The sequence below is a fragment of the Streptomyces sp. NPDC055140 genome (assembly GCF_053607285.1).
The window spans coordinates 49,830-163,239 of record NZ_JBSGTG010000014.1 but is presented as its reverse complement, the minus strand read 5'-3'; the positions used below and the strand labels follow the sequence as shown (position 1 = coordinate 163,239).

The following is a 113,410-nucleotide window of genomic DNA, read 5'->3' as shown; positions in this document are numbered from 1 at the left end:
TCGGGGGTGAGGACGAGGGTGTCGTCGCCGGCGTCGACGGTCTTCGACAGACGCGCGTGGACGGCCTCGGTGAGCTCGCGGCGCAGCAGGTACATGCGCTCCAGGGAGCCGTCGGCGGGGCCGATGCCCGCGAGTGCGGACGGGTCGCCGGTGCCGTGCGGCCCGTACACGGCGTCCATGGCGGCCGCGCGCCGGGACACCTCGCCGACGACGAACGCGGCGTTCGCGGCGAGCGGGATGTTGGCCCCGGCGCCGAACCGTTCGACGAACGCGGCCGTCATCAGGACGCGTACATCGTGCAGCCAGTCGAAGACGGACAGGAGCTCGACGGCCGGGCCGAGGTCGGCGAGCGGCTTGTGCCACTGCCGGGTCGCCACCTTCAGCGGCGGCATGACGTAGTCCTCCTCGACGGTGATCTGGGCGGGCCGCCCGGCGAGGTGGCTCAGCTTGCCGAGGTCGCCGCGCAACTCGGCGAGCACACCGCCCCGTTCGGGCGCCGCGGCGTCGGCGAGGCGGGGCAGTCCGGCGCGGATCCCGGCGGCGAGGGTGGTGGCGCGCGGGTCGTCGGGGGTGAGGAGGTCGTCGTAGTCGGCGGAGCCGTCCTCGGCCTCGTGGAAGGTGCACAGCAGGCCCTGGCCCACGGCCTGCCGTACGCGCTTGTCGGCGGCCTCCGCCGGGATGCCGGCGCGTTCGGCGACGTGGGCGACGACGGCGGGGAAGAGCCGCGGCCCCATGGACACAGCGTCGAGGAGATCACCGGCGGGCCCGTCCAGGGGTACGGCGAGCCGGCGCATGCCCGCGTCGGTGAGCCGCAGGAAGAACAGCTTGCCGGACTCGGGGTCGGGCGCGGACGTGGGCGGGATGCCCACCCACAGGTCCGTGAGGTCGGCGGTGTCGGCGGCGGGGAGCCCGCCGAGCACGTAGCCGAGCATGACGCGGTCGAGCCCGGGGAAGGCGGTGGCGCCCTCGAAGGGGACGTCGCCGGGGTCGACCCCGGCCGGGTCGGGCTCCGCGATGCCGACGGCGGTGAACCGGGACAACGGGCTGGTGCGGACCATGGCCCGGGTGACGTACTGGATGAGGCCGCGCTCGGACTTGCGGGTGCGGGCGGAGACCTTGCCGGGGCCGAGGACGGCGGCGCGGTAGCGCTCGGCCTCCTGGTGGACCTCGGGTGCCACCAGGGCGAGCGAGCGCAGCAGGTCGTCGTCGCCCAACAGGGCGGCCAGGCCTGCCCGTTCGCGGTCGGCGGCCTCGGTGTAGCCCTCGACGACGGCGTCGCGCAGCCGCTCCCTGGTGTCCCGTGCGGCCAGCCACTCGGTGACGGCGGGCGTGGGGGCCGGCGGCTTCTTGGGTGCGCGGCCGTTGTGGATGGAGCGGCGCAGCGCGATGAGGTCGCGGCGCTCGGCGTCGTCGGCGGCGGCGCCGATGCGGTGGTACAGCTCGTCGGAGCACGCGTCGGCGGCCTGTCTCAACACCTCTTCGGCGGCAGCGAGTTCGGCGAGGGTGCGGCGCTGGGCCGGGTCGGCGAGGCGGGTGCGGCGCAGCGGGTTGACCCGCAGGAACCAGAGGGACTCGGGTGTGGTCGGGCCGGTCATCGCGTGACTCCCGTCGGGTCGGCCGCCGCGCCGGCCATGCGGTCCCGGCGGTCGTTGAGGCGGTCCTGCCAGGACACGCCGAGGACGTCGTCGACGGTCTCGGCGATGGCGAAGCACATGTAGTAGCGCTGCATCGGCGAGACGGTCAGGAGCGGCAGCTGCTCGTAGAAGAGGTTCGTCAGGAGGCGGAATGCGGCGAACCAGCGGGAGGGGTCGGCGACCACTCCGGACTCGCCGACGGCGCGGTGGAAGTCGCTGTCGGGCTGGTCGCCCTGCGGGACGACGCGCGTCGCTCCGGGCGGGCCCATCTCGCTGCGGTCCACGCCGTCGGTTACGGAGTCGAGCAGGTCGAGGGTGAGCGTCCCGGCGGCGACGGCGCTCTCCAGGGCGCCGGAGCTGTACGCGAACGCGGTCCGCCACTCGGCGGCGCCGGCCGACACCTCGCCGGACAGGCGCTGTTCGACGACGGTACGCAGCCGGGGCGCGTCCTTGGCGAGCCGTTCCTGGAAGACGGGCCTGACGTCCTTGGTGGGCGCGGCCCAGGCGAGGAACGCCTCGACGTGGGAGCGGGGCGAGAACACCCCGTAGGCGGGGCCGAGGAAGTGGGTGTCGACGAGGGCGGCGAACGCCTCGGCGAGCCGCACGGTCGCGGTGGCGGGCTCGGCCGCGATGCCGTCGATCATGCGCAGCAGGGGCTTGTTGAGAGCGCCGAGCACGACGGCGCGGAACTGGTCGAGGCGCGGCTCGCGGGACGCCGTGTCGGCGGGGCTCACCCGTGAGACGGCGCCGTGTTCGTGCAGCGGGAGGTAGGGCGGCTGCACCGCTTCGAGCCGGCCGAACTCGCGGGCCTGCTCCAGGTACGCCTCCTCGGTCAGGGCGCGCGGCGGGTCGAGCGGACCGGCGTCGAGGAGGTCCGCGACCTCGGTCCAGTCCGGGCCGCCCGGCACCGCGAGGGCGAGGACGTCGACGTGCGGGCCGTGCAGCCAGCCGCGCCTCAACTGGACGGCGGGAGCGCCCCGTTCGCTCAGGGCGCGGGCGACCGGCACGACGTGTCGGGCGAGCCACGCCGGTGTCACCGGCATCCGTGTGTGGAGCCGCACTCCCGTCAGGCCGGCGGAGTCCGGCTTCACGGCAGTGCGCTCCGGCGCTTCAACCCCCATGTTTTTCGCACCTTCCAGGAAATCTTCAACAGATCTTGCGGAATGTTTTGACTGGAATTCTGTGGCGCCGACCCGCACCCGGAAAGGGAATGTCCGGCGGCCTCTTACATACGTCACCGCTTTCGTGACACGAGCGCCCGCCGAGTCACGGACGGGTTGGCCGAAAACTGCCGGGCAGGCGCCAAGATCGCTGTACCCTCCGGCCATGACTACGGACACGGAGTGCCTTGCACTCACGCAGAATCTGCGCCGCCGCGGGGCCATCGTCCTCGCGGTTTTTGCCCTGGTGTGGGCTTTTGCGGGCGGCTCCGGCATAAGTGCCGTGGGGGTTTCGGTGACGGTCGGCGTGCTCGCCGCCGCGGTGACCGTCGTGGCGGTGGTCCTGGCCTTCCGCGGCGGGGCCGGTCCGGCCTCGCGCATGGTGCGGCTCCCGGAGAAGTGGAACCGCGGGGTCGGCATGGTGAACATGGCCGAGCTGGTGGCGATCTTCGTGGTGATCGCGGCGTCGAACGCGAGCGGCCACCCGGAGCTGATCCCGCCCGGCATCTGCCTGGTCGTGGGCCTGCACTTCTTCCCGCTCGCCCGCCTCTTCGACCAGTGGCAGTACAAGTGGACGGCCGTGTTCCTGACCGCGGTCGCGGTGGCCGGCCTGGTGGTTGCCGCGACCGGCACGACGATGGAGACCGTGCGTGTCGTGGTCGGCCTGGGTGCCGCGCTGGTGCTGTGGGCCTCGTCGTTCCACGTCGCCGTGCGGGGCTGACGCAGGAATGTCGGCGGCCCGACGAGGGGCCCGTAGAAAGGCCCCACAAAAGGATGTACCCATCCAGCTCCCGGCTGGATGGGCGCATCCTTTGGAACGGTGGATCAGCAGGCGGAGCAGGTGCTGGACGAGGACGACGAGGTGCCGATCGAACCGCTGGAGGCGCCCATCTCGGGGAGCGCGACACCCTGCGCGACCTCGAGGGTCTCCAGCTCGTCGACGTCGAAGCTGTCGAACGCCTTCTCCGCGTCGTCGCCGTTCTTGATGTCGTTGATGCTCATGTGATGAATTCCTTCCGGTGTTCCGCGAAGTGGCTTCGCGGGGTGGATGAGCGGTGGGTGAGGGGAAGTCAGCAGGCGGAGCAGGTCGACGAAGAGGACGACGAGGTGCCGATCGAACCGCTGGAGGCACCCATCTCCGGGAGGGCCACGCCCTGGGCGACCTCGAGGGTCTCCAGCTCGTCGACGTCGAAGCTGTCGAACGCCTTCTCCGCGTCGTCACCGTTCTTGATGTCGTTGATGCTCATGTGATGAATTCCTTTCAGGAGTTCCCGGGGATTCCCCGGAGGGACCTTCCCGGAGATTTCCGGGGGGTCTTTTTTCTTTCCGCAACCGGTGGCTGCGCAATTAATAATGCTCGGCCGGTCATTCGGTGGCCAGCCTTTGCGCCCCCTCGCTGACATTTATCACGGGGGAATTAACCGGCAGCGACCATTCCGGGCTGTTGAGCATGTCCCAGCCCGCCTCGGGATCGCCGGCCACGGAGTCGTCGGGACTGCGGCTGCCCAGCAGGAAGTCGCCTACGGACGACTCCTTCAGATAGTCGAGGCCGAGGACACGGGCCGACATGTCGGCGTCGCCGTTGCCCAGGCCGCACGGGGCCAGACCGAGGGCCGTCGCCACCAGGTACATGGTCTGGTAGAGCACACCGGTGTGCCGCAGCGTCGTGGCGTAGGCGATGGCGCGGTACTTCCACGCCATGCGCTGGAAGCGCGCCGTGACGGTGATGAGCACGTCGGGGCGCGCCTCCATCCCGGTGGCGCGTGACGCCACATGGAAGAGGGACTCCCGGTCCGTCTCCGCGTCGTTGACGAGGACGAGGCGGTGCGCGACGGGGTCGTAGTAGTAGATGCCGGCGTCGAGCCCCGCGCAGCGCCGCACGGTCACGTACAGCTCGAGTTCGTAGCCCTGGCCGCCGCTGGGATAGGGGCGGGAGACGACCTCGTCGCGGCCGCTGCCGTCCTCGGGGGTGTAGTGGGCGCGGACGCGGGCGACCCGGTAGAGGAACTCGCCCAGCTGCTCGGTCGTCAACTCTCCCTCTCCGTAGGAGCGGATGGAGCGGCGCGTCTCCAGGGCGGTGGTGAGGGACGGGTCGCGACCGGCGATCTCCTCACGCGTGGGCCGGTACAGGTCCACGGCCGGTCCGTCCGGGGCGGGCTTCACCGCGGGCTGGGGGTCGATCTCGCCGCGGTACGGGTAGACGGCGCCGAACACGTCGTCGTAGCGCCCGGAGCGGATGCGGGAGTGGAACAGCAGGTCATGGAAGTCCCACTGACGCAGCGTCGGCTCCGTGTCGGAGGCGAACGTGCCGTTCTCGTCGGCGGGTTCGACGAAGCCGGCGCCCACGAGGTGGGCCAGCGCGTCGAGGGCGTCGTCCTCGCGAAGGCCGGTGCCGAGCGCGCCGGCCGCGACGGGTTCGCCCAGGGCGGCGACCAGTTCGCGGGCCGCGCGGTCCACGAGCACCGCGCGGAACTTCACGAGCGGCGACTCCAGGACCAGTACGCCCTCGCGGGTACGGCAGAACGCGAACCGGGAGAGGCGCACGGTCGTGCCCGGCGCCACCACGGCGATCCGGTGCTCGGCGTCACGCGCGGTGGGCTCGATGCGCAGGAGCTCCCTGCGGTCGGCGGGGCCGCCCCGGGTGAGGACGCTGTGCGCGACGAGATGGCCCGCGCGGTCGAGGAGCCGTTCCACCTGGACGGCCTCGGCGGCCCGCAGGCCGTCCAGCAACTCGCCCATGGGGAGCGGCCCTTCGGCGAGCCTGCCGAGCGCGGTGCGGATGCCGCCGCGCACCGGACGCAGGGTGAGCGAGGTGGCGGGGCCCGCGAGAGTCGCCGACTCCCCGTCGAAGAGGACCCGGACGTCGGCGCGGAATGCGGGCGCGGTGCGCGGCGGTGATTTCGCCGTCTTCTCGGTCTGCATGCTGATCTCCGGTTCCTTTGAGGCGACTTGCCCAGACCGCGTGCGGTTGAGGGCGTACTCCGGAAATCACTGTCACGCCGAACGGGAACCCCTCCCCCTGTCTCGCGTGAAATCGGTGACGTACACCATCGGCGGCCATGACACCCGTCACCACGACGTGTCGATCGCTCGGAATTCCGCGCCCATGTCCGCATGCTCGGAAGACGAATTCACCATCCGGCCGGGCACGTCGGCCGAGCGACCTCAGTTAAGGAATCCCCGCCGTGCTTACACGTCGTCATGCAATACGCCTCGGTCTCACCACCGGTGCCGTCGGCGCAGTGGGCGCCGCGGGAGGGCTCTTCCAGACACTGACGTCGGGCGGATCCGCGAACGCGGCAACGGCGGCCGGCGCCCCGGCCGTCACGCCGTTCGCGGTCCCGCTGCCCGTGCCCAAGGTCCTCGCCCCGTACCGGAGAACGAGCACCGCCGACTACTACGCGGTCACCATGAGCCGCACCAGCCACCAGATCCTGCCCGGCACCCGCACGGACGTGCTGACCTACAACGGCACGTTTCCCGGCCCCACCATCCGGGCCCGCAAGGGCCGCACCGCGGTGGTCCGCCAGATCAACGCCCTCGACATGCCGGCCTCCGTCCACCTGCACGGTGGCAGCAACCCCGTGGAGCACGACGGCGGCATGACGGACACGATCGCGCCGGGCCGCTCCAGGACGTACGTCTACGCCAACGACCAGGTCGGGGCCACGCTGTGGACCCACGACCACGCCCACCACATGGAGTCCGAGCACGTCTACCGGGGCCTTTCCGGTCTCTATCTGCTCGGCGACAAGGCGGAGGACGCGCTCGGCCTGCCGTCCGGCCGCTACGAGGTACCGCTGGTCCTGCGCGACGCCCAGTTCGACGCAGCGGGCCAGATGGTCTACACGATGGACGACGCGGAGAACCGGACGACCATCCTGGTCAACGGCGCGCCGTGGCCGTACATGAAGGTCGAGGCGCGCAAGTACCGCTTCCGGATGCTCAATTCATGCAACCTGCGCATCTTCATCCTCTGTCTGAACGACGGCAGCCAGGTCACCCAGATCGGCTCGGACGGCGGCCTGCTCCCGGCACCCGCCGCCACCCCGGTCCTCGTCCTGTCCCCCGGTGAACGCGCCGACTTCGTCGTCGACTTCTCCAGGTACGCGCCCGGCACCCAGCTCACGCTCCAGAACATGCTGGGCCCGGGACCGACCGAACTCGTCGGCCAGATCATGCGGTTCGACGTCGGCGAGAAGACACCCGACACCAGCCGCGTGCCCGACGCCCTCACCACCCTGCCCGCCCTGCCGAAGCCGACCGTCGAGCGCAGCTTCGAGCTGCGGATGGACGAGCCCGGCACCGGCGACAAGGCCTACATCAACGGAAAGACCTTCGACGCCGGCCGCATCGACACGAACATCGAATGGGGCGACACCGAGGTCTGGACGGTCACGAACACCAGCACCACGATTCCGCACAACTTCCATACGCACCTGGTGCAGTTCCGCATTCTCGAACGCGACGGGCAGCCGGTCTATCCGGCGGAGGCCGGCCTCAAGGACACCGTGCTGCTCTTTCCGGGGCAGACGGCCAGACTCCAGCTCACCTTCGACACGCACAAGGGCGTCTATCCCTACCACTGCCACATGATCGACCACAGCGCCATGGGAATGATGGCGCAAATGAAGATCTCTTGAACTGCCCATTCCGCACATCGAATTGCTGGAGAAAGGGGGAAACATGACCGCACGATCAAGCCCGTACGTCCGCCGCATTCTCGACGCGCTCGAACGGGATCCGTCCCGCGCGGTCCTGCACCGGCCGGACGGCACCGTCGCCGCCGGTGAGCTGAGCGACTCCGTCCACGGCACCGCGGCCCTGCTGTACGAGCACGGGGTCGGCCGGGGCGACACCGTGGCCGTCCTGACCGGGCCGAACCATCCGCTGATGCTCAGCGCCCGGTACGCCGTGCACCTGCTGGGGGCCACCTCCGTCTACGTACGGTCGATGAACCCGAGGACCGACACGGAGACGTTCTCGCTCGGCACGCAGACCCGACTCCTGCGGGATCTGGGCGCGTTGCTCCTGCTGGTGGACGAGGAGAGTGCCGAGCGGGGGCGCTGGCTGTCCCACCGCCTGCCGGGGCTCACCGTGCTGCCGATCCCGCGTGGGGCTCCCGCCCGGGTCCTCGATCCGGGTCGGCTGCCGCCGCCGCGGCCCGACGCGCTCGCCGTCGTCGACTTCACCAGCGGCAGCACGGGCCGGCCCAAGATGGTCGCCCAGCAGTTCGGCACCCGTGAGGAGCTCGTCGACCGCCTCGCCCATGGCCTCGATCCCCGGGGACCCGCGACGCTCCTGTCCGTCACACCGATCAGCCACACGACGGCGCCGATGGCCGACGCCGTCCTGTCGGGCGGCGGAACGGTGGTGCTCCACGACGGCTTCGACCCCGACGACGTACTGCGCTCCTTCGCACAACAGCGCGTCACCGACGTGTACTTGGCGGTCCCCCATCTCTACCGGCTGCTCGACCATCCGGGCATCGACAAGACCGACCTGTCCTCGCTGCGCCGCATCACCTACAGCGGCACACCGGCGGCCCCGGGCCGCGTGGAGCGGGCCGTCCGCCTCTTCGGGGACGTCCTCATCCAGGTGTACGGCACCACGGAGGCAGGCGGCATCAGCAGCCTCAACCCGCTCGACCACCGGGAGCCGGAACTGCTCGGCTCGGTCGGCCGGCCCTTCCCATGGGTGCGCCTGGAGATCAGGGCGCCCGGCGACGGACCACAGGTCGAGCGGGGCGTCACGGGCGAGGTGTGGGTCAACTCCCCGACGGTGACCGCCGGTTATCTGGACGACGACGAGCTGACCGGCGCCACCCTCAGGGACGGCTGGCTGCGCACCGGTGACCTCGGGCACTGGGACCGCTACGGCTATCTGCGGCTCGACGGACGCGTCGGCGACGTGATCAAGCACGGCGGTCTGAAGCTGGACCCCACGGCGATCGAGGACGCGCTCCTCAAGCATCCGCAGGTACGCCAGGCCACGGTCTTCGGCGTGCGGGACGACGACTACGTGGAGCAGGTGCACGCCGCCGTCGAACTGCACTCGGGCGCCGCCCGCACCTCGTGCGACCTGCGCGGATACGTGGCCGCGACGCTGACTCCGGAGCACACCCCGGTCCGGATCTCCGTCTGGCCGCAGTTGCCGCTGACCCCGTCGGGCAAGCCGGACCGCGCGTATCTGCGCCGGGTGTCGTCCACACCCGAGCGCTCAGGGACGGCGCCGGCGCCCGCCACCAGCTCCCCGCGCGGAGCCACCGCGCGGGACGGCCCCGGCCGCGTACGCGGCACGGGCGCCCCGCCCGATCACGCCATCCCGCGAACCAGAAAGGGCGTCTCATGACCGCATACGGCCACTTCGCCCGGTCGCTGCGGCTGCGGCGGCTCTACCGCCACAGCACGGCCGGCCTGATGATCACCCCTCTCGACCATTCGATCAGTGACGGTCCCGTGGTGTCCAAGGGCATGTCACTCGACCATCTCGCGGGCCGCCTCGCGGCCGGCGGTTCGGACGCCGTCGTCGTGCACAAGGGCAGTGTGCGGCACATCAGTCCGGAGCGGTTCGCCGCGATGTCCCTGATCATCCACCTCAACGCGAGCACCAGCCAGGCGCTCGACCCCAACGCCAAGTACGTCGTCGCCGGCGTCGAGGAGGCCCTGCGCCTCGGCGCGGACGCCGTCAGCGTCCACGTCAACCTCGGCTCCGACGACGAGCGGCAGCAGATCGGCGACCTCGGCCGGATCGCCGACGCCTGCGACCGCTGGAACCTGCCGCTGCTCGCCATGGTGTATCCGCGCGGCCCGCGGATCACCGACCCCCGGGACCCGGAGCTCGTCGCGCACGCCGTGACGATCGCCGCCGACCTGGGCGCCGACCTGGTCAAGACCGTCTTCCTCGGCTCCACCGCGGAGATGCTCGACCTGACGGCGGCGTGCCCGGTGCCGGTGCTCGTCGCGGGCGGCCCCGCCCTCGACGACGAGGAGGACGTCCTCTCGTACGTGCGGGACGCCCTGGCCGGTGGCGCGGGCGGCGTGGCGATGGGCCGCAACATCTTCCAGGCCGCCGACCCCAGGAGGCTCGCCGCCAAGGTCGCCCGGCTCGTCCACCACTTCCCCGAACAGCACTTCGGGCCGGGCCCCTTCACCGCGTCCGCCGACACGGACAGCGACGCCCGGCTCACCCCGGACCACCTCGACGCACCGACCACCACCCCGCTCTCCCACGATCTGACAGGAGGTCCGCATCATGACGGACGCCAAACTGTGCTGGCTTGACATCCGCGACGCCGGCACCGCCACCGCCGCCATCCTCGAAGAGGCCGTCCACCAGCGGATCGACGGCGTCGTCGCCGCCGACCCGGCCGCCTTCACCGGCCTGCCCCCGACCGTCCGCAAGATCCTCCTGTTCGAGGACGGGGCGGCCTCGGTCCCCACCGACCTCGGCGAGGCCGACCTGGTGATCGTGCCCGGCGGCAAGGACGAGCGGGCGCCGCTCGTCGCGGCGCACCCCGACGTCGAGTTCGGCCGCTACGTCGAGATCGTCGACGCCGACACCCTGGAGGACGCCTGCCTGGCGGCGCGTCTGGAGGCGTGGAGCGTCCTCGACTTCCGCGACCCGACGAAGATCCCGCTGGAGATCGTCATCGCGGCGGCCACCGGCGCCCCGGGCTCGATCATCACGACCGCGGCCAACAACGAGGAGGCCGAGATCGTCTACGGCGTGCTCGAACTGGGCTCGGACGGCGTCCTGATGCGCGGCCGCACCGTGGGCGACGCCACCGCCCTGCGCACGGCGGCGACCTCGCGCGGCGGGGAGATCCCGCTGGTCGAGCTGACGGTCACGGGCGCCACACACATCGGGATGGGCGAGCGTGCCTGCGTCGACACGACGACCCACTTCCGCAAGGACGAGGGCATCCTCGTCGGCTCGCACTCCAAGGGCATGGTGCTGTGCGTCAGCGAGACCCACCCGCTGCCGTACATGCCGACGCGCCCCTTCCGGGTCAACGCCGGCGCGCTCCACTCGTACACCGTGGCGCAGCACGGACGGACTCACTACCTGAGCGAACTGCACGCCGGCAGCTCGGTGCTTGCGGTCGACGTGAAGGGCCGCACGCGCCCCGTCAGCGTCGGCCGGGTGAAGATCGAGACGCGTCCGCTGATCTCCATCGACGCGGTCGCGCCCAACGGCCAGACGGTCAACCTGATCCTCCAGGACGACTGGCACGTCCGCGTCCTCGGCCCCGGCGCCTCGGTCCTCAACAGCACCGAACTCAAGCCGGGCGACACGATCCTGGGCCATCTGCCCACGGCCGACCGCCATGTCGGCTACCCGATCAACGAGTTCTGCCTGGAGAAGTAGCAGCGCCCGTACGCGCGTGAGCAGCGCCCGTACGGCTCGCACCAGGACGCCCCGCCCCGGCACACCCCGTGCCGGGGCCGGCGCGCGTCCGGCCCCGGGCCGCCCCGGTCTCACAGCCATCCGTGCTCGCTCGCGATGCGCGCCGCGTCGAACCGGTTGCGGCCGCCCAGCTTCTTGATGGCCGCCGAGGTGAGGTTCCGTACGGTCCCCGCGGCGAGATACAGCTCGCCGGCTATCTCCTTCACCGTGGCGCCGCCGGCGGTGAGGCGCAGCACGTCCATCTCTCGTACGCTGAGCGCCGATTCACCGGTTGTGGGCGGCCGCATCAGCGCCGGGTCGACGGTGAGACAGCCGCCCGCGACGCCCATGAGGGTGGTGATCAGCTGCGGGAGACGCGCGTTCTTGGGGACGATGCCCAGCGCGCCCGCGGCGACGGCCCGGTCGACCACCGCGGGGGTGGCCGCTCCGACCATGAGGGCGACGCCGCACTTGGGATGCTGCGCGCGCACATCGGTCGCGGCCCGCAGCGCCTTGCCGCCCATGGTGGGCTCCCCGAGGAGCAGCACGGTCGGCCGGTGCCGTTCGACGGCGGGCAGCACGGCCTCGTAGGTCGTGGCGAGCCCCACGACGTCCAGGCCGTTGGTGCCGTTGAGCGTCTCGGCGAACGCTTCGAGGACCAGCTGGTGATCACCTGCTACGACCACGCGTACGGACATCTCTCTACCCCCGTATCGATGTACTGGACTCAGGCTCGGACTCGGACTCGGAACCGGAACCGGACGTGCCGAGCAGCCGGTCGACCACCGACCTGGCCAGTTCCTCGGCCCGGGCCTCCTGGTCGATCTCGATGTGCACGGCGTGGACGGGCAGGCCCGCGACGACGGCGGCCGACACCGCGCGGAACGTGTCCGCGAGGCCGTACGGAGCGTCCTCGGCCGGGACGATCACGACGGCGGCCGTGAGCGGACCGATGTCGGCGGCTATCTGCGCCGGCAGCCCCAGCACCGCCTCCGTGTCCTCGGCGTCCACCTGGTAGGGCAGCGCCACGAGACCGATGTCGGCCAGCTCCTTGCACAGGAAGGCGGCGTTGGTGGCCGCGTCGTCCCCGCGCCCCCGATGGCCCGCGCCGACGACGGCGACGGCGGCCCCGGCGGCACAGAGCCGCGCGGTGACGACCCGTCCGGTGCCGGTGGTGGCGTCGACGACGAGGACGACGCAGCCGTCGAGCGGCGGGGGTGCGTAGGACGCTGCGTGGGACACGAGGACTCCCTGTTCGCGGAATACGATGAGCAGGTAACGTGCGGAATCTGTGGACGGCTTGAAACGTGCGCGTCGCCGGGAACGCGGCGCGCCCTGATGAAGTGGAGCTCAGGCGCCTTGACTTGGCGCTGAATAAACGTTCAACCGTGGTTCAAGGGGGAAACACCACGTGGACGAAGTCTCGTCACTGGATCAGCAGACGCTCGGCGTCTACCGCGCGATTCTGTTCCACAAGGAACACGATCCGAAGCGCCTCGCCGCTTTACTCGACTGCACACCGGAGGCGGTGGAGGCGGCCCTGGACCGGCTGTCCGAACTCGCCCTCCTCGCGCCTTCGACGGACTCACCCGGCCGGCTGCGGGCGGTGAACCCGTCGCTCGGCCTGAAGGTCCTCCTCCAGCGGGAGCAGAACGAACTGGCCTGGCGCCAGCAGCGCATCGAGCAGAACCGCGCCGCGCTGGCCGCGCTCGCCGCCGAGTACACGGCGTCCGGCTGGTCGAACACCCTGGACGGCACGGAACACCTCGACAACGTCGACGACATCCGTATCCGTCTGGAGGCGCTCGCCGAGTCCTGCGTGCGCGAGTCCCTCGCGTTCCATCCGGTCAACGCGCTCACCCAGGAGTCGATCGAGGCCGGCCGGCCCCTCAACGAGCGGGCGCTCGCGCGGGGGGTGCGCTTCCGGTCGATCTACCTCGACAGCGTCGCCAACGACCGCGTCACCAAGGCGCACGCGCAGTGGATGGCGGAGCGGCACAGCGAGATCCGGACCTCGCCGACGCTGCCGATGCGGCTGCTCATCGTCGACAACACCGCGGCGATCGTGGCAGGTCTGCCGGGTCAGGCCCAGCCGTCCGCGCTGCTGTTCAGCAGCCAGCCGGTGGTTCTCGCGATGCGGGCCCTGTTCGAGGCGTACTGGGAACACTCCTGCCCCCTCGACCGGCCCGGCGACGCCCTGCCCGGCGGGCTGACCCCGCAGGAGCGCAAGCTCCTCCAGCTCCTTGCGACGGGTCTCACCGACGAGGCCGTGGCCCGTGCGCTCGGTATCGGGGTCCGCACCGAGCGCCGCATCATGGCCGAGCTGATGGAGCGCCTCGGTGCGTCGAGCCGCTTCGAGGCCGGTGTGCAGGCCACGCGCAGGGAGTGGATCTGACGGGGCGTCGTCGTCCGCATCGCACTCACCGCTGAGGGGTGACGGGCCAGACGAAGTCGTCGGGCGAGGCGGGTATACCGGGCAGGCCGGGCAGGTTCTGCGGAAGGCTCGGCCACACGAAGTCGAGGGGCCGGGCCGGCGGGGTCGGCCACACGAAGTCGTCGGCGGAGGAGGGGGCCGCCTTCGGGGCGCCGGCACCCTGTCCGGTGGCCCCCGAGGGGAGGGCCTGCGCGGGCACGGCCCACAGGATCCCGCCGAGTACGGCGGCGGCGAGGACGGTACAGCGGGTGGTGGCACGGGACATGAGAGGTCTCCATTCGCGAGTACGGTGCGGCGTACGTTCGATGCGTTGACCTGCGCCGGTCCGGTCCGTCTCGGCCCGTTCCGACTGCGTGCCTAGAGATAATCACCGCGCCACCCCCACTGTCCGCATCCGGCCACGCCAGGAAGCTGCATGGCAGGGAGTTGCCTGAGGGGCGGGGTCTTCGGGTGGGGCCTATCGGCCCTCGGCCCCGGCGTCCGGTCCGGCCGCCGCGCGGCGGAACTCCGCGTTGATGCGCAGGGCCTCCTCGAGCTGGTCCTCGAGGATGATGATGCGGCAGGCGGCCTCGACGGGGGTGCCCCGGTCGACGAGCTCGCGGGCCCGTGCCGCGATACGCAGCTGGTAGCGGGAGTAGCGGCGGTGTCCGCCGGCCGACCGCAGCGGAGTGATCAGGCGCGCTTCACCGATGGCCCGCAGGAACGCGGGCGTGGTGCCGATCATCTCGGCGGCCCGGCCCATCGTGAAGGCGGGGTAATCGTCGTCGTCGAGACGGCCGAGCGGTCCTTCTGCTGTCATTTCACCTCGTCGAGGGGCGCATGGAGGGGCCCCGGCGCCGTCGCGGCGGCCGCGCCCCGGGCAAATTGAACACCATGCGTCCGCAAGGCCACGCCGCCGCGGGGCCGCGCGCACGCCGAGGGCCCCGACCGGTGCGCAGGTCGGGGCCCTCGGCATGCGCGCGGCCTCGATGGCCGGCGGCGGCGTGTCTACGCGGAGGCGGGCGAGCCCATCAGCGCCGACGCGGCCTGGAGCGGGGTGAGTCCAGCCCCGGCGGAGCCGCCCGCGGAGGCCTCGGTACAGGCGAAGCCGAGCGCGGTCAGCGCCCTGACCACCTCACCGGAGGTGAAGTCGCGCCGGTCCTGCCGGGTGATGACGGCCCCGACCTGCTTGACGGGGTAGCGGCGCCGCCCGATGAGAACGGAGTCGCCGGTGACGGGTTCGGGTTTGACGCCCTTCATCGCCTCCAGCACATCACTGCTGAAGAGGTCGAAGGGGAATCTGGCGATGACACAGCGCATGGGGGGCCTCACAGGCAGAGGGACGGACCGGAGCTGTGGACGATGTCCCGCAGCTGGATGCGATCGGTGTAACGGGCGCTGTCGCGCGCGGCGCCCAGCTCGGCGCGGCTGACCGTACCGGTGCAGCGGCCGTCCTCGTCGCAGAGGAGAAGCTGACCGGCACGGGAGCTGTCGAGGACGGACAGGGCGACCTCGACGGTCATGTCGGCCCAGACGTGAGGTCCCGACGGCCTCGGGTACGCACCCCCCGAAGGGGGGCGGGCCGTCTCGCGCGGATGTGTCTCGACCAGTGTCAAAGTGCCTCCTACGGGATGGGGGGACGGGGCAGGGCTACGGGCCGTGGTCTCACAGGTCAGGACGCCGCGGCGACCGGGGGCCGGAAGGTTCCCGTGCCCTGCCCCGTGCGCGGCTGGTCGCCGGCGCGCCTCGGATCGGCGGCGCGCCGCGCCTCGGCGGAACGGCTGCGGCGGCCGCGGGTGCTCGCCCCGCTGCGCCGAGGGCGTTCCGCCACTGGCGCGGTGATGACGACCGGCACACCGGACGGCGCCCGCGCCCCGGTGATGCGGCTCAACTCGGCCTCACCCGAACGGACTTGGGCGATCTGCGGAGTGATCCCGGCGTCGCGCATCAGCCGGCTCATGTCGCGGCGCTGGTTGGGCATGACCAGGGTGACGACGCTGCCGGACTCCCCGGCACGGGCCGTACGGCCGCCGCGGTGCAGGTAGTCCTTGTGGTCGGCGGGCGGGTCGACGTTGACGACGAGGTCGAGGCTGTCGACGTGGATGCCGCGGGCGGCGACGTTGGTCGCGACCAGGACCGTGACGTGGCCGCTCTTGAACTGGGCGAGGGTGCGGGTGCGCTGCGGCTGGGACTTGCCGCCGTGCAGGGCGGCGGCGCGCACACCCACGCCGAGCAGGTCCCGGGTCAGCCGGTCCACCGCGTGCTTGGTGTCGAGGAACATGATGACCCGGCCGTCGCGGGCGGCGATCTCGGTGGTGGCCGCGTGCTTGTCGACGGGGTGCACATGCAGGACGTGGTGTTCCATCGTGGTCACCGCGCCGGCCGACGGGTCGACGGAGTGGACCACGGGGTCGTGCAGATAGCGGCGCACGAGGAGGTCGACGTTGCGGTCGAGCGTGGCGGAGAACAGCATGCGCTGGCCCTCCGGCCGCACCTGGTCGAGCAGGGCCGTGACCTGGGGCATGAAGCCCATGTCGGCCATCTGGTCGGCCTCGTCGAGCACCGTGACGGCCACCTCGTCGAGCCGGCAGTCGCCTCGGTCGATGAGGTCCTTGAGCCGCCCCGGGGTGGCGACGACGATCTCGACGCCGCCGCGCAGCGCTCCGGCCTGACGCCCGATGGACATCCCGCCGACGACGGTGGCCATCCGCAGCTTCAGCGACCGCGCGTACGGGGTGAGTGCCTCGGTGACCTGCTGGGCGAGTTCGCGGGTGGGGACGAGGACCAGGGCGAGCGGACGGCGGGGCTCGGCGCGCCGCCCGGCGGTACGGGCGAGGAGGGCGAGCCCGAACGCGAGGGTCTTGCCGGACCCGGTACGGCCGCGGCCGAGCACGTCACGCCCGGCGAGGGAGTTGGGCAGGGTCGCGGCCTGGATGGGGAACGGCTCGTTCATGCCGAGGCTGGTGAGCGTCCGCAGGAGCTCGTCCGGCAGGGCGAGCTCCCCGAAGGAAGCGACGGCGGGGAGACCCGGCCGAACGGTCTTCGGCAACGCGAACTCCCCGGAAACCACACTCCGGCTCGTTCGCCCGGATCGACTCTCTCGACCTGCCCCATACGTACGTTTCATGATCGGCAAAACCTTCCTGAGCGCGGCACGAAAATGCACGGCACGCGTCAGGGAATTCCCGCGACATTTGAACAGCACAGGGAATCGCAGGAACGAGCCGAATAATTGGATGCCAAAAAGATGAACGGCACCCGGAAAAGCAACGAGCTGGGGCCCGCACCCCAAGGTGCGGGCCCCAGCTACGGTCTACGCGTCAGCGACGACGTCAGGCGGGAACGATGTTCTCGGCCGTCGGGCCCTTCTGGCCCTGACCGATGTCGAAGTTCACCTTCTGGCCTTCCTGCAGCTCACGGAAGCCCTGGGCGGCGATGTTCGAGTAGTGGGCGAAGACGTCGGGGCCGCCGCCGTCCTGCTCGATGAAGCCGAAACCCTTTTCCGCGTTGAACCACTTCACGGTGCCAGTAGCCATGTCATATCTCCTTCGGGGCAGTGCCCGGAGCCCGCACTGTGCGAACCCCTGTCGCCGCGATCATCGCCCCGCCCGGAAAAGACACCGGAAACACAGAAGCGCTCCCGCCGGAAACGAATATCCCGGCGGAGGCACTCGAAGTTTTTGGGAACCACAACTGCAACTAAATCCAACAGTAGCATGCCACATCGAAATCCCGCAGAACTCCAATTTCCCGGCCCCGCCGACCGGAAAAACTTCAGCCCGCCCGCCCCCAATTTCTGCACTCGCCGGAACAGATATCACTCAGTGGCCGGCGGCCGACCGCCAGGTCAGGAGCCGTTCGCGACCCCGGGCGACCAGGAGCATGGTCATCGCCACGACGGTCACGACCTGCGAGAGCACGACGAGGTCCTTCTCCGCGTACCAGAGGGGTTCGTACATGTTGGGCAGCGGTCCGAATGCGCCGACGTCGACGAAGCGGTAGACGAGCAGGGCGGCGAGCCCGCCGGCCGCGGTGAGCCAGGCGAAGACGTCGCCGAGGGACCGGCGCCAGAACAGGACCAGCACGGCGGCGAGCGCGGCGAGGGCGGTCTCGATCCTGAAGAGGGAGCCCTGGCTGATCGTGGCGCTGACGGGGTCGTAGCGGGACGCGAGGTCCGCGTGCACGTACGCGTTGACGGCGAGTCCGGCGGCGGCGAGGATGCGGGCCGCCGCGCGCCATGGCCGGCGCGCAGGGCGGGGGGACGGGGGGTCGGTCGGTTCGTGGGACATACGGGTCCTCCCGGTGACGAGGGCGTGCGGGGTGCGCCGACGTCAGCGGACCGTGAGGGTGCCCTTCATGTTCGGGTGGATGGTGCAGATGTAGGAGTACGAGCCCGGCTTGGACGGCGCGGTGATGGTGGCCGACTCCCCCTGCGCGAGGTTGCCGGTGTCGAAGGACTTGTCGTCGGCGGTCAGGGTGTGCGTGGCCGAGTCCTCGTTCGTGACGGTGATCTTCGTGCCGGGGCTGACCTCGAACTTGGCCGGGTGGAAGGCGAAGTTCTTGATGGTGACCTTCACTTCGCCCTTGCTGCTCACGGACGACGACGGCGAGGCGGAGGGGGACGCCGGGGTCGAGGCGCTCGCCGGGGCGGACGGTGCGCCGGAGGACACCGATACGGAAGCGGAGGCGGGCAAGGTGCTGCTGGAGGAGGACCCGTCGCCCGAGTCCGAGCATCCGGTGAGGGTGGTGACCAGACACAGGGCGGCGACGATCAGGGCCGCGTGCGGTCGGCGGTGACGCATGGACATCGTGTCTCCAAGTGGTCTGCGGGGCACGCCGATGTCCGGCAGGAGCCCGGCCCATGCACGGATCCGTCCGCCGGACGGATGAACACGGGCACCGCTAAGAGATGTCGGCAGGAGGAGGCCCTCGCACGAGTGACAGCGCCTGAACGGCCTACGCAACGGGCTGCATACGGTCATCCCAGGTCGAGAAGCTCCTCGTGGAAGCCACCGAAGCCGCGCTCGCGGTCGATCAGATGGATCTCCAGGATCCAGTGGCAGTCGCGTCCGGCCCGGTCGGGGCGCCGGAGCCGGGCGGCGTTCCCGGGTGCGATGTACGACTCGATGTCGGCGCCGTCGATCTTCTCGTGCGGGAACTCACCCACCGGGTGACCGGCGTGCCAGCCGCCCAGTTCCCAGCCGCGCGTGGCGGCCAGCCGGGCGACCTCGGCGTGGAGCGCGGCGCCGGTGATGTCCAAGTCGGTCTCGAAGGCGCGGCGTCCGGCGGCGAAGACCTCGGGCAGGTCGTCGCGCAGCCGGAGCTTGTCGGGGTCGTCACCGAGGACGAAGGTGCGGCCGAAGTCGGCTTCCCACTCCTCGAAGATCGGCCCGAAGTCGGCGAAGGCGATGTCGTCCTGGCCGATGATCCGGTCCGGGGGATTCTCCTTGTACGGGTGGAGGGTGTTCGGGCCCGAGCGCACGATGCGCTTGTGCCAGTGGCGCGTGGGTCCGAACAGTTCGTTCGCGAGGTCGCGGATCCGGTCGCTGACCGCCCGCTCCCCCTCCCCCGGCGCGACCAGCTTCCTCGCCTCGATCTCGGCGAAGAGCTCGGCGGCTTTGGCCTGGGCGTCCAACAGGCATGCGGTGCGGTCGAGTTCGGTGTTCATGAATCCCCTCCGGTCGGGTGTTCCGCTCAGTTGTGCGCCTCGTCGACGACGCGGACGGCACGGGCCAGGAAGTACTCGGAGTTGTCCTCGTAGCAGACGAGTTGCCAGCCGTTGCCGTCCAGCATGGGCCTCAGATTCGGCTCGCCCAGCGGGTCGTCGGGGCTCAAGGGGCGGCCGTGCCGGGCGGCGCGCTCGGCGCGGCCGGAGGGATGGAAGAGAAGAAGCGTGCCGCCGGAGGCGGTGACGCGAGCCCACTCCCGCAGGGCTAGGGGTGGGTCGGGGAGATGGTCGAGCAGCCCGGCGCTGAAGATGCCGTGCGTCGCGCCCGGCGGCAACGGCAGACGGTGGCAGTCGGCGACCAGCAGGCAGGCCGGACCGGCGCGCCCCTCCCGGGCGGCTGCCGTGAGCATGGCCGAGGTGACGTCCACCCCGAACACCTTCCCTTTGTCACCCACCCCGGCACGCAGGGCAGGCAGGGCGCGTCCGCTGCCGCAGCCCAGGTCCAGAGCCGTCTGGCCGGGGAGCAGCCCCATCCGGGCGACCGCTGCCACGTACCTCGGGCCGTCGGCGGCGAAGCGCGCCTCCCAGGCATCGGCCCTGGGCGTGAAGAACGTACGGGTGGCGGTGTGCGCGGCGCGCGCGGCCACCAGCGCCGCGAACCGCCCGAACACCCGGTCCCGGTACGGGCCCGGCTCGGCCGGTTCACCCGACGCGGCATCGCGGATGCCGGGAGCGGTGGCGGCCTCTTCCGGGAATGCCGTCACGGAGGCGTCCACGGCGGCCTCGTCCACCTCCAGGTGGAACTGCAGCCCCCACGCCGAGCCGCCCACCCGGAACGCCTGCACCGGATACCGCTCGCAGGAGGCCAACAGCGCGGCGCCGTCCGGCAGTTCCATGATGTCGCCGTTCCGGTGCAGCACGCGCAGCCGCTCGGGTACACCCGCGAACAGCGGATCCCGGTCGGCCGCCGGACCGGTGCGTACCTCACCCCAGCCCGGCTGCGAGCCGGAACCCGTACGGACCGCGCCGCCCGCCGCGACGGCGAGAAGCCGGGCCCCCAGACACACCCCGAGCACCGGCACCTCGGCGGCCAACGCCTCGCGCAGCAGGGCCAGTTCGGCACGACGCGCAGGGAACCCGGCATCGCTGTGAGCGGCCATGGGCCCGCCCATCACGACCAGTGCCTCGACCCCGGCCAGGCTCTCCGGCAGCGGATCCCCCGCCCACACCCGGCACACCCGCAGCCGCAGCCCGGCCGCCATCAGTGCCTCACCGATCGCGCAGGGCCCCTCGTCCCGCACATGCTGCACCACCAGTACGCCCACGGCCTCGCCCCAATCCGCACATGCAGCACAGAACAGCCTGATCACACAGTACGTGCGAGTCAACAAGACCATTCAAGCCGCACAAGCGGCTCAACTCCAGCTCCGTCAGTAGACGTCGCGGACGTAGCGCTTGTCGGCGGCGAGCTGCTTGACGTACAGGGCGGCCGCATCGGGGGCGAGGCCGCCATGGGCGACGGCGATGCCGCACAGTGCGCTGTCGACGTCCTTGGCCATGCGGGCGGCATCGCCGCAAATGTAGAAGTGCGCGCCCTGCTGGAGCCAGGACCACAGCTGGGCACCGTGTTCGCGCATGCGGTCCTGGACGTAGATCTTGGCACGCTGGTCGCGGGAGAAGGCCGTGTCGAGCCGGGTGAGGGTGCCGTCCGCGAGGAAGGCGGACAGCTCGTCCTCGTAGTAGAAGTCGGTGGCGCGGTGCTGTTCACCGAAGAAGAGCCAGTTCGGACCGCCGTGTCCGCGGGCCCGACGCTCGTCGAGGAATCCGATGAACGGGGCGACACCGGTGCCGGGACCGACCATGACCATCGGAGCCGTGGGGTCCGCCGGGGGCCGGAAGTTCGGTGAGCGCTGGACGAAGACCGGCACCGGGACATCGGGAGCGGCATCGGCGAGGAAGGCCGAGCACACGCCCTTGCGGGGGCGGCCGCGGACGTTCTCGTACCGGACGACGGAGACCGTCAGCGACACCTGATGGGGGTCGACCAGAGGGCTCGACGATATGGAGTACAGGCGGGGTTGCAGCCGCTTGAGGACGCCGGCCCAGTCCTGGGCGTCGGCGTGGGCCGCGTGCTCGGCGACGACATCGACCGCCTGGCGGCCCCAGGACCACTGGGCGAGCTCGCCCTTGTTGTCGGGGCGCAGCAGCTTCTTCAGGTCGCGGTCGCCGGTGCGCTCGGTGATGAAGGCGAGCAGGGCGGGGGTGAGCCGGGTGATGTCGAGGTGCCGGTGCAGGGCCTCGCCGAGGGGGACGTCGCCCACGCCCGGGACCTGTACGGCGGCGTCGGGGGCGAGACCGGTGACGGCCAGCCATTCGGCCACCAGATCAGGGCAGTTGACGGGATGCACGCCGAGCGCGTCACCGGCTTCATAGACGAGCGGCGCCTCGCTGTCCCGGCTGTCGAAGGTGAACCGCCGGACCTCCTTCCCGGCGCCGGGAAGGCTGAGATTCCGATTGCCGGCCAGCCGGGCGACGGCGGGTGCGGGCTTGGTGCTGCGGATCGGCGTCATGGCCGGGGCGGGCGCCTGGGCGGGTGCCTGCGCCAGGTCGTGGACCGGTGTCGGAGCGGTGCTCAGGTGGGTGAAGACCTGGTCGAGCCAGGCGTGGGCGGAGGGCTCGTAGTCCGGTTCGCAGTCGGTGCGCGGCGCGAGGCGCACGGCTCCCAGTTCGTCCAGGCGCCGGTCGAGGCGTCGCCCATGGCCGCAGAAGTCGTCGTACGAGGAGTCCCCGAAGGCGAGTACGGCATAGCGCCGGCCCTCCAGCCGCGAGCTGTCGGGGGCGGTGAGGGCCTCCCAGAATCCGGCGCCGTTGTCGGGTGCGTCCCCGTCGCCGAAGGTGCTGGTGATCAGCAGTAGATCAGCGGTGGCCGGGAGGGTTCCGGGGTCGGTGGCGTCCATGCCCATCAGGGCGGTGCGGTGCCCGGCCGCGGTGAGCCGGTCGGCGGTGATCGCCGCGAACTCCTCGGCGTTTCCGGTCTGCGAGGCCCACAGCACGACCACCTCGCGGCCGCCGCTCCCGGCCCTCTGCGCGGGCTCCGTGTCCGGCTGCGGTGCGCGCGAGTACATGCCGGCGAGTACGCCGTTCACCCAGCGGGCGTGCTCCTCGGTGAAGGGCGCGCCGGGCGGCAGGACGGGAACCCCCGGCGCTCCCGACTCCAGCCCCGCCAGAAAGCCGACCAGGTACTGGCGTTCGCGCTCGGTCAGCACGGGCGGAGGGGTGGATGCCAGCCCGAACACGGCCGCGGTGCCGGGCGCAGCGGTGGACGCGGCGACGAGCTCCGGCCCCGGCTCCGCGCCAGGGACCGGGGACGGCCGGGGAACGACCGCGACCGGCGTGCTGACCTTGGCCAGCGTCACCGCGCACACCTTGAACTCGGGCTGGAACGAGATCGGGTCGACGGCGTCGCTGGTCACCGCGTTGATGCTCAGATACTCACCGAAGAGGTCGTTCCAGTGGAACGGTGCGAAGCAGCACCCCGGCCGCACCCGGTCCGTCACCACGGCGGGCAGCACGGCCCGGCCGCGCCGGGAGGCGACTTCCACGGAATCTCCCTCGCCGATGCCCAGACGGTCGGCGTCCTCGGGATGCAACTCGACGAAGGGCGCCGGGTCGAGCTTGTTGAGCTTGGCGACCTTGCCGGTCTTGGTGAGGGTGTGCCACTGGTGCTGGAGGCGCCCGGTGTTGAGGACGAACGGGTAGTCGTCGTCGGGCATTTCCGCCGCGGGGATGTGCGGGCGGGCGAAGAACACGGCCCGGCCGCTTGCCGTCGGGAACACCGGACCGGCGCCGTCCTCGCTCATGTACCGGATCGGGTTGCGGTCCGGACCCTCGGCGTCCGCGGCGGGCCACTGGACGGGCGTGGCGCGCAGCCGCTCGTACGTCACGCCCCGCAGGTCGTACCCGGTCTTCGGGTTCCAGGCGCGCTTGATCTCCTCGAAGACGTCCTCGGCAGTGTCGTACGAGAACGCCTTCTCGTATCCCATCTCGCAGGCGATGAGCGCGATGAGGCGCCAGTCGGCCATGGCCTCGCCGGGCGGGTCGACGGCAGGGCGGGCGAGGGTGAGGTTGCGTTCGCTGTTGATCAGGACGCCTTCGGTCTCGCTCCACAGCGCGCCGGGCAGGACGACATCGGCGTAGGCGTTGGTCTCCGTGTCGGCGAACACGTCCTGCGTGACGACGAGTTCGGCAGCTTCGAGCCCCTCGATCACGGTCCTGCGGTTGGCGACCGAGGCGACGGGGTTGGTGCAGATGATCCAGCAGGCCTTGATCTCCCCCTCGGCCATCCGCCGGAACATGTCGACGGTCCCCTGCCCGGAGCCGTCCGCCCGTACGGCGCCGGGTTCCAGACCCCACAGGTCCTCGGCGAAGGCACGGTCCTCGTCCACAAGAACGGATCGCTGACCGGGCAGGCCGGGTCCCATGTAGCCCATCTCGCGGCCGCCCATGGCGTTGGGCTGGCCGGTGAGCGAGAACGGTCCGCTGCCGGGGCGGCATATCGCCCCGGTGGCCAGGTGCAGATTGATCAGAGCGTTGGTGTTCCACGTGCCGTGCGTGGACTGGTTGAGCCCCATGGTCCAGCAGCTCATCCACTCTCCCGCCGCACCGATCCACCGCGCGGCCTTCCGGATGTCCTCCTCCGGGATACCGGTCATCTCCGCGACCGTGGCGGGCGGATAGTCGGCGAGGAACTCCGGCATCGCCTCCCAGCCCTCGGTACGGTCCGCGATGAACTCGTCGTCCAGGTCGCCGTTCTCGTGGAGCAGGTGCAACAGCCCGTTGAGCAGGGCGAGATCGGTTCCCGGCCGGATCTGCAGGAACAGTCCGGCCTTGTCGGCGGTGGCGCTGCGCCGCGGGTCCACGACGATCAGTTTCGCGCCCGCCTTGACGCGCTCCATCAGCCGCAGGAAGAGGACCGGGTGGCAGTCGGCCATGTTGGACCCGATGACGAGGAAGACATCGGCGCGCTCGAAGTCCTGGTACGAGCCGGGCGGCCCGTCGGCGCCCAGGGAGAGCTTGTAGCCGCTGCCCGCACTGGCCATGCACAGCCGGGAGTTGGACTCGATCCGGTTGGTGCGCACGAAGCCCTTGGCGAGCTTGTTGGCGAGGTACTGCGCCTCCAGGCTCATCTGCCCCGACACGTAGAAGGCGACCGCGTCCGGGCCGTGTTCGTCGAGGATCGCCCGCAACCGCCGAGCCGTGGACGTGATCGCCTCGTCCACGGCGACGGGCACCGGCTCGGTCCCCCGCTCCGCCCGCACCAGCGCGGAGGTCAGCCGCCCGGGGGCGCTCAGCATGTCGGCCGTGGTCACGCCCTTGGTGCACAGCCGCCCGAAGTTGGCGGGATGGGCCTTGTCGCCCGACGCCTTGAGAACCTTCCGGCGTCCGTCGGCCCCGGTGGCGACGTCGAGCACCATCCCGCAGCCCACCCCGCAGTACGAGCACACGGTCCGCACCTGCTCGGTACGGCCCCGCGCGTCCTGAGTGACCACCGGGCGCTCTCTTTCGTGGGTCGGATGAGACCACCCGACCGTACGAAATGCCCGTTACCCCGACGTCAACCCAAGTGATCACGGGCGGTTACGCCCGCCACACACTCACCGGCCCGCGGCTGTGAGAAGCGGGGCGTCCGCCGCTCTCCCGTCCCCTGTTCAGGAAGCCTGCCTCGGCCGCTCCGGCTCCAGGCGCAGCTGCCTGCGGCGGCGCTGTTGCGCCACGTCGGCCACGGGAGCCGACAGGAGCAGCGTTCGCGTGTACGCGTGGTCGGGGGTGCGTGTGATGTGGTCGGCTTCACCCGTTTCCACGATCTCGCCCCGGTGGATCACGGCGACCCGGTGGCTCATGCAGCGGACCACCGACAGGTCGTGGGAGACGAAGAGGTAGGACACCCCGGTCTCCTGCTGGATCTCCAGGAGGAGGTCGAGCACCGTCCGTTGCGTGGTGAGGTCGAGCGCGGACACCGGTTCGTCGCAGACGACGAGGCGCGGGCGGAGCGCGAGGGCGCGGGCGATGGCGACGCGCTGGCGCTGGCCGCCGGAGAACTCGCGCGGCAGGCGTCGCGCCGCGTCGGACGGCAGGTGGACCCGGTCGAGCAGGCCGCCGACCCGGCCGCGCGCCTCGCGGGCGTCGACGCCCTGCGCGAGGAGCGGTTCGGCGAGGGTGTCGCCGATGGTGAGGGACGGGTTCAGCGACGTGTACGGGTCCTGGAAGATGACCTGGAGGTCACGGCTGAGGGCCCGGCGGCGTGCCGTGGTCGCCGTGTCGATGCGTTCGCCGTCGAGGGTGATGGTGCCCGAGGCGACCGGCACCAGACCGAGGATGGCGCGGCCGATGGTCGTCTTGCCCGAGCCGGACTCGCCGACCAGGCCGAGGGTTTCGCCGGGCCGGATGTCGAGGTCCACCCCCTTGAGCACCTCGGTGCGGGGCGCGCGCCACCCCTTGCCGGGGAACGACACCCGCACGTCCTCGACGGTCAGCAGGGCTTCGGACGCCGATGCGCCGGTCATACGGTGGTGCTCCTTGCCTCGCGGGGCTGCCAGGGCTCCCGTGCGGGGGCGTTGTCGAGAACGGCGTCGAGCAGGGTGCGGGTGTAGTCGTCCTGCGGGTCGTGGAGCACCTGCTCGGTGGTGCCGGTCTCCACGATGCGGCCCTTGTTCATGACGGCGACCCGGTCGCAGAGGTCCGCGACGACGCCGAGGTTGTGGGTGACGAGCAGGACGCCCAGGTTCCGCTCCTGTTGGAGGCGGCGCAGCAGGTCGAGCACTTCGGCCTGGACGCGGACGTCGAGGGCGGTGGTGGGTTCGTCGGCGATGAGGAGTGCGGGGTCGCAGGACATGGCGCCGGCGATGAGTACGCGTTGGGCCATGCCGCCGGATATCTCGTGCGGGTAGCGGCGCATGACCTGTTCGGGGTTCGGGATCTCGACGGTGCGGAGCAGGTCGACGGCGCGCTCGGCCGCCTCCTTGCGGGACAGGCCGAGGACGTGGCGCATCGGTTCGATGAGCTGGCTGCCTATGGTGAAGGCCGGGTCGAGGTTGCTCATCGGTTCCTGCGGGATGTACGCGACGGTCGCGCCGCGCAGGGCGCGGTGGTCCCGCTCGGGCATCCCCACGACTTCCCGGCCCGCGACGAGGACGCTGCCGCGGGAGATCCGGCCGCCCTCGGGGAAGATGCCGAGCACGGAGAACGCGGTCTGCGTCTTGCCGGAACCGGACTCGCCGACCAGGCCGACGATTTCGCCGGGCCGCACATCGAGGTCGACCTCGTGGACGACCTCCTTGTCGCCGCCCTCTGATCCGGGATAGGCGACGGCGAGCGAGCGGATCGACAGAAGCTCGGCCCGCTCCTCGCCGGAGTCCGCGGGGGCCGCGGCATCGGCCGTGCGGGCGGGAGTTCGCGTACGACGGGACGCTTGTCCCGCGCGGTCCTCCAGGGAGTCCCGCAGGGCCGTGGCGATCAGGACGAGTGCGGCGTTGGTCAGGCCGAGGGCGAGTCCGGGCCACAGCAGCAGGATCGGCCGGCGCTGGATGTTCTGGAACGCCTCGTTGAGCATGGCGCCCCAGGTGGCGGAGTCGCCGCTGCCGACACCGAGGAATTCGAGGCCGGCCTGGAGGGCGATGGCGAGGCCGGACACGAGGGCGATCTGGATGATGATGGGGCCGCGGACGACGATCAGGACGTGCCGGGCCACGATGCGGGTGTCGGAGAGTCCATAGACGCGCGCGGCGTCGACGTACAACTCGCCCCGGACGTTCGCGACGATGCCCCGCACCAGGCGGAAGAAGCTGGGGGAGGACAGGAATCCGAGGACGACCATCAGGACCCAGACGTTGGGGCCGAGGATGGCGCGGGAGGCGAGGAGCACGACCATGGCGGGCAGCGCCATCACGAGGTTCACGAGCCAGTTGGCGACGGAGTCGAAGCGGCCTCCGTAGTAGCCGGCGTACAGGCCGGCGGGGACACCGAGCGTGAGCGCGATGCCGAGGGCGATGACGGCGCCGCCGAGGGTGTTGCGCCCGCCGTACAGGATCCGCGAGAGGATGTCGCGTCCCGCCGAGTCCATGCCCAGCGGGTGGCCGGAGCTCGGACCGGCGAACGCGTCGGCGAGCGACGCGTCCCCGGGGGCCTGGGGTGCGAGGAGCGGAGCGAGCAGCATCGCCGCGACCAGGAGCAGAAGGACCGTCAGGGAGACGGCGCCCAGCGGATTGCGGACGAGCCGCCACAGGATGCCGCGGGAACGGTCGGCGTCCGCCGGGGTCTTCGCGGTCGGTGCCGGATCGGCAGGGAGGTTCTCGCTCATGCGATCCTCGCCTTCGGGTTGAGCCAGCCGATCACGATGTCGACCAGGAGGTTGATCAGGACGACGCCGATGACGGTGAGCATGACGAGCGCCATGATCACGGGGATGTCGCCGCGGGTGGTGTAGGTGACGGTCATGCTGCCGAGGCCGGGCAGGCCGAAGATCTGCTCGACAAGGACGGCGCCGCCGAGCAGGCCGACGAACTGCATGCCGAGGACGGACAGGGCGGGCGCGGAGGCGTTGCGCAGGACGTGCTTGAGCACGATGCGGGACGGGGGCAGTCCACGGGCCCGCAGCGTGCGGACGTAGTCCTGGCGCAGGACGTCGATGACGGCGCCGCGCACCTGCTGGGAGACGCCCGCCACGGAGGCGACCGACAGCGAGATCACCGGCAGCGTGACGGTGGAGAGCCAGCCGCCCGGCGACTCGGTGAACGGGGTGTATCCGATGGCGGGGAACCAGTTCAGTCGGACCGCGAAGACCAGTACGAGGATCAGCGTCACCAGGAATCCGGGCAGCGCGTAGCCGAGGACGCCGAGGATCTGGACGCCGCGGTCGACGGCGCCGCCACGTCGCATCCCGGCCCACGCGCCGAGCAGGAACGAGACGAGGGCCGTCACGAGCGTGACGCCGAGCATGAGACTCACGGTGACGGGCAGCCGGTTGGCGATGGCCTGGGAGACGTCCTCGCTGGAGAACCAGGACGTGCCGAAGTCCCCGCGCACGGCGTGGGAGAGCCAGTCCGTGTACTGCGCGAGGACCGGCCGGTCGAGTCCCAGCTGGGCGTTCTTGGCGTCGACGACGTTCTGCGACGCCCCCTCGCCGAGGAGTTGGCGCCCCACATCCATGTCCGGGATCGACAGAAGCACGTAGGAGAGGAACGAGATGACGAGCAGGAGCACCGCTCCCGCGGCGATCCTGCGGGTGATGAAGGTCAGCATGTGTCTCGGTATCCGTGACCGCGGCCGAATCGGCCGGCGTGAACCGCGCCGGGTGCGGCGGCCCCGCTCCGGGGCGGGGCCGCGCGCGGCGCGTGGGACGTCCCGCACCGCATCGGCGGACGAGATCGTGAGGCGACCCTACCTGCGGTTTTTACCGCCGAGCAGGTTTGCGGGGAGGGATTTGACCAGCTGGTAAGTGAGGGACGGTCTCCAGACACAGTGGCTGCTCGGGCCCGACGCGGTGCCGATGGGAGCGCTGGTAAGCGACTTCCTCGGCCGGTACGGCTTTCACGTGAGCGACTCCGCCGAGGGGCCGGTCACGAGCCGGCCTTCGCGAGCACCTGGGCGGCCATGCTGCGGTGTCCCGCGGCGTTGGGGTGGAAGCCGGCGGCCTCCGGCGTCTCCTTCGGCTCGATCCAGCGCACCCCTTCGGCCTTGCAGGCGTCGTGCCCCACCGACGGGGTGTAGGTGTTGACGTAGGTCGCGCCGTAGGCGGAGGCCTGCTGGGAGAGCATGGAGTCGAGCTCCTTCTCCTTGTCGCGGAACCAGGCGAAGTCGCCCGCCGCGAAAGGGATGGCGTCGCGGCACGCGGACCCGTCGTCGGGCATGATCACCGGGTAGCCGACCAGGAGCACCTTCGCCTGCGGTGAGCGGGTGTGGATCTCCTGGAGGATCGCGTCGATCTTGGGCGCGGTGCTGTTGATGCGCGAGCGGATCTCGTCGGTGCCGAGCAGGGTGTAACTCGTCTTGCAGGGAGACCCGTTCGGGTCGAGATACGCGACCAGGACACAGCGGGTGCCGACTTCCTGGAGGCCCAGGTCGTTGCCGCCGATCCCCAGGGTGACCAGCGTCGTGTCCGGGCGCAGCGCGTCCAGCTGGGGAGGCGTCGAGTCCTGTGGCCCGGCCATGTTGCTCGTGTCGGCGCCGGCGCAGGTCACGTCGGTGACGCTGGTGGCGTGCAGGGCCCCGGCGACCAGCGAGGGGTAATTGCTGTTGGAGCGGCCGCAGTTCGAGTCGACCTCGTCGGGGATGCCGAGTCCGGAGCTGTACGAGTCCCCCAGCGCCACGTAACGCACCGGGGCGGCTCCCTGCTTGGCGTGCGCGGAAGGCTGTCGGTCGCTCGAGTGGGCCGCCGCGGGCTGGACGAGGGACAGCCCCACCAGCCCGGCGGCGCCCACGAAGACGGCGGCGCGGAGCAGAGGGCGCCGGGCGCCTTCTGGGGATGAGGGATCAGGGGAGGAACGGTGCGAACGGTGCAGCTGCACTGCTGTACCTCTTCTCATCTGCGGCATAGGCGCACGGAGGGCCTCACTCGGACGAGGACGACCGAGCTCGAAAACCGTAAGGTGATCGGTTTCTAGCCGTCAAGACGTCTGCGCGCGACAACTTGGACACCCCCGCCCGGCGCACCGCCCCACTTGCCGGGACATCCCGGGGAGACCTTGACAGCAAAAACCGATCACCCTACGTTTTTTGATTGGCTGAGTCTCCAGCCGTGTCGACGCATCTCACCGGGCAGGCCGAATGACCCACCAGCACCACTCCCCCGCACCCGGCGCCCCCACAGCGGGCAGCGAACTGTCACTCGCCCAGAAGGCGTCGCTGACCAGCGGCGCGGGTGACTTCGTCACCCAGGCGGCAGGAGACATCCCGGCCGTGTCCCTGTCCGACGGGCCGCACGGACTGCGGCTGCCCAAGGAGCAGGGCGACGGCGGCCAGGTCGACCTGCACAGCGCGGCGCCCGCCACCTGTTTCCCCCCGGCCGTCGCGCTCGGCAGCAGCTGGGATCCGCAGCTCGCAGGCCGGGTCGCCGCCGCCATCGCCGCCGAGGCACGGGCGCACGGCGTCCACGTCGTGCTCGGTCCCGGCATCAACATCAAGCGGTCACCGCTGTGCGGACGCAACTTCGAGTACTTCTCCGAAGACCCGCTCGTCACCGCCGAGGTGGGCGGCGCGATGGTGCGCGGGCTGCAGGAGGCGGGTGTGGGCGCCGCGCTGAAGCACTACGCGGCGAACAATCAGGAGACCGACCGCATGCGCGTCAGCGCCGACATCGACGAGCGGCCGCTCCGTGAGATCTACCTCCGCGCCTTCGAGCGCATCGTCCGCCGGGACCGTCCCTGGTCGGTGATGTCGGCCTACAACGCGGTCAACGGCGTACCCCTGAGCGAGAACCACCGCCTCCTGACCGACATCCTGCGCACCGAGTGGGGCTTCGACGGTGTCGTGATGTCCGACTGGGGAGCGGTACGCGACCGTGTACCCGCGCTGCGCGCCGGGCTCGACCTGCAGATGCCGGGCACGGGCGGACGGACCGACGCCGAGGTCGTCGCGGCCGTCGAGAGCGGCGAGCTGGACGCCGGGGCGCTCGACCGGTCGGTCGCCAGGCTCGCGCTCTTCGCCCGTCGCGCCACCGCGGCCGACGGCACCGGGGCCGACGAGGTGTCGTACGAGGCACACCACGAACTGGCCCGGACGGCCGCCGAGCGATGCGTCGTCCTGCTCAAGAACGACGGCGAACTGCTGCCCCTGGCCCCGGGCTCCGGGACCGTCGCCGTGATCGGCGAGATGGCCCGCACCCCGCGTTTCCAGGGCGCCGGCAGTTCACAGGTCACCCCGACCCGGCTGGACGTACCGCTGGACTGCCTGAACGCGGCAGCGGACGGTGCGAGCGTCACGTTCGCGGCCGGCTACGCCCTGCCGGGCGCCGACGCGGAACCGGCGGAGGATCTCGTCGAGGAGGCCGAGCGGCTCGCCGCGGGCAGCGACACCGTGCTGCTCTTCCTCGGACTGCCCGCGCAGGACGAGTCGGAGGGCTTCGACCGCGACCACATCGACCTGCCCGCAGCGCAGGTGCGGCTCCTGGAGCGCGTCGTGGCGGTCAACCCGCGGGTCGTCGTGGTCCTGTCCAACGGCGGTGTGGTCCGCACCGCTCCCTGGCACGACCGGGTGCCGGCGCTCGTCGAGGGCTGGCTCCTCGGCCAGGGCGGCGGCGCGGCGCTCGCCGGCGTCCTGTTCGGCTCGGTCAACCCGTCGGGCCGGCTCGCCGAGACGATCCCGCTGCGCCTGGAGGACTCCCCGTCACATCTGTCCTTCCCGGGCGAGGAGGGCCATGTCCGTTACGGGGAAGGCGTGTTCGTCGGATACCGCGGCTACGACAAGCGCCGCACCGAGGTCGCCTTCCCGTTCGGGCACGGACTGTCCTACACGACGTTCACGTACTCCGCCCTGACGGTGCTGCCGGGCGCCGACGGCGCACGTCTGGATCTGCGCGTACGGGTGGCCAACACCGGGCAGCGGGCCGGGCGCGAGGTCGTACAGATCTACAGCCGGGGACCGGCGGGTGGCCGAGTGGCCTGCCCGGAGCGCGAGTTGCGCGGGTTCGCGTCCGTGGAGCTGGCGCCGGGCGAGGAGGTGGAGGTGCGCGTGAGCGTGGACCGGGCCGACCTCGCCCACTACAGCGAGCGCGAGGCGAAATGGCGTGTGGAGGGCGGTGTCCACCACTTCGAGGCGGCGGCCTCGTCCCGGGACATCAGACTCACCGTTCCGGTGACGCTCGACGGAGACCCTTCCCGGATTCTGCTGACAGGGCGCCACACCCTGGCGGAATGGCTCGAACACCCCGTCGGCGGGCCGCTCCTTGCGGAGGCGTTCGCCCGCGGCCGCACGGACGAGAGCGCGGGCGCCATGGCCGATCCGGTGATGCGGCGCTTCCTGGCGGGAGTTCCGCTCGATGTCATCGCCGACTTCCCGCAGAGCAGCGTCGGCCCCGAGGACGTGATCACGCTGTCGGCCAAGGTGGCGGCGGAGGCGGCCGGAGGGGAACCCCCGACCGACGACGAGTGAGGGTGCAGCGGTGATCGACGATGACGAGTGAGGGCGCCGCGGTGATCGAGGGCGAGGCCGCGGCCGGGTGGGAGCCGGTGCTCGACGCGTTCGCCGACGCCCAGGCGCGGGACCCCGGTTCGGCGCAGCTCGCGGTGTACCGGCGCGGGCGCCTCGTCGTGGACACCTGGACGGCCGCCGGACCGGCGGGCGCCCGCCCTTACGGGCCCGAGTCGGTGGGCGTGCTGATGTCGGTCACCAAGGGGTTGTCGGCCGTCTGCGTCCAGATGCTCACCCAGAACGGCGAGCTCGATGTGACAGACCCGGTCTCCCGCTACTGGCCGGAGTACGCGCGCAACGGCAAGGCCGGAACGACGGTCGCCGACCTCCTCACCCACAGCGCGGGGCTGCCCGCGTTCACCCGCGACCCGGCCGATGCCGCCGCCGTCGACCTGTTCGACTGGGACGGGTGCGTGGCCCGGCTCGCGGACGCGCGGCCGGTGTGGCGGCCCGGCAGCGCCTTCCACTACCACCCGCTCACCTACGGCCACTTGGTCGGCGAGGTGGTGCGCAGGGTCACCGGCGCCACCGTCGGGTCGTTCTTCGCGGCCGAGGTCGCCGGCCCGCTGGGGCTCGACCTGTGGATCGGACTGCCACCGCACGAAGAGCACAGGTTCGTCCAGCAGCACCAGCCCGGGGCGGCGCCCACGTCCGAGGCGATTGCCGCGGCGCTGCACTCCGTCGGCCTCACACCGGACGACCGGCTCGCCCGCTCGATCCTGGCGTCCATGGCCGAACTCGCCGCCGTCACCGCCGCGTTCCGCTCCCGGCAGGGCCGCGCCGCCGAGATTCCCGCGGCCGGCGGCATCGGCAACGCCCGCGGCCTGGCCCGGCTCTACGCGGCCCTGACAGGACACGTCGACGGTGTGCGGCTGCTGTCGCCGCTGACCGTGGAGCGGGCACGGGCACCCCGCACCGACCATCTGCCCGCGCCGGCGCCACTGCGCCGCCCCGCGCACACGCACCCGGCACGCTTCGGCCTCGGCTTCGAACTCCCGCGCCCCGGCCTGCCGATGCTCGGCGAGGGCTCCTTCGGCCACGCCGGGGCGGGCGGCCGCCTGGGCATGGCGCACCCGGAGAGCGGCCTGGCCGTGGGCTACACCTGCACGGAGATGACGTGGGACGGGTCCCAGGGCCCCGACCCGCGCTGGATTCCGTGGACCCGGGCCATCCGCCGGGCCGCGGGGCTGACCACCGGCTTGTGGTGAACGTCCGAGGCCACGCGGCACCGCGCAGAGGGCGGGACACACACACCAGTGAGCAGAACGCCGGCACGCAGCGGAACGCCGGCCACACGTCAACGCACAGAGGGCCGGAGGCGGACACCGCCTCCGGCCCTCTTCACGTCTCTCGCAGCGGAACCGTCACTCCTCATCCGGTTTCGCCGCCAGCAGGCTCATCACGTCCTCGATGGGCTGCTCCATGTCGGTGGACCGGTCGATCAGCCACTGCAGCTGGATTCCGTCGGCCAGCGCGATGAACAGGACCGCGAGCCGCTCCGGCGGGATGTCCGAGCGCAGTGTGCCCTCGTCCATCCGCCTGCGCAGATAGTCCGCCGTGCGTTCGCGCATCGTCGGATAGCGCTCGGCGAAGTGGGCGTGCGCCGGGTGAGTCGGATCGCTCGCGGCTGCCGCCATGGACACGAACAGTTCCACGAGTCCGGGCGTGCTCGTGCTCTCCCGGATGAGCTCGCGATAGCTCTGCGGGTCGGTCCGCTCCGCGTGCCGGATCCTGGCCGTCTCGTCACGCATCCGCAGGACCTGCGTCAGCAGGTCCTCCTTCGAGTCGAAGTAGTGCATGAGACCCGGAAGGCTCAGATTGCACTTGGCCGCAACCTTGCGCAGCGAGGTACCGCGGTATCCCTCACTCGCGAAGATCTCCAACGCCGCGTGGAGGATCTCGGCGCGCTTCGCCTCGCCCTTCTCGTACGGGCCCCGTTTCGCCATGTCAGCCAGCCTAGCGTGCGCTGAGAGCGCCGGCCGGGGCGTGCGGGATCCGGCCCGAGCGGGCGAGCGCACCGAGCCGGCGGGCCGACTCCTTGGGGGTGCGGGCGAAGGTGTCCGGGTCGACCGCGATCAGCCCGAACGTCGGCCGGTAGGTGCCCCATTCGTAGTTGTCGAGGGCGCTCCAGTGGAGGTAGCCGCGTACGTCGATGCCGTCGGCCATGGCCGACGCGAGGCTCTCCAGAGCGCGGGTCGTGTAGTCGACGCGGCGCTCGTCGTCGCCGGTCGCGATGCCGTTCTCCGTGACCATGACGGGTACGCCGGGGCCGACCACGTCGACGGTGTGCCGCACGGCCTCGCCCAGCGCCTCGGGGTAGTACTCCCAGCCGGTCAGTGTGGTCTCGGCGCCCTCCGGAACGGGCAGCGGCCCGTCCGCGCCGATGAGGTGGCGCGTGTAGGCCTGTACGCCGATCCAGTCGTCGCCACGCGCGGCCTCGAGGAACACGTCCTCGCGCGAAAACGCGTACGCCGCCGCCACGTCCTCGGCGCCCGGTTCGGCCTGGTACACCTGGTTGGCGACCGTCCAGCCGACCTGGAGCCCCAGGCCGGCGTCCCGCAGGACCTCGGTCGCGGCGTGATGGGCGCGGATGAGGGCCTCGGTGACGTCCGCGGCCGGCTCGACGGAGGCGAAGCCGGCAGCGGCTCCCGTGCCGCCCGCGCCCTTCTCGGTGGCGCGGCGGTACAGGGCGGACATCAGGGCCACCATGTTGGGCTCGTTGATCGTCGCCACGTACGTCACCCCGGCCCGCAGGACCTCGAGCACCGTCCGGGTGTACTGCGCGAACACCTCGGCGGAGTCCGGCGCCGCCCAGCCTCCCCGCGCCTGGAACCACTGGGGGCAGGTGAAGTGGTGCAGGGTCACGACCGGCGTGAGACCGCGCTCGATCGCCCCGCGGACCATGTCCCGGTAGTGCGCGAGGGCGGCACGCGAGACGCGTCCCTGCACCGGCTCGACGCGCGCCCACTCGATACTGAACCGGTAGGAGTTGAAGCCGAGTTCATGCAGCAGATCCATGTCCTCGGGCCAGCGGTGAAAACTGTCGGCGGCGTCCCCGCTCGGCTCGCTCACGAAGGTGTCCGGCCGGTTCTCGAAGGCCCACCAGTCGCTCCCCGTGTTGTTGCCCTCGACCTGGTGGGCGGAGGTGGCCGCACCCATCAGAAAGCCATCCGGCAGGACGAGTTCGGACTCTGCTGACGACGTCATACGGTCACCCCTGAAAAGCGTTCGTTGATCGGTTTTCGTGTTAGCGTACAGGTGGGGCCGGTCGGAGAGGAAGTGGCGCCGGGCGAATGCGCAGCCCGGCCGGCCCGATCGCCCGGGGGCGCCACAACGCCGCACCTGACGATCCGGCGACCGGCCCCCCGGGCTTTCGGACCTGCCGGTGGAGGACTCCATGAACGCCGTCACCCCCAGCCCGTCAGAGCAGGCCGCCCAGGCCGGCGCCGGATCACCTCCGGCCGCCGGCCCCTGGCGCATCCGGGCCGACCCCTCCCTGAGCCAGGTCGCCGGCACCGTACGGGCCCTGCTGACCCCACACCTCGGCGCGCGCCTGCTTGCCGACGGCGATCCGTCGGCGCACGGCAGCGAGATCGTCCTGACCCTCGACGCGACCGGCGTTCCGCTCGGCAGGACCGTCGGAGTTGCGCCGGCCGGGACAGCGGAACCGGCCGACGAGGCCTACGCCCTCACCGTCGGGGCCGACGGGATCACCTGCCGGGCGCGCACACCCGAAGGCGTCTTCCGCGCGGCGACCAGCGCAGCCCAACTGCTCCTGACGGCACCGCCCGACGGCACGATCGGGGCCCTGCAGCTGCGGGATGCCCCGCACTACGCCTGGCGGGGCCTGATGATCGACCCGGCGCGCAGCTTCCTCACCCCCGACGAGGTGCGCCAGGTCATCGACCTCGCCGCCCTCTACAAGCTGAACGTGCTGCACCTCCACCTCACCGACAACGAGGGCTGGCGCATCGAAGTACCGTCGCTCCCCGCGCTGACTGCCGGTCAGGCCGCGTCCGGACCAGCGGCCTTCTACTCGGCGGACGAGTACCGGGATCTCCAGTCGTACGCGGCGCGGCACTTCGTCACGATCGTCCCCGAGATCGACCTTCCGGGTCACTGCGCCGCCCTGCGGGCCGCACTGCCGGACCTCCCGCCCGCGCCCGCTCCCGAAGGGCTGGCGGACCGCTTCCCCTTCGTGCCCCCGCTCGACCTCGCCGACGCGGCCACACACACCACGGTCTCCGCCGTTCTCGCCGACGTGTGCGCCGTCACGGACGGCCCGTTCGTCCACATCGGGTGCGACGAAGCGGTGGGCATCACGGAGGACGCGTTCCACGTCGCGGTGAACGAACTGCGAAGCATCACAAAGAAGTTCGGCAAGCGGCCGGTGGCGTGGCAGGAATCCTCCCGGGCCGGCGCCGGACCCGGGGACATCGCGCAGTTCTGGGTCGACGTGCCGATGATGGACCTCCCAGGATCTGCCGAGGAACTCGCCGCCCGCCCCGAACTGGCCGCATCCGGGCTGACGTTGGAGATCGCCTCGGCGCTCAGGACCTTCTTCGCCCCGTCCGACCACGACGTCGCGCGCGTCCTCGCGGGCGGCGGCCGACTGCTGCTCTCCCCGCAGTCCCACCTGTACCTCGACCGGCGCTACGCGCCCGAGGTGACGCCTCCCGGCCAGGCGGAGGCGGCGGCCCGCCTCGGCTTCCCCCACTACCGCCCGCGCGATGTCCGGCACACGGCGTCCTGGGACCCGGCCTCGCACGGCATCCCCGACGAGTCCGTCGCGGGCGTCGAGGCAACCCTGTTCGGCGAGACCCTGCGAGACATCGACGACCTCACGACACTGCTCCTGCCGCGGCTCGGCTCGGTCGCCGAGACAGCGTGGACGGGCCGGCCTCCCCTTTGGGCCGAGTACCGCGAGCGCATCGCCCGCCACGCGCCGCTCTGGCGCGAGCGCGGGCTCGTCCACTTCGCCGCCGAGGATGTGCCCTGGGCGTGATCGCACATGAAGAAGGGGCGCCTCCAGCGCGGACTGCGGTGGAGGCGCCCCTTTACTGTCTGAACCGTCTGAACTATCCGGCTGCCACTCGGTTCAGGACTTGGCGGGCGTGTAGTCGTAGATCGACGGCACGGCCATCCCTGACTGCGGCACGACCTTCACGTCCTTGGTCGACACGATCAGGAAGGACGCCCGGTAGAAGGGGGCGAACCACCCCTCCTCGACCAGGTGCCTGTTGAGCGCGCGCGACGCGTCGTCACCGGCCTTGGTGTCACTGGCCGTCTGGACCTGCGGAAGCAGCTTCTTCACGGTCGGGTCGCTGGTGGCGAAGGGGTTGAACGCCCCCGGCACCACAAGGTCGTTCATGGTCACCCAGTCGATGGAGGACTGGCCGATGTTCATGACCATGCCGGAGTAGGCCTTCTCCTGGAAGATCTTCTGCAGGGCGGTGGCACCGTCGAGCTGGTCCCACTTGACCTTGACGCCCACGGCCTTGAAGTCGGCCTCGATCGACGACGCCAGGGCGTCGTTGACGATGGCGGACATGCGCGGCAGCTTCAGCGTGAAGCCCTTCGCGTAACCGGCCTGCGCGAGCAGCTTCCTGGCCTTGGCCGGGTCGTGGGGGTAGTAGGTGTCCAGGCTCTTGTCGTACGCCTTCGTCTCGGGACCGAAGACCTGGTCCGTGATCTCACCACGGCCGCCTCGGATCTTCTCGAGCATCGTCTCGCGGTCCAGTGCGTAGTTGAGTGCCTGCCGCACCCTTGCGTCCTTCAGCTGCGGTGTCCGCACGCCGCCGCGGTCGAAGAGCAGGAGCCCCTGGAAGTCGAAACTGTGCTTGGTCTTGGTGAGGTGCGTGTCGGACTCGATGGACGCCTGCTGATTGGCGTCCTGGAGGACAGCACTGTCGAGCTGGCCCGTCTTGAGGCCGTTGACGACGGCCGTCTCGTTGTCGAAGACGCTGATCGTCAGGGTCTTGTACGGGAGTTCCTCGCCCCAGTAGTCCTTCTTGCGGTCGAAGACGTACTTGGAGCCGATCACTGTCTTGGCCTTGTCCAGGGTGTAGGGGCCGGTCCCGACCGGCTTCGTCTTGAGGGAGCCGCCGGCCAGCTTCTTCGGGCTCGCCATCAGGCCGGCCGCGTCGCTCAGGTAGAAGAGCATCCCCGGGTCGGGGCTCGTCAGCTGCAGCGTCACGTGCGTCGCGTCGGCCACCTTGACGCTCTTGAGCGCGGCGAGGTACTTCGCCCCGCCGCCTCCGCCACCCTTGAAGTGCTCCAGGTTGGCCTTGACCGCCTGCGCGTCGAAGGCGGCCCCGTCACTGAACTTCACGCCTTCCCGCAGGGTGAGGGAGAGCTTGGTTCGGCTCGTGTCGTACGTCCACTTGGTGGCGAGCATCGGCTTGTACGTGCCGTCGGGGGCCCGCTTGACGAGGGTGTCGTAGACCGCCTGGAAGTACGGCAGGGCGCTGCCGAGCGCGGTCGCCGGGTCCAGGCTCTGGGCGTTCGTGAGGGTGGCGATGTCGAGTTCCGCCGTGCCGGCCGTGGCGGAACCGCCGTCCGTGCCACAGCCCGTGAGTGCCAGGGACAGAGCCGTGGCACCAGCCGTCAATGCCCCTATGCGGGCGGAAATCCTCATGGTGTTCTCTCCGTCTGGAGGGCCGGGCGGCAGACGTCTCCCGGCAAGGTGTCATGCGGCAGCCGGACGGCACACTCCGCCGGCAGGCTCTTCAACGCTCGAAAACCATATTGTGATCGGTTTCTGGGCGTCAATGCGCCGACCGAAGAACGTCGACGCGCCAAGCGGCGAGGTGAACGCGAGCCCGCGGCCACCGGCGCACACCCCTTGCCCCCGAAAACCACTCATCGTATGGTTTTGATGATCGGATGACGCGAAGGAGCGCGACCCATGTCCCACAAGTGGCCGAATTTCGCCTTCTTCATCCCGGACCAGCTGCGCGCCGGTCCTGGAACTGGCCGGCGTCGAGGCCCCGCACCGCCACCTTCGGCTGCCGCAGCCTCCTCCCCGTACGGCAAGCCTCGGCAAGGCATCGCACGTACGCGTTCACCGAAAGCGGCTCCCCCGTCGAAGAGGAGCCGCAGATGGACAGCGCCGGTTTCCCTACGACCTGAAGGCCGCGCTCCAGCACGAGCGCCCCAAACTCGTGGGCCGCGCCATCGCCGTATGGGACAAGGAGTGGTGTACGTGTGGCGCCTGTACGAACCGGCCGAGTTCTACGACCGCACCCCGGACCCGGACGAGCGGGGAGGCCTCGCGGGCCGCCCCGAGCACACCGAGGTCGAACAGCGCATGAACCGGGCACTCCTGCGCCCGCCGGCCGACGCCGCGAACGCCATCCCGGCCGGCGAGGACCCCCGCTACCCCAGCGTCGACCTACCGGTCCCGGCGGGCCACCCGGGCCCCGACGGCGAGGTGGAGACCGCCCCGCAACAGCTCGCGCGGGCGTTCGTGCGGTGGCAGGAGTCGAGGCGCTGACCGGGCCCCGGGCAACGCCTCGACTCCTGCCGGTTTCCCTCCGCGTCACTCACACGCCGTGAGGTGCGCCCTAGAACCCGTCGGACTCGTCTTTCCGGACCACACACAGCGCCCAGATGACGAAGCCCGAGATCGCGATCAGCACGACCGACCAGAGCGGGTAGTACGGCAGGGAGAGGAAGTTGGCGATGATGACGAGTCCGGCGATGACCACGCCGCCGACGCGTGCCCACGTCGCGGTCTGGAGCAGCCCGAAGCTGACGATCACCGCGATCACGCCCAGGACGAGGTGGACCCAGCCCCAGCCGGTCAGGTCGAACTGGAAGATGTAGTTGCGCGTGGTGACGAAGATGTCGTCCTTGGCGATCCCCATGATGCCCCGGCAGATGCCGAGCACACCGACGAGCATGAGCATGATGCCGGCGAAGATCGTCAGGCCGCCTGCCCACGCCTGCTTCGTCGTGTCGGCCGGCTGCGAGTGTGTCGCGGTCATGGTGGTGCCTCGTTTCGTGTTCGTCCGGCACGCGCTCAGCGTGCGGAGCTGGAGGAGCCCGAGGAGCCGGAGGCGGTGTCAGTACCAGGGCCTTCGGCCGGACCGTGGCCGGCCAGCACCATCTGCTTCGCCTTGTTGAACTCCTCGTCCGTGATGTCGCCGCGGGCGCGGATCTCGGACAGCCTGGCCAGCTCGTCGACGCTGCTGGGCCGTTCCGTACCGCCCGCGGTCTTCCTGATGTAGCTGTCGAAGGCCTTCTGCTGCTCACGGGCCTGCGCGATCTCCCGGCGGCCCATGTTCTTGCCACGGGCGATCATGTAGACGAAGACGCCCAGGAAGGGCAGGAAAATGGTGAGCACCAGCCAGCCGGCCTTCCCCCAGCCGCTCATGTCGTCGTCGCGGAAGATGTCGCCGATGATGCGGAAGAGCAAGACGAACCACATGATCCACACGAAGAACCAGAGCATGCTCCAGAAGACGCTCAACAGCGGATAGTCGTACGCCAGGTACGTCTGCGCGTTCATGTCTCTTCTCCGTCCCGGGCGCTCGCCCAGCCGCCTTTGCCTGCCGCCTTCAGCGTGGGCCGACAGGGGCCGGGTGGCCTCACCCGGCGGGGGTGAGCTCGGTGGGTGGGGTGTCAGGCCGTCGGCGCCTGGCCGGGCGAGCCCGTGACGCCCGCCTTCCGAAGCGCGGACCGCCAGGCGAAGGCGACCGCCGCCTCGGCCAGACCGAGCAGGACGAGCCACAGGCCGAGCAGCCGGGTCAGGGCCTGTGCCGACTCGGCGGGCAGGACCAGTACGACGATGCCCGCGACGATGCCGAGCACCGCGACGCCCAGGAGCACGCCGCGGTGCGGCAGGTCCTTGGCGGCGATGGCGGTGTAGAGGGTGAGGACACCGGACACGAGCCAGACGACGCCGACGATCAGGGAGAGCGCGGTGATGGTCTGCAGCGGGTTCCGCAGGCACAGCACCCCGGCCAGGAGGAACAGCACGGCCAGGAGCAGCCCCGACAGCCGTTCCTCCTCCCGCGCGAAGACGGCCACGAACCGGAACACCCCCATGACCAGCAGGTACAGGCCGATGAGGACCGCCAGGACGTGCAGTGTCTCCGCCGGCCAGACCAGGATCAGGATGCCGGGCACCAGCGTGACGACCGCCGAGCCCAGGATCCACGTCCATGAGCGGCCCAGTCGCGCCAGTGCGTCGGCGGGATCGTCGACCGGCCGGGAGGCCGCCCCGCCGGCGGAGGGTTCCGGTCCGGTCTGCGGCGCCGGACCACGCGGCATGGTCATGACTCCTCCTCGCATGAACGAGCGGGTCGTTCCCGGACCACCGAAGGGACCGGCGGTACGCGGGGACCTGACCGCCTCAGCGTCCCGCGCGCCGCGGCCCACCGGGTCACCCACGGCGGGTGATCCGGCGGCGCCGTCAGGGCGATGAGGCGGACCCGGAGGCGTTCGCACGCCCTACGGCCGGGCGTGCGGCGGACGGGAACGAAGGGCGACGGAACGAGCGTGACTTCGAGACGCTGGGAGCGGCCTGCCGCTCCGGGCGGATCAGGGCGGAGCGCCTCTGATCAGTCGGCCCGGCCCTCCGGCAACTGCCGCATCTCCAGCACCCGCAGTCCCAGCGACTGGAGCCGGGCCAGCAGCCCGTACAGGTGCGCATCGTCCACGACGGGGCCGAACAGCACCGTCTGGCCGGCCATCATCACGTGGCCCAGCTCGGGGAAGGCCTTGGTCAGCGTTTCCGACATGTGTCCCTCGACGCGGATCTCGTAACGCATGGGCTTTTCTCCCGCGAGCAGCGTGGGGCGGGTGGGCGACGTCCTCACCTGCGAGCGTCCGCCTCGGCGCCCGGCCGGGCCTCACCCGGTACAGGTGACCTGCCTTCTCCGGCGCACGGCGATCCGGCTCAGTGCTTCAGGACGATCTTGAAGGTGATGATCAGCAGACCGAGCACCAGGTTGACCAAGGCGGTGACGGCCATGAGACGCCGGGGTGCACCGGCCCGGCGTGCCGCGGCCACGGACCAGCCCACCTGCCCGGCCACGGCGACCGACAGCGCCAGCCAGAGCCCAGCTTTCACGTCCAGCCCGAGGAGAGGGCTGAGGGCCACCGCGGCGGCGGGCGGGATGGCCGCATTGACGATCGGCCACTCGTCGCGGCACACGCGCAGCACGGTCCCGCGGTCCAGTGCCTTCCGCCGCGCCAGCCGCGCTCCGAACAGCTGCGCGTGTACATGGGCGATCCAGAACACCACGCCGGTGAGCAACAGCAGCAGCACCAGCTCCGCGCGGGGAAAGGAGCCCAGCGAGCCGGCGCCGACGACCACGGAGGCCGCGAGCAGGGATCCGTAGACGCCGCCCGTGTAGTCGGCATGTGCTCGGCGCTCGGCTCTGTCCGGTCGGCCCGTGACAGGTCCGGTGGTTCGGGACACTGGTGCCTCCTCGGACTCGGCTCAGGGCATCGGTCCGGTCACCCCGGCCGGAGCGTCGGCCGGCCGACGGGGCCCGTTCACACCAGTCCGAGTTCGCGCGCGCGGCGCACCGCTTCGTTGCGCCGGTTCACCGCCAGCTTCCGGTAGATGCTCTTGAGGTGGGTCTTCACCGTGTTCACCGACACGTAGAGGTCGGCGGCGATCTCCTCGGTCGACATCATCCGGGCCAGCCGCTCCAGCACATCCCGCTCGCGTCCGCTCAGCTCCTCCGCGACGAGCGCAGCGGGCCGCGCGTCGACCGTGGCCGGTTCACCAGGACGCGACGGAGCGGGCGTCAGCCAGTCCGCGGCCAGCTCCTGGAGCGGCGCGGTGGACAGCAGAGGCCGGATCCACGGCCGCGCATCGAGGAAGGGTCTGCGAAGCCGCTCGCGCCGTGCGCCGAGGAGTGCCTGCGCGACGAGCCTGCGTGCTGTGGCGTCGTCTCCCGCCCCCTGCGCGGCCTGAGCCCTGACCAGCGCTGCCCGAACGGTCACCGCCGGCCCGGTCCGGCCCCCGGTGTCGATGCTGTCGAGCAGACCGACGGCCTCTTCCGGGCGACCTGCGGCGAGCAGTATCCGCGCGGCTTCCACAGCGCAGGCCGGCTGGTCGCCGGGGACGTCCTGGAGCACCTCGGCGGCCATCCGAGGCCGTCCTTCGGCCATGTGCGCGGCCGAGGCGAACAGCGCCTCCTGGCCCGCCGCCCAGGGCGAGGCCGCACAGACGCGGATGCCTGGGTCCGCCGCCTCGACGGCGGCGCGGGCGTGGCCCTGGACCAGCAGGAGACGCGCCTTGGTGATGGCCCGGACCGCGGCGATCACCGGATCGTGCGTCGCAGAGCGGAGTTGGGCCGTCTCGTCGAGAAGGGTCTGCGCCTGGCTCAACTCGTCGCGGTCCACGGCCACGGCGGCCAGCACCAGCAACCCGATGCCCGTGCCGGCACCCGAGACGCCCGGCTCGGCCACACGGAACCTCTCCGCCTCGGAGGCACCCGCGAGAGCCTTGCGCTCCGCCCTGTCGATCCAGCCGTTCAGGTAGTCGATCAGTGCCAGGTGCCCCAGCGACTCCTCACGGGGCAGCACGGTGGACGGTCCGCCATGGGTGCCCGCCACTGTGGTCAGGGCGGCACGCGCGTCCTCGAAGCGCCCGGCCCACAGGCGGGTGGAGCCGAGATGGGTCATGAGGAGCGCATGGAGTTCGGGATGTCTGTCCAGGAGGTGCTCCGGAACCTCCCGCCGGAGCCCGGCGGCCGCCTGAGCGGCCGCCTCGGCCTGCTCGGGAGAACCGGTCAGCCGGGCGGCCAGCGTCTCCAGCAGCGCACAGCTCAGCTGCGCTGCCGCCCGGTCGTGCGGGTCGGCGGCAAGCCGCTCCTCGGCGCGGCGCAGATGGGACAGACCGCGCTCGACGTCGCACCGGGACAGGTCACGGGCCGCCCGGACGAGCTCCGTCGCGGGGCCGGTGGCCTCGGGGTCCATCCCGGAGAACAACTGGTCGAGGTCGGCCGAGCGCAGACCGGTGAAGAGCTGTCCGATCGCCAGGTCGTCGACGAGGGCGCCGGCGGTGAAACCCCAGTCGCCCGACGCGGCACCGTGAGCGAGTGTCTCCGGCAGGGATCCGGAACGGCGCAGCCACAGCGCGGCACGTCGGTGGAGCTCGGGCTCCAGCCCCGGCAGGCGGACCCGCAGGTGGGCCCGGAGTATCTCCCCGAACAGCGGGTGGAGCCGGTACCACGAGTGCCCGAGGTCCTCGACGAACGCGTTCGCGCGGTGCAGCTCGACGAGCAGGGGCTCGGCGTCGGTCCGCCCGGTCAGCGCGTTCGCCAGATCAGGACTGAAACGCTGCAGGACGCTGACGCGCAGCAGGAGATCCTGTGTCTCCTCCGGCTGCCGCTTGAGCACCTCGGCCAGCAGGAAGTCCGCGACCGCGCTCCGGTCCGCCTCGAACTCCTTCAGATAGAGCTCCGGGGCCGCGCTCTCCCGCGCGGCCAGGGCGCACAGGCACAGTCCGGCGGCCCAGCCCCGGGTGCGGTCCACCAGGCCGCGCGCGGCGTCGACCGGCAGGCGCAGACCGTGCAGTTCCAGCAGCGAGACGGCCTCCTCGGGGGTGAAGGCCAGCTCGGCGCCGCGCAGCTCCGTCAGCTCGCCGGCCGCCCGGTAACGGTGCAACGGCAGCAGGGGTTCGGTGCGGGTGACGAGAACCAGGCGCATGCCCTGCCCGGCGTGGTGCAGGACGAATTCCAGCTGCTCCGCGACCTCGGGGGTGGTCACGCGGTCGAACTCGTCGATCACGACCGTCACCGGCTGGTCACGTGCGTCCAGATCGGCGGCGAGCGCCGCCAGCAGCTTGCGGTCCACGCGGACCGCCTCCGTCGGGACCCCGACCGCGCCGGAGACCGGCGCACCGCACGCGCGCAGAGCCTCCAGCACGTACGCCCAGAACACACCGGGCTGCCGGTCCTCGTCCTCAGCGGTGAGCCAGGCGACCGGCTGTGGCAGGCCGGCGGCCCAGTCGGCGGCCAGCAGGGTCTTGCCCGCGCCCGCCGCTCCGTTGATCAGGGTCAGCCGCGTCCGAAGGGCCTCGTCGAGGTGCCGGTCGAGCCGCTGCCGCCGCAGGTAGGCGGCGGGTCGCGTCGGCAGGGCGATGCGCGTGCGGAGAAACGAGTCCCCCAGAGGATCCACTCCGGAAACACCCGGAACACCCGGAACACCCGGTCCAGCAGCATCCTCGTGGATCTCCGCCACAGCGCTCACCACCGCTGCCTGTCAGGGGCCGAGCCATGGGCCCGCTCCCCCTCAGGATCCCAGCCTTTCCGGCCGCGCGCGCGGGGGCGGACTTCTCGACGGGGAATGCAAGGCGTGCCGGCACCCGCACACCAACGGTCACCGCACTCTCGAGAAGGGCGGCGGGAATCGCTCTCGCACCCGAGCCGCCGACAGCAAGGAAATGCCCCCAGGCAGCACGAAGAAGACTCGTGCGGGTAGGGGCATGCCCCCGGTTTCCGCGCGCGGGCGGATCACCGCGCCGTCATGTGCCCTGCCTGCTGCGGGCGTTCGCCTCGGCCACCAGCGCGCGCAGCAACTCGTCCTGGGTCAGGAGCCGGAGGTCGCAGGTCTCGGCGTCCCATTCGCGGCCACCGGCCAGCGGACGGATCTGGAGATACGGCCCCTCATGGCCCATGACCCGCCCGAACCGGTCCCGCACGGTGTCGTGGACGGCGTCTCCCACCTCCGCCGGCTGGCCCTCCTTCGTCTCAGCGGTCAAGGGCGGACAACTGAGCGCCTGAACGAGCAAGCCGACGGCCCCGCGACAGTTCGATTCGCGGGGCCGCCGCCCACTCGCGAAACCTCAGGTCAGGCGTCCTTCTTCACCGGCTCAAGAATCGCCACGCACTCCACGTGATGCGTCATCGGGAACAGGTCGAACGCGCGCAGCATGCGGACCTTGTAGCCGCTGTCGCGGAAGTACGCCAGGTCGCGGGCCAGGGCTGCCGGGTCGCAGGCCACGTAGGCGATGCGGCGGGCGCCGAGCGACGCCAGGTGCTCCACCGTCTTCTTGCCCGCGCCCGCGCGCGGCGGGTCCAGGACGATCAGGTCGACCTCGGTGATGCCCGTGCGCGGGAGGACCGATTCGACCTTGCCCTGTTCGATGCGGACGCGCTCGAACGCGGCCAGGTTGTGGCGGGCGTCCTCGACCGCGCGCTTGCCGGACTCGATGCCGAGCACCGCGCCCTGGTCGCCGATGCGGTCCGCGATCGCGCCGGCGAAGAGGCCGACGCCGCAGTACAGGTCGAGCGCCATCTCGCCCTTGCGGGGCAGCAGGCCCTGCATGACGGCCTTGACCAGCGTGTCCGCCGCCTGCGGATGCACCTGCCAGAAGCCGCCGCTGCCCACGCGGTGCGTGCGGCCGTCGGCGCGCTCGCGGACGAACCCGCGGCCGTGGACCCGGTGGATGCCGCCGTCCTTCTCGTCGACGCGCAGCACGGAGACCGGCTTGTCGAGTTCGACCAGGGGCAGGCGCGCGCCGGGGCGCGGGGTCAGGATGACCTGGCGGTCCTGGGAGCCCGTCGCCGCGATCGCCTCGATGGACTCCATGCCCGTCCAGTCGCGCTTCTCGATGCCAAGTTCGGAGACGCCCGGCGCCGCGATCATGCAGTGCTCGACCGGCTCGACCTCGTGCGAGCGGTGGCGGCGCAGGCCCGCCTTCCCGGTGTCGGGGTCGACCGCGTACTGCACGCGCGTACGCCACTGCGGGACCTCGCCCGCCGGGAGCTTGTCGCCCTCGGCCGGCATGACCGTGCCGTCCCAGCCGGCCTCCTCGGGCGTGAGGCCCGCGAGGCGCTGGAGCTGCTCGGCGATGACCTCGCCCTTGAGGCGGCGCTGCGCGCCCGGCTTGGCGTGCTGCCAGTCGCAGCCACCGCAGCGGCCGGGACCGGCGTACGGGCAGGGCGCCTCGACGCGGTCCTTGGACGCCTCGATGACGGTGACCGCGTCGGCGCGCAGGAAGCGGGCGCCCTCCTCGCCGTCCGTGACGCGGGCCACGACCTTCTCGCCGGGCAGCGCGTGCCGGACGAACAGGACCTGCCCCTCGTCCGTGCGGGCGACGCAGTGGCCACCATGGGCGACGGGGCCGACCTCGACCTCATACTCCTCCCCGACCAGCGACTTCTTCGGTTCTGCCTGCATGGCGGGGGACTCCACAACGTAAGAAAGCAAGGGACACGGCGAACGGCCGGACAACAGCCCACCAGTCTACGTGGGTGTGGTCCGGCCGCTCGCCACACGACAGCCGAGGGGGTCAGCCCTTGTTCGAGGGCTCCTTCGGGCGCTTCTCGACCGGGCCGCGGCGCACCGCACCCGGAGCGTTCCACTCGGAGCGCCTGCGGGCCCGCTTCTTGGCGGCCTCGGAGGACTCCAGCTGGTAGGGCACCGAGGTGACCATGATGCCGGGGGTGAACAGGAGCCGGCCCTTGAGGCGCAGAGCGGACTGGTTGTGGAGCAGGTGCTCGTACCAGTGGCCGACCACGTACTCGGGGATGATCACGCTGACCGCGTCGCGCGGGGAGTCGCGGCGCAGGCTCTTCACGTACTCGATGATCGGGCGCGTGATCTCGCGGTAGGGCGAGTCGAGGACCTTGAGCGGTACGTCGATGCTGCGCCGCTCCCACTCCTCGCGCAGGGCCTTTGTCTCCGCCGGGTCGACGTTCACGCTGAGCGCTTCGAGGGTGTCCGAGCGCATCAGCTTCGCGTACGAGAGGGCGCGCAGCGTCGGCCGGTGGATCTTGGAGACCAGGACGATGGAGTGCACCCGGGAGGGCCGCACGGTGTCGTCACCGGGCGTCTCGGGGGCCTGGATCTCCTCGGCCACGCGGTCGTAGTGCTTACGGATCGCGGTCATCGTCGCGTAGAAGATGCACATGCCGAGGAGGGCGACCCAGGCGCCGTGCGTGAACTTCGTGACGAGGACCACGACGAGCACGAGGCCGGTGAAGAACGCGCCGAAGGTGTTGATGGCGCGCGAGCGGACCATGTGGCGGCGCTTGGCCTGGTCCTTCTCGGTGCGCAGATGGCGGTTCCAGTGCCGGACCATGCCGGTCTGGCTCAGCGTGAACGAGACGAACACGCCGACGATGTACAGCTGGATCAGGCGCGTCGAGTCGGCCCCGTAGATGACGACGAGGAGCGCCGCGGCGCCGGCGAGGAGCACGATGCCGTTCGAGAACGCGAGGCGGTCGCCACGGGTGTGCAGCTGGCGCGGCAGGTAGCGGTCCTGGGCGAGGATCGAGCCGAGGAGCGGGAAGCCGTTGTACGCGGTGTTGGCCGCGAGGAAGAGGACCAGCGCGGTGGCCGCGGCGAGGATGATGAAGAGGAAGCTGCCCTTGCCGAAGACGGCCTCGGCGACCTGGGAGATCACCGGGTTCTGGACGTAGCTCCCGCCGACCGCGACGCCGTTGTGGATCAGGTCGGTCGCCGGGTTCTCGGCCATGCGGACGTTGGTCGACATGGCCAGGGCGATGATGCCGCAGAACATGGTGACGGCCAGCAGGCCCATCGCCGCGAGCGTGGTCGCCGCGTTCTTCGACTTCGGCTTGCGGAACGCCGGTACGCCGTTGCTGATCGCCTCGACACCGGTGAGCGCGGCACAGCCCGAGGAGAACGCGCGCAGCAGGAGGAAGACGAGGGCGAAGCCCGCGAGACCCTGGTGTTCGGCCTTGATGTGGAAGTCGGCGGTGGGCGCCTTCATGGTGTCGTCGAGGACGAGCCCGCGGAACGCGCCCCACGCGATCATGATGAAGACGCCTGCCACGAAGACGTAGGTCGGGATGGCGAAGAGCTTCCCGGACTCCTTCACGCCGCGCAGGTTCATCAGCGTGAGCAGGACGATGACCAGGACGGCGCACAGGACCTTGTGCTCGACGACGAACGGGATCGCCGAGCCGAGGTTCTCGATGCCGGAGGCGATCGACACGGCGACGGTGAGGACGTAGTCGACGAGGAGGGCGCTCGCGACGGTGAGGCCGGCCTTGGGGCCGAGGTTCGTGGTCGCGACCTCGTAGTCGCCGCCGCCGCTCGGGTACGCGTGGACGTTCTGGCGGTAGGAGGCGACCACGGTGAACATCAGCACCACGACCGCGACGGCGATCCAGGGGCTGAAGTGGTACGCCGACACGCCCGCGATGGAGAGGACCAGCAGCACCTCTCCCGGCGCATAGGCCACGGAGGACAGCGGGTCGGAGGCGAAAACGGGGAGGGCGATGCGCTTCGGCAGGAGCGTTTCTCCGAGCCGGTCGCTGCGCAGAGCGCGCCCGATCAAGATCCGTTTGGGCACGTCGGTCAGTTTGGACACGCAGAGGATCGTAAGCGTTCGAACGGGGGGCCGCCCACCCACCACCCCCCAAGTGCACCGGAACCTCACATCGGGCCTCGCGCCGGGCGGTCCTGGCGAGGCGTTACATTCTCAGTTGCCGCCTGCGCGGGCGACGGCTTGCCCTGCCTTGTCCCAGTTCGAACGCAGTCGGGCCAGATAATCGGCGGCCTGGCTGCCGGGCGTCGCACCGCGGGCGAAGGCCTGCATGTTCCCCGCGCCCGTGTTGTATCCGAGCCCGAGCAACTCGTCCTTGTCGTACGGGCCCGAGGGGTGCGCGGGCAGTTGCCGCGCCAGGTCGTGGAGGTACCAGGCGGCCGCGCGCACGGCCAAGTCCCGGTCGTCGGGCAGTTCCTCCCACCGGCGCCCCGCGAAGGCCCGGCCCCGCTTGGTCTCGTCGAACGCGGCGCGGTGCATGTTGGCGATCCCGAAGGCGGCGCCCGGCTTGTAACGCTGCCAGGCGCGTTCCAGGGCGGGGTCGTGGGGTTTGTACGACTCGTTGTAGAGGATCGCCATGAGGAGCCGCGGGCTGACGCCGGCCTCGGCGGCGCGGGCGCGGACCTGCGGGGCGTAGGCCGCCGGGTCGTACTTGCCCGAGGGGGTGGTGGAGCTGCTGGGGCTGGGCTTCGGCGTGGGGGTCGTGGGCGTTCGCGAGGGGTGGGCGGACACATCGGGCTTCCCCGTAGCCCCCGTGGCCCCACCGGCCCCGTCTGCGCCCGTATCCCCCGACCGCCCGCACGCCCAGGCCACCAGGACGACGAGCAGCACTACACCCCAGAGCCAGGGCCCGCGCCTGGCCTGCCCGCCTCGCTCCGCCATCCCCCGCCTCCTCCAGGCCCTTTCGTTCTCTACGCCCCGGCCCCGCGGAGGCGGCGGGCCGGGTTCGGGTCGGCGCGCTCGGCGAGCCGGCCGACCAGCAGCCGCACCACGGCGACGATGTCCGGGTCGTCCACGAAGTAGACCTGGCGGCGCCCTTCGCGCCGGGACCGGACGAGCCCGGCGAGCTTCAGTTTGGTCAGGTGCTGGCTCACGGCGGGCAGCGCGCCGCCGACGCGGTCGGCGAGGCCTGTGACATCGCTCTCACCCTGCGCGAGGGCCCACACGATGTGCAGCCGGGCCGAGGAGGCGAGAAGCCCGAACGCGCCGGCCGCCTCCGCGATGACCTCGGCGGGCGGGTCGTCGAAGGCGGGCCGGTCATCGAAGTCGCGTACGCGCGTCACCACCGTCGTCGTCCTCTTCCACATCCGCTTCGGCTCACCGGGCCAAGGAGGACCCCAGTCTAGGTGGGCACTGTGACGCCCGTAACGCCGCTGTGGTCCGGGTTCACGCGGGAGAGGAGAGGTGGCTACGGTGCTGGAGATGCCCCGCAGCCACCTCCCCGCGCGACGGCCGGGCACACCTCAGGGTGACCATGCCGCACGTTGCCGGAACCCGCGTCCGAGCCCGCTGCGGCCCCGCAGGCGAAGCCGCCGACGACGCGCGGGCGGGCCGCGGACAAGCCGGACGAGCAGCGCGCAGCCGCCGAGAGGCCGGACAGGCAGCAGGTGGTCGCGGGGAAGCCGGACAAGCAGCCCGCCAAGGCGCGCGACGCGTGCTTCTTCGCCTGGGTCCCGCGCCGCAAGACGTGGTTCACGGCACTCGGCGCAGGCACCCTGTACGGCTGCCTGCTGCACGGGGTCGTCGCCAAGGGCTCCCGCTTCTGGGACTGGTACGACCTTCGGTGGCTGCACACCCCGCTCGGCGAGATCACCGTCAGGCCGGCCGCCGCCGCTCTCATCACCAGCCTGTGCACCCCTCCCGTGCAACGCCTCTCCCGCTCCCGCTTCGCGATGGAACCGGAGATGAAGTGGGCGTTCAGGCGGGACGCGGCCGAGATCGCGGGCAGGGGCAGCACGCGGCGAGGCTGATCAAGCTTCCGGCTACGCGGATGCTGGCAACGGAGGCCATGCGGCTTAAGCTCGTCTCCTGGCAACGCGGCACGCGATTGCCTCTAGTTGCCCGGCAGACTGAGAGAGAAGAGTGAGCGAGATGTTTTCGCAGGTCATCGGGGCGACCGGGAGTGCGGGGTAGCGGCCGGTGCACATCGTCATCATGGGGTGCGGCCGGGTGGGTTCAGCCCTGGCCCAGAACCTTGAACAACAGGGGCACACAGTAGCGGTCATCGACCAGGACCCCACGGCCTTCCGCCGCCTGGGTTCCGGCTTCGGCGGCCGCCGCGTCACCGGGGTCGGCTTCGACCAGGACACCCTGCGCGAGGCGGGGATCGAGGAGGCCGGCGCGTTCGCGGCCGTCTCCAGCGGTGACAACTCGAACATCATCGCCGCCCGCGTGGCCCGCGAGATGTTCGGCATCGAGAACGTCGCGGCCCGTATCTACGACCCGCGTCGCGCCGAGGTCTACCAGCGCCTGGGCATCCCGACCGTCGCGACCGTGCGGTGGACCGCGGACCAGATGCTGCGCAGGCTGCTTCCGTCCGGCGCCGAGCCGCTGTGGCGCGACCCCACCGGGGGCGTCCAGCTCGCCGAGGTGCACGCCTCGGTGGCATGGGTGGGCCACAAGATCAGCCGGCTCCAGGAGGAGACCGGCGTCCGGGTCGCATTCGTCACCCGGCTCGGCGAGGCGATCCTGCCCACGTCGCAGACGGTCCTGCAGGAGGGCGACCTGGTGCACGTGATGATGCGCACCGACGACGTCGAGAAGGTCGAAGCGGCGTTCGCCGAGGGTCCTGAAGAGGAGGGCGGTCACTGATGAGGGTCGCCATTGCCGGAGCGGGCGCGGTGGGCCGGTCCATCGCCGGTGAGCTCCTGGAGAACGGGCACGAGGTCCTTCTCATCGACAAGGCGCCGACCGCCATCTCGGTCGAGCGCGTCCCGCAGGCGGAGTGGCTGCTCGCCGACGCCTGTGAGATCACGTCCCTGGACGAGGCGGCGCTCCAGCGCTGCAACGTGGTCATCGCGGCCACCGGCGACGACAAGGTCAACCTTGTCGTCTCGCTGCTCGCGAAGACCGAGTACGGGGTCCCGCGGGTCGTCGCCCGCGTGAACAACCCGAAGAACGAGTGGCTCTTCAACGAGTCGTGGGGCGTCGACGTCGCGGTCTCCACGCCGCGCCTGATGTCCGCGCTCGTCGAGGAGGCGGTGAGCGTGGGCGACCTGGTCCGCCTGCTGCGCTTCAGCCACGGCGACGCGAACCTGGTGGAGCTGACGCTGCCGCCCGAGTCGGCGCTGGCCGGCACGCGCGTGGGCGACGTCCAGTGGCCCGAGGACACGTCCCTGGTGACGATCATCCGCGGGACCCGCGTCCTGGCCCCGTCCCAGGAGGACTCCCTGGAGGCGGGCGACGAGCTGCTGTTCGTGGCCGCCCAGGCCCGCGAGGAACAGCTCGAGGACCTGCTGTCGGTCCGCCGCGAGGACGTCGCGGGCTGACGGTTCTTCCGCAGGTACGAAGATGGGGCCCCGGAGTTCGCACTCCGGGGCCCCATCTTCGTAACGTCTCAGCCGGCGGCGGTCACGTCACGCCTCCCGACGACGCTCAGACCTCGCGGCGATGACGCGCAGCCCCCGACTCCTTGCGGGCGGCCTTCGCTTCCTTCTCGGCCTTCTCCTCCGCCTCCATCTCCGCGAACACGTCGATGGGCGCGGGCGCCTTCGACAGGAAGACCCAGGTCAGCCAGACGGCGAGCAGGAACGGCGGGATCTTCAGGGCGATCAGGACCCAGCCGAACTTCGTGGTGTCGGCCCACCAGTACATCGGGAAGAGGATCGCGCACTTGGCGAGCAGGATCAGGCCCCAGGCCCAGCTGGCCTTCGCGTAGGCCTTCTTGCGGCCGGGGTTGCGCGTGCGCCAGGAGAGGTTCTCCTTGAAGACCGGTCCCAGGATCAGGCCGATCAGCGGCACCCCGCACAGCGTGGTGACGATGTAGGCGACGGCCAGGCCCAGCGTGTAGAGCATGCCGGGCAGGTAGAAGTCCTTGGCATTGCCCGTCATCATCGCGAAGAGGACGCCGAAGCCCACGCCGAAGACGCCGCTGAAGGCGTGCTTGACGGTGTCCTTCATGACCAGGCGGACCACGACCAGGACCAGGGACACCGCGAGGGCCGCGATGGCCGACATGTGCAGGTCCTTGTTGATCGTGAAGATGGTCACGAAGAGGAGACCGGGAACGACGGTCTCCACCAAGCCCCGCACGCCGCCGAAGGCCTCGAAGAGGGCGGCCTCGGTCACCGCCTTCGAGTCGGATTCCTGATCCGCGGTCGGCTTGTCGAGGGACGTCACCGGCTACTCCCGTCCGAGCGGTCTGAGTTCGTACTTCGGGTTGAAGAGCACCCTACGGCCCCGGCTCATCGAAACGCGTCCGGAAGCGATCAGCTTGCGGCCGGGCTCGATGCCGACGATGGACCGGCGGCCGAGCCATACGACGTCCAGAGCCGCGGAGCCGTCGAACAGCTCCGCCTCCAGGGCCGGGACTCCGGCGCGTGGTCGGAGGGTGACCGTGCGCAAGGTACCAGTAACCGTGACTATCTGCCGGTCCTGGCAGTCCCCGATGCGGGTACAACCCGTGGTCTGCGAGTCCTCGCGCAGCTCTTCCGACTCCAGGTCCTCCTGGGAGGAGGACAGCCGGTCGAGCATGCGCCGGAAGCGGCCTGCCGGCTTCTCGGACGGCGTATCGGAACGAGGGACAGCACTCATAAATCAAGCGTACCGGGGGGCGGGGACAACGGATGAGCGGGTCAGCGCTCGAAGCGATACCCCATGCCGGGCTCCGTGATGAAGTGGCGCGGGTGTGAGGGGTCCGACTCCAGTTTGCGGCGGAGCTGGGCCATGTAGACGCGCAGGTAGTTCGTCTCGGTGCCGTAGGAGGGGCCCCAGACCTCCTGGAGGAGCTGCTTCTGGCTGACCAGACGGCCCGTGTTGCGGACCAGGACCTCCAGGAGGTGCCACTCGGTGGGGGTCAGGCGCACGTCGCGGCCGTCGCGGTTGACCTTCTTCGCGGCCAGGTCGACGGTGAAGTCGTCGGTCTCGACGATGCCCTCGTCCTCGCCTCCGCCCGTGGGCTCGGCCCGCCGGACCGCGGCGCGCAGGCGGGCCAGGAGCTCGTCCATGCCGAACGGCTTGGTGACGTAGTCGTCGGCGCCCGCGTCGAGCGCCTCGACCTTCTCGTCGGAGGAGTGCCGCGCGGACAGCACCAGGATCGGTACGCGGGTCCAGCCGCGCAGGCCCCTGATCACCTCGACGCCGTCCATGTCGGGCAGGCCCAGGTCGAGCACGACCACGTCGGGGTGGAACGCGGCGGCGAGCTGGAGCGCGCCCGCGCCGTCGGGCGCGGCCTCCACCTCGTACTTGCGCGCCTTCAGGTTGATGACGAGGGCGCGCACGATCTGCGGCTCGTCGTCGACCACGAGCACCCGGGTCATGCGTACCTGCCTCTCTGAGCAATGGCTGAGCTGGTGGGGGCGGCCGGCGGGTGGCCGGTCGCGGCGGTGAGCGTGAGGACCATGGTCAGGCCCCCGCCGGGGGTGTCCTCCGCCGTGAGCGTGCCGTTCATCGCCTCGACGAAGCCGCGCGCGACGGCGAGGCCGAGGCCCACTCCGGCGCCGCGCGGTGCGTCACCGTAGCGCTGGAACGGGGCGAAGATGCGGTCCTTCGCGGTGTCGGGGACGCCGGGACCGCGGTCCACGACACGTACCTCGACGCGGTCGCCGAGCGTGCTGGCCGCGACGAGGACCGTCTCGTCCTCGGGGCTGTACTTGACCGCGTTCTCGACGATATTGGCGACGGCGCGCTCCAGGAGTCCCTTGTCCACGGTGACCATGGGCAGGCTCTCCGGAATGTCGAGGTCGACGCTGCCGTCGGGGACGCCCACCAGCGCCATCGGGACCACCTCATCGAGATCGATCTCGCGCATCAGCGGGGTGACGGTGCCGGTCTGGAGGCGGGACATGTCGAGGAGGTTGCCGACGAGGTGGTCGAGGCGGTCGGCGCCCTCCTCGATGCCGGCGAGGAGTTCCGCCTGGTCCTCCTCGGACCAGGCCACGTCGTCGGAGCGCAGGGAGGAGACGGAGGCCTTGATCCCGGCGAGCGGGGTCCGCAGGTCGTGGCTGACGGCGGCGAGCAGGGCGGTGCGGATGCGGTTGCCCTCGGCGAGGGTACGGGCCTGGTCCGCCTCGGACTGGAGGCGCTGGCGGTCGAGGACGACGGCGGCCTGGGCCGCGAAGGCCGCGAGGACGCGGCGGTCCTCGGCGGGCAGCACCCGGCCGGACAGGGCGAGCGCCATGTGGTCGCCGACCGGCATGTCGACGTCGGCGTCCTCGGGGCGTTCCAGGGGGTGCGGGCCGACGCTGGCGGCGCAGGTCCACGGCTCGACGTCGCTCGCGCGTTCGAGGAGGGCGACGGAGTCCATGGCGAAGGTCTCGCGGACCCGGTCGAGCAGCGCGTCGAGGCTGTTCTCGCCGCGCAGGACGCTGCCGGCGAGGAAGGAGAGGATCTCGGACTCGGCCCGCAGTCTTGCGGCCTGGTGGGTGCGCCGGGCCGCGAGGTCGACGACGGAGGCGACCGACACCGCGACCCCGACGAAGATCACGATGGCGACGATGTTCTTGGGGTCGGCGACGGTGAACAGGTGCAGCGGCGGCGTGAAGTAGTAGTTCAGGAGGAGCGAGCCGACGGCGGCCGAGGCCAGCGCCGGCAGGAGACCGCCGACGAGGGCGGCCGCCACAGTCACGGACAGGAAGAGGAGCATGTCGTTCGCGAGGCCGAGATCGGTGGCGACATGGGTGAGTGCGAGGGACAGCAGGGCGGGCCCGCCGACGCCGACGAGCCAGCCCCAGATGATGCGGGAGCGGCCGAGGCGCGCGCCACGTGCGACGGGGAGGCCGCGCCCCTTGGCCACTTCCTCGTGCGTGACGATGTGCACGTCGAGGTCGGGGCCCGACTCGCGGGCGACGGTCATGCCGACGCCGGGTCCGAAGATGTACTGCCACGTCTTGCGGCGCGAGGAGCCCAGCACGATCTGGGTCGCGTTGACGCCGCGTGCGAACTCGAGGAGCGCGGCCGGTATGTCGTCCCCTATGACGTGGTGGAAGGTACCGCCCAGATCCTCGACGAGGGTGCGCTGGAGCGCGAGCTCCTTGGGGGATGCGGCGGTGAGGCCGTCACTGCGGGCGATGTAGACGGCGAGGATCTCGCTGCCCGAGCCCTTGGCTGCCATCCGCGCCGCGCGCCTGACGAGGGTGCGGCCCTCGGGTCCGCCGGTCAGGCCGACGACGATGCGCTCGCGGGCCTGCCAGGTGGAGCGGATGTTGTGTTCGCCGCGGTACTGCTGGAGGTATTCGTCGACGCGGTCGGCCACCCACAGGAGGGCCAGTTCGCGCAGGGCGGTGAGGTTGCCGGGGCGGAAGTAGTTGGAGAGGGAGGCGTCGATGCGGTCCGGCTTGTAGATGTTGCCGTGGGCCATGCGGCGGCGCAGCGCTTGCGGCGACATGTCGACCAGCTCGATCTGGTCGGCGCGGCGCACCACCTCGTCGGGGACGGTCTCGCGCTGACGCACGCCGGTGATCGACTCGACGACGTCGCCGAGTGACTCCAGGTGCTGGATGTTGACGGTGGAGACGACGTCGATACCGGCGGCGAGGAGCTCCTCGACGTCCTGCCAGCGCTTGGCGTTGCGCGAGCCGGGCACGTTCGTGTGGGCGAGTTCGTCCACCAGGGCGACGTCGGGGCGGCGGGCGAGTACGGCGTCGACGTCCATCTCGGTGAAGACGGCGCCGCGGTAGGTCAGCTCCTTGCGGGCGATCTGTTCGAGGCCGTGGAGCATCACCTCCGTACGGGGCCTGCCGTGGTGCTCGACGAAGCCGACGGCGCAGTCCGTGCCCCGCTCGATTCGGCGGTGGCCCTCGGAGAGCATCGCGTAGGTCTTGCCGACGCCCGGTGCCGCACCGAGGTAGATCCGTAGCTTGCCGCGTCCCATGGCCCCATTGTCTTCCCGCTCCACGCGTTGTACGCAGCGTCGACCCTACGGCCACCAATTACGGCAAATGGGGCGAGGGGGCCGCGGACGTGCGTCTTTGACGCAACTCTGATGCGGGCCGCGCCGCACCGGCGGCGTTTCGGTCAGCGCTGCCCCGGCGTCTCCCCTGACGCGGTGATCTCCGTGATCTCGCCGTCGCGCAGTTCGAGGACCCGGTCGGCGAGGTCGAGCAGCGCCGCGTCGTGGGTGGCGACGAGCGCGGTGACGTGTTCGCTGCGGACGACGGCGCGCAGCAGCTCCATGACGGCGAGGCCGGTCTCGGCGTCGAGCTGGCCCGTGGGTTCGTCGGCGATGAGGAGGGCGGGCCGGTTCGCGAGCGCGCGGGCGATGGCGACGCGCTGCTGCTGGCCGCCGGACAGTTCGCCGGGGCGCTGCTTGGCGTGGTCGGCGAGGCCGACGAGGGCGAGGAGCAGCTCCACGCGCTCCTCGCGTTCGCGGGGGTCGGCCTTGCGCAGCCGCATCGGGACCCCGACGTTCTCGGCGGCGGACAGGATCGGGATCAGGCCGAAGGACTGGAAGATGAAGCCGATGCGGTCCCTGCGCAGTTCCAGGAGCCCGTTCTCGCCGAGTCCGGAGAGGTCCTGTCCGTCGACGGTGATGCGCCCGCCGTCGGGTTCGTCGAGCCCTCCGACGAGGTTGAGGAGCGTCGTCTTGCCGGATCCCGAGCGGCCCTTGAGGGCGACGAGTTCGCCGCGCGGCACCTGGAAGGAGACGCCGCGCAGCGCGTGCACGGCCGCGGCCCCGGTGCCGTAGGAGCGGTGCAGGTCCTCGATGACGACCATGGGGCCGCCGCCGTCCTGGTCGAGGACGGCGGTCCCTGCTTCCGTGCTCTCACTCATGTGCGCTCCCCCGTACGTTCCCCGGCCGGGCGCCAGTATGGTCACGCGGCGCCCGGCCGGGCAATGACCCGGATCAGTTGGGGTTCTCGGCGTGGGTCAGGGTCTCCCAGGCGACGAACAGGTTGTTGGAGCCCGCCGGGCGGTTCTGCTCGGTGAGCTTCTGGGTGTTCGTCATGGCGTTGCCGAGGCGGGTGTGCATCGCGTTGTAGCCGACCTCGGTGACGGGTCCGAGCCCGCGCGTGACGGACCCGCCGCACAGCCAGCTCGGCGGCGCCTCGCCCAGCTCGTACTTGGCCTGGAAGCCGAGGGCCTGCTGGAGGCGCTGCCCGACGTCGGTGCCGTACAGGTCCTGGCCCTGGATGCGGCTGGTCTCGGCGATGTGGGAGATGGCGGAGATGCCGTATCCGGTGTGCGTGAAGTCGCGGCAGGTCTCCTGGGTGAGGCCGGTGACGAAGGTGGACTGCCCCTGCCAGTAGCTGACGATCTTGGCCTTGGTGTCGAGGTTCTGGCTCGGCACGGTCTTCGGCAGGTCGCCGTCGGAGGCGAGGTAGACGTAGGCGGCCGTGCGCGTACGGAACTTGGCCATGGCCTTGTCGTACGACGTCCTGTCCTCCAGGAAGACGGAGATGCCGACGGCGGCCTCCATCATCGACAGCTCCCAGTTGCCGTTGGAGTTGGAGCCGTTGATGACCTTGGGGAGGTAGACGTCGCGCAGCATCGTCCGGAAACGGCCCTCGTTCGCCCAGCCGCCGGTGTACGTGTACTTGATGATCTCGGCGGCCTTGGGCCAGGAGGAGCCGGCCCAGCCGGTCTGGAGCGGCGCGTTGCTGTTGGTGTGCTCCTTGATGGTGGCCGACCAGGCGTCCATCAGCTCGATGGACTTCTTCGCGTAGCGGTCGTCGCGCGTGATGTACCAGGCGAGGGCGTCGGTGTACGCGGCTATCGCGTCCTCACGCTCGTCGGTGCAGCCGTAGTTGGGGTTGGAGTAGGAGCCGCACTCGACGGTGGCGCGGGGCTTGGCGGTGCGTGTGAGGGAGGCGTACTTGCTCGCCAGCATCTGGTCGTACGCGCCCTTCCAGGGCTGGGCGCCGGCGTTGACCTTGTCGCGGGCGAAGTCGAGCTGGCTCTTGGAGACCGTGACGCCCGGGTGGGCGAAGGTGGCGGGCGCGGCGTCGGCGCGGTCGGCGCCGGGCCAGGCGAGGAGGGTGGCGACGAGTGCGGTGGTGGTTGTCGCGAGGGTGGCGAGGAGGGCGGTGCGTCGTCTGCGCCGGTGGCGGGCGGGGGCCGGTGTGTTCGGCATGTGGGGGGCCATCCGTTCTTCTATGTGAACGTGAAGTACCTTTATGAACACGGGTGTTGGCCGCAGACCCTAGGTACGTACCAGCCCTCCGTCAAGAGGTGAAGAAAGAGCCGCAGTTCAGTCGTCGGAGCGGTCGTCGCGATCCGGCCATACGCCCACGTGGCCCGCCTCACCCGTGAGCCGAACCCGGCCGCGCAGCCCGTACCGCTCCACGCAGTCCCGCGGCAGCTGGAGCCTGCCCACCCGGTCCAGAACCGTGAACTCCTAGCCCTCTCCCCCGCGTTCGCGCAAGGTCTCCGTCGACGTGCGGCCGTCGCGGATACGGACCGTGCGACGCACCTGGCCGGACACGAGCGGGTCGTGGGTGACGACGAGAACGGTCCGCCCAGCTCCTCGTTGGCGCGGCGCAGGGCCGTGAACACGTCCTCCCCGCTCGCCGTGTCGAGCTCGCCGGTCGGCTCGCCGGCCAGCAGGACACGCGGCGCGTTCGCCATGGCCACCGCGACGGCGACGCGCCGCTGCTCGCCCCCGGACAGCTCGGCCGGGCGCCGGTCGCGGCAGTGCGCGATGCCCAGCACGTCGAGGAGTTCGGCGGCCCGCGCGGTCCGCCTGTCGCGGGGCACGACCGCGAGCCCGGCGGCACACAGAACCAGCCGATGGTGCCCGCTCCCCCGCACCACCGCAGGCACCCGCCGTACGTCCACGAGCCGCTCTCCCCCTGTGCGCGGCGCATCAGGGGGTTGCGCGAAGGCCTCGCAATGGTCTGGACAACCTTCAACTGCCGAGCCGTGCGCAACGCCGATGGGCCGCACACTCCGGTGGAGTGTGCGGCCCATCGACGGCCGTAAGGGTGCGGCTCAGCGCACCTCGGTGATCTCGGGGCCGCGCGCCAGCTGCCCCATGCCACCGGCGAACCGGGAGCCTTCCTGCGGCTCCTGCTGCACGCCCTCGGCGACCATCTGCGCGTCGTCCGGCAGCTTCAGGACGATCGGGTCGCGCGGAGCCATCGGGCCCTCACCGCGGACCACGACGGTGTCCCGGAAGATCTGCTCGAGGAGCCCGGCGGCCTGCGGCTGCACCGCTCCCTGCCCGGAGATCACCCCGCGCAGGAACCAGCGAGGGCCGTCGACGCCGATGAACCGGACGACCTGGAAGCCGCCCGTGCCGTCCGGCAGCTGCACCGGCACCTGGGCCCGCAGCTCCCAGCCGAGCGGGCCCTCGACCTCGTCGATCACGCCACCCTGCTGAGTGATGCCCGAGGCGATCTCCTCACGGACCTCGCCCCAGATGCCCTCCTTCTTGGGGGCGGCGAAGCCCTGGAGCTGCACGGCGCTGTCCTGGAGGACCACGGTGGCCGCGACGATCGCGTCGCCCGCGACCTCGACCCGCAGCTCCATGCCCTCGACTCCGGGGACGAAGAGTCCGCCCAGGTCCACGCGGCCCTCGCCGGGCTCGCGGACCTCGGAGGAGTCCCAGGGGCCGTCGGGACGCGGCTCGGGCTCGAGCCGCACGCGCTGCGGCTCGCCCTCGCCCGCGTCGCTGTCGCCGGCTACGCCGTCGACGACCTGCTCGGCCTCGCCCGCCGCGTCATCGGCGGCGCCGTTCTTCTTGCGACGTCCGAACACGTCACTGTCCTTCCCGGTCGGATACGACCGATGCGTATCGATTCCCACCCTGATGCCCACTCGGGCCCGGCCCCACGGCGGCATGACCACCGGTGGACCCGAAGCCCCCCGCGGCCCGCGCCGAGTCGGGAAGCTCCGCCACCTCCTGGAAGCGCACCTTCTCGACCTGCTGGACGACCAGTTGGGCAATCCGGTCGAAGCGCTCGAACCGCACGCTGTCGCGCGGGTCGAGATTCACCACGATCACCTTGATCTCTCCACGGTACCCGGCATCCACCGTCCCTGGGGCATTCACCAGGGCGACACCGCAGCGGGCGGCGAGTCCGGATCGCGGGTGCACGAAGGCCGCGTACCCCTCGGGCAGCGCGATCGACACCCCCGTGGGGAGTACGGCCCGCTCGCCCGGCGCGAGCTCGCACGCCTCGGTGGTCCGCAGGTCCGCGCCCGCGTCACCCGGGTGCTCGTACGAGGGCAGCGGTACGTCGGGGTCGACGCGCCTGATCAGCACGTCGAGAGGGGCTCGGGTCACGGGTTCACCTCGAAGGCACGGGTGCGCCGGACCTGGTCCGGGTCGCTCATGGCCGCCTGGATCTCCTCCGGGCGGCCGTTGTCGATGAAGTGGTCGACCTTCACCTCGATGAAGAGGGCGTCGGCGCGGACCGCGACGGGCCCGTCGGGGCCGCCGATCCGGCCGGTGGCGGTCGAGTAGATCTTGCGGCCGGCGACGGCGGTGACCTCGGCGTCGAGGTACAGCACGGTGTCCACGGGCACGGGCCGCACGAAGTCCGTCTCGAGCCGGCCGGTCACCGCGATGACGCGCAGCAGCCAGTTCAGCGAGCCGAGCGTCTCGTCGAGGGCGGTGGCCAGAATTCCGCCGTGTGCGAGACCGGGGGCGCCCTGGTGGGCGGGCCGCACCGTGAACTCGGCGGTGACGCGGACGCCGTCCTGCGCACGAGCTGCCAGATGCAGCCCGTGGGGCTGTTCGTCGCCGCATCCGAAACAGTGTCCGTAGTGCGCGCCGAGGAGCTCGCCGGGCGCGGGGGCATCGGGGTGCCGCACGGGCGCTATGGCGTCGGCGGGGGGCGTCAGAGCTGCAGAAGTACCACTCACAGGCGCAGACCTTACCCGCGCGTCCTGGGAGAAAGCGCACCGTGCCAAGCTTGACCGCATGGAGCTCTCCACCGCACCGTTCGAAGAACGCCTCACCGCCCCCCGCTCGTGGTGGCTCGTCTCACTCCTGCTCGGCGTCGCCTGCGCCCTGATCATGCTGCCGTTCGGCACGCTGCCGCTGCTCGGGGGGCTGGTCGGCGGGACGGCCGCTGCGGCGGTGGTGACGAGTTCGTACGGCTCCGTGCGCATCCGCGTCGTGGCGGACTCGCTGGTCGCCGGGGACGCGAAGATCCCGCTGTCGGCGCTGGGTGACGCGGAGATCCTGGACGCCGAAGGGGCGCGCGCCTGGCGCACGCACAAGGCCGACCCGCGCGCCTTCATGCTGCTGCGCAGCTATGTCCCGACGGCCCTGCGCGTGGACGTCATCGACCCGCAGGACCCGACCCCGTACGTGTATCTGTCGACACGGGACCCGAAGGGGCTGGCGAAGGCGCTCGGCAAGTAGCGGCGGTCAGCTTCCGAGCTCCTTGGGCCCGGGTGCGTCGCCCGGGATCAGCGGGTGCGGGTCGCTGGGGCGCTCCAGGGGCGGCAGCTCCGGCAGGGCGTCCCAGGGGACCTGGATCTTGCGCAGGTCCTTGCGGATCCGCCCCGCGAGCTTCTTGGTGTCGCGGCGGTTCATGACCGCCCCGACCGCGGCGCCGACCATGAACGGCATCAGGTTCGGCAGGTTACGCACCATGCGCTTCATGATCTGCTGGCGCAGCTCGCGCTTCATCTGGCCGCCGAGCGCCGCATTGATCGTCGAGGGCTTCGTCACCTCGATGCCGCGCTCCTCGGTCCACGAGGCCAGATAGGCGGCGCTGCGGTCCTTGAGGGCGCCGGGCGGGCGCACGCCGTAGACCTCGTGCAGCTCGGCGACGAGCTTCATCTCGATGGCCGCGACGCCGGTGATCTCGGCCGCCAGCTCGGCGGGCATCGCGGGAGGTACGGGCATCATCGCGGCGGCGCCGATCCCCGCACCCACGGTGGAGGTGGCGTTGGCGGCGCCCGCGACGAGTTTGTCGGCGAGCTGTTCGGCGCTCAGGCCGGGGAACTGTCTGCGCAGGGTCGCCAGATCGCGCACCGGTACACGCGGCGCGTTCTCGATGATCCGGTCGGCGAGATAGCCGAGTCCTGCTTTGGCGGCTGTGCCGCTCTTGCGGACGCCGTCCTTGACGGCGGCCACACGTCGCCTGGCGACCTGTACACGGCCGCCGATCGGCGCTTGGTCGTCCTCGGTGAAGACGGCGGGCACGTCGCTGTATCCCGCCGCCGCGAGGTCGCCCGCCACCTCTTGGTCGTCCGCGTCCTCGAGCGAGGCTGCTCCTGTGGGGGAAGAGCCTCGCTCGTCGTCACGCACGCCGTCGTCGGACGGGCCACCGTCCGCTTCCCTGTCCTTCCGGGAGCGGCGCTTCCAGGGCGGGGTCGAGCCAGTCACGGCCGACCCTGCCTCAGTCGCAGTCGCGGCAGATCGGCTGGCCGTTCTTCTCGCGGGCCAGCTGGCTCCTGTGGTGCACCAGGAAGCAGCTCATGCAGGTGAACTCGTCCTGCTGCTTGGGCAGGACCCGGACGGCCAGCTCCTCGTTCGAGAGGTCGGCTCCCGGGAGCTCCAGGCCTTCGGCGGCCTCGAACTCGTCGACGTCGACCGACGACGTCGACTTGTCGTTCCGACGAGCCTTGAGCTCCTCGATGCTGTCCTCGTTGACGTCATCGTCGGTCTTGCGTGGGGTGTCGTAATCCGTTGCCATGTGTCGCTCTCCCCCTCTGGGTGTATGCGGTGTCTCCAGCGCACAACGCGCGGGAGGCCGGACTTTGTGCCCGACCTGAGGCGGAGATTTTGCCTCACATCAAGGTCTGTTACTCAATCGACACCCAACCGGATCCCTCATGAGTGATCGGGTTGGACGGCGATCGGGACCGTACACGGTCCAAAGGTCCCACTTCACGGGCGCCACCCCGTGTACTTCCCGTGATCAGGGCCCCTGAAAACCCGGATTTTCCAGGCTTTCCGGGGGCTTTTGCGATCACGGAGAGTAGATGGCCGGAAATTCGCCCTTGTGATCGATCACACACGGTCTTCGCGGGACCAGGTCCCGAAAATTCCGCTAAAAGCGAACTCCCCCGGCACGTCGGCGGAAGCATCTCAGATCGGTCGCCGACCCGCATCTCGGAACGCTCAGATCGGGAGGTGACACGCGTCTCGGAGGCCTCAGATCGGCAGGGTGACCCGCATGACGAGCCCACCCCCTTCCCGCGGCTCCGCGATGATACGGCCCCCATGAGCGCGCGCCACCGAGCGGGCGATCGACAGACCGAGCCCCACCCCCTTGTCGCTCCCTGTGCGCTCGGTGCGCAGTCGCCGGAACGGCTCGAAGAGGTTGTCGATCTCGTACGCGGGCACCACGGGCCCCGTATTGGACACCACGAGGACCGCCTGGCCGTGCTGGGCCTCGGTGGTGACCTCGACCCAGCCGCCCTCCGGGACGTTGTACCGGACGGCGTTCTGGACGAGGTTCAGGGCGATGCGCTCCAGGAGCACGCCGTTGCCCTGGACGACGGCCTCCTTGCGCTCGCCGCGGATCTCGACGCCCTTCGCGTCGGCCTCCGAGCGGGCCTGGTCGATGGCCTGCGAGGCGACCTCGGCGAGGTCGACCGGTTTGCGCTCCACGATCTGGTTGTCGCTGCGGGCGAGCAGGAGCAGGCCCTCGACGAGTTGCTCGCTGCGCTCGTTCGTCGCCAGCAGCGTCTTGCCGAGCTGCTGGAGTTCCATCGGCGCCCCGGGATCGGAGAGGTGGACCTCCAGGAGCGTGCGGTTGATCGCGAGCGGGGTGCGCAGCTCGTGCGAAGCGTTGCCGACGAACCGCTGCTGCGCGGTGAAGGCTCTCTCCAGGCGGTCGAGCATGTCGTCGAAGGTGTCGGCGAGCTCCTTCAGCTCGTCGTCCGGGCCGTCCAGCTCGATGCGCCGCGACAGGTCCGTGCCGGCCACCCGGCGCGCGGTTCGCGTGATGCGGCCCAGCGGGGACAGGACGCGGCCCGCCATCGCGTACCCGAAGGCGAACGCGATCACGGCGAGGCCGAGCAGGGCGAGGAGCGAGCGGCTGAGGAGGTTGTCGAGTGCGTGCTGACGCATCTCGTTGACGCACTCGTTCAGCGCGGCGTTGAGCTGGCCCGTCGTGGGGTGGTCGGGGAGGCCCGAGAAGTTACGGCAGGTGCCGCTGCTCACCGAGCCGTTCGTGACGGTGAACGGAAGGTCACTGCCGACGTTCAGCGCCTGCGCGGCGAGCAGATAGATGATCGACAGCAGCACGATGCCGGCGATCAGGAACATGCCGCCGTACAGCAGGGTGAGGCGTATACGGATGGTCGGGCGCAGCCACGGGTAGGGCGGCTCGGCTTTTCTGGGGTCCCATGTGGGTTTCGGAGGCGCGGCCGGTGGCGCCGGTGTCGAGGCCACAGGGGATCAGATCCGGTATCCGGAGCCGGGCACGGTCACGATGACGGCGGGCTCTCCGAGCTTGCGGCGCAGGGTCATGACGGTGACCCGAACAACGTTCGTGAAGGGGTCCGTGTTCTCGTCCCACGCCTTCTCCAGGAGCTGCTCGGCCGAGACGACGGCACCCTCGCTGCGCAGCAGCACCTCGAGGACGGCGAACTCCTTGGGTGCGAGCTGGATCTCCTTGCCGTCGCGGAAGACCTCGCGGCGGTTCGGGTCGAGCTTGATGCCCGCGCGTTCGAGGACGGGCGGCAGCGGCACGCTCGTACGGCGTCCGAGCGCCCGCACGCGGGCCGTCAGCTCGCTGAACGCGAACGGCTTGGGCAGGTAGTCGTCGGCTCCGATCTCCAAGCCCTCGACGCGGTCGCTGACGTCGCCGGAGGCGGTCAGCATCAGAACGCGGGTCGGCATGCCCAGTTCGACGATCTTGCGGCAGACGTCGTCGCCGTGCACGAGCGGGAGGTCCCGGTCGAGGACGACCACGTCGTAGTCGTTCACGCCGATGCGCTCGAGGGCGGCCGCACCGTCGTACACGACGTCGACGGCCATGGCCTCCCGGCGCAGTCCGGTGGCCACCGCATCGGCGAGCAGCTGCTCGTCCTCGACGACGAGTACGCGCACGTCGCTGTCCTTCCTGTGTGACCTGCGGGCAGGTTTTGAGCACCTGTGAGCAGGTCCGGGTCGTGGAGTGTGGGCTCCATCCTGCCCCTTTCGGCCATAAACCGGCTGTAAGGCGATGGGGCGCCCCGGGAACGCGGGATTTTCTGGCCGGTCGAGGTTTCTGCGTAAGTGAGCGCGGGGAGGACGGTTTTACACCCGCGATCACGCTTTGTATGTGGCGTGCCACGACCCGCTTTCCGCAGGGCGGTGTGAGACGTGATCGCCCCTTCCGAGGGCACACCCCGGTGCCACGACCCACGACCCAGGACGAGGGGGCGCAACCATGGACGCATTCACCGCAGGACTTCTGCAGCGCATCAAGGCGACCGAGTCCGATCTGAGCCGGGCTCGCGAGACGGGCGACGAATTCCTCGTCGAGATCGAGCAGGACGAGCTGGACGACCTGCATCGGCTCGCCGCCGAACACGGTGTGGAGCTCGGCGTCGCGCGCGTCTGACGCAGTACGGAAGGGCCCCGGCGCCTGGTCGATCCAGGCAGGCGCCGGGGCCCTTTCTTGTGCCGTTCTTGTGCCGTTCCCGGGCTTCCTGCGCGCTCGGGAGGCCGCTGTCCGTCAGTCGTGCCAGGCCCCGAGCTCCTCAAGGCGGTTCTGGAGCTGCTCGAAGAGTCCGGGCGGCGCCGCGATCGTCAGCTCGCCGGAAGGCACCTCACCCGGGCGGCCGCCGGTGAGCGCGCCCGCCTCCCTGGCGATGAGGTCTCCGGCCGCCAGGTCCCAGGGGTTCAGGCCGCGCTCGTAGTACGCGTCGAGGCGTCCGACAGCGACGTCACAGAGGTCGATGGCGGCCGAACCACCGCGCCGGATGTCGCGCACGTGAGGCACCAACTCCCGTACGACATCGGCCTGGTGGGCCCGGCGTGCGGCGAGGTAGCCGAATCCCGTGCCGACGAGCGCCTGCTCGAAGGGGGGCGCCACGCGCGCGTGTGCAGGGCGGTCGTTCACGAACGCGCCCTGGCCGAGGACCGCGCGGTAGGTCTCGCCGCGCAGGGGCGCCGCGACGACACCGACGAGAGTCTCGTCGCCCTGGCGAGCGGCGATCGAGACCGACCATTCGGGGCGCCCGTACAGGTAGTTGACCGTTCCGTCGATGGGGTCGATCACCCAGGTGATCCCGCTGCTGCCCTCGGTGCTCGCTCCCTCCTCGCCCAGGACGCCGTCGTCCGGCCTGCGCTCGGCGAGGAAGCCGGTGATCAGCTTCTCGGAGGCGATGTCCATCTCCGTGACGACGTCCACGGCGCTGGTCTTGGTGGCGGCGACGCCGAGGTCGGCGGGGCGGCCGTCGCGCAGGAAGGTCCCTGCGCGGGCGGCGGCCTCCAGGGCGACCTCGAGGAGTTCGGCCTTCAGGTCTGTCACGTCGAGATCCTTACGCGTACGGGCTGTCGGCGCCCGCGGCCGCGGGCTTGGGGGCACGGGAGGGGCAGCAGCCCACCGGGCAGAGGTTGTGGCTCGCGCCGAGCGCGCCCAGGGCGCACGGCGTGACGGTCCGGCCGCGCTCGGCGGCGGCCCGCTCGAGGACGAGGTCGCGGACGGCGGCGGCGAAGCGGGGGTCCGCGCCGACCGTGGCGGAGCGGCGCACCGGCAGGCCGAGTTCGGCGGCCTTGGCCGTGGCCTCGGTGTCGAGGTCGTACAGGACCTCCATGTGGTCGGAGACGAACCCGATGGGCGCCATCACGACGGCCGGCACACCGGCGCCGTGCCGCTCTTCGAGGTGGTCGCAGATGTCGGGCTCCAGCCACGGGATGTGCGGGGCGCCGGACCGCGACTGGTAGACGAGCTGCCAGGGGTGGTCGACCCCGGTCTCCTCACGGACCGCGTCGGCGATCACGCGCGCGACGTCCAGGTGCTCCTTCACGTAGGCACCGCCGTCGCCGTGGTCGTCGACCGGCCCGGAGACGTCGGCGGCCGCGGTCGGGATGGAGTGCGTCGTGAACGCGATGTGGGCACCGTCCCGCACGTCGTCGGGGAGGTCGGCGAGCGATCTCAGGACACCGTCGATCATGGGGCGCACGAAGCCGGGGTGGTTGAAGTAGTGCCGCAGTTTGTCGACGCGCGGCACTTCCAGCCCCTCCGCTTCCAGGGCGGCGAGGGACTCCGCGAGATTCTCGCGGTACTGCCGGCAGCCCGAGTACGACGCGTACGCGCTGGTCGCGAGGACGAGGATGCGCCGGTGGCCGTCGGCGACCATCTCGCGGAGGGTGTCCGTCAGGTACGGCGCCCAGTTCCGATTGCCCCAGTGGACGGGCAGGTCGAGGCCGTGGTCCGCGAAGTCCTTGCGGAGCGCGTCCAGCAGGGCGCGGTTCTGCTCGTTGATGGGGCTGACCCCGCCGAACAGGAAGTAGTGCTGCCCCACCTCCTTGAGCCGCTCCTTGGGGATTCCCCGGCCACGCGTCACGTTCTCCAGGAACGGGACCACGTCGTCCGGGCCTTCGGGGCCTCCGAACGAGAGCAGCAGCAGGGCGTCGTAGCCGTCGAAGGGCGTGGGATCGAGCGCATCGGACATGCCTTTGATCCTGCCACCCGTCACTGACGGGCGGAAAACGGCCATGCCCGTAAGCCCCGGGACCCGTAAGCTGTCTTGGCCACCTACGCGCCTTACCGGAGTCGACTTGCCCAGCCCCTACCGCGCCATATTCGCCCTGCCCGGCACCAAGAGCTTCTCGGTCGCCGGGTTCCTGGGCCGGATGCCCCTGTCGATGATGGGCATCGGGATCGTCACCATGGTCTCCCAGCTGACCGGCCGATACGGGCTCGCGGGTGGCCTGTCCGCCACCGTGGCGCTCTCGGCGGCGGCCATCGGCCCGCAGATCTCACGCCTCGTCGACCGGCACGGGCAGCGCCGTGTGCTGCGGCCCGCCGCCCTGGTCTCGCTCGTCGCCGTCGCCGGTCTGCTCCTGTGCGCGAAGTTCGAGGCGCCGGACTGGACGCTGTTCGTCTTCGCCGCCCTGATCGGCTGTGTGCCGAGCGTCGGATCGATGGTCCGGGCGCGCTGGGCGGCCCTCTACAGGGACACCCCTCAGCTGCACACCGCGTACTCCTTCGAGTCCGTCATCGACGAGGTGTGCTTCATCTTCGGGCCGATCATCTCGATCGGTCTGTCGACCGCCTGGTTCCCGGAGGCGGGGCCTCTTCTCGCGGGCTGTTTCCTCGCGGCCGGTGTCTTCTGGCTGACGGCGCAGCGCGCGACCGAGCCGGTGCCGCATCCGCGCGGACAGCACTCCGGGGGGTCCGCCCTGAGGTCGCGCGGTCTTCAGGTCCTGGTGGCGACGTTCGTGGCGACGGGCACGATCTTCGGCGCGGTGGACGTGGTGACGGTCGCGTTCGCCGAGGACGAGGGCCACAAGGCGGCTGCCAGTCTCGTGCTCGCGGTGTACGCGGCGGGCTCCTGCGCCGCGGGGGCGGTCTTCGGGCTGCTGCACTTCAAGGGGGCGCCCGCACGCCGGTGGCTGGTCGGTGTCTGCACGACGGCCGTGAGTATGATCCCCCTCCTACTGGTCGGGAACCTTCCGTTTCTGGCCGTGGCGCTCTTTGTCGCGGGCCTGTCCATCGCACCGACGATGATCACGACGATGGCCCTCGTCGAGCAGCACGTACCACGCGCGAAACTGACCGAGGGCATGACCTGGGTGAGCACCGGACTCGCGGTCGGTGTCGCGCTCGGCTCCTCCGCGGCCGGCTGGGTGATCGACGCCGCCGGCGCGAAGGCCGGGTACGGGGTTCCGGCCGTGGCCGGCGCCGTCGCGGTGGCGGTCGGGTTCCTGGGGTACCGCCGGCTGAAGCAGCCGGTGCCGCAGCGGGGAGGAACCAATGAGCACGGGGAACTCGGGCAGCGAAACGACGCAAGCCCGGCAGGCCAGGACACGGAACGAACCGTGGCGTAACTGGGCGGGGAACGTCACCGCCCGGCCGGTCCGCGAGGTGACGCCCGCGTCGGTGGAGGAGCTCTCGGCGGCCGTCCGCGCAGCCGCCGACGACGGCCTGAAGGTGAAGGCTGTCGGCACGGGGCACTCGTTCACCGCGGCGGCGGCGACCGAAGGTGTATTGATACGCCCTCAACTCTTGACCGGCATCCGCAACATTGACCGCGAAGCCGGCACCGTCACGGTGGAGGCCGGCACCCCGCTCAAGCGACTCAACCTCGCCCTGGCCCGCGAGGGCCTGTCGCTCACGAACATGGGCGACATCATGGAGCAGACGGTGTCGGGTGCCACCAGCACCGGCACGCACGGCACGGGCCGCGAATCGGCGTCGATATCCGCGCAGATCAAGGGCCTCGAACTGGTCACCGCCGACGGCTCGGTCCTCACCTGCTCGGAGAAGGGGACCGACGAGGAACGCGCGGTCTTCGCGGCCGCACGGATCGGACTCGGTGCCCTCGGCATCATCACGGCGATCACGTTCGCCGTGGAGCCGATCTTCCTGCTCACCGCCCGCGAGGAGCCGATGACCTTCGACAGGGTCACGAACGACTTCGACGCGCTGTACGCGGAGAACGAGCACTTCGAGTTCTACTGGTTCCCGCACACCGGCAACTGCAACACCAAGCGCAACAACCGCAGCGCCGGGCCGGAAGCCCCCGTCAGCAGGTTCAGCAGCTTCCTCGAGGACGAGCTCCTGTCGAACGGCCTCTTCCAGGCGGTCAATTCACTCGGCCGCGCGGTCCCCTCGACGATCCCGTCGATCGCGAAGATCTCCAGCCGCGCGCTCTCCGCCCGCACCTACACGGACATCCCTTACAAGGTCTTCACGTCCCCGCGCCGCGTCCGCTTCGTGGAGATGGAGTACGCCGTTCCGCGCGAGGCCCTCGTCGAGACACTGCGCGAGCTGAAGTCCATGGTCGATCGCTCGAACCTGCGCATCAGCTTCCCCGTCGAGGTCCGCACGGCCCCCGCGGACGACATCACGCTGTCCACGGCGTCCGGCCGGGAGAGCGCGTACATCGCCGTCCACATGTACAAGGGCACTCCGTACCAGGCCTATTTCACGGCGGCCGAGCGCATCTTCACCGCGCACGAGGGCCGGCCGCACTGGGGCAAGGTGCACACGCGCGACGCGGACTACTTCTCGACGGTCTATCCGCGCCTCGGCGAGTTCAAGGAGCTGCGCGACCGCCTCGACCCGGACCGCCTGTTCGCCAACGACTATCTGCGGCGGGTCATCGGCGACTGACCGCGCTCACTCCGCGGGCGTCTCGGCCTTCTGCTGCGGCACGTCGGCTCCGTCGCTGCTCTGCGAGGTACTCGGAGTGGGCGTCGGGGTCGGCGTGGGCGTGGACTTGTCCCCGCCGGTCCCGGAACCGCTGCCCGATCCGTTGTCGTGACCGGTTGGGGAGTCCTCGCTCGCGCTGGGCGTGGGCGTGGGCTCCTCGGTGTCGCCCTTGTGCGCCCCACCGCCGCCCTGCGGCGTGCCGCTCTGCGTCCCGGAACTGGTGCTGTCCGACGGCTCCTGCGAGGTGCTCGGCACGGGGGTGTCGTCGTTGCGGGACGAGGAGGCGCCTCCCCCGGTGAAGGCCTCGCGGAGCGTTGTCCGCTGACCGTCACCGTTGAAACTCTGCCCCGAGGCGAGCTCGTACGTCGTGATGCCGCCCATGGTCACTCCGAAGACCACGGCAGCGGCGACGAGGGGCCGCTTCCAGCTCCGCACGCGCGCGCGGTGCGTGGTCCCTTCGGTGAACTCGTCGGGGAGTCCGTTGATGAGCCCGTCCGTGGACCCGTCGCCCAAGTCGCCCGGCGGAGGCGGCAGTTCCGGACCACCGGCCCCGGCCCTGAGCAACTGGGTCTTCTCCGGATCGCCACCGCCGACGCCTGCATTCAGGAGCAGGGTCCGGTCCGGATGGCCACCACCGGCTGTCAGGAGCTGCGTCCGATCCGGATCGCCGCTACCCGCCTTGAGGAACCGCGTCCGCTCGGCGTCCAGCGCCGGGAGGACAGTCGTCGCGTCGGCGTCCTGTGCCGGTGCGCCGCCCAGCCCCCAGGTCGTCGTCCTCGGGAGCACGTCGGTCCGCATCGCCGTCGTCGCCGCGGGCGGCGTCACGGAAGCGGCGACCGCGTCGGACCGGAAGGTCTCCGGTACCGGACGCCCGTCGCCCGTCACCGGGACCTGCCGGCCCTTGGGTATCGCCTGGCCCGCGACATCACGTATCTGCTCGCCCGTGCGCCGGAAGAAGTGCTGGAAGAGCGAGCCGCCGCAGGTGGCCAGCACGCTCACCACTCCCGCGCCCACGATCGTCCCGTACACGCCGAGCCCGGCGGCCAGCTTGGCCGCCACCACGGCGGCCACGGCGCTGCCCGCCACCTGGGGCAAATTCAGGTCGAGCCGCTTCCCCTTGGGCTTTTCTTGTGCATCTTGGGAGGTTTCCGGCTTCTCGCCCATCTCCGACCCTTGCCTGCCTTTCTCGACTTACTTCACGAGATAGGGACGGATGCACGAAGTGATTAGTTCCGTTTCTGGGGATTCCGTGAAGCACGCCACGCCGATGAACCCCGAACGAGGGATGCCCCGTACCCAACTCCCGTCCCCCATGAGAACTTCGATGGCGTGCCGGTCCACCCGAGTGGCCCGAATGGAGTACCGTTGCGAGCCCTGGGTCCGGTCTCCCGTCAGGGTGCCCGGGGCCTCCAGGACCGCCGGGAGGGGGTTCGTTGCACAGGGTGACGAGCTCGGTCACTTAGCGTTGCGAACAGGTAACCGTGCCATAACGGCGATCCAGGGCCCAGGCCCGACACGCCGGGCAACTCGGCAAGGTTGTGGCAGGCTGCACCCGGGCAGGCCACACTCGACTAGCGGAAGCAGCGACGCACGTGACGTCGGCAGGCACCACCCGGGAGGTCCCCATGCCCGAACTGCGTGTCGTGGCCGTCTCTAACGACGGCACACGGCTGGTGCTGAAGGCTGCGGACAGCACGGAGTACACGCTTCCGATCGATGAGCGCCTCCGGGCCGCCGTGCGCGGCGACCGTCCGCGCCTCGGCCAGATCGAGATCGAGGTGGAGAGCCATCTCCGCCCCCGTGACATCCAGGCGCGTATACGTGCCGGTGCCTCCGCCGAGGAGGTGGCCCAGCTCGCCGGCATCCCCGTCGACCGTGTCCGCCGCTTCGAGGGCCCTGTCCTCGCGGAGCGCGCCTTCATGGCCGAGCGGGCCAGGAAGACCCCCGTGCGCCGCCCCGGCGAGAACGCCGGCCCCCAGCTCGGCGAGGCGGTGCAGGAGCGTCTGGTGCTGCGCGGCGCCGACAGGGAGACCATCCAGTGGGACTCCTGGCGTCGCGACGACGGCACCTGGGAAGTCCTGCTCGTCTACCTGGTCGCGGGTGAGCCGCACTCGGCGAGCTGGACGTACGACCCGCCCCGGCGGCTCGTCCAGGCCGTCGACGACGAGGCGCGCTCACTCATCGGCGAGACCGACGACATCGCCGCGCCGGAACCCAGCTTTCCGTTCGTGCCGCGCATCGCGAGGCTGCCCCGCGACCGCCCGCTCGACCGCGCCCTCGACCGGCAGTTGGAGCGTCCCGCGCCGCCGGCCCCCGCAATGGAGATCACCGACGAGAGCCCGACGGCCGTCTCCGCCGCCGAGCGTGACTCGCTGACCAGCCTCCTGGAAGCCGTACCCAGCTACCGGGGCGACATCGTGGTCCCCGAGCGCCCCACGGTGCCCGCACCCGAGCCCGTCACGGACGAGCCTGAGCCCGCCGAGGCGGAGGAGCCCCCGGCTCCCGCCGCGTCCGCGGGAGCGGGTTCCGCCTACGCGGACGTCCTTATGCCCCGCAGCGTCGCGGGACACCGGGACCGTCTCACCGGCACCACCGACCGCCAGGCCGAGGCCGACGGGGTCCGTCCCGGACGGCGCGCGGCCGTGCCGAGCTGGGACGAGATCGTCTTCGGCACCCGCCGCAAGAAGCAGGACTAGCCACAAGCCGTACGGAGATGCCGAGGCGTACGCAGAACACGAACCGTACGCAGAAGAGGCCCGCGCCACGTCGGCGCGGGCCTCTCGCGTACTCAACTGCCGAGGCCCTACTGAGGATCGGGGCCGGTCGCCACGGGGCGCGACTCGTCCGAGGACCACTCGGACCATGAACCGACGTACAGCGCCGCGTCGATGCCCGCCACCGCGAGGGCGAGCACTTCGTGGGCGCCCGAGACTCCGGAGCCGCAGTACACGCCCACCTCGCCCGAATCCCCGGACGCGCCAAGGGACTTGAAGCGGGAGGCGAGCGCTTCGGCGGGCAGGAAACGGCCGTCCTGCGCCACGTTCTCCGACGTCGGAGCGGACACCGCGCCCGGGATATGGCCGCCGACGCGGTCGATCGGCTCCACGTCGCCCCGGTAGCGCTCGGCGGCGCGGGCGTCGAGCAGGACCCCCGAGCGGGCCAGCGCGGCCGCCCCGTCGGCGTCCAAGAGCCCCACGGCGCCCGGCGCGGGCTCGAAGGCGCCCGGCACGGGCGACGGCACCGCGGTCTCCAGCGGGCCCTCCCACGCGCCGAGACCGCCGTCGAGCACTCGCACGGACGAGTGACCCGTCCAGCGCAGCATCCACCAGGTGCGCGCGGCGGCCCAGCCCTGCCCGCCGTCATACACGACGACGTCCCGGTCGGCCGACACACCGGCCCGCCGCATCACGGCGCCGAAGGACGCGACGTCCGGCAGCGGATGCCGGCCGGCCGCTCCGGCCGGTCCCGCGAGGTCGGCGTCGAGGTCGACGTAGACCGCGCCGGGGATGTGTCCGGCCTCGTATGCGGCCCGCCCGTCGAAGGCCGGGGCCCCCGAGGCCTTGGCCATGCTCAGCTGCCAGCGGACGTCGAGGATGACCGGCGGGTTCCCACCCGCCGACTCGCTCGCGAGTTCGGTTGCGGAGATGATGGCATTCATGAGGGCCATCCTTGCTCATGCTCTGGCCCGAGCGCCGTCGGTCGGCTAGCGTGCACGATCGACTACCGAGCGTTGACCGACCGGACATCGCGAGGCCATGGCGCGGCAATGGATACGGACATCCCACCGGGCATCCTCGTTCGAGGAGTCCGTCCGTGGCGGCGCGGCCGGTGAGCGTCGCGCGGCACGGAGTGCCAGCATCAGCTCGGGCGCGTTGCGACACGTGATTTTGTTCCGAGGAGAGAGTGACGATGACCGAGGCAGCAGCCAGGCGGGCGCCGGGCACCCCCTGCTGGGTGAGTCTCATGGTGCACGGCATGGCGGCGACCCAGGAGTTCTACGCGGCTTTGTTCGGCTGGGAGTTCCGGCCGGGACCGCAGCAGCTCGGCCCCTACGTGCGGGCCCTGCTCGACGGGCATGAGGTCGCCGGGATCGGGCAGATGCCGCCCGACCGCCATCTGCCCGTCGCCTGGACCCCGTACCTCGCCTCGGACGACGTGGACGCCACGTCCGAGAGCATCCGCCACTGCGGTGGCACCGTCGGAGTCGGCCCGCTCGACGCCGGGGAGGCGGGCCGGATGGCCATCGCGTCGGACCCGGCGGGCGCGGTGTTCGGCATCTGGCAGGCGGCCGAGCATCTGGGGATGGCGCTCACCGGGGTGCCGGGGGCGCCGGCGTGGAACGAGCTGGTGACCCAGGAGACGGCGAGCGTCGCCAAGTTCTACGAGGTGACCTTCGGCTACGAGGAGGAGGCCGTCGTCTCCGCCGACTTCGACTATCTGACGCTGCATCTGAACGGCAGCCCGGTGGCGTCGGTGCACGGCGTGGGCCAGGCGCTCCCGCGCGACCGGGGCGCGCACTGGATGACGTACTTCGAGGTGGCGGACGTCGACGAGTCGGTGGACCTGGTCGAGGAGCTCGGCGGCCACGTCCTGAAGCCCGCACGCGACAGCTCCCAGGGCCGCCTGGCGACGGTCGCGGACCCGGAGGGCGCGGTGTTCACCCTCGTACGGTCGGCGCCGCGCGAGGAGGACTAGGGCCTCCTGGCGGACCTCAGCGGCGGTTCAGGCCGAAGCGACCGGTAGCACTTCGGGGGACAGGGCCGCCGCGTGCGCCGTGGCGCTTGTCAACTGCTTGCGGTGGTGGCGTCGGCACAGGACCTCGTAGCCGACCTCGTCGTCGCTCCGGTCGACGTCCCCGACGACGACCTGGGCGCCCTCGACGACCATCCGGCCGCCGACCGTGCGGGCATTGTGCGTGGCGCGGGCGCCGCACCAGCACAGGGCCTCGACCTGGAGGACCTCGACGCGGTCGGCGAGTTCGACCAGGCGCTGGGAGCCGGGGAACAGCTTGGACCGGAAGTCGGTCGTGATGCCGAAGGCGTAGACGTCGAGGCCCAGGTCGTCGACGACGCGGGCGAGCTGGTCGATCTGGGCGGGCGCGAGGAACTGCGCCTCGTCCGCGATGACGTAGTCCACGCGGCCGCCCTGGGACAGCTGGTCGACGACGTACGCGTACACGTCGAGCCCGTCGGCGACCTCGACGGCGTCGGTGACGAGGCCGAGGCGCGAGGAGAGCTTGCCCTCACCGGCCCGGTCGTCGCGCGTGAGGATCATTCCCTTGAGGCCGCGCGCCGAGCGGTTGTGCTCTATCTGGAGAGCCAGGGTGCTCTTTCCGCAGTCCATCGTTCCGGAGAAGAACACGAGCTCGGGCATGGGGAGTTGAGGACCTTTCCGCGGTGGTGGGGGACGATCAGGAGCGTACTTCGAGCAGTGGTACGAGCTGCTCGGCGGGGGTCATCGAGCCGTGGTTGCCGACCATGGCCGACTCCTTGGGCTCCCGCTCCGAGGCGATGATCACCACGTCGTCGTGGGCGGCCGCGATGACGTCCCCCAGGCGCGCGTAGACCCGCTCGTCGATGTGCGGGCCGAACCAGCCGGCCTCGATCGCCTCGTCCCGGCTCGCGATCCAGAACTGCTCGCCGAGCACCTCGCGCCACACGGTCAGGACGTCGGACTCGGCGCCCGGCACCGCGTAGACGTGGCGGGCGCGGCCCTCGCCACCGAGGAGGGCGACGCCGGCGCGCAGCTCCCAGTCCTCGTCGAAGTCGATGCGGGACTGCTCGTCGAACGGGATGTCGATCATGCCGTGGTCGGCCGTGATGTAGAGGGCGCTGCGCGGCGGGAGCTGCTCGGCGAGGCGCTGCGCGAGGCGGTCTACGTACATGAGCTGGCCGCGCCACGGGTCGGAGTCGACGCCGAAGCGGTGGCCCTTGCCGTCGACCTCGCTGTAGTACGTGTACACCAACGACCGGTCGCCCGCCGCCAGTTGCTCGGCGGCCAGGTCCATGCGGTCCTCGCCGGAGAGGCGCCCGCGGAAGGTGCCGCCGCTGAGGGCGATCTTCGTGAGAGGCGTCGACTCGAACGCGGGGGCGGAGACCTGCGCGGTGTGCACACCGGCCTCGTGGGCGCGCTGGAAGATCGTCGGGTACGGCTGCCAGACGTGCGGCTGGGTCCAGGGGATCCAGCGGAGCTGGTTCATCAGCTCGCCGGTGTCCGGGTTGCGGACCGTGTAGCCGGGCAGGCCGTGCGCGCCGGGCGGCAGGCCCGTGCCGACGGAGGCGAGCGAGGTCGCGGTGGTCGCCGGGTAGCCCGCGGTGATCGGGCGGCCCGTGCCGCCGCGCGAGGAGGCGAGGAGCGAGGTCAGGAACGGGGCCTCGTCCGGGTGGGCCAGGAGCTGCTGCCAGCCGAGCCCGTCGATCAGGAACACGCACGCGCGGTCGGCGGGCGCGAGCTCGGGTATCGCCGGAGCGCAGCCGGGAACGCCCAGGTGGGAGCCGAGGGTGGGCAGCAGGTCGGCGAGGGAGCCGACGCCGTACTCGGGCACAGGTGCGGACCGGACGGCGAGAGGCTCTACGTCGTCCCAGGCGGGCATGGCCATCAGCGCGCTGTCGCCGCGGTCGCCTCGGACAGGGACTGAGCGAAGGCGAGGGTCTGACGGACGGTGTCGGGGCCGTCCCCGGTCTCGCTGACGCGCAGGCTCAGGTCGTCGGCGGTCGAGCTGCCCGTGTACCCGTGATCCGCCTCGCAGTTGGGGTCGCCGCAGGCCGCGGGCTCCAGGTCGATGCGGGCGACGGCGCCCCAGCCGATGGTCAGGACGACCTCGCGGGGCAGGGTGCCCGGGACGTACTTCTCCGGGTTGGCCACGACGCGGCTGAGCACCACCGACGAGATCCGGCCGAGCTTCACGGATTCGGTGGACGTCGTGGCGTACGGCGTCGGCGACGTGGTGTCGGCGGCCTGCTCGTCGGTGTGACTGACGATGAAGCGGGTGCCGGTGAGGACGAGCACGGTGACGTGCCTGCGCACCTCGTTCGAGTCGAAGGTGGTCTCCTGGTGGACCAGATACGACCCGATGGGTTCGCCGCCGACCGCGGCCTCCACCGCCTCGGCCACGAGGGCCGGGTAGTAGCCGCTGCGCTCGATCGCCGCGCGGAGCCCTTGGGTCGTCGTACTGGTCTTGGCCATGAGGTCCATCCTAAAGCCCGGCGGGGGGCTCGCGGTGCGCCTGTGGACGGGTGCGGAAAACACCCGTATGTGGGGCTCGTCTCACCCGGCCCGCTCAGTACGCGGGCAGGGTGCGCGGGCCGAGGTCGTCGCGGGCGGGCGGCGGGGCGAGCCGTATCGAGGCGCCGAGGACCGACAGGCCGCTCTGGGCGACGACGACGGGCTCCAGGGAGACGGCGACGACCTCGGGATGGTCGTCCACGAGCCGCGAGACCCGTTGCAGCACCTCTTCGAGCGCGGCCGTGTCGACCGGCGCGGAGCCGCGCCAGCCGAAGAGCAGGGGCGCTGTCTTGATGCCCCTGACGATCGACTGGGCGTCCCGGTCGGTGACCGGAATCAGCCGGTGTGCTGTGTCGCCGAGCAGCTCGGACGCGGCACCCGCGAGTCCGAAGGAGAGCACCGCGCCGGCGGCCGGGTCGATGACCGCGCGGACGACGGTGTCGACGCCGCGGGGTGCCATGGCCTGGACTACGGGCCGCAGCTCCTCGGGCTTGCCCAGCGTCTCGGACAGCTCTTCGTAGGCGCGGCGCAGCTCCTCCTCGTTCGCCAGGTCCAGGCGTACTCCTCCGAGGTCGGCTCGGTGGCGCAGGTGCGGGGCGGTCGTCTTGAGGGCGACGGGGTAGCCGAGGGTGCGCGCGGCGGTGGCCGCCTCGTCAGGTCCGGGGGCGGGCAGGGTCTGCCGTACGTCGATGCCGTAGCGGGCGAGGAGGGCGCGGGCGTCCTCGGGGGCGAGCTCGACGCCGCGCGGGTCGTCCTCCTTCGCGAGGAGCGCGGTGATGAGCTCGGCGGCGCCCGTCTCGTCGATGCCGTCATACTCGGGGACCTTGCCGGGCTCCGCCGCGTCGCGCCGCCACTGGGCGTACTTGACGGCTTCGGAGAGGGCGCGGACGGCGCGCTCGGCGGCAGGGTAGGCGGGGATGAGCGCGGGCGTCGGGGCGGGCTCATCCGTGGGCGGGCGTCCGGCCGGGGGGCCGCCGGGGGTCCTGGCGAGCGCGCGGGGGCCGGTGCTGGCGGCCGCGGAGAGCGCTTCGGCAAGGCCGCCCAGCTCCACGTGCACGACCAGGACGGGCTTGGTGGGGGTACCGGCCGCGGCGGAACTGAGCGCCTCGGCGAGCGCCGCGTCCTCGGCGGTCGACTCCCCCACCGCCGGCATCGCCGTGACGACGACCGCGTCGCACTTGTCGTCCGCGAGCGCCTCGGTGAGCGCCGCGTGGAAGTCCTCGGCGGACGCCGCGGTCGTCAGATCCCGCGGCGGCTTCGGCCGCAGGCCCTCGGCGAGGCAGACGTCGTACGTGAGGAGGCCCAGCGACTCCGAGTTCCCGAGGATCGCCACGCGGGGGCCCGGCGGGAGGGGCTGGCGGGCCAGCAGCAGGCCGGTGTCGACGAGTTCGGTGATGGTGTCGACACGGATGACACCCGCCTGGCGCAGCAGGGCGGAGACGGTGGCGTACGGCAGGCGCGTGGCGCGCACCGCGTGGCCGAGGGGCGCGATGCCGCTGTGCCGGGCGCCCTGCACCACGACGAGGGGCTTCGCGGCTGCCGTGCGGCGGGCGAGGCGGGTGAACTTGCGCGGGTTGCCGATGGATTCGAGGTACATCAGGGCGACGTCCGTGTCGGGGTCGTCGTACCAGTACTGGAGTACGTCGTTCCCCGACAGGTCCGCGCGGTTGCCGGCGGAGACGAACGTCGACACACCTGTCACTCCGGTCACGCCGCCGCCGCGCCGCTGGAGACGGGCGAGCAGCGCAATGCCGATCGCTCCCGACTGGGCGAACAGGCCCATGCGGCCCGCGCGCGGCATCTCGGGCGCGAGCGACGCGTTGAGCCGCACCTCGGGCGAGGTGTTGATGACGCCGAAGGCGTTCGGCCCGATGAGGCGCATGCCGTACGAGCGGGCCTGGCGCACCAGTTCGCGCTGGCGGGCGCGGCCTTCGCTGCCGGACTCGGCGTATCCGGCGGAGACCACGACGATCCCCTGCACGCCGCGCTCTCCGCACTCGGCGACGACTTCGGGGACGTACCGCGCGGGGACGGCGACGACGGCGAGGTCGACGGGCTCGGCGGCGTCGATGTCGTGCACGGAGCGGTGGGCGGGGATGCCGTCCAGGTCGCGCAGATCGTCGGGGAACGCCCTGTTCACGGCGTGGAGGCGGCCGGTGAAGCCGGCGTCGCGGAGGTTGTCGAGGACGCTGCGGCCGACTCCGCCGGGCGTGCGGCCCACGCCGATGACGGCGACGGATCCGGGGGCGAGAAGCCGGTGCACCGAGCGCGCCTCGGCGCGCTGCTCGCGGGCGCGCTGCACGGCGAGCGAGGCCTCGGTGGGTTCGAGGCCGAACTCCAGGCGGACGACGCCGTCCTCGAAGTGGCGCTTCTGGGTGTACCCGGCGTCCGTGAACACCTTGATCATCTTGGTGTTGGCGGGCAGCACCTCGGCGGCGAAGCGGCGGATCCCGCGCTCGCGGGCGACGGCGGCGATGTGCTCCAGGAGCGCGGACGCGACGCCCCGGCCCTGGTGGGCGTCCTGCACGAGGAAGGCGACCTCGGCCTCGTCGGCGGGAGCGGAGGCGGACATTCCCTGGGCGTTGATGCGGTCGTAGCGGACGGTCGCGATGAACTCGCCGCCCACGGTGGCCGCGAGGCCCACCCGGTCCACGTAGTCGTGATGGGTGAAGCGGTGGACGTCCTTGGCGGACAGTCGTGGGTATGGCGCGAAGAAGCGGTAGTACTTCGACTCGTCGGAGACCTGCTCGTAGAAGTTCGTGAGCCGCTCGGCGTCGTCGATGGTGATGGGCCTGATGCGCGCGGTGCCGCCGTCGCGCAGCACCACGTCTGCTTCCCAGTGGGCGGGGTATGCGTGCCGGTCCGACGGGGTCTGCATGGGCCAAGCGTACGGCGCGGCGGTGACAGTCGTACGGGTCGCGGCGCGAGCGGGCCGAAGGCACGCTATGAGGGCCGACGGGCGTGTGCGGGCGGTACGTAGGACCCACATCGGACACGTCCACCGGTGTGGGAGACTGGTCTAGACAACCGTGAGAATCCTGAAGGGCAGCATCACATGGCTGAGCGCCGCGTCAACGTCGGCTGGGCCGAGGGCCTTCACGCCCGCCCCGCCTCCATCTTCGTCCGCGCGGCCACGGCGGCCGGCGTCCCCGTGACGATCGCCAAGATCGACGGCACTCCCGTCAACGCCGCCTCCATGCTCGCGGTGCTCGGCCTGGGTGCCGGCGGCGGCGAGGAGATCGTCCTGTCCTCCGACGTCGAGGGTGCGGACATCGCGCTCGACCGTCTGGCCAAGCTGGTCTCCGAGGGGCTCGAGGAGCTTCCCGAGACCGTCTAGTACGGGCCGGTACGGGGTCGCCCAGCACTGACCCCTACCGGGTCTCTGGATTCTTGGGCGCTGTTTACTGCTCGCAGAAGATCGCGCCACATAAAGGGTCTGTTCGGATTTTCCGAGCAGACCCTTTTTCTTTCTGCGGACCTGTTCTCATAATTCCGGGGCAGCGAAAACAGAGCCCCTTGAAATGGGCCGCCCTCTTTGTATACGGCACCTCTGTTAATGCTGGAGCCCCACCGTGTTGACGGGATGTTGCGAAGTCCTCACACGGCCACCCGGGCGGGGGGCGCGCAACCGGTGAGCGACCGCGGCGCGCTCCGTGTGCTGCGCCGTGAGCGCCCGCGCGCGCTCCCCGTCACCGCGCGCCACGGCGTCCACGATCGCCCCGTGCTCGGCCCAGGACTCGGCGGGCTGCGCGGGCTGCTCGACGGTGTACATCCACGCGATCTTGTGGCGGAGCTGCGTGAGCATCGTGATCAGCCCCGGGCTGCCGGACGCCTGCGCCAGCGTCTCGTGGAACCAGCCGCCCAGCGAGCGCAGATCCTCGCTCTGACCTCGCCGAGAGCGCTCCTGACCCAGCCTGACCAGGCCTCGAAGCACCTTCAGGTGCGCCTCGGTGCGGCGCTGCGCGGCGCGGGCGGCGGCGAGCGGCTCGAGGAGCATCCGGATCTCCAGCTGATCCGCCGCCTCCTGCGTGGTGGGTTCGGCGACGCACGCGCCCGCGTGCCTGCGGGTGACGACGAAGCCCTCGGCCTCCAAGGTGCGCAGCGCCTCGCGCACGGGGACGCGGGAGACGCCGTAGCGGCGGGCGAGCACCTCCTCGGTGAGTCTGCCGCCACGCTCGTAGACACCGGAGACGATGTCGTCGCGGATCGCCGTGCATACCGAGTGCGCCGGAATGCGCATGAACCGACCTCCGCCTTAATCCCCGCGAAACGCGGTAGACAGTCGCTCGTACAGCGCGATTGAAGTCCGTTCAGCGCGCTTGCCCAGCGACTCTATTCCAGCGGACGCGAATTTCCGACGGCAGGCCGTAATCCATGGATATTTTTTGGACAGCGCCGCCGGCAACGAACGAGCCGGGCCGGTAACGAGCACGGCTGGTGACGAGCGCGGTCGGTAACGCCGAAAGCCCCGGCTCGGTTAGCCGGGGCTTTCGGTGCGTTGTCGCGAGTACGCGGCGAGGGTCAGACGTTGATGCCGTGCGAGCGCAGGTACGCGACGGGGTCGATGTCCGAGCCGTACTCGGGGCTCGTGCGCGCCTCGAAGTGGAGGTGCGGGCCCGTGACGTTGCCGGTCGCCCCGGAGAGGCCTATCTGCTGACCCGGGGTGACCGTCTGGCCGACGGAGACGCCGATGGACGACAGATGGCCGTACTGCGTGTACGTGCCGTCGTTCATCTTGATGACGATGTTGTTGCCGTAGGCGCCGCCCCAGCCGGCCTCCACGACCGTGCCCGCGCCCACGGCGTGGACCGAGGTGCCGCTGGCGGCGTGGAAGTCGATGCCGGTGTGGCTACCGGAGGACCACAGGCCGCTGCTGGCCTTGTACGCGGTCGACACGTACGAGCCGGTGACGGGCATGACGAAGGCGTTCAGTCGCTTGCGCTCGGCCGCACGGGCGGCGCGCTCCTTGGCCTCGCGCTCCGCCTTGGCCTTCGCCTCGGCCTTGCGCCGCTCCTCCTCGGCCTTCTTCTTGGCCGCGGCCTCGGCCTTCTCCTTCGCGGCGGCCTTGTCGGCGGCCTGCTGCTGGGCGGCGGCCTGCGCGTCGATCTGCTCCGCGAGGGAGTCACCGATGGAGATGGCCTTGGTCAGGCCGGTCTGCTCAAGAGACGCGTCGTCAGCGGCGAGGGCGGGGGCGGCGAGGCCTCCGATGACACCGGTCGTGGTGAGCGCGGCGACGCCGGCGACCTGCGCGGTGGTACGCGTGAGACGGCTCGGGCGACGGTGCTTCCCGGTGGCACGGGTGAACGCCATGGAGTGGCTGATCCTTTCCTTCCTTCTCGCCTACCGGGTTAGCTGACGGGTTCGGAGCAGGAAGGTCTCCTACGGACCCCCTTCAGAGAAGGGCGTCCGATTCACCCCAGGGACGGTGGGTCCCCGGCTCCCCCGGCTCGCGCCTTGGGGGACTCGGCGATGACTGTCCGGCGCCGCGGGCGCGGCGTACATCTGGCGGACAGCCGGACCGACGCTAAGCGGGGCATCTTTCAATCAACAAACGGAACCGGGCTTTTGTAGCGCATGCCACAGGGCAGACAGGCAACCACTGGTTCAATTCGGACATACAGGGGCCCCGGCGGTCATCTCATCCACCGGGGCCCCTCGTTGCACACCGGTCACGGTCAGCCCGTGACGACGGTCACCTCTCCGATGCCGAGCGCCCTGACGGGCTCCTCGATCTGCGCGGCGTCACCGACGAGCACCGTCACCAGACGGTCCATCGGGAAGGCGCTCACGACGGCCGCGGTGGCCTCCACGGTGCCCGTCGCGGCGAGCCGCCGGTACACCTCCGCCTGGAAGTCGTCCGGCAGGTGCTGCTCGACCTGGTCGGCGAGCGTCCCCGCGACGGCCGCGGCGGTCTCGAACTTGAGCGGGGCGACGCCCACCAAGTTCTGTACGGCCACGTCCCGTTCGGCGTCGGTGAGACCCTCCGCCGCGAGCGTGCGCAGCACCTTCCAGAGGTCGTCGAGCGCCGGACCCGTGTTCGGCGTGTCCACGGAGCCGCTGATGGCGAGCATCGCGACGCCCGTCCCGTCCGGCGCCGAGCGCAGCACCTGGGCGAATGCCCGCACGCCGTAGGTGTATCCCTTCTCCTCGCGCAGGACGCGGTCCAGGCGGGAGGTGAGGGTGCCGCCCAGGCAGTACGTGCCGAGCACCTGCGCCGGCCACACCCGGTCGTGCTTGTCCGCGCCGACGCGGCCGATCAGGATCTGCGTCTGCACCGCGCCCGGCCGGTCGACGATGACGACCCTGCCGGTGTCGTCGGCCGTCACGGGCGGTACGGGGCGCGGCTCGGCCGTGTTTCCCGTCCAGGCGCCCAGCGTGTCCGCGAGCAGCGCGTCGAGGTCGATGTCCGCGAGGTCGCCCACGACGACCGCGGTGGCCGTGGCGGGGCGCACGTGCCGGTCGTAGAAGGCGCGTACGGCCGCCGCGTCGATGGCCGCGACGGTCTCTTCGGAGCCCTGGCGCGGGCGGGACATGCGCGCGGTGGCCGGGAAGAGCTGCTTCGAGAGCTCCTTGGCGGCGCGGCGGCCGGGGTTCGCCGTCTCGTGCGGGATCTCGTCGAGCCGGTTGCGCACCAGACGTTCGATCTCGCTGTCCGCGAAGGCGGGTGCCCTGAGGGCGTCGGCGAGCAGACCGAGCGCCTTCGGCAGGCGGGAGACGGGGACCTCCAGGGAGACCCGTACGCCGGGGTGGTCGGCGTGCGCGTCGAGGGTGGCGCCGCAGCGCTCGAGCTCGGCGGCGAACTCCTCGGCGGCAAGCTTGTCGGTGCCTTCGGAAAAGGCCCTCGCCATGATGGTGGCAACGCCGTCGAGCCCGGCGGGTTCGGCCTCCAGGGGCGCTTCGAGATTGATCTCGATGGCGACGACCTGCTGGCCCGGACGGTGGCAGCGCAGCACCGTCAGGCCGTTGTCGAGGGTGCCGCGCTCGGGCGCGGGGAACGCCCACGGCCGCGCCGTGCCGGCCTGAGGCTGCGGGTGGAAGTCCATGGTCGCGAGCTCGGTCACTTGCCGGCCTCCTTGTCTGCGGTCCCGTCTGCGGTCTCGTTTGTGGTCGCTGCGGCGGTCTCGTCAGTCGTCCCGCCGGCGATCTCGTCGGCGGTCTCGTCGGCCTCTTCGGGGGTCGTGGGCTCGTAGACGAGCACCGCGCGGTTGTCGGGGCGCAGATGGGCCTTGGCCACCTCCTTGACCTCCTCGGCGGTGATGTCGAGGACGCGCCGGACGGCGGTCAGGGCGAGCTGCGGGTCACCGAACAGGACGGCGAACCTGCACAGTTCGTCGGCGCGGCCCGAGACCGTGCCCAGCCGGTCGAGCCACTCGCGCTCCAACTGGGCCTGGGCGCGCTCCATTTCCTCCGGGGTGGGCCCGTCGGCGGCAAACCGCGCGAGCTCCTCGTCGACGGCCTCCTCGATGACCGGGACCTCGACGTCGGCGGACGTCTTCACGTCCAGCCATCCCACGGAGGGCGCCCCCGCGAGCCGCAGGAGACCGAACCCGGCGGCGACGGCGGTCTGGTCGCGCCGTACGAGACGGTTGTAGATCCGGGACGACTCGCCGCCGCCGAGGACCGTCAGGGCCAGGTCGGCCGCGTCGCACGCGCGCGTACCGTCCTGCGGCAGCCGGTAGGCGGCCATCAGCGCGCGGGCCGGGACCTCCTCCTCGATGACCTCGCGCACGCCCTCACCGATCAGGTCGGACAGGGCGCCGTCGCGCGGGGGCTGCTTGCCGTCGTGGCGCGGGATGGAGCCGAAGTACTTCTCGACCCAGGCCAGCGTCTGCTCGGGGTCGATGTCCCCGACGACCGAAAGGACGGCGTTGTTCGGGGCGTAGTACGTACGGAAGAAGTTTCGCGCGTCCTCCAGCGTGGCCGCGTCCAGGTCGGCCATGGAGCCGATGGGCGTGTGGTGGTACGGGTGGCCCTCCGGGTACACGAGGGCGGTCAGCTTCTCGAACGCGGTCCCGTACGGAACGTTGTCGTAGCGCTGGCGGCGCTCGTTCTTGACGACGTCGCGCTGGTTCTCCATCGACTCCTCGTCGAGCGCGGCGAGGAGGGAGCCCATCCGGTCGGCCTCCAGCCAGAGCGCGAGCTCCAGCTGGTGGGTCGGCATGGTCTCGAAGTAGTTGGTGCGCTCGAAACTCGTCGTCCCGTTCAGCGAGCCGCCGGCGCCCTGCACCAGCTCGAAGTGCCCGTTCCCGTGGACCTGCTTCGAGCCCTGGAACATCAGGTGCTCGAAGAGGTGAGCCAGGCCTGTGCGGCCCTTGACCTCGTGGCGCGAGCCGACGTCGTACCAGAGGCAGACGGCTGCGACCGGGGTCAGGTGGTCCTCGGAGAGCACCACGCGCAGCCCGTTGTCGAGGCGGTGCTCGGTCGCTGTCAGGCCGCCGGAGCCGGCCTCGGCGGTGGCCGTGTGACCCATGGGCATGTACGTCCCTTCGATCGCGGAACTATCGCGGAAACTGCAGATGTGCTGCCAGTTCTGCCACTGTATGCAAGCGTTCTGACGCCTGGCGAAGTTCCCGCACTGGGTACGCCGAGAGCGAGCACCGAACGCCGTACGGACGGGTCGCGGTCGGCGTTGTCAGTGGGGCGGTCCACAATGGTGCGCGTCAGATTCTCGTACATGCCCCGGCAGCATCTGTGAAGGAGCCGCAGCAGCGATGGCCCGCCGCAGCACGAAGACCCCGCCTCCCGACGACTTCGAGGAGCGGATCCTCGACATTGACGTTGTCGACGAAATGCAGGGCTCCTTCCTCGAGTACGCCTACTCGGTGATCTACTCCCGGGCCCTGCCGGACGCCCGTGACGGCATGAAGCCCGTGCACCGGCGCATCGTCTACCAGATGAACGAGATGGGCCTGCGCCCCGACCGCGGCTATGTGAAGTGCGCCCGCGTCGTCGGCGAGGTCATGGGTAAGTTGCACCCGCACGGAGACGCGTCGATCTACGACGCCCTGGTGCGGCTCGCCCAGCCCTTCTCGATGCGCCTCCCCCTGGTCGACGGCCACGGGAACTTCGGCTCCCTGGGGAACGACGACCCGCCGGCCGCCATGCGGTACACCGAGTGCCGGATGGCCCCCGCGACATCGCTGATGACGGAGTCGATCGACGAGAACACGGTCGACTTCGGGCCGAACTACGACGGCCAGGAGCAGGAGCCCGCCGTCCTGCCGGCCGCCTACCCGAACCTCCTGGTCAACGGCGCGTCCGGCATCGCCGTCGGCATGGCGACGAACATGCCGCCGCACAATCTCGGCGAGGTGATCGCCGCCGCCCGCCACCTGATCAGGCACCCGGGCGCCGACCTCGAGACGCTCATGAAGTTCGTCCCGGGCCCCGACCTGCCGACCGGCGGCCGGATCGTCGGCCTGTCCGGCATCAAGGACGCCTACGAGTCGGGCCGCGGCACCTTCAAGATCCGCGCCACGGTCTCCGTGGAGGACGTGACGGCGCGCCGCAAGGGCCTCGTCGTCACCGAACTGCCCTTCGCGGTGGGCCCCGAGAAGGTCATCGCGAAGATCAAGGACCTGGTCGGCTCGAAGAAGCTCCAGGGCATCGCGGACGTCAAGGACCTCACCGACCGCCAGCACGGCCTGCGCCTGGTCATCGAGATCAAGAACGGCTTCGTGCCGGAGGCTGTCCTCGAGCAGCTCTACAAGCTGACGCCGATGGAGGAGTCCTTCGGCATCAATAACGTGGCGCTGGTCGACGGTCAGCCCCTGACGCTCGGCCTCAAGGAGCTCCTGGAGGTCTATCTCGACCACCGCTTCGAGGTCGTACGCCGCCGCAGCGAGTTCCGCCGTACGAAGAAGCGGGACCGGCTGCATCTGGTCGAGGGCCTCCTCGTCGCGCTGGTGGACATCGACGAGGTCATCCGCCTCATCCGCTCCAGCGACAACTCCGCGCAGGCGAAGGAGCGCCTGATGGAGCGCTTCTCGCTGAGCGAGATCCAGACGCAGTACATCCTGGACACGCCGCTGCGCCGCCTCACCAGGTTCGACCGCATCGAGCTGGAGACGGAGCGCGACCGGCTCAACGGCGAGATCGACGAGCTGACCGGGATCCTCGACTCCGACGCCGAGCTGCGCAAGATGGTCTCGGCCGAACTGGCGGCGGTGGCAAAGAAGTTCGGCACCGAGCGCCGCACCGTCCTCCTGGAGTCGGCGGGCACGACGGTCGCCGCGGTGCCCCTCCAGGTCGCCGACGACCCGTGCCGCGTGCTCCTGTCGTCCACGGGCCTCCTGGCGCGCACGGCGACCGCCGACCCGTTCGGGGACGACGAGGACGCCCGGCGCACCAAGCACGACGTGATCGTCTCCGCGGTCCCGGCGACGGCGCGCGGCGAGATCGGCGCGATCACGTCCACGGGGCGCCTGTTGCGGCTCAATGTCATCGACCTGCCGCAGCTCCCGGAGACGGCCTCGGCGCCGAACCTCTCCGGCGGCGCGCCCGTCACGGAGTTCCTGTCGTCGCTGGAGGCGGCCGAGAAGGTGGTCTGTCTGACCACCCTCGACGAGTCGTCCCCCGGCCTGGCGATCGGCACCGAGCAGGGCGTGGTCAAGCGCGTCGTGCCCGACTACCCGACGAACAGGGGCGAGTTGGAGGTCATCGGCCTCAAGGACGGTGACCGCATCGTCGGCGCAGTGGAGCTGCGCACCGGCGAGGAGGACCTGGTCTTCATCACGGACGACGCGCAGTTGCTCCGCTACCAGGCGTCGCAGGTACGTCCGCAGGGCCGGGCCGCGGGCGGTATGGCGGGCATCAAGCTGGCCGACGGCGCCAAGGTGATCTCGTTCACCGCCGTCGATCCGGCTGTGGATGCGATCGTTTTCACGGTGGCGGGGTCGCGCGGGACGCTCGACGACTCCGTCCAGACGACCGCGAAGCTCACCCCGTTCGACCAGTACCCGCGCAAGGGTCGGGCCACGGGCGGTGTGCGCTGCCAGCGTTTCCTGAAGGGCGAGGACTGCCTGAGCCTGGGCTGGGCGGGCCCGACACCGGCCCGCGCGGCGCAGAAGAACGGCACCCCGGCCGAGCTGCCCGAGGTCGACCCGCGCCGCGACGGCTCCGGCGTCTCCCTCGCGAAGACGGTCTCGGTGGTGGCGGGGCCGGTCTAGTCCGCGTCCTGCGGTTCCTGTACGTATCTCAGGACGCCCCACATGCTGTGCTCGTCGGCATAGGTGTGCGGGGCGTCCTGGGCGCAGGCGGCCAGTTCCTTGCTCAGCCGCGGGGCGTCGATCCCGGCCCCGATGAGGACGAGCCGACTGACGCGCGGCTCTCCGGGCGCCCAGAGCTCCGGCGAGAACCGCAGGAACCGACCGACGGCGTGCACGGTGTACTTGTTACGCGTGTCGGCCGCGCCGAAGTCGACGTACCCCTTGATGCGGTAGAGCCCCTCGGGCCTGCTGTCGAGGAACGCCATCAACCGGCGCGGATCGAGCGGCACTTCGGGCTCGACGGAGACACTGTCGTACGCGGAGTGGAGATGGCCGTCGTGCTCGTCATGCTCGTCTCCGCCCGTACTGTCGCCGTCGTACCGGTGGAGGTCATCGAACGACAACTGGCCGATCCGCTCGCGCGTCGGCCGGCAGTCGAAGAGGAACTCGGGGTCCACGCGCGCGTACGTCGCGGGTACGACCGCTGCGCCTCCGGCCAGCCCGCGCACGCGCTCCAGGACGCGCTGGTGCTCCCGCTCCGGGACCCGGTCGGCCTTGTTGACCACCACGAGGTCGGCGATGGCCAGATGCCGGTCGAGCTCGGGATGTTGCTCCCGCGTCCGGTCGAACTCGACGGCGTCGACGACCTCGACCAGACCGCCGTACACGATCCGCGGATTCTCGCTGGCGAGCACCATGCGCACGAGCTCCTGCGGCTCGGCGAGCCCACTGGCCTCGATCACGATCACATCGATGCCGTTGCGGGCCGACGGCCGGGTGAGCCGGTCCAGGTACTCGTCGAGCTCGCTCGCGTCGACGGCGCAGCACAAGCACCCGTTGCCGAGGGAGACGGTGGAGTCGCCGAGCTGCCCGGCGACGGCCATGGCGTCGATCTCGATGGAGCCGAAGTCATTGACGATCGCGCCGATCCGCGTGCCGCCGCCGTGGTGCAGCAGATGGTTCAGCAGGGTGGTCTTGCCGGAGCCCAGGAACCCGGCGAGGACGACGACCGGGATCTGCTGCGCAAGCTCCTGCCTCGACTGACTCAACGCGCGACCTCTCTCACACCGACGCGTCCACGGACGCGCATACCGGCGTTCTTACGACGAATGAATGCCGCCCCAGGATACGAGCGCGTAGAAACACCGCGAAGTGAACGATTGTTAGCGTCGCGGGCTGGGCACACGACAGGCATGGCGCCCGGACGAGCGACCGCTGCTTCCCTCCGTGTGCCTCCTCTCCGCCTCCCCGCCGACCAGCGCCGCTCGGCACCCCGGGGGGCGGCAAGCGCGCCGCCCACCGCTCGCCGGTCCTTTCCCGTCGCCCCGCACCCGACGACCGGCGGACGGTCGCCTGAACCGGGGGTTGACATGGCCACACAGAGTAATGGGATATGGGCGTTGAGTGCCGCCGCGCTGGCGGGGTTCGCTCTCGGTGGGGCCACATCGGCCTTCGCGAAGCAGCAGCAGCGCCGCGAGGAGGCCCGGCTGCGCACCGAGCAGCTGGAGCGGGACGAGGTGGCCGAGCACCGCCGCGCCCGGGCCCATCAGCAACGCATGCACTGGGCACTACTGGTCAAGGCCATCGACGACCCGTCCCTCGCGGTCGTGATCAACACGTACGGCGCGGATGTCCCGCTCGAGAAGTTGCGCCAGTACTTCTATGCGAATGCCTGGTACGTCAACCTCTTCCACCTGGAGCAGTCGGGCCTCGTCGACCAGGAGCAGATGTACGGCCACCTCCGCGACTTTTTCCAGAGCCCGGTCTTTCGCGAGTACTGGGAAGCCACCCGCAACCACCGAATCGCCCTCAAGCACTCGTCCGACGAAGCCCGGCTCGGACGCCTGGCGGACAGGCTCTACGAAGAGCTGGAGGAGGCGGACACGGACGAGTGGTGGGTCGTCGGGGACCCTCCGGCATTCTGAGCCCGAGCCGGCCGTCACCGAGCCTCTTCACCCACACCGGTGATTTCGCACGCCCATGTGCCCCAAAATTCCTCAACTTCCGTTCCCATGGGGCCCACAGGCCGCAGGGGGCGCACTAGCCTGACCGGAACGTGTCAGAGCTATGCCTTCCCTAAGGACCGGTACCCCTTGAAGATCGTGCGCCGCATCGGTGTGCCTCCGCGCGAACGTGGCAGTGCGTCAGGGGCGACCTGCCCTGACCTGTTCGAGCTGAGCGACGGGAACTTCGCCGTCATCGGGACAGAGGCCACCGCGGAGCTCGACAAGGAGCTTCCGCCTGATGCGGCGCGCGCCGACTACGAGCGCATCGTGATCGTCAGCCGCGAAACGCTCGTGCGCGCGAAGGCCGATATCCCGGACGCCTAGCCCGCCGCTTTCCGGAGCCCGGTCCCCACGAAGGACCGGGCTCCGGCGCGTTCAGGACACGACCGGTACCGGCGCCGGAGCCGCCGGGCCCACATACCGGGCCGCCGGGCGAATGATCTTCGAATCGCGTGCCTGCTCAAGGATGTTGGCGCTCCACCCCACCACCCGCGCAGCGGCGAACGTCGGGGTGAACATCGCGCGCGGCAACCCGCACAGCTCCATGACCACGCCCGCGTAGAACTCCACGTTCGTGTGAAGTTCCCGGCCCGGCTTGAGCTCCGCGAGGATCGACTCCACGTGGCGCTCGACCTCGACAGCGAACTCCACCGTCGGCCCGCCGAACCCCTCGGCGATGCCCCGCAGCATCCGCGAACGAGGGTCCTCCGTGCGGTAGACGGGGTGACCGAAGCCCATGATCCGGTCGCCCGCGAGGACCCGCTCGCGGATCCATCCGTCGATCCGGTCCGGCGTGCCGATCGCGTCGAGGGTGTCGAGCGCGCGGCTCGGGGCGCCGCCGTGCAGAGGCCCGGAGAGCGCCCCCACGGCGCCGACCAGACAGGCCGCGACATCGGCACCGGTCGACGCGATGACCCTCGCCGTGAACGTTGACGCATTGAAGCCGTGATCAATGGTTGATATCAGGTACTGCTCGATGGCACGGGCGTGAGCGGGTTCCGGCTCCGAACCCGTCAGCATGTAGAGGTAGTTCGCGGCGTACGACAGGTCGTCGCGCGGTTCGACCGGTTCGAGGCCGTCACCGAGCCGGTGCAGCGCCGTGAGCAGCGTCGGCACGACCGCCGCGGCGGCCAGGGTGTCGTCGCGCCGCCGCTCGTCGTCGATGTCGTACACAGGGCGGAAGCCCTGTGAGGCGCCGAAGAGCGACAGGGCGCTGCGCAGCCCGGCGAGCGGGCCGGAGAGCGCACCGGCGCGGGCGATCACGGGCAGCGCGGCCCGCACGTCGTCGGGCAGTCGGCGCAGGGCGGCCGTACGCGCGGCGAAGGCCTCGGACTGCGCGGCGTCAGGCAGCTCGCCGTGGATCATCAGGTGCCATACGTCCTCGAAGCCGCGGGTCTGCGCGAGCTCGACGGCCGAGTACTGGCGGTAGTGGTAGAAGCCCTCACGCCCTCTGACGTCACCCAATTCGGTGTCGGTGACGACGACGCCCGCGAGTCCCCGCGGTACGTCGACAGGGGTGGCCGTGGTCCCGTTGATCGGCATGTTTCCTCCCTGGACTTGATTTGACTGTCCATGCTTGACTCTATGCCTGTCAATATTGATTGAATCAATACACGCGATGCGGATATACGGTGGCGCGCATGACGGATCACGAACCCGCACCCGTGCGGGAAGCCCGGCGGCTCAGTACCAAGGAGACGGCCGAGCTTCTGGGCGTGAAGCCCGAGACCGTGTACGCGTACGTGAGCCGCGGTCAGCTCAGCAGCCGCCGGGCGGCGCCGGGCTCGCGCGGCAGCACGTTCGACGCGGCCGAGGTGGAGGCGCTCGCGCAGCGCAACAAGCGGGAGCCCGCGGCCGGTTCGGCCCCGGGCGAGCTCTCCGTACGCACCCGCATCACGTTGATCGACAAGGACCGCTACTACTTCCGCGGGGTCGACGCCGCCGAGCTCGCCACGCGTCACTCCTACGAAGAGGTCGCCGAGTGGCTGTGGACCGGGGCGCTGCGGCCGGGGGTCCGGTTCACCGCCCCCCGGCAGTCCCTCGCCGCGGCCCGGCGCGCCGTGGGCGCCCTGCCGGAACACAGCGGCCCTGTCGACCGTCTGCGGGTCGCCGCGGTCGCTGCCGCCGTCACCGACCCGCTGCGCTTCGACCTCTCCGAAGAGGCCGTACTCGGCACGGCCCGCACCCTCATCCCGACGCTTGTGGCGGCCCTGCCACCCGTACGACACACGCATCGCGACGGCGGACCGCTCGCCCAGCGCCTGTGGGGCCGCCTCTCCGGACGCGAACCCGACGATCCGTCACTGCACGTACTGGACACGGCACTTGGGCTCCTCGTCGACCACGATCTCGCCGCGTCGACACTCGCCGTCCGGGTCGCCGCGTCGGCGCGCGCGCATGCGTACGCGGCGGTTTCCGCGGGCCTCGGCGTCCTGGAGGGACCGCTCCACGGCGCCGCCAGCGGTCTCGCGCACCGCATGCTCCTCGAAGTCCTCGACCGCGGCAGCGCGGCCCCTGTGGTGGCGGACGAACTGCGTGCCGGGCGCCGCGTCCCGGGCCTCGGCCACCGCCTGTACAAGGGCGAGGACCCACGCGCCCAGGCCCTGTTCGCCCTCCTGGAGGAGATCCCGCAGGTCCACCCGGCGCTCGCCGCGGCCCGCGACGTCGTGGCGACGACCGCCCGCCACACCGACCTGCACGCGAACGTGGACCTCGCCCTCGCGGTCTTCACCATCTCGTGCGGCATGCCCGCCGAGGCCGGCGAGACCGTCTTCGCGGTGGCCCGGACGGCCGGCTGGATCGCGCACGCCCTGGAGGAGTACGGCGAGCGCCCGCTGCGGATGCGGCCGAGCGGACAGTACGTGGGGCTGCGCCCGCCTCAGCCATTGCCCGCACCCGACGCCCCGCCGCCGGCCGAGTGAGGTTAGGCTCCCCTACGTGAGTACGTGTACGACCGCCTCGGAGGATCTGAACGAGCCTCTCGCGGGGACCGCCGCCACCGCGACTACCTGGCTGCTGATCGAGCAGCCGGGCCCCTGGGGTGTGAAGGCGCTGACGTCCAGCCATCTGGACCCGGAGCTCGGCAGGGCCCTGGAGGCGGCCGCAGAGGGGACCGGTGTACGCGTCGCCCTCATCAGGCGCCCGGGCCGGCACGCGGACTTCCACGCCACCACCCGGCGCCATGTGTATGTGGCCCACACCATCCCGGGAAACACATGGCTGCGCGGCACCATGACCGAGTCCCCACAGGACTTGCTCGCACTCGACTTCGCCGCCCTCGGAGCGGGTGACCACCGCGGCTTCGGCACGCCGCACAAGCGCGCGCCGCTCGCGCTCGTCTGCACCAACGGCAAGCGCGACCGCTGCTGCGCCCTCCTGGGCCGGCCGCTCGCCGCCGACCTCGCCGCGTCCGGACAGGACGGCATCTGGGAGGTCACCCACCTCGGCGGCCACCGCTTCTCCCCCACGCTGCTCGTACTGCCCTACGGCTACGCGTACGGCCGTGCCGACGCCGCCCACGTCAAGAACACCCTCGACGCGGTACAGGCCGGCCGGATCGCCACCGACGGGTGCCGCGGGAACTCCGCGTGGGAACGGCCAGGCCAGGCCGCCGAGCTCGCCGTGCGCACGTCGGCCGGGATCGATGACGCCGGAGTGCTGACTGTCGTCCGCACGGAGGCCACCGCGCCGGGGCATGGGGCCCTCTGGGAGGTCACCGTCACCCACACGGACGGCCGCCGCTGGCACGTCACGGTCGCGCAGAGCGCTTCGCAACCGCCCCGCCCCGAGAGCTGCGGTGCCGCGCTGGGCACTCCGGCGCGCATGGACGTACTCGCGGTGGACGAGATCGCGCCGGCCGTCACAGGTCCCCTCAGCGCGAGCGGCTGAGCCGACGGGCTCGCGCCCCGCACCGGCGTACACACGTCACCCCATCGCCCCTTACGAGGTGCATCCCAGCACGCGAGATACCCGCCACATCCGCTACGGAGCACCCCGCTCGTCCCCTTACCGTTCTTCGTATGAGCCCCACTCCCCCCACACGCCGGCTGCGCTTCGGCCTGCCGCGGCGCGTCTTCGCGCAGGTGCTGCTGATGCAGGTGGCGATCGCCGCCGGGGTTGCCGTGCTCGCGACGGGGCTCTTCCTCGCGCCGCTCAGCGATCAGCTCGACGACCAGGCGATGCGCCGCGCGCTGGCGATCGCGCAGACCACCGCGGCCCAGCCGAGCATCGCCGAGGACCTGCGGCATTCACGTCCCACGGTCGACGGTCCCGTCCAGCGGGAGGCCGAGCGGATCCGCCGGGCCAGTGGCGCCGAGTACGTAGTGATCATGAACAAGGAAGGCGTCCGCTGGTCCCACACCGATCCGGGCGAGGTCGGCAGGATCGTCTCCACGGACCCCAGCGAGGCGCTCGCGGGCCACGAGGTCATGGGGATCGACAGCGGCACTCTAGGACGCTCGGCGCGCGGGAAGGTGCCCCTGCGCGACGCGCGGGGCGACATCGTCGGGGCCGTATCCGTGGGCATCGAGTACGACAGTGTCAGGGCGCGGCTCATCCACGCCATTCCGGGCCTCTTCGCCTACGCGGGCGGCGCCCTCGCCGTCGGTGCGCTGGCCGCCTACCTGATCTCGCGCCGGGTCCAACGGCAGACTCGTGACCTGGCGTTCTCCGACATTTCGGGGCTGCTCTCGGAGCGCGAGGCCATGTTGCACGGCATTCGGGAAGGCGTCGTCGCGCTGGACCGGAGCGGCCGGATCCGGCTGCTCAACGACGAGGCGCACCGGCTCCTGGGCATCGGCGACGAGATGATCGGGCAGTCGCTCGACGACGCGCTGGGCCCGGGTCGTACGACCGACGTGCTGGCGGGCCGGGCCACGGGCACGGATCTGGTGACGGTCCGCGGCCAGCGCGTCCTGATCGCCAACCGCATGCCCACGGACGACGGCGGCGCCGTCGCCACCCTCCGGGACCGCACCGAACTGGAGCAGCTGGGGCGCGAGCTCGACTCGACGCGCGGCCTGATCGACGCCCTGCGCGCCCAGGACCACGAGCACGCCAACCGCATGCACACGCTGCTCGGCCTGCTCGAACTGGAGATGTTCGACGACGCCGTCGAGTTCGTCGGCGAGGTGGTGGGCGACCACAGGGCGACCGCGGAACAGGTGACCGAGAAGGTGCATGATCCGCTGCTCGCGGCCCTCCTGGTCGGCAAGGCGACGGTGGCGGCGGAGCGCGGAGTCGCCCTGTGGATCTCCGACAGGACTCTCCTCCCCGACCGGTTGATCGACCCGCGGGGACTCGTCACGATCGTTGGGAATCTGGTCGACAACGCGGTGGACGCGGTCGCGGGCACCCCCCACGCGCGCGTGGAGGTCGATGTACGGGCGGCCGACGACCGCACGGTGGAGTTGCGGGTACGCGACACGGGGCCCGGCATCCCCGCCGCCCGACGGGAGTTGATCTTCACGGAGGGGTGGTCCACCAAGAAGTTGCCCTCCCACGGGAAGCGCGGTATCGGCCTGCCCCTCGTGCGCCGGCTCGCGGAACGGCAGGGCGGCAGCGTCCACGTGGGGGAACCGGACGGCGGAGGCGCAGAGTTCACCGTCGTCCTGCCCGAGGCGCTCACGGATCCGGGCCTCGCGCAGGAGGCCACCGAGGCACCCATGACCACCGCGGCCGACACCGCCGCCGATGCCATGGCCACCCCCACGAAGGAGGACCCGCGATGATCGAAGTGCTGGTCGTGGACGACGACATCCGCGTCGCGCGCGTGAACGCGGCCTACGTGCAGAAGGTGGCGGGCTTCCGCGTGGTGGCCGAGGCGCACAGCTCGGCCGAGGCCCTGCGTGAGGTGGAGGCCCGGCCGCAGATCGACCTGATCCTCATGGACCACTACCTGCCGGACGAGACGGGCCTGGCGACAGTTCAAGAGATCCGGCGCCGCGGCCACCAGACCGACGTGATCATGGTGACGGCGGCGCGTGACGTGTCCACGGTGCAGGCCGCCATGCGGCTCGGGGCGCTGCAGTACCTGGTCAAGCCGTTCGCGTTCGCGGGGCTGCGCGCCAAGCTGGAGGCGTACGCGGGGCTGCGCCGCACGCTGGACGGCGGCGGCGAGGCCGAGCAGGCCCAGGTCGACCGGATCTTCGGCGCCCTCTCCGCAGACACGGAGCCGGACCTCCCGAAGGGACACTCCCCCAGCACGGCGGAGCTCGTACGCAGGGCTCTGGTGGACGCGGAGGGCCCGCTCTCGGCGCAGGAGGTCGCGGACCGTACAGGGCTGAGCCGGCAGACGGCCCAGCGCTATCTGAAGCTCCTGGAACGCACCGGCCGGGCCGGCCTGACCCTCAAGTACGGCGACGCGGGCCGCCCAGAACACCGTTATGTCTGGGCGACCCGCACCTGAGCGACGTACGAGGAGTCGACGTGGTCAGCCGGCGGCCTTGTCCACGAACTCGGTGGTGTACGTCTTGCTCAGGTCGACCTTGGCGTTCTTGATGTTCGGGTTGAACGCCTTGAGCACACTCTCAACAGTCTCGGGGCCGTTCTTGGGCATCACGCCGTCCGTCGTGAACATCGGCAGTGTGGCCTTGATCGCCTCGGCGTACAGCTTCTTGTCGCCCTGGGAGTAGTCGGCCGGCATCTTGGCCGCGATCTCGTCGGCGCTGTGCGTGGACATCCACTTGAGCGTCTTCACGAAGGCGTTGGCGAGCTTCTGGACCGTCGGCTTGTGGCTGTTGACCCAGTCCGTCTGCATGTAGAGGCTCGACGACGGGTACGGGCCGCCGAGCGCCTCCTGGGAGCCCTCAGGGGTCCGCATGTCGACGAGGACCTTGCCGAGCTTCTTGTCCAGGATCGTGGCGACGGTGGGGTCCGTCGTCATGCCGCCGTCGATGGCGCCCTTCTGGAGCGCGGAGACGAACGTCGGGCCCGCGCCGACGGCCACCGGCGAGAATTGGTTCGGCTGGACGCCGTTCTTGACCGCCAGGTACTTCGTGAGGAAGTCCGTCGAGGAGCCGAGGCCCGTGATGCCGAGCTTCTTGCCCTTGAAGTCCTTGGGCGAGGAGATGTCCCCGGACGCCTTGTTGGAGACGATCTCCACCTCTCCGGGGGCCCGCGAGAACTGCACCACGGACTCCACGGCCTTGCCCTTGACCTGCAGGTCGAGCGTGTGGTCGTAGAAGCCGACGGCCCCCTGGACCTGGCCGGAGACGAGCGCCGTCTCGGCCTGGACACCCGCGGGCTCGCTCAGGAGTTGGACATTCAAACCCTCATCCTTGAAGTAGCCGAGCCGGTCCGTGAGCATCGCCGGCATGTAGATGACCTTGTCCAGGCCGCCGACCATGATCTTGACGTGCTCGCCCTTGCCGTCCGCCTTCTTGCCGGAGCCGGTACTCGTACTGGCGGCGTCGTTGGCGCACGCCGTGAGTGAGGAGAGGGCAAGCAGGCCGGTCGCTGCGAGGGCACAGAGCCGCGCGGTCTTGCGCATGGTGGTTCACGTCCTTGTGAAGAGACTGAAGCGGGTGAGGAGAGTTATGCGGGGAAGCGCTGGTGGCGCGCGCCGAGGGGCGGCCGTCAGCTGTCCGAATCCGTCGGCTTCCAGCGGAAGATCCGGCGCTCGGCGAAGGTGAGCAGCCCCTCGGCCAGCAGGGCCACAACGGCGAGGATGACCATCGCCGCGTACACACCCGCCGCGTTGAACGTGCCCTGCGACTGCGCGACGAGCAGGCCGACGCCCTTGGTCGCGCCGATGTACTCGCCGACGATGGCGCCGATCAGCGCGAAGCCGAAACTCACATGGAGGCTGGTGAAGATCCATGACGTGGCGGACGGGATGACGACCTGAAGCGTCACGCGGCGGTCGCTGGCGCCGAGGATGCGCGCGTTGGCGACCAGGTTCCGGTCGACCTCGCGGGCACCCTGGAAGGCGTTGAAGAACACCGGGAAGAACACCAGGACGACGGCGGAGGCGACCTTGGAGGCCGGGCCGAGGCCGAACCAGATCACGAAGATCGGGGCGAGCACGATCCTCGGGATGGAGTTGAGGACCTTGATGTACGGGCCGAGGACGTCGGCGAGGAAGGTGATGCGCCCGAGCGCGATACCGAAGACGACACCGGCGATCACGCCGATGATCCAGCCGACGAGCGCTTCGTAGAGCGTGTACCAGACCTGTTCGCCCAGCGAGCCGAGCGCCGTGCCATGGGTGGTCCACGTCCAGATCTGGTCCCAGATCTTCGACGGCATCGAGAAGTTGAACGGGTCGATGATCGCGGCGCGCGCGAGCACCTCCCAGAGGCCGAGGACGACGACGAGGAGAAGGACCCTGGCGCCGCCGATCAGCACCTTGCGTCGGCGGGCAGCGCGGGCCTTGGTGACGGCGCGTGCCGGCTTGGCGGTGTCGGTGGCGGGCGCGGCGGTGACGGTGTCAGGCGACATCGGCGGCACCTCTCTCGCGCGTGATGCGGACCTCTTCGCCGAGGGACTCCCAGATCTCGCGGTAGATCTCGATGAACTCGGGCAGCAGGCGTACCGATTCGACCTTGCGGGGGCGCGGCAGGTCGATGTCGAAGACCTGCTTCACGGTGGCCGGGCCCGCGGTCATGACGACGACCTTGTCGGCCAGCGCGATCGACTCCTCCAGGTCGTGGGTGACGAAGACGACCGAGGCGCCCGTGCCCTCCCACAGCTCCAGGAGCTCGTCCGACATCAGGGCTCTGGTCTGCACGTCGAGCGCCGAGAACGGCTCGTCCATGAGCAGGATCTCGGGGTCGTTGACGAACGTGGCGGCGAGCGCGACGCGCTTGCGCTGGCCTCCGGAGAGCTGGTGCGGGTAGCGGTCCTCGAAGGACGCGAGGCCGACCCGGGCCAGCCATTCGCGGGCCTTGGCCTTCGCCTCGGCCTTCGGTACGCCGCGGAAGCGCGGGCCCGCCATGACGTTGGACAGCACCGTTCGCCAGGGGAACGTAGCGTCCTGCTGGAACACGAATCCGACCTTGTCGCCGACACCCTCGACGGGTTCGCCGGCCACCAGGACCTCGCCGTCGGTGGGTTCCTCCAGGCCGCTGACGAGGGTGAGGGTGGTCGACTTGCCGCAGCCGGTGGGGCCGACGACGGCCACGAACTCGCCACGTGCGACGGTCAGATCGAGCTCCCTGACCGCGGTGTGCAGGCCGCCCGAAGGCGTCCTGAAGGTTTTGCTCGCGCCCCGCAGTTCGATGGCGGGGCCGGTGTCTGTGCTCATGGCCGGAAGGTAGATGTGACCTGGGACACCGCATCAGTCTTCTGGGCGCAAGGCGGACTTCTGCTTGCAAGAGACTGTTGTGCTCGTTTTGCTCGCGCTACAACAGCTGAGCCGAAACACGGGCTTAACAGCTCGCCTGGGCTTGAGGGAGAGAGGCCCGATGATTGACGTCCTGGTCGTGGACGACGACTTCCGTGTCGCCGAGATCAACGCGAAGTACGTGGGAAAGGTTCCCGGCTTCCGGGTGGTGGCCCGCGCCCACAACGCCGCGCAGGCACTGGCCTTCGTGGAGCGCCAGCGCATCGACCTCGTGCTGCTCGACCACTACCTGCCCGACATGACAGGCCTCGAACTCGCCCACCGGATGCGGGAGAACGGCCACAACACCGACGTCATCATGATCACGGCGGCGAGCGATGTCCTGACGGTGCAGGCGGCGATGCGCCAGGGCGCACTGCACTACCTGGTCAAACCATTCACGTTCGCCGCGCTGCGTTCGCGGCTCGACTCGTACGCGGCGCTGCGCCGCACCGTGGACCGGGTCAGCGGCCGCGGCGCCGCGGGCCAGGAGCAGGTCGACCGGATCTTCGGTGCGCTACGGGCGCTGCCCATGCCCGCGTCGCCCGGCCTGCCGAGCGGGCAGTCGGAGCCGACCACGGACCTGATCTGCGGCGTGCTGCACCGCGCGGACCATCCGCTGTCCGCCCACGAGGTAGCGGCTGAGACCGGCCTGAGCCGCTCCACGGCGCAGCGGTATCTGCGGCACATGGAACAGTCGGGCCGGCTCCACCTCTCGCTCAAGTACGGGGACACCGGGCGACCGGAGCACCGTTATGTGTGGGTGGCGCCCTGAGGTGACCGAGGTGACCTGAGCACTCTGGGGCAGCCGCGCGAGGGCTCGGGCCACATATGTGGGGCGCGGTCCTCAGACGGCTCCCGCCCCGGTCAGCGCACGCACCTCCGTCTCCGCGTGCTTGGCCTCGTCCGGTGGCTCGGGCGAGGTGACCGTGCCGAGCCAGCCCGCCAGGAAACCGAGGGGGATGGAGACGAGGCCGGGGTTCTCCAGCGGGAAGAACTGGAAGTCCACGCCGGGGAACAGCGAGGTCTCGCTGCCGGACACGACCGGTGACAGGACCACCAGCATGAGGGCGGGCACGAGCCCCCCGTAGACGGACCACACGGCGCCGCGCGTGGTGAAGTTCCGCCAGAACAGGGAGTAGAGCAGTACGGGCAGGTTCGCGGAGGCCGCCACGGCGAAGGCGAGGCCCACGAGGAACGCCACATTGAGGTCGCGGGCGAGCAGCCCCAGAGCGATCGCGACCACACCGATTCCGGCGGCGGCGACGCGGGCCACGGCGACCTCGCTGCGCGGCTTGGCATGGGGGCGGCGCAAGGACGCGTACAGGTCGTGGGCCACGGACGCAGAGGAGGCGAGCGTGATCCCGGCGACGACGGCGAGGATCGTGGCGAAGGCGACCGCCGCGACCACCGCGAACAGAACCGTTCCGCCCGTGGAGTCCGGACCGCCGCCCAGGTCGAGGGCGAGCAGCGGAACCGCCGTGTTCCCCGCCGCGTTCGAACCACGCACGGCGTCGGAGCCCACGATCGCCGCCGCACCGAAGCCGAGCACGATGGTCATCAGGTAGAAGCTGCCGATGAGTCCGATGGACCAGATGACCGAGCGGCGCGCGGCCCGTGCCGTCGGAACTGTGTAGAAGCGCGACAGGATGTGCGGCAGCCCGGCGGTGCCGAGCACAAGCGCAAGCCCCAGGCTGATGAAGTCGAGCCGCGCGGTCCAGTCGCCGCCGTACTTCAGTCCGGGCGCGAGGAAAGCGGCTCCGTGCCCGCTGCGCTGCGCCGCCGTACGCAGCAATTGGTCGAAGTCCCCGTGGAAACGCACCAGGACGAGCACGGTCAGGGTGATCGCCCCGCCCATGAGCAGGACCGCCTTGACGATCTGGATCCAGGTGGTGGCCCGCATCCCTCCCAGCGACACATAGATGACCATGAGCCCGCCGACACCGACGACGGTCCATGCCTGTACGGCTCCGCCGGTGCTGCCGAGCAGCAGCGCGACCAGGCTGCCCGCACCCACCATCTGCGCCACCAGATAGAGAACGGACACCGTCACCGAGGAAGTTCCCGCCGCGATCCGTACAGGACGCTCCCGCATCCTGGCGGCGATGACGTCGGCGAGCGTGAACCGCCCGCAGTTGCGTACGAGTTCGGCGACCAGCAGCAGCACGACGAGCCAGGCGACGAGGAACCCGACCGAGTAGAGCAGGCCGTCGTAGCCGAAGAGCGCGATCAGGCCCGAGATGCCGAGGAAGGAGGCGGCCGACATGTAGTCGCCCGCGATGGCGAAACCGTTCTCCATGGGCGAGAAGAGCCGGCCGCCCGCGTAGAACTCCTCCGCCGAGCCGTGCCTGTTGCGGCTCACCCAGGTGGTGATCGCCAACGTGACGGCGACGAACACGCTGAACAGCAGCAGCGCCAGCGTCTGGTGGTTCCCGGTCACCGCTGGCCACCCTCGATCACTCGGGTCATCTCCTGGGTGTCCCAGCGCAGTTCGAGCGCCGCGCGGTCCCTTCGCAGCCGCGCGTGGCGCGAGTACAGCCACGTCAGAAGGAAGGTGCTCAGGAACTGCCCGAGCCCCGCCAGCATCGCCACGTTCACCGAGCCCGCGACGGGCCTGCCCATCAGACCGGGGGCCGTCGTCGCCGCCAGGATGTACGCGAGATACCAAGCGAAGAAGGCCGCGGCGGCCGGAATGACGAACCTCCGGTAGCGGCTGCGTACTTCCTGGAAGGCGGCGCTGCGCTGCACCTCCAGATAGACCGCGGCCGCACTCCGCTCCGGGGGCGCGGCCTGGGGAGGTACGGCCGGGGCAGGGGCCCCCGTGCCGTCCAACTCGCCCCACCCGGAGGCCAGCGCGTCGTACCAGGGATCGCCGAGAACACCGCGATCACCGGCCCGAGGCTGCGCCACCTCGCGCCCGTCGTGCTTCTCCACCGAACTCTCCTTGTCCGCGGGCCACTTAGGCCGCGAGCCCAAGGATGGGCAGAACGGGAAGATCCCGGACTCTTCTCACATCCCTCTTCACCCCATTAGGTGATGGCCGACCCCGGTGGCTGAACAAGGCCGTGCCGATAGGCATACCGCACCGCTTGTGCCCGGTCCTTGAGGCCGGTCTTGGCGAAGAGGTTGTTGATGTGTGTCTTCACCGTCGCGGTGGAGACATGCAGGGTGCGGGCGATCTCCTGATTGGTGAGACCCTCGGCGATGAGCCCCAGAACTTCGGCCTCTCGCGCGGTGATCCCGTCGGGCGGATCCACGGGTGCGGGGGCCGGTGCGGGCTCCGAAAGACGTTCCAGGAGACGGCGCTGGATCTTCGGGGAAAGGCCCGCGTCACCGGAGAGCACATCCTCGACGGCCCGTACGATCTCGTCGCCGCCCGCGTCCTTGGTGAGATAGCCGCGGGCTCCGGCCTTGAGCGCGGGGAACAGCGACTCGTCGTCCGCGTAGGTGGTCAGAATGACGACCTGGGTCCCGGGGTACTCCGAGCGGATACGCCGCGTCGCCTCCACCCCGTCACAGCGCGGCATGCGCAGGTCCATGAGGACGACGTCCGGGGCGAGTTGGGCGACCAGCGCGACGGCTTCGTCCCCGTCGCCGGCCGCTCCGACGACCTCGATGCCCGGCAGCAGCCCGAGCAGCATCACGATGCCCTCGCGCACGACCGTCTGGTCATCGGCGACCACCACTCTGGCGTCCCTGCGCGCCGCACCACCCGTCTGCGAACCAGCCGACTCCACGGCGCCTGTCTGCGAACCTGTCGGCGCGTCTGCCCCGCCTGTCTGCGAACCTGTCGCGTCCGCCGCGCGATCCGCCCCGTTCACCCCCGGGTCCGTCCCGCTCATGCCGGTACCTTCAGCTTCACTGCGAAACCCTCCTCGCACGGCCCTGCCACGAGCGTGCCGCCGAGCAGCTCCGCACGCTCCCTCATCCCCAACAGACCGTAGCCGGAGCCACTGACAGTGAGCTCTCCCGGCGGCGCGGCCGAGCCCGAATCCCTTACTTCGAGGGTCACTTCGGCGGCGCCGTACTCCAGTCTCACCTGTGCCTTCGCACCGGGCGCGTGCTTGCGGACGTTCGTCAGGGCCTCCTGGGCGACCCTGCGTACGGTCTGTGACGCCTCTACGGACAGCGGGCGCCGCACACCCTCCACCGAGACCGTCGCACCGTCCGTGGCGACGAGCTCGCGCAGGAAGTCCTCCAGCGGGGTCATCTCACCGCGCAGCGCCGAGAGTGCCTGGCGCGTCTCGGTGAGCCCGTCACGTGCCATGCCCCGGGCGGCGACGACCCGTTCGTGGATCTGGTCGAGATCCGCGCCCCGCTCGATGAGCAGGCGGGCCGCTTCGAGGTGGACGAGCTGGGCGGAGAGGCTGTGCGCCAGCACGTCATGGATCTCCCGCGCGATCCGGGCCCGCTCGGCCAGTGCGGCGGACTCCGCCTCGGCGGCCCTCGCGGCCCGCTCCTGGCGGAGCAGCCGCTGGGCACTTCCTCTCGCCTCCGCGTCGAGGCGCAGGACGTATCCCGCAAGGCAGAGCCCGATGGTGGTGACCGCCGTGGTGAACCATGCGTCGTTGTTCAGGACCGCGAACCCGGTGAGCGCGCCGGCCGTGAGAGAAATGGCCGCGACCAGGGGCAGCCGCTCAAGAGCGGTGACGGCACAGCCGCACCAGAGGACGAGCGCCGGCCCTCTGAACCCGGCCTGCTCCGCCGCGAATGCCGCGCCCAGCAGGAGGGCGAGCAGTCCCACGGAGGGCCACAGCAGGTGTTCCAGCGTGGTCCGGAAGAACCCCCAGGCCGCGGCACCGCAGGCGATGAGCGCGACCGGCGCCAAGGCGACGGCCCAGCCGTGCACGCCACGCTCCGCTGCGGCGGTCCACACCAGAGCCGTGAGCGCGACCGCTCGCACGACGCGTGCCAGGACCCGCCGTGCCCGTGTGAGCCCTTCGCGGGAGAGCGCCTCCCGCGAGGGCCAGCTGGTCCAGGCTCCGGGCGTCACACACGGTCCTTCCACGACGGCACGGGCACGCCGTCACCGTACGCCCCGGCTCCCTGGGGTGCAGTCTGCAGGGACTGCGCACGCCAAATGAGGACTCCGGAGCGAACGAGCAGCGTGGCGGCCAGGGCGAGCATCAGGGCGGCGCTGCCCTGCTTGATGCCGAAGACCGCGCCGGCGGCGTAGAGACCGGCCCGTACGGCCACACCCACGATCCAGACGGCGCCGCTGGCCTTGGTGCTCTTGCTCCACACCGTGCCGTCCTGCACGGTCCACAGACGGGTGGTCCAGGCCCAGCCGGCGCCGATGGCGAGACCGACGAGCAGCTCGACGCCCATGAGCAAGGCCGAGAGTGCCTGGTGGTGGGGGTCGAGGAGGTCCGGCTTACGCAGGGCCATGAAGACGAGCACGGCGGGCACGACCCACCAGCGCTTGTCCATGGTGATCTGCTGTGCCTTGAACTGGCGGACGACCACCAGCACGACGACGGCGATGATCACCAGCACATTGGTGAGCCCGGACATGGCGGCCTCCGACTTTCCGTGACTTCGAGGATTCGAGGGTTTCGAGAACTTCGCCGGACGACGCCGAGCGGCGACGTCGAGCAACGTCTTCGAAGTTACGGAAAAGGCCAGTTCACGGGATCGGAGCTGGGGTGGATCGTGGGTGGATCAGCCGGCTCCACCCACGGGTGGAGCCGGCGTCCGGGTCGGCCCTAGGCGTCGATGCGCGAGCGGTCGAGCGTCGCGGCCGAGCTGCTGATGAACTCCTTGCGCGGTGCCACGTCCGTGCCCATGAGCAGATCGAAGACCTGCTCCGCGGCGTCCAGCTCGCCGATGTTGATCCGGCGCAGCGTGCGGTGGCGCGGGTCCATCGTGGTCTCGGCCAGCTGGTCGGCGTCCATCTCTCCGAGACCCTTGTAACGCTGGATCGAGTCCTTGTAGCGCACGCCCTTGCGCTGGTACTCGAGGAGCGTCTCGCGCAGCTCGCGGTCCGAGTACGTGTAGACGTACTTGTCCTGGCCCTTCTTCGGCTGGACGAGCTCGATGCGGTGCAGCGGCGGCACCGCGGCGAACACGCGGCCCGCCTCGATCATCGGCCGCATGTAGCGCTGGAAGAGGGTCAGGAGCAGGGTGCGGATGTGCGCGCCGTCGACGTCGGCGTCGACGAGCAGGATGATCTTCCCGTAGCGCGCGGCGTCGATGTCGAAGGTCCGCCCCGACCCGGCTCCTATGACCTGGATGATCGCGCCGCACTCGGCGTTCTTCAGCATGTCCGACACGGACGACTTCTGAACGTTGAGGATCTTGCCGCGGATCGGCAGCAGCGCCTGGAACTCGGAGTTCCGGGCCAGCTTGGCGGTGCCGAGCGCGGAGTCCCCCTCGACGATGAAGAGCTCGCTGCGCTCCACGTCGTCGCTACGGCAGTCGGCGAGCTTGGCCGGCAGCGACGACGACTCGAGGGCCGTCTTCCTGCGCTGCGCGTCCTTGTGCTGGCGGGCCGCGATCCGCGTACGGGCCGCGGCGACGGCCTTCTCCATGACGGCTCGGGCCTGGGCCTTCGCGTCGCGCTTGGTGGAGGTCAGGAACGCCTTGAGCTCCTTGGCCACGACGTTCGCGACGATCCTGTTGGCCGCCGAAGTTCCGAGCACCTCCTTGGTCTGGCCCTCGAACTGCGGCTCGGCGAGACGCACCGTGACGACGGCCGTCAGGCCCTCGAGGGCGTCGTCCTTGACGACGTCGTCCTCGGCGACGCGCAGCAGCTTCTGGGCGCGCAGCACCTCGTTCATCGTCTTGGTGAGCGAGCGCTCGAAGCCGCTCATGTGGGTGCCGCCCTTGGGGGTGGCGATGATGTTGACGAACGACCTCAGTGTCGTGTCGTAGCCGGTGCCCCAGCGCAGCGCGATGTCCACGCCGAGCTCGCGGGTGACCTCGGTCGGCGTCATCTGACCGTGGTCGTCGAGGACGGGGACGGTCTCCTTGAAGGTGCCCTGCCCGGAGAAGCGGATGACGTCGCAGACCGGCTTGTCGGCGGCGAGGTACTCGCAGAACTCGCTGATGCCGCCGTCGAAGCGGAAGGATTCCTCGCCCTTACTGCCGCCGTCACCGAGCCCGTACTCGTCGCGCACGACGATGGTCAGGCCGGGCACGAGGAACGCGGTCTGGCGGGCGCGCTGGTGCAGGTTCTCCAGGGACAGTTTGGCGTCCTTGAGGAAGATCTGGCGGTCGGCCCAGTAGCGCACGCGCGTGCCGGTGCGGTTCTTCGGGACCCGCTTGACCTTGCTGAGCCGCGCGGAGGAGTCGAAGGTCGCGTCGGGCCCCGGCTTGGCGAAGGCGCCGGGGACGCCGCGGCGGAAGCTGATGGCGTGCGTGTTCCCGCCTCGGTCGACCTCGACGTCGAGCCGCGCGGAGAGCGCGTTCACCACGGAGGCACCCACGCCGTGCAGGCCGCCGGAGGCCGCGTAGGACCCTCCGCCGAACTTGCCGCCCGCGTGCAGCTTGGTCATGACGACCTCGACCCCGGAGAGTCCGGTCTTGGGCTCGACGTCCACGGGGATACCGCGGCCGTTGTCCCGCACCTCTACGGAGGCGTCGTCGTGGAGGATGACCTCGATGTAGTCGCAATAGCCGCCGAGGGCCTCATCGACGGAGTTGTCGATGATTTCCCAGAGGCAGTGCATCAGGCCACGGCTGTCCGTCGACCCGATGTACATGCCAGGGCGCTTGCGTACGGCCTCGAGTCCCTCAAGGACGAGCAGGTGCCGCGCGGTGTAGTTGGAACTGTCCTTGTCCACGATGCCGCCTGCTCCGGTCAGCAGCGCTGTGGACGGCACGGACGTTTCGGCGGTCACGCAGTTCGCTCCTCGCTGAATTTCACTTGGAACCCTTTTGGGTAAGGGGTCGGCTTCGGTCGCCGCTCAGAGGGTACCGAGGCCTGGTAGAGCCGTTGTAACGCAACCCTCGCCTCTGCCCAGACTAGTCCAGCGTCGCATGTGTGTTCGATCCCTCGATGGGGTGAAGCACACATCACGTTCCCTTCGGCGCATGAACCATTTAGGCTCCGGGCACGTCCTCATGAACAACCGACAAGCCAGTCGGCGAGGACAGACCCTGACGGAACGCGCGAACCCGTAAGACACGTAAGAGACGTAATACGGCACATTCGCCGCCAACCGGCAGCAGACAGCCCCTCGGAAAGATTTTTCGAGGAAAAGCCACGAGCGGGAACGTTTTCGGCCTGGTTGGATGTTGACCCTGGTACGACAGCTCGTCGAGCTAGAGAAGAGGCGACGTGACTACTGTTCTGACCCCCGCGAGCCCACTGACGGCCGCTGACCGCTGTGACCGTTGCGGCGCCCAGGCATATCTGCGCGTCGTGCTCATCAGCGGTGGTGAACTGCTCTTCTGCGCCCACCATGGCCGCAAGTTCGAGCCGGAACTCAAGAAGATCGCCGCTGAGATACAGGACGAGACGGAGCGCCTGACCGCCGCTCCGGCAAGCGCCGAAACCGAGGAACGCTGACGCCTCGCACAACGACGAGCCAGCTCCGGCCCAGGCCGGTGATCGGGCGGCCATCCCTGCACCACAGGGTGGCCGCCCGTCCTCGTATCAACCCGGCATATGCCCATGAGGCGCCCTGAGGGCGTCAGGCAGGCTCCGGCATGACACGCATGACCTCCGAGACCCGGGCGTAGACGCCAGGGCTCCCAGAGCGCCCACAGCCGCTCCCCCAGGACACGAGCCCGATCAGACGCCCGTGCGCCACGAGAGGGCCGCCGCTGTCTCCCTGGCAGGCGTCCCGCCCACCCTGCGGCTCCCCTGCGCACAGCATCGTGCGAGCGAGAAACGTTCCCTCGGAGCTGCCCGGGTAGGCCGCCTTGCACACGGAGTCACCGAGCACCTGCACGTCCGCGGCACGCAGCGTGTTCGCGTAGTCACCGGCCCCCGTGGCATCTCCCCAGCCATAGACCGCGGCGCCGGTCCCGGCCGCGTACGCAGAGTCCCCCGCCCCCGCCATCGGGATCACGTATCCCTCCGGCAGCGGCGCCTTCAGTGTGATGACCGCCACATCCCCGGAGTTGGTTTCGGGGTCGTAGTCGGGATTGACCCAGGCGCGGCGTACCGGGACCTCAGCGCCCGACTCGGTCCGCAGGTCGTCACGCCCCGCGATGACCTTGAGGTCACCCATGGCACGCAGCGCGGTGCCCAGGACCTCGGGGCCCAGGCAGTGGGCGGCGGTCATGACGGTCGACCGCCCGACCACGACGCCCCCGCAGAACTGACCGGATCGGGTACCCCCGAACCGGTCACGACTGGAGAGCGCCACCATCCACGGACTGTCGGCCACCCGGACCGGCCGGCCTCCGATGACGACACTGTCCGCCGCCGAAGGGGCGGGGGAAGCCAGGGGCAGCAAGGCCGCCGCCAGCAGGACAGGCGCCCGGAACGGCGTTCGGGCGAAGGGGCGACGCATTCGGTATCCTCACTCTGGGTTGTATCGACACACCCAGAGTGAGCGAACTTCGTGCGTCATGCACACGAGCACAGCGAAGGGCCCGGCCCCCTGAGGGGAGCCGGGCCCTTCGATGACGTACCTACCGCCCGAATCCGGTCCGGGCGGTCGCGCTTCTAGTCCAGGTAGTCGCGCAGAACCTGCGAACGCGACGGGTGGCGCAGCTTCGACATCGTCTTGGACTCGATCTGACGGATCCGCTCGCGCGTGACGCCGTAGACCTTGCCGATCTCGTCGAGCGTCTTCGGCTGACCGTCGGTGAGACCGAAACGCATCGAGACGACGCCCGCCTCGCGCTCCGAAAGGGTGTCGAGGACGGAGTGCAGCTGCTCCTGGAGGAGCGTGAAGCTGACCGCGTCGGCCGGCACGACCGCCTCGGAGTCCTCGATGAGGTCACCGAACTCGCTGTCGCCGTCCTCACCCAGGGGGGTGTGGAGGGAGATCGGCTCGCGGCCGTACTTCTGGACCTCGATGACCTTCTCCGGGGTCATGTCGAGTTCCTTGGCCAGCTCCTCCGGGGTGGGCTCGCGGCCCAGGTCCTGGAGCATCTGACGCTGCACGCGCGCGAGCTTGTTGATGACCTCGACCATGTGCACCGGGATACGGATGGTGCGGGCCTGGTCGGCCATGGCGCGGGTGATGGCCTGACGGATCCACCAGGTGGCATACGTGGAGAACTTGTAGCCCTTGGTGTAGTCGAACTTCTCGACCGCGCGGATCAGACCGAGGTTGCCCTCCTGGATCAGGTCCAGGAAGAGCATGCCGCGGCCGGTGTAACGCTTGGCCAGGGAGACCACCAGACGGAGGTTGGCCTCCAGGAGGTGGTTCTTGGCGCGGCGGCCGTCCTCGGCGATGATCTCCAGCTCGCGCTTGAGCTTCGGCGCGAGCTTGTCGGCGTTGGCGAGCTTGTCCTCGGCGAACAGGCCGGCCTCGATGCGCTTGGCGAGCTCGACCTCCTGCTCGGCGTTGAGCAGCGGGACCTTACCGATCTGCTTCAGGTAGTCCTTGACGGGGTCGGCGGTGGCGCCGGCCGCGGCGACCTGCTGCGCGGGCGCGTCGTCCTCGTCCTCGTCGGACAGGACGAAGCCCTGCGCGCCCTCCTCGCCGGGCTCGCCTTCGGCCTTGGCCGTACCCGGGGTCTCCTCGGTGGCCTCGTCGTCGACCTCGTCGTCCTTCTTGCCGGACGTCTTCTTCGCCGCCGCCTTCTTGGCGACGGTCTTCTTCGCGACGGCCTTCTTGGCCGTCGTCTTCTTGGCTGCGACCCTCTTGGGTTCGGCGTCCTCAGCCTCGGCGTCGACGGCCGGGGACTCGGGGGTGGCCGTGGCAGCGACCTTCTTCGCCGTGACCGTCTTGGCGGCGACGGTCTTGGTGGCGGTGCGCTTGACCGGGCTCTTAGCTGCGACGCTCTTGCGGGGGCGCTTCGGCTCCGCGGCACTGACCATCAGCGTCACACCCTCTTCCTCGAGGATCTGGTTGAGGCTGCGCAGAACGTTCTTCCACTGAGTGGCCGGAATCTGGTCGGCCTCGAAGGCACGGCGCACGTCGTCGCCGGCGATCTGGCCATCAGCCTTTCCCCGCTCAATGAGCGCCATGACAGAGACGGACTCGGCGATCTCCGGCGGGAGCGTACGGGATGTGCTGGCCGACACGAACAACCTCTCGGAACGTTGGAAAACGGCTTCCGGCCCCGTCCTGTGAGGACCGGAGCCGACGACCGCCGACTTGGGGATGGGCCGACGGCGCGGGCGGGGCCGGGGAGATGCACAGCGCCGAACTCGGCTGCTGTATTCCCTCCTCGGCTGTCACCTCTTAGGTCATCGCGCTGTTCCGAGGAGCGTTACGCCCAATCTGCGTGGCCCGAGTCACACCCCGTAAGCGGTCAAAAACTAATGGATACGGTCAAACATGGCCACTCTTCTGGTACCCAGCTCGACCCGGCGGAACCCATGGTCCACACATGTGTCGGGGGGGCGGGGCCGCGGCCGGGGGGGGGGGGGCCCCGTGCGCGGCAGCAATTCTAAACAATTAGAGGGCCAGGCGCCGCCGCGGGGGACAAAGCGCCCC

General features: G+C 70.7%; 102 protein-coding genes, 2 pseudogenes and 1 riboswitch (1 of these 105 running past the window's edge). Of the genes and pseudogenes, 29 read left to right on the top strand and 75 right to left on the bottom strand.

Annotation, left to right across the window (positions count from 1 at the left end):
• Together ACWFR4_RS25805 and ACWFR4_RS25800 are read right to left on the bottom strand one after the other, a co-directional pair.
• On the bottom strand, positions 1–1,595 hold the 5' portion of the coding sequence (locus ACWFR4_RS25805) for a lantibiotic dehydratase (protein WP_453458897.1). Its footprint begins 967 nt before the window's first position; 1,595 of the gene's 2,562 nt are visible here — the first part of the coding sequence; it begins with the start codon at positions 1,593–1,595; its stop codon lies beyond the left edge, outside the window.
• Positions 1,592–2,755 (bottom strand): hypothetical protein, encoded by a 1,164-nt coding sequence (locus tag ACWFR4_RS25800; RefSeq protein ID WP_453654734.1) that lies wholly within the window; start codon positions 2,753–2,755, stop codon positions 1,592–1,594. The genes ACWFR4_RS25805 and ACWFR4_RS25800 overlap by 4 nt, the downstream gene beginning before the upstream one ends.
• Positions 2,756–2,960: 205 nt before the next feature.
• Between ACWFR4_RS25800 and ACWFR4_RS25795 the strand changes: the two genes are divergently transcribed.
• Entirely contained in the window at positions 2,961–3,515 is a 555-nt protein-coding gene (locus tag ACWFR4_RS25795) for a DUF7010 family protein (RefSeq protein WP_326710669.1), read from the top strand.
• Positions 3,516–3,619: 104 nt separating this feature from the next.
• Here ACWFR4_RS25795 and ACWFR4_RS25790 read toward each other — a convergent pair whose 3' ends face one another.
• The 3 genes from ACWFR4_RS25790 to ACWFR4_RS25780 form a co-directional block, all read right to left on the bottom strand.
• Entirely contained in the window at positions 3,620–3,796 is a 177-nt protein-coding gene (locus ACWFR4_RS25790; protein ID WP_100591202.1) for a thiazolylpeptide-type bacteriocin, read from the bottom strand.
• A 68-nt stretch (positions 3,797–3,864) separates the two neighbouring features.
• Positions 3,865–4,041, bottom strand: coding sequence for a thiazolylpeptide-type bacteriocin (locus ACWFR4_RS25785; protein ID WP_100591202.1), 177 nt, complete (start codon positions 4,039–4,041; stop codon positions 3,865–3,867).
• Between the two features lie 118 nt (positions 4,042–4,159).
• Entirely contained in the window at positions 4,160–5,716 is a 1,557-nt protein-coding gene (locus tag ACWFR4_RS25780; RefSeq protein ID WP_453654732.1) for a SagB/ThcOx family dehydrogenase, read from the bottom strand.
• 263 nt (positions 5,717–5,979) lie between these two features.
• Between ACWFR4_RS25780 and ACWFR4_RS25775 the strand changes: the two genes are divergently transcribed.
• From ACWFR4_RS25775 to ACWFR4_RS25760, 4 genes are read left to right on the top strand one after another with little or no spacing between them, the layout of a single operon-like run.
• Entirely contained in the window at positions 5,980–7,437 is a 1,458-nt protein-coding gene (locus ACWFR4_RS25775) for a multicopper oxidase family protein (RefSeq protein ID WP_453458888.1), read from the top strand.
• A gap of 43 nt (positions 7,438–7,480) precedes the next feature.
• Positions 7,481–9,145 (top strand): class I adenylate-forming enzyme family protein, encoded by a 1,665-nt coding sequence (locus ACWFR4_RS25770; RefSeq protein ID WP_453458885.1) that lies wholly within the window; start codon positions 7,481–7,483, stop codon positions 9,143–9,145.
• Positions 9,142–10,077: a 2-amino-3,7-dideoxy-D-threo-hept-6-ulosonate synthase gene (locus ACWFR4_RS25765; protein WP_453458882.1), complete on the top strand. Its 936-nt coding sequence runs from the start codon at positions 9,142–9,144 to the stop codon at positions 10,075–10,077. Before ACWFR4_RS25770 ends, ACWFR4_RS25765 begins: the two co-directional genes overlap by 4 nt.
• Positions 10,049–11,164: a 3-dehydroquinate synthase II family protein gene (locus ACWFR4_RS25760; RefSeq protein WP_453654730.1), complete on the top strand. Its 1,116-nt coding sequence runs from the start codon at positions 10,049–10,051 to the stop codon at positions 11,162–11,164. The genes ACWFR4_RS25765 and ACWFR4_RS25760 overlap by 29 nt, the downstream gene beginning before the upstream one ends.
• A 110-nt stretch (positions 11,165–11,274) precedes the next feature.
• Here the strand turns inward: ACWFR4_RS25760 and ACWFR4_RS25755 are convergent, their stop codons facing one another.
• Positions 11,275–11,880, bottom strand: a complete 606-nt coding sequence (locus ACWFR4_RS25755; RefSeq protein WP_326710674.1) for a response regulator transcription factor — start codon at positions 11,878–11,880, stop codon at positions 11,275–11,277.
• Positions 11,881–11,884: 4 nt separating this feature from the next.
• Positions 11,885–12,424, bottom strand: a complete 540-nt coding sequence (locus ACWFR4_RS25750; RefSeq protein ID WP_453458880.1) for a hypothetical protein — start codon at positions 12,422–12,424, stop codon at positions 11,885–11,887.
• A gap of 169 nt (positions 12,425–12,593) precedes the next feature.
• Between ACWFR4_RS25750 and ACWFR4_RS25745 the strand changes: the two genes are divergently transcribed.
• On the top strand, positions 12,594–13,577 hold the full coding sequence (locus tag ACWFR4_RS25745; RefSeq protein ID WP_384001378.1) for a helix-turn-helix transcriptional regulator: 984 nt from the start codon (positions 12,594–12,596) through the stop codon (positions 13,575–13,577).
• Between the two features lie 25 nt (positions 13,578–13,602).
• Here the strand turns inward: ACWFR4_RS25745 and ACWFR4_RS25740 are convergent, their stop codons facing one another.
• From ACWFR4_RS25740 to ACWFR4_RS25670, 15 genes are all read right to left on the bottom strand, one after another.
• Entirely contained in the window at positions 13,603–13,881 is a 279-nt protein-coding gene (locus ACWFR4_RS25740; protein ID WP_453654728.1) for a hypothetical protein, read from the bottom strand.
• 192 nt (positions 13,882–14,073) lie between these two features.
• A complete protein-coding gene (locus ACWFR4_RS25735; protein ID WP_227297850.1) occupies positions 14,074–14,415 on the bottom strand; it encodes a MerR family transcriptional regulator in 342 nt (113 codons plus the stop codon).
• A gap of 188 nt (positions 14,416–14,603) precedes the next feature.
• A complete protein-coding gene (locus ACWFR4_RS25730; RefSeq protein WP_453469493.1) occupies positions 14,604–14,915 on the bottom strand; it encodes an SCO5918 family protein in 312 nt (103 codons plus the stop codon).
• Positions 14,916–14,923: 8 nt separating this feature from the next.
• Positions 14,924–15,118: a hypothetical protein gene (locus ACWFR4_RS25725; protein ID WP_453469494.1), complete on the bottom strand. Its 195-nt coding sequence runs from the start codon at positions 15,116–15,118 to the stop codon at positions 14,924–14,926.
• A gap of 149 nt (positions 15,119–15,267) precedes the next feature.
• Positions 15,268–16,722, bottom strand: a complete 1,455-nt coding sequence (locus ACWFR4_RS25720; RefSeq protein ID WP_453654726.1) for a DEAD/DEAH box helicase — start codon at positions 16,720–16,722, stop codon at positions 15,268–15,270.
• 205 nt (positions 16,723–16,927) lie between these two features.
• Positions 16,928–17,131, bottom strand: a complete 204-nt coding sequence (locus tag ACWFR4_RS25715) for a cold-shock protein (RefSeq protein WP_327578695.1) — start codon at positions 17,129–17,131, stop codon at positions 16,928–16,930.
• A gap of 285 nt (positions 17,132–17,416) precedes the next feature.
• Complete coding sequence (locus tag ACWFR4_RS25710) at positions 17,417–17,884, bottom strand: hypothetical protein (RefSeq protein ID WP_453465841.1); 468 nt, start codon at positions 17,882–17,884, stop codon at positions 17,417–17,419.
• A 42-nt stretch (positions 17,885–17,926) separates the two neighbouring features.
• Complete coding sequence (locus tag ACWFR4_RS25705; protein WP_453654724.1) at positions 17,927–18,403, bottom strand: cupredoxin domain-containing protein; 477 nt, start codon at positions 18,401–18,403, stop codon at positions 17,927–17,929.
• A gap of 170 nt (positions 18,404–18,573) precedes the next feature.
• The gene (locus ACWFR4_RS25700; protein ID WP_453654722.1) at positions 18,574–19,263 is read right to left on the bottom strand and encodes a M24 family metallopeptidase; all 690 of its coding nucleotides are present in this window, start codon (positions 19,261–19,263) and stop codon (positions 18,574–18,576) included.
• Positions 19,264–19,289: 26 nt separating this feature from the next.
• Positions 19,290–20,588 (bottom strand): methyltransferase domain-containing protein, encoded by a 1,299-nt coding sequence (locus ACWFR4_RS25695; RefSeq protein WP_453654720.1) that lies wholly within the window; start codon positions 20,586–20,588, stop codon positions 19,290–19,292.
• A gap of 105 nt (positions 20,589–20,693) precedes the next feature.
• Positions 20,694–24,737: a molybdopterin-dependent oxidoreductase gene (locus ACWFR4_RS25690; protein WP_453654802.1), complete on the bottom strand. Its 4,044-nt coding sequence runs from the start codon at positions 24,735–24,737 to the stop codon at positions 20,694–20,696.
• Positions 24,738–24,971: 234 nt separating this feature from the next.
• Positions 24,972–25,826 (bottom strand): ABC transporter ATP-binding protein, encoded by an 855-nt coding sequence (locus ACWFR4_RS25685; protein ID WP_453654718.1) that lies wholly within the window; start codon positions 25,824–25,826, stop codon positions 24,972–24,974.
• On the bottom strand, positions 25,823–27,619 hold the full coding sequence (locus tag ACWFR4_RS25680) for a dipeptide/oligopeptide/nickel ABC transporter permease/ATP-binding protein (RefSeq protein ID WP_453654716.1): 1,797 nt from the start codon (positions 27,617–27,619) through the stop codon (positions 25,823–25,825). The genes ACWFR4_RS25685 and ACWFR4_RS25680 overlap by 4 nt, the downstream gene beginning before the upstream one ends.
• Positions 27,616–28,560 (bottom strand): ABC transporter permease, encoded by a 945-nt coding sequence (locus ACWFR4_RS25675; RefSeq protein WP_453465852.1) that lies wholly within the window; start codon positions 28,558–28,560, stop codon positions 27,616–27,618. Before ACWFR4_RS25675 ends, ACWFR4_RS25680 begins: the two co-directional genes overlap by 4 nt.
• 317 nt (positions 28,561–28,877) lie before the next feature.
• Positions 28,878–29,825, bottom strand: a complete 948-nt coding sequence (locus ACWFR4_RS25670; RefSeq protein WP_453654714.1) for a GDSL-type esterase/lipase family protein — start codon at positions 29,823–29,825, stop codon at positions 28,878–28,880.
• A gap of 259 nt (positions 29,826–30,084) precedes the next feature.
• Between ACWFR4_RS25670 and ACWFR4_RS25665 the strand changes: the two genes are divergently transcribed.
• The gene (locus ACWFR4_RS25665; protein WP_453654712.1) at positions 30,085–32,406 is read left to right on the top strand and encodes a glycoside hydrolase family 3 C-terminal domain-containing protein; all 2,322 of its coding nucleotides are present in this window, start codon (positions 30,085–30,087) and stop codon (positions 32,404–32,406) included.
• Positions 32,407–32,426: 20 nt separating this feature from the next.
• Positions 32,427–33,653 carry a serine hydrolase domain-containing protein gene (locus tag ACWFR4_RS25660; protein ID WP_453654710.1) on the top strand — a complete coding sequence of 409 codons (1,227 nt, stop codon included), beginning with the start codon at positions 32,427–32,429 and terminating at the stop codon, positions 33,651–33,653.
• Between the two features lie 156 nt (positions 33,654–33,809).
• On the opposite strand, the gene ACWFR4_RS25655 is transcribed toward ACWFR4_RS25660, so the two are convergent.
• Entirely contained in the window at positions 33,810–34,391 is a 582-nt protein-coding gene (locus ACWFR4_RS25655) for a TetR/AcrR family transcriptional regulator (protein WP_453654708.1), read from the bottom strand.
• Between the two features lie 10 nt (positions 34,392–34,401).
• Positions 34,402–35,652, bottom strand: coding sequence for a glycoside hydrolase family 1 protein (locus ACWFR4_RS25650; protein ID WP_453654706.1), 1,251 nt, complete (start codon positions 35,650–35,652; stop codon positions 34,402–34,404).
• 190 nt (positions 35,653–35,842) lie between these two features.
• Here ACWFR4_RS25650 and ACWFR4_RS25645 point away from each other — a divergent pair, with 190 nt between their 5' ends.
• Positions 35,843–37,450, top strand: coding sequence for a family 20 glycosylhydrolase (locus tag ACWFR4_RS25645; RefSeq protein WP_453654704.1), 1,608 nt, complete (start codon positions 35,843–35,845; stop codon positions 37,448–37,450).
• Positions 37,451–37,543: 93 nt separating this feature from the next.
• Here the strand turns inward: ACWFR4_RS25645 and ACWFR4_RS25640 are convergent, their stop codons facing one another.
• Positions 37,544–39,082, bottom strand: a complete 1,539-nt coding sequence (locus ACWFR4_RS25640) for an ABC transporter substrate-binding protein (RefSeq protein ID WP_453654702.1) — start codon at positions 39,080–39,082, stop codon at positions 37,544–37,546.
• Positions 39,083–39,649: 567 nt separating this feature from the next.
• On the opposite strand from ACWFR4_RS25640, the gene ACWFR4_RS25635 reads away from it, so the two are divergent.
• On the top strand, positions 39,650–39,940 hold the full coding sequence (locus ACWFR4_RS25635) for a hypothetical protein (protein ID WP_453654700.1): 291 nt from the start codon (positions 39,650–39,652) through the stop codon (positions 39,938–39,940).
• Between the two features lie 70 nt (positions 39,941–40,010).
• On the opposite strand, the gene ACWFR4_RS25630 is transcribed toward ACWFR4_RS25635, so the two are convergent.
• The 11 genes from ACWFR4_RS25630 to ACWFR4_RS25580 form a co-directional block, all read right to left on the bottom strand.
• A complete protein-coding gene (locus ACWFR4_RS25630) occupies positions 40,011–40,433 on the bottom strand; it encodes a DUF7144 family membrane protein (RefSeq protein WP_453465358.1) in 423 nt (140 codons plus the stop codon).
• A gap of 35 nt (positions 40,434–40,468) precedes the next feature.
• Complete coding sequence (locus tag ACWFR4_RS25625; protein WP_453465357.1) at positions 40,469–40,957, bottom strand: PLDc N-terminal domain-containing protein; 489 nt, start codon at positions 40,955–40,957, stop codon at positions 40,469–40,471.
• Between the two features lie 113 nt (positions 40,958–41,070).
• Positions 41,071–41,727 carry an HdeD family acid-resistance protein gene (locus tag ACWFR4_RS25620; protein WP_453654698.1) on the bottom strand — a complete coding sequence of 219 codons (657 nt, stop codon included), beginning with the start codon at positions 41,725–41,727 and terminating at the stop codon, positions 41,071–41,073.
• A 284-nt stretch (positions 41,728–42,011) separates the two neighbouring features.
• Positions 42,012–42,221: a hypothetical protein gene (locus ACWFR4_RS25615; RefSeq protein ID WP_227297834.1), complete on the bottom strand. Its 210-nt coding sequence runs from the start codon at positions 42,219–42,221 to the stop codon at positions 42,012–42,014.
• A gap of 128 nt (positions 42,222–42,349) precedes the next feature.
• On the bottom strand, positions 42,350–42,874 hold the full coding sequence (locus ACWFR4_RS25610) for a hypothetical protein (protein WP_453465353.1): 525 nt from the start codon (positions 42,872–42,874) through the stop codon (positions 42,350–42,352).
• 77 nt (positions 42,875–42,951) lie between these two features.
• A complete protein-coding gene (locus tag ACWFR4_RS25605; RefSeq protein ID WP_453654800.1) occupies positions 42,952–45,642 on the bottom strand; it encodes a LuxR C-terminal-related transcriptional regulator in 2,691 nt (896 codons plus the stop codon).
• Between the two features lie 292 nt (positions 45,643–45,934).
• Positions 45,935–46,171 (bottom strand): hypothetical protein, encoded by a 237-nt coding sequence (locus ACWFR4_RS25600; protein WP_453465351.1) that lies wholly within the window; start codon positions 46,169–46,171, stop codon positions 45,935–45,937.
• A gap of 89 nt (positions 46,172–46,260) precedes the next feature.
• Positions 46,261–47,592 (bottom strand): class I SAM-dependent RNA methyltransferase, encoded by a 1,332-nt coding sequence (locus tag ACWFR4_RS25595; RefSeq protein WP_453654696.1) that lies wholly within the window; start codon positions 47,590–47,592, stop codon positions 46,261–46,263.
• A 112-nt stretch (positions 47,593–47,704) separates the two neighbouring features.
• Entirely contained in the window at positions 47,705–49,753 is a 2,049-nt protein-coding gene (locus ACWFR4_RS25590) for an APC family permease (RefSeq protein ID WP_453465347.1), read from the bottom strand.
• 111 nt (positions 49,754–49,864) lie between these two features.
• On the bottom strand, positions 49,865–50,590 hold the full coding sequence (locus ACWFR4_RS25585; protein ID WP_453654694.1) for a transglycosylase SLT domain-containing protein: 726 nt from the start codon (positions 50,588–50,590) through the stop codon (positions 49,865–49,867).
• A gap of 29 nt (positions 50,591–50,619) precedes the next feature.
• Complete coding sequence (locus ACWFR4_RS25580) at positions 50,620–51,015, bottom strand: ArsR/SmtB family transcription factor (protein WP_116508872.1); 396 nt, start codon at positions 51,013–51,015, stop codon at positions 50,620–50,622.
• 345 nt (positions 51,016–51,360) lie between these two features.
• Here ACWFR4_RS25580 and ACWFR4_RS25575 point away from each other — a divergent pair.
• From ACWFR4_RS25575 to ACWFR4_RS25565, 3 genes and pseudogenes are all read left to right on the top strand, one after another.
• Positions 51,361–51,678: pseudogene (locus ACWFR4_RS25575) on the top strand (acyltransferase family protein); the annotation flags it as partial.
• A gap of 169 nt (positions 51,679–51,847) precedes the next feature.
• On the top strand, positions 51,848–52,519 hold the full coding sequence (locus ACWFR4_RS25570) for a potassium channel family protein (RefSeq protein ID WP_116508874.1): 672 nt from the start codon (positions 51,848–51,850) through the stop codon (positions 52,517–52,519).
• Complete coding sequence (locus ACWFR4_RS25565; RefSeq protein WP_116508876.1) at positions 52,519–53,196, top strand: potassium channel family protein; 678 nt, start codon at positions 52,519–52,521, stop codon at positions 53,194–53,196. The genes ACWFR4_RS25570 and ACWFR4_RS25565 overlap by 1 nt, the downstream gene beginning before the upstream one ends.
• A 106-nt stretch (positions 53,197–53,302) precedes the next feature.
• Here the strand turns inward: ACWFR4_RS25565 and ACWFR4_RS25560 are convergent, their stop codons facing one another.
• The 10 genes and pseudogenes from ACWFR4_RS25560 to ACWFR4_RS25515 form a co-directional block, all read right to left on the bottom strand.
• Entirely contained in the window at positions 53,303–54,046 is a 744-nt protein-coding gene (locus tag ACWFR4_RS25560) for a DUF3159 domain-containing protein (RefSeq protein ID WP_453465343.1), read from the bottom strand.
• Positions 54,047–54,049: 3 nt separating this feature from the next.
• A complete protein-coding gene (locus tag ACWFR4_RS25555; RefSeq protein WP_100591174.1) occupies positions 54,050–54,460 on the bottom strand; it encodes an OB-fold nucleic acid binding domain-containing protein in 411 nt (136 codons plus the stop codon).
• Between the two features lie 41 nt (positions 54,461–54,501).
• Positions 54,502–55,185, bottom strand: coding sequence for a response regulator (locus ACWFR4_RS25550; protein ID WP_453465342.1), 684 nt, complete (start codon positions 55,183–55,185; stop codon positions 54,502–54,504).
• Positions 55,182–57,737 carry an ATP-binding protein gene (locus ACWFR4_RS25545; RefSeq protein ID WP_453465340.1) on the bottom strand — a complete coding sequence of 852 codons (2,556 nt, stop codon included), beginning with the start codon at positions 57,735–57,737 and terminating at the stop codon, positions 55,182–55,184. Before ACWFR4_RS25545 ends, ACWFR4_RS25550 begins: the two co-directional genes overlap by 4 nt.
• Before the next feature lie 143 nt (positions 57,738–57,880).
• Positions 57,881–58,636, bottom strand: a complete 756-nt coding sequence (locus ACWFR4_RS25540; RefSeq protein WP_453465338.1) for an ABC transporter ATP-binding protein — start codon at positions 58,634–58,636, stop codon at positions 57,881–57,883.
• 73 nt (positions 58,637–58,709) lie between these two features.
• Positions 58,710–59,936 (bottom strand): alginate lyase family protein, encoded by a 1,227-nt coding sequence (locus ACWFR4_RS25535; protein ID WP_453654691.1) that lies wholly within the window; start codon positions 59,934–59,936, stop codon positions 58,710–58,712.
• A gap of 117 nt (positions 59,937–60,053) precedes the next feature.
• Positions 60,054–60,556 (bottom strand): annotated as a pseudogene (locus tag ACWFR4_RS25530) (ATP-binding cassette domain-containing protein); the annotation flags it as partial.
• Positions 60,557–60,793: 237 nt separating this feature from the next.
• On the bottom strand, positions 60,794–61,561 hold the full coding sequence (locus tag ACWFR4_RS25525; RefSeq protein WP_453466895.1) for a DUF3710 domain-containing protein: 768 nt from the start codon (positions 61,559–61,561) through the stop codon (positions 60,794–60,796).
• Between the two features lies 1 nt (position 61,562).
• Positions 61,563–62,090, bottom strand: a complete 528-nt coding sequence (dut, locus tag ACWFR4_RS25520; protein WP_453654689.1) for a dUTP diphosphatase — start codon at positions 62,088–62,090, stop codon at positions 61,563–61,565.
• Positions 62,087–62,671 (bottom strand): PaaI family thioesterase, encoded by a 585-nt coding sequence (locus ACWFR4_RS25515; RefSeq protein WP_116508891.1) that lies wholly within the window; start codon positions 62,669–62,671, stop codon positions 62,087–62,089. The genes dut and ACWFR4_RS25515 overlap by 4 nt, the downstream gene beginning before the upstream one ends.
• A 58-nt stretch (positions 62,672–62,729) precedes the next feature.
• Between ACWFR4_RS25515 and ACWFR4_RS25510 the strand changes: the two genes are divergently transcribed.
• A complete protein-coding gene (locus tag ACWFR4_RS25510) occupies positions 62,730–63,176 on the top strand; it encodes a DUF3093 domain-containing protein (RefSeq protein WP_116508893.1) in 447 nt (148 codons plus the stop codon).
• Positions 63,177–63,182: 6 nt separating this feature from the next.
• Here the strand turns inward: ACWFR4_RS25510 and ACWFR4_RS25505 are convergent, their stop codons facing one another.
• From ACWFR4_RS25505 to ACWFR4_RS25490, 4 genes are all read right to left on the bottom strand, one after another.
• Complete coding sequence (locus tag ACWFR4_RS25505) at positions 63,183–64,148, bottom strand: hypothetical protein (RefSeq protein WP_453466899.1); 966 nt, start codon at positions 64,146–64,148, stop codon at positions 63,183–63,185.
• 13 nt (positions 64,149–64,161) lie between these two features.
• On the bottom strand, positions 64,162–64,458 hold the full coding sequence (locus ACWFR4_RS25500) for a DUF4193 domain-containing protein (protein WP_030357326.1): 297 nt from the start codon (positions 64,456–64,458) through the stop codon (positions 64,162–64,164).
• A gap of 461 nt (positions 64,459–64,919) precedes the next feature.
• Complete coding sequence (locus tag ACWFR4_RS25495) at positions 64,920–66,164, bottom strand: sensor histidine kinase (RefSeq protein ID WP_453466901.1); 1,245 nt, start codon at positions 66,162–66,164, stop codon at positions 64,920–64,922.
• 6 nt (positions 66,165–66,170) lie between these two features.
• Positions 66,171–66,824 carry a response regulator transcription factor gene (locus ACWFR4_RS25490; protein ID WP_055544891.1) on the bottom strand — a complete coding sequence of 218 codons (654 nt, stop codon included), beginning with the start codon at positions 66,822–66,824 and terminating at the stop codon, positions 66,171–66,173.
• 322 nt (positions 66,825–67,146) lie between these two features.
• Between ACWFR4_RS25490 and ACWFR4_RS25485 the strand changes: the two genes are divergently transcribed.
• Complete coding sequence (locus ACWFR4_RS25485; RefSeq protein ID WP_165914605.1) at positions 67,147–67,320, top strand: hypothetical protein; 174 nt, start codon at positions 67,147–67,149, stop codon at positions 67,318–67,320.
• A gap of 114 nt (positions 67,321–67,434) precedes the next feature.
• Here ACWFR4_RS25485 and ACWFR4_RS25480 read toward each other — a convergent pair whose 3' ends face one another.
• Together ACWFR4_RS25480 and ACWFR4_RS25475 are read right to left on the bottom strand one after the other, a co-directional pair.
• Positions 67,435–68,232, bottom strand: coding sequence for an inositol monophosphatase family protein (locus ACWFR4_RS25480; RefSeq protein WP_453466903.1), 798 nt, complete (start codon positions 68,230–68,232; stop codon positions 67,435–67,437).
• Positions 68,233–68,242: 10 nt separating this feature from the next.
• Positions 68,243–69,379: a ferrochelatase gene (locus ACWFR4_RS25475; RefSeq protein ID WP_453654687.1), complete on the bottom strand. Its 1,137-nt coding sequence runs from the start codon at positions 69,377–69,379 to the stop codon at positions 68,243–68,245.
• Positions 69,380–69,485: 106 nt separating this feature from the next.
• Between ACWFR4_RS25475 and ACWFR4_RS25470 the strand changes: the two genes are divergently transcribed.
• On the top strand, positions 69,486–70,757 hold the full coding sequence (locus tag ACWFR4_RS25470) for an MFS transporter (RefSeq protein WP_326710727.1): 1,272 nt from the start codon (positions 69,486–69,488) through the stop codon (positions 70,755–70,757).
• Positions 70,684–72,045, top strand: coding sequence for a D-arabinono-1,4-lactone oxidase (locus tag ACWFR4_RS25465; protein ID WP_453466907.1), 1,362 nt, complete (start codon positions 70,684–70,686; stop codon positions 72,043–72,045). Before ACWFR4_RS25470 ends, ACWFR4_RS25465 begins: the two co-directional genes overlap by 74 nt.
• A gap of 6 nt (positions 72,046–72,051) precedes the next feature.
• Here ACWFR4_RS25465 and ACWFR4_RS25460 read toward each other — a convergent pair whose 3' ends face one another.
• Positions 72,052–73,170: a hypothetical protein gene (locus tag ACWFR4_RS25460; protein WP_453654685.1), complete on the bottom strand. Its 1,119-nt coding sequence runs from the start codon at positions 73,168–73,170 to the stop codon at positions 72,052–72,054.
• A 539-nt stretch (positions 73,171–73,709) separates the two neighbouring features.
• Here ACWFR4_RS25460 and sepH point away from each other — a divergent pair.
• A complete protein-coding gene (gene sepH / locus ACWFR4_RS25455; protein WP_453466911.1) occupies positions 73,710–74,780 on the top strand; it encodes a septation protein SepH in 1,071 nt (356 codons plus the stop codon).
• A gap of 107 nt (positions 74,781–74,887) precedes the next feature.
• Here sepH and ACWFR4_RS25450 read toward each other — a convergent pair whose 3' ends face one another.
• Positions 74,888–75,742, bottom strand: a complete 855-nt coding sequence (locus ACWFR4_RS25450) for a sulfurtransferase (protein ID WP_453468366.1) — start codon at positions 75,740–75,742, stop codon at positions 74,888–74,890.
• Positions 75,743–75,993: 251 nt separating this feature from the next.
• Here ACWFR4_RS25450 and ACWFR4_RS25445 point away from each other — a divergent pair, with 251 nt between their 5' ends.
• The gene (locus tag ACWFR4_RS25445; protein ID WP_453654683.1) at positions 75,994–76,779 is read left to right on the top strand and encodes a VOC family protein; all 786 of its coding nucleotides are present in this window, start codon (positions 75,994–75,996) and stop codon (positions 76,777–76,779) included.
• 27 nt (positions 76,780–76,806) lie between these two features.
• On the opposite strand, the gene ACWFR4_RS25440 is transcribed toward ACWFR4_RS25445, so the two are convergent.
• From ACWFR4_RS25440 to ACWFR4_RS25425, 4 genes are all read right to left on the bottom strand, one after another.
• Positions 76,807–77,457: a thymidine kinase gene (locus tag ACWFR4_RS25440; protein ID WP_453468368.1), complete on the bottom strand. Its 651-nt coding sequence runs from the start codon at positions 77,455–77,457 to the stop codon at positions 76,807–76,809.
• Between the two features lie 37 nt (positions 77,458–77,494).
• Positions 77,495–78,682 (bottom strand): alkaline phosphatase family protein, encoded by a 1,188-nt coding sequence (locus ACWFR4_RS25435; protein WP_453468369.1) that lies wholly within the window; start codon positions 78,680–78,682, stop codon positions 77,495–77,497.
• Entirely contained in the window at positions 78,682–79,269 is a 588-nt protein-coding gene (locus ACWFR4_RS25430; protein WP_116513360.1) for a DUF5998 family protein, read from the bottom strand. The genes ACWFR4_RS25435 and ACWFR4_RS25430 overlap by 1 nt, the downstream gene beginning before the upstream one ends.
• Before the next feature lie 94 nt (positions 79,270–79,363).
• Entirely contained in the window at positions 79,364–82,186 is a 2,823-nt protein-coding gene (locus ACWFR4_RS25425) for a bifunctional acetate--CoA ligase family protein/GNAT family N-acetyltransferase (RefSeq protein WP_453468370.1), read from the bottom strand.
• Between the two features lie 177 nt (positions 82,187–82,363).
• On the opposite strand from ACWFR4_RS25425, the gene ACWFR4_RS25420 reads away from it, so the two are divergent.
• Positions 82,364–82,645 carry an HPr family phosphocarrier protein gene (locus tag ACWFR4_RS25420; RefSeq protein ID WP_405477830.1) on the top strand — a complete coding sequence of 94 codons (282 nt, stop codon included), beginning with the start codon at positions 82,364–82,366 and terminating at the stop codon, positions 82,643–82,645.
• A 216-nt stretch (positions 82,646–82,861) separates the two neighbouring features.
• Here ACWFR4_RS25420 and ACWFR4_RS25415 read toward each other — a convergent pair whose 3' ends face one another.
• The 4 genes from ACWFR4_RS25415 to ACWFR4_RS25400 form a co-directional block, all read right to left on the bottom strand.
• Positions 82,862–83,548 carry a GntR family transcriptional regulator gene (locus ACWFR4_RS25415; RefSeq protein WP_453468371.1) on the bottom strand — a complete coding sequence of 229 codons (687 nt, stop codon included), beginning with the start codon at positions 83,546–83,548 and terminating at the stop codon, positions 82,862–82,864.
• A 281-nt stretch (positions 83,549–83,829) separates the two neighbouring features.
• Positions 83,830–84,618, bottom strand: a complete 789-nt coding sequence (locus ACWFR4_RS25410) for a M23 family metallopeptidase (RefSeq protein ID WP_453654681.1) — start codon at positions 84,616–84,618, stop codon at positions 83,830–83,832.
• A 12-nt stretch (positions 84,619–84,630) separates the two neighbouring features.
• A riboswitch (cyclic di-AMP (ydaO/yuaA leader) is annotated at positions 84,631–84,787 on the bottom strand.
• A gap of 196 nt (positions 84,788–84,983) precedes the next feature.
• A complete protein-coding gene (locus tag ACWFR4_RS25405) occupies positions 84,984–86,369 on the bottom strand; it encodes a M16 family metallopeptidase (RefSeq protein WP_453468350.1) in 1,386 nt (461 codons plus the stop codon).
• Positions 86,366–87,784 carry a M16 family metallopeptidase gene (locus ACWFR4_RS25400; RefSeq protein WP_453654679.1) on the bottom strand — a complete coding sequence of 473 codons (1,419 nt, stop codon included), beginning with the start codon at positions 87,782–87,784 and terminating at the stop codon, positions 86,366–86,368. Before ACWFR4_RS25400 ends, ACWFR4_RS25405 begins: the two co-directional genes overlap by 4 nt.
• A gap of 235 nt (positions 87,785–88,019) precedes the next feature.
• Here ACWFR4_RS25400 and ACWFR4_RS25395 point away from each other — a divergent pair, with 235 nt between their 5' ends.
• The gene (locus ACWFR4_RS25395; protein ID WP_453468348.1) at positions 88,020–90,476 is read left to right on the top strand and encodes a DNA gyrase/topoisomerase IV subunit A; all 2,457 of its coding nucleotides are present in this window, start codon (positions 88,020–88,022) and stop codon (positions 90,474–90,476) included.
• Here ACWFR4_RS25395 and ACWFR4_RS25390 read toward each other — a convergent pair.
• A complete protein-coding gene (locus ACWFR4_RS25390) occupies positions 90,473–91,564 on the bottom strand; it encodes a CobW family GTP-binding protein (RefSeq protein WP_453654677.1) in 1,092 nt (363 codons plus the stop codon). The genes ACWFR4_RS25395 and ACWFR4_RS25390 overlap by 4 nt on opposite strands.
• Before the next feature lie 321 nt (positions 91,565–91,885).
• On the opposite strand from ACWFR4_RS25390, the gene ACWFR4_RS25385 reads away from it, so the two are divergent.
• Together ACWFR4_RS25385 and ACWFR4_RS25380 are read left to right on the top strand one after the other, a co-directional pair.
• Positions 91,886–92,440 (top strand): DUF6082 family protein, encoded by a 555-nt coding sequence (locus tag ACWFR4_RS25385; RefSeq protein WP_453654675.1) that lies wholly within the window; start codon positions 91,886–91,888, stop codon positions 92,438–92,440.
• Positions 92,441–92,608: 168 nt separating this feature from the next.
• The gene (locus ACWFR4_RS25380; RefSeq protein ID WP_100591144.1) at positions 92,609–92,845 is read left to right on the top strand and encodes a hypothetical protein; all 237 of its coding nucleotides are present in this window, start codon (positions 92,609–92,611) and stop codon (positions 92,843–92,845) included.
• 51 nt (positions 92,846–92,896) lie between these two features.
• Here the strand turns inward: ACWFR4_RS25380 and ACWFR4_RS25375 are convergent, their stop codons facing one another.
• Complete coding sequence (locus ACWFR4_RS25375; protein WP_453654673.1) at positions 92,897–94,063, bottom strand: citrate synthase/methylcitrate synthase; 1,167 nt, start codon at positions 94,061–94,063, stop codon at positions 92,897–92,899.
• Between the two features lie 98 nt (positions 94,064–94,161).
• Between ACWFR4_RS25375 and ACWFR4_RS25370 the strand changes: the two genes are divergently transcribed.
• From ACWFR4_RS25370 to ACWFR4_RS25355, 4 genes are all read left to right on the top strand, one after another.
• Positions 94,162–95,442, top strand: a complete 1,281-nt coding sequence (locus ACWFR4_RS25370; RefSeq protein WP_453654671.1) for a citrate synthase — start codon at positions 94,162–94,164, stop codon at positions 95,440–95,442.
• A 16-nt stretch (positions 95,443–95,458) separates the two neighbouring features.
• Complete coding sequence (locus ACWFR4_RS25365; RefSeq protein ID WP_453654669.1) at positions 95,459–96,409, top strand: sucrase ferredoxin; 951 nt, start codon at positions 95,459–95,461, stop codon at positions 96,407–96,409.
• Between the two features lie 131 nt (positions 96,410–96,540).
• Positions 96,541–98,250: a sensor histidine kinase gene (locus ACWFR4_RS25360; RefSeq protein ID WP_453467359.1), complete on the top strand. Its 1,710-nt coding sequence runs from the start codon at positions 96,541–96,543 to the stop codon at positions 98,248–98,250.
• The gene (locus ACWFR4_RS25355) at positions 98,247–98,927 is read left to right on the top strand and encodes a response regulator (protein WP_266674922.1); all 681 of its coding nucleotides are present in this window, start codon (positions 98,247–98,249) and stop codon (positions 98,925–98,927) included. Before ACWFR4_RS25360 ends, ACWFR4_RS25355 begins: the two co-directional genes overlap by 4 nt.
• A gap of 24 nt (positions 98,928–98,951) precedes the next feature.
• On the opposite strand, the gene ACWFR4_RS25350 is transcribed toward ACWFR4_RS25355, so the two are convergent.
• The 3 genes from ACWFR4_RS25350 to ACWFR4_RS25340 all read right to left on the bottom strand — a co-directional run bounded on the left by ACWFR4_RS25350 (position 98,952) and on the right by ACWFR4_RS25340 (position 101,765).
• Positions 98,952–100,010: an ABC transporter substrate-binding protein gene (locus ACWFR4_RS25350; RefSeq protein WP_453467357.1), complete on the bottom strand. Its 1,059-nt coding sequence runs from the start codon at positions 100,008–100,010 to the stop codon at positions 98,952–98,954.
• An 86-nt stretch (positions 100,011–100,096) separates the two neighbouring features.
• The gene (locus ACWFR4_RS25345; protein ID WP_453654667.1) at positions 100,097–100,960 is read right to left on the bottom strand and encodes an ABC transporter permease; all 864 of its coding nucleotides are present in this window, start codon (positions 100,958–100,960) and stop codon (positions 100,097–100,099) included.
• Positions 100,950–101,765 (bottom strand): ABC transporter ATP-binding protein, encoded by an 816-nt coding sequence (locus ACWFR4_RS25340; RefSeq protein ID WP_453467354.1) that lies wholly within the window; start codon positions 101,763–101,765, stop codon positions 100,950–100,952. The genes ACWFR4_RS25345 and ACWFR4_RS25340 overlap by 11 nt, the downstream gene beginning before the upstream one ends.
• A gap of 160 nt (positions 101,766–101,925) precedes the next feature.
• Here ACWFR4_RS25340 and ACWFR4_RS25335 point away from each other — a divergent pair, with 160 nt between their 5' ends.
• Positions 101,926–102,618 (top strand): response regulator, encoded by a 693-nt coding sequence (locus tag ACWFR4_RS25335; protein WP_453654665.1) that lies wholly within the window; start codon positions 101,926–101,928, stop codon positions 102,616–102,618.
• Positions 102,619–102,690: 72 nt separating this feature from the next.
• On the opposite strand, the gene ACWFR4_RS25330 is transcribed toward ACWFR4_RS25335, so the two are convergent.
• The 6 genes from ACWFR4_RS25330 to ACWFR4_RS25305 all read right to left on the bottom strand — a co-directional run bounded on the left by ACWFR4_RS25330 (position 102,691) and on the right by ACWFR4_RS25305 (position 109,684).
• The gene (locus tag ACWFR4_RS25330; RefSeq protein ID WP_453467350.1) at positions 102,691–104,283 is read right to left on the bottom strand and encodes a solute symporter family protein; all 1,593 of its coding nucleotides are present in this window, start codon (positions 104,281–104,283) and stop codon (positions 102,691–102,693) included.
• Positions 104,280–104,777: a DUF485 domain-containing protein gene (locus ACWFR4_RS25325; protein WP_453467348.1), complete on the bottom strand. Its 498-nt coding sequence runs from the start codon at positions 104,775–104,777 to the stop codon at positions 104,280–104,282. Before ACWFR4_RS25325 ends, ACWFR4_RS25330 begins: the two co-directional genes overlap by 4 nt.
• 95 nt (positions 104,778–104,872) lie before the next feature.
• Positions 104,873–105,529: a response regulator gene (locus ACWFR4_RS25320; protein ID WP_453654663.1), complete on the bottom strand. Its 657-nt coding sequence runs from the start codon at positions 105,527–105,529 to the stop codon at positions 104,873–104,875.
• A gap of 152 nt (positions 105,530–105,681) precedes the next feature.
• Positions 105,682–106,836, bottom strand: coding sequence for a sensor histidine kinase (locus ACWFR4_RS25315; RefSeq protein ID WP_453654661.1), 1,155 nt, complete (start codon positions 106,834–106,836; stop codon positions 105,682–105,684).
• Positions 106,833–107,357 carry a DUF1453 domain-containing protein gene (locus ACWFR4_RS25310; protein ID WP_453467343.1) on the bottom strand — a complete coding sequence of 175 codons (525 nt, stop codon included), beginning with the start codon at positions 107,355–107,357 and terminating at the stop codon, positions 106,833–106,835. Before ACWFR4_RS25310 ends, ACWFR4_RS25315 begins: the two co-directional genes overlap by 4 nt.
• Before the next feature lie 191 nt (positions 107,358–107,548).
• Positions 107,549–109,684, bottom strand: coding sequence for a DNA gyrase/topoisomerase IV subunit B (locus tag ACWFR4_RS25305; RefSeq protein ID WP_453469176.1), 2,136 nt, complete (start codon positions 109,682–109,684; stop codon positions 107,549–107,551).
• A gap of 440 nt (positions 109,685–110,124) precedes the next feature.
• On the opposite strand from ACWFR4_RS25305, the gene ACWFR4_RS25300 reads away from it, so the two are divergent.
• A complete protein-coding gene (locus ACWFR4_RS25300) occupies positions 110,125–110,355 on the top strand; it encodes a DUF7455 domain-containing protein (protein WP_018535956.1) in 231 nt (76 codons plus the stop codon).
• Positions 110,356–110,479: 124 nt separating this feature from the next.
• On the opposite strand, the gene ACWFR4_RS25295 is transcribed toward ACWFR4_RS25300, so the two are convergent.
• Together ACWFR4_RS25295 and ACWFR4_RS25290 are read right to left on the bottom strand one after the other, a co-directional pair.
• Positions 110,480–111,307 carry a S1 family serine peptidase gene (locus ACWFR4_RS25295; protein ID WP_453654659.1) on the bottom strand — a complete coding sequence of 276 codons (828 nt, stop codon included), beginning with the start codon at positions 111,305–111,307 and terminating at the stop codon, positions 110,480–110,482.
• 155 nt (positions 111,308–111,462) lie between these two features.
• Positions 111,463–112,995, bottom strand: a complete 1,533-nt coding sequence (locus tag ACWFR4_RS25290) for an RNA polymerase sigma factor (protein ID WP_453465170.1) — start codon at positions 112,993–112,995, stop codon at positions 111,463–111,465.
• Between the last annotated feature and the right edge of the window lie 415 nt (positions 112,996–113,410).

What these genes read in the sequence shown, in the direction of transcription:
- ACWFR4_RS25680 (WP_453654716.1), bottom strand. Translation starts at nt 27,619, where the DNA reads ATGAGCGAGAACCTCCCTGCCGATCCGGCACCGACCGCGAAGACCCCG.
- ACWFR4_RS25450 (WP_453468366.1), bottom strand. Translation starts at nt 75,742, where the DNA reads ATGAATGCCATCATCTCCGCAACCGAACTCGCGAGCGAGTCGGCGGGT.
- ACWFR4_RS25665 (WP_453654712.1), top strand. Translation starts at nt 30,085, where the DNA reads ATGACCCACCAGCACCACTCCCCCGCACCCGGCGCCCCCACAGCGGGC.
- ACWFR4_RS25620 (WP_453654698.1), bottom strand. Translation starts at nt 41,727, where the DNA reads ATGACCATGCCGCGTGGTCCGGCGCCGCAGACCGGACCGGAACCCTCC.
- ACWFR4_RS25780 (WP_453654732.1), bottom strand. Translation starts at nt 5,716, where the DNA reads ATGCAGACCGAGAAGACGGCGAAATCACCGCCGCGCACCGCGCCCGCA.
- ACWFR4_RS25500 (WP_030357326.1), bottom strand. Translation starts at nt 64,458, where the DNA reads ATGGCAACGGATTACGACACCCCACGCAAGACCGACGATGACGTCAAC.
- ACWFR4_RS25355 (WP_266674922.1), top strand. Translation starts at nt 98,247, where the DNA reads ATGATCGAAGTGCTGGTCGTGGACGACGACATCCGCGTCGCGCGCGTG.
- ACWFR4_RS25375 (WP_453654673.1), bottom strand. Translation starts at nt 94,063, where the DNA reads ATGCCGATCAACGGGACCACGGCCACCCCTGTCGACGTACCGCGGGGA.
- ACWFR4_RS25350 (WP_453467357.1), bottom strand. Translation starts at nt 100,010, where the DNA reads ATGCGCAAGACCGCGCGGCTCTGTGCCCTCGCAGCGACCGGCCTGCTT.
- ACWFR4_RS25340 (WP_453467354.1), bottom strand. Translation starts at nt 101,765, where the DNA reads ATGAGCACAGACACCGGCCCCGCCATCGAACTGCGGGGCGCGAGCAAA.
- ACWFR4_RS25485 (WP_165914605.1), top strand. Translation starts at nt 67,147, where the DNA reads ATGGACGCATTCACCGCAGGACTTCTGCAGCGCATCAAGGCGACCGAG.
- ACWFR4_RS25720 (WP_453654726.1), bottom strand. Translation starts at nt 16,722, where the DNA reads ATGAAACGTACGTATGGGGCAGGTCGAGAGAGTCGATCCGGGCGAACG.
- sepH (WP_453466911.1), top strand. Translation starts at nt 73,710, where the DNA reads ATGCCCGAACTGCGTGTCGTGGCCGTCTCTAACGACGGCACACGGCTG.
- ACWFR4_RS25420 (WP_405477830.1), top strand. Translation starts at nt 82,364, where the DNA reads ATGGCTGAGCGCCGCGTCAACGTCGGCTGGGCCGAGGGCCTTCACGCC.
- ACWFR4_RS25580 (WP_116508872.1), bottom strand. Translation starts at nt 51,015, where the DNA reads ATGTGGAAGAGGACGACGACGGTGGTGACGCGCGTACGCGACTTCGAT.
- ACWFR4_RS25715 (WP_327578695.1), bottom strand. Translation starts at nt 17,131, where the DNA reads ATGGCTACTGGCACCGTGAAGTGGTTCAACGCGGAAAAGGGTTTCGGC.
- ACWFR4_RS25550 (WP_453465342.1), bottom strand. Translation starts at nt 55,185, where the DNA reads ATGACCCGGGTGCTCGTGGTCGACGACGAGCCGCAGATCGTGCGCGCC.
- ACWFR4_RS25615 (WP_227297834.1), bottom strand. Translation starts at nt 42,221, where the DNA reads ATGCGTTACGAGATCCGCGTCGAGGGACACATGTCGGAAACGCTGACC.
- ACWFR4_RS25630 (WP_453465358.1), bottom strand. Translation starts at nt 40,433, where the DNA reads ATGACCGCGACACACTCGCAGCCGGCCGACACGACGAAGCAGGCGTGG.
- ACWFR4_RS25800 (WP_453654734.1), bottom strand. Translation starts at nt 2,755, where the DNA reads ATGGGGGTTGAAGCGCCGGAGCGCACTGCCGTGAAGCCGGACTCCGCC.
- ACWFR4_RS25545 (WP_453465340.1), bottom strand. Translation starts at nt 57,737, where the DNA reads ATGGGACGCGGCAAGCTACGGATCTACCTCGGTGCGGCACCGGGCGTC.
- ACWFR4_RS25675 (WP_453465852.1), bottom strand. Translation starts at nt 28,560, where the DNA reads ATGCTGACCTTCATCACCCGCAGGATCGCCGCGGGAGCGGTGCTCCTG.
- ACWFR4_RS25785 (WP_100591202.1), bottom strand. Translation starts at nt 4,041, where the DNA reads ATGAGCATCAACGACATCAAGAACGGTGACGACGCGGAGAAGGCGTTC.
- ACWFR4_RS25465 (WP_453466907.1), top strand. Translation starts at nt 70,684, where the DNA reads ATGAGCACGGGGAACTCGGGCAGCGAAACGACGCAAGCCCGGCAGGCC.
- ACWFR4_RS25595 (WP_453654696.1), bottom strand. Translation starts at nt 47,592, where the DNA reads ATGCAGGCAGAACCGAAGAAGTCGCTGGTCGGGGAGGAGTATGAGGTC.
- ACWFR4_RS25700 (WP_453654722.1), bottom strand. Translation starts at nt 19,263, where the DNA reads ATGAACACCGAACTCGACCGCACCGCATGCCTGTTGGACGCCCAGGCC.
- ACWFR4_RS25555 (WP_100591174.1), bottom strand. Translation starts at nt 54,460, where the DNA reads ATGAGTGCTGTCCCTCGTTCCGATACGCCGTCCGAGAAGCCGGCAGGC.
- ACWFR4_RS25510 (WP_116508893.1), top strand. Translation starts at nt 62,730, where the DNA reads ATGGAGCTCTCCACCGCACCGTTCGAAGAACGCCTCACCGCCCCCCGC.
- ACWFR4_RS25385 (WP_453654675.1), top strand. Translation starts at nt 91,886, where the DNA reads ATGGCCACACAGAGTAATGGGATATGGGCGTTGAGTGCCGCCGCGCTG.
- ACWFR4_RS25735 (WP_227297850.1), bottom strand. Translation starts at nt 14,415, where the DNA reads ATGACAGCAGAAGGACCGCTCGGCCGTCTCGACGACGACGATTACCCC.
- ACWFR4_RS25660 (WP_453654710.1), top strand. Translation starts at nt 32,427, where the DNA reads ATGACGAGTGAGGGCGCCGCGGTGATCGAGGGCGAGGCCGCGGCCGGG.
- ACWFR4_RS25295 (WP_453654659.1), bottom strand. Translation starts at nt 111,307, where the DNA reads ATGCGTCGCCCCTTCGCCCGAACGCCGTTCCGGGCGCCTGTCCTGCTG.
- ACWFR4_RS25335 (WP_453654665.1), top strand. Translation starts at nt 101,926, where the DNA reads ATGATTGACGTCCTGGTCGTGGACGACGACTTCCGTGTCGCCGAGATC.
- ACWFR4_RS25770 (WP_453458885.1), top strand. Translation starts at nt 7,481, where the DNA reads ATGACCGCACGATCAAGCCCGTACGTCCGCCGCATTCTCGACGCGCTC.
- ACWFR4_RS25535 (WP_453654691.1), bottom strand. Translation starts at nt 59,936, where the DNA reads ATGCCGAACACACCGGCCCCCGCCCGCCACCGGCGCAGACGACGCACC.
- ACWFR4_RS25655 (WP_453654708.1), bottom strand. Translation starts at nt 34,391, where the DNA reads ATGGCGAAACGGGGCCCGTACGAGAAGGGCGAGGCGAAGCGCGCCGAG.
- ACWFR4_RS25755 (WP_326710674.1), bottom strand. Translation starts at nt 11,880, where the DNA reads ATGTCCGTACGCGTGGTCGTAGCAGGTGATCACCAGCTGGTCCTCGAA.
- ACWFR4_RS25790 (WP_100591202.1), bottom strand. Translation starts at nt 3,796, where the DNA reads ATGAGCATCAACGACATCAAGAACGGCGACGACGCGGAGAAGGCGTTC.
- ACWFR4_RS25415 (WP_453468371.1), bottom strand. Translation starts at nt 83,548, where the DNA reads ATGCGCATTCCGGCGCACTCGGTATGCACGGCGATCCGCGACGACATC.
- ACWFR4_RS25435 (WP_453468369.1), bottom strand. Translation starts at nt 78,682, where the DNA reads ATGGCCATGCCCGCCTGGGACGACGTAGAGCCTCTCGCCGTCCGGTCC.
- ACWFR4_RS25625 (WP_453465357.1), bottom strand. Translation starts at nt 40,957, where the DNA reads ATGAACGCGCAGACGTACCTGGCGTACGACTATCCGCTGTTGAGCGTC.
- ACWFR4_RS25585 (WP_453654694.1), bottom strand. Translation starts at nt 50,590, where the DNA reads ATGGCGGAGCGAGGCGGGCAGGCCAGGCGCGGGCCCTGGCTCTGGGGT.
- ACWFR4_RS25725 (WP_453469494.1), bottom strand. Translation starts at nt 15,118, where the DNA reads ATGACCGTCGAGGTCGCCCTGTCCGTCCTCGACAGCTCCCGTGCCGGT.
- ACWFR4_RS25425 (WP_453468370.1), bottom strand. Translation starts at nt 82,186, where the DNA reads ATGCAGACCCCGTCGGACCGGCACGCATACCCCGCCCACTGGGAAGCA.
- ACWFR4_RS25760 (WP_453654730.1), top strand. Translation starts at nt 10,049, where the DNA reads ATGACGGACGCCAAACTGTGCTGGCTTGACATCCGCGACGCCGGCACC.
- ACWFR4_RS25640 (WP_453654702.1), bottom strand. Translation starts at nt 39,082, where the DNA reads ATGAGGATTTCCGCCCGCATAGGGGCATTGACGGCTGGTGCCACGGCT.
- ACWFR4_RS25795 (WP_326710669.1), top strand. Translation starts at nt 2,961, where the DNA reads ATGACTACGGACACGGAGTGCCTTGCACTCACGCAGAATCTGCGCCGC.
- ACWFR4_RS25370 (WP_453654671.1), top strand. Translation starts at nt 94,162, where the DNA reads ATGACGGATCACGAACCCGCACCCGTGCGGGAAGCCCGGCGGCTCAGT.
- ACWFR4_RS25705 (WP_453654724.1), bottom strand. Translation starts at nt 18,403, where the DNA reads ATGTCCATGCGTCACCGCCGACCGCACGCGGCCCTGATCGTCGCCGCC.
- ACWFR4_RS25445 (WP_453654683.1), top strand. Translation starts at nt 75,994, where the DNA reads ATGACCGAGGCAGCAGCCAGGCGGGCGCCGGGCACCCCCTGCTGGGTG.
- ACWFR4_RS25740 (WP_453654728.1), bottom strand. Translation starts at nt 13,881, where the DNA reads ATGTCCCGTGCCACCACCCGCTGTACCGTCCTCGCCGCCGCCGTACTC.
- ACWFR4_RS25645 (WP_453654704.1), top strand. Translation starts at nt 35,843, where the DNA reads ATGAACGCCGTCACCCCCAGCCCGTCAGAGCAGGCCGCCCAGGCCGGC.
- ACWFR4_RS25690 (WP_453654802.1), bottom strand. Translation starts at nt 24,737, where the DNA reads ATGGTGCTCGACGTCGCCACCGGGGCCGACGGACGCCGGAAGGTTCTC.
- ACWFR4_RS25565 (WP_116508876.1), top strand. Translation starts at nt 52,519, where the DNA reads ATGAGGGTCGCCATTGCCGGAGCGGGCGCGGTGGGCCGGTCCATCGCC.
- ACWFR4_RS25430 (WP_116513360.1), bottom strand. Translation starts at nt 79,269, where the DNA reads ATGGCCAAGACCAGTACGACGACCCAAGGGCTCCGCGCGGCGATCGAG.
- ACWFR4_RS25710 (WP_453465841.1), bottom strand. Translation starts at nt 17,884, where the DNA reads ATGTCCCACGAACCGACCGACCCCCCGTCCCCCCGCCCTGCGCGCCGG.
- ACWFR4_RS25765 (WP_453458882.1), top strand. Translation starts at nt 9,142, where the DNA reads ATGACCGCATACGGCCACTTCGCCCGGTCGCTGCGGCTGCGGCGGCTC.
- ACWFR4_RS25400 (WP_453654679.1), bottom strand. Translation starts at nt 87,784, where the DNA reads ATGCCCATGGGTCACACGGCCACCGCCGAGGCCGGCTCCGGCGGCCTG.
- ACWFR4_RS25540 (WP_453465338.1), bottom strand. Translation starts at nt 58,636, where the DNA reads ATGAGTGAGAGCACGGAAGCAGGGACCGCCGTCCTCGACCAGGACGGC.
- ACWFR4_RS25360 (WP_453467359.1), top strand. Translation starts at nt 96,541, where the DNA reads ATGAGCCCCACTCCCCCCACACGCCGGCTGCGCTTCGGCCTGCCGCGG.
- ACWFR4_RS25730 (WP_453469493.1), bottom strand. Translation starts at nt 14,915, where the DNA reads ATGCGCTGTGTCATCGCCAGATTCCCCTTCGACCTCTTCAGCAGTGAT.
- ACWFR4_RS25310 (WP_453467343.1), bottom strand. Translation starts at nt 107,357, where the DNA reads ATGTCCGGGCTCACCAATGTGCTGGTGATCATCGCCGTCGTCGTGCTG.
- ACWFR4_RS25475 (WP_453654687.1), bottom strand. Translation starts at nt 69,379, where the DNA reads ATGTCCGATGCGCTCGATCCCACGCCCTTCGACGGCTACGACGCCCTG.
- ACWFR4_RS25685 (WP_453654718.1), bottom strand. Translation starts at nt 25,826, where the DNA reads ATGACCGGCGCATCGGCGTCCGAAGCCCTGCTGACCGTCGAGGACGTG.
- ACWFR4_RS25650 (WP_453654706.1), bottom strand. Translation starts at nt 35,652, where the DNA reads ATGACGTCGTCAGCAGAGTCCGAACTCGTCCTGCCGGATGGCTTTCTG.
- ACWFR4_RS25345 (WP_453654667.1), bottom strand. Translation starts at nt 100,960, where the DNA reads ATGTCGCCTGACACCGTCACCGCCGCGCCCGCCACCGACACCGCCAAG.
- ACWFR4_RS25440 (WP_453468368.1), bottom strand. Translation starts at nt 77,457, where the DNA reads ATGCCCGAGCTCGTGTTCTTCTCCGGAACGATGGACTGCGGAAAGAGC.
- ACWFR4_RS25395 (WP_453468348.1), top strand. Translation starts at nt 88,020, where the DNA reads ATGGCCCGCCGCAGCACGAAGACCCCGCCTCCCGACGACTTCGAGGAG.
- ACWFR4_RS25410 (WP_453654681.1), bottom strand. Translation starts at nt 84,618, where the DNA reads ATGGCGTTCACCCGTGCCACCGGGAAGCACCGTCGCCCGAGCCGTCTC.